Genomic DNA, 109819 nt, shown 5'->3' with positions numbered 1-109819 from the left:
CGATGCCTGAAGGTCCGAATGGCCCGGTCAGCCACGAAATCACAGATGTGCTTGGCGACAAAGTCATCAACCGCGCAGGCGAAATCAACGCTTGGGACAGTCCCGATTTCAAAGCTGCCATTGAAGCGACCGGGCGCAAGAAAGTCATCCTTGCCGGTATCGTTACCGACGTCTGCCTGATGTTCCCGGCCTTGTCGATGGTTGCAGAAGGATATGACGTTTATGCGGTGATTGATGCCTCGGGCACCTGGGACGAAGTCACCCGCGACGCCGCCATGCTACGGATGAGCCAGGCCGGTGTGAAAGTCTCAACCTGGGCCTCGGTGTTGGCCGAAGTGATGCACGACTGGCGCTCTGAGCAGGGCTATCCGCTCGGAGGCGTTCTAGGCGGCCACACGGCCTACGGGCTGGTTTATGAAAGCTTTCTGTCACAGCAAGCCGCTTCGCAGGCAGCGGAATAGTCATTAACCGCCCCGGAGACTCTCCGGGGCAACACACAAAGGAAGCTGTTAGATGGCTGGCAGATTGATTGACGGTGTCTGGACCCCCGAAGGGGCGGCAATGGCATCCCAGGACGGGCGCTATCACCGGCAAGAGACCGATTTTCGCGACTGGATTTCCACCGAACCGGGTGCAAAGTTCGCCCCTGAACCCGGGCGATATCACCTTTACGTTTCTTATGCCTGCCCATGGGCCCATCGGACCCTGATCATGCGCTCGCTGAAGGGACTTGAAGATGCCATTTCGGTGTCGGCGGTGAACCCGGTGGTGCGCGATGACGGATGGGAGTTCACCACGGGCGGAGGCTTTCCCGACCACCTCATGGGCAAAGGCTTCCTACACGAGATCTATACTGAAGCTGAGCCCACTTATACGGGCCGTGTCAGCGTTCCGGTCCTATGGGACAAAAAGCTGAATGCCATCGTCAGCAATGAATCGGCTGAAATCATGCGGATGTTCAACTCGGCTTTTGTCGGCGTAGCGGGTAACGATCTGGATTTTGCACCTTCCGAGCATCTGGACGAAATCGACGATTTGAACGATCTGATTTATCGCCAGATCAACAATGGTGTCTATCGCTGCGGCTTTGCCGGAACGCAGGAGGCTTATGACGAAGCGGTGTCCGATCTGTTCGGAACGCTGGACCAGATCGAGGTACGACTGGAAGACACCGGCTATCTGATAGGCGGACGTCTCACCGAGGCCGACTGGCGTCTTTTCACAACATTGATCCGGTTTGATCAGGTCTATGTGGCACTGTTCAAATGCAACGTCCGCCGGATTGCGGATTATCCCAACTTATCGGCGTTCCGCAAAAAGCTGATTGATTTCGGCAATGTCGCTGAAACAGTCAAATTCGATCAGATCAAAACGCATTATTGGGCTTCGCTGCGAGGAGTGAACCCCAGCGGTATCGTGCCTGCGGGGCCGGAGCTGGCCATATGAACTCGCCCGTCGCACTGGCGATCACTGACCATGTCGCTATGGGGCATAAAGACGAGTACGAGGCCTTGGTCACTGAACTTCATGACATGTTCCAACATCAGGCCGGGTTTCTGTCCGTTGATACCGTTCGCCATCATGCAGATGAACAAGTGGAATATACGATTCTGCTGCGCTTTGCCGATGAGGCGTCGGCGCAAGTCTGGCGCCATGACCCGGACATTCAGGCGCTTCTTCAGCGCATCGAGGCCATCACGGGAGGGACCGCACAGCATCTGGAAGTGGCCGGCCTTGGCATGTGGGTCGATCATGTGGCCGGAAATCGGCCCGCCATGCCGCCATATTGGAAGCGAGTCGTTCTGAGTGTTCTGGGCGTGTATCCGATGTTGATGCTTCTCTTGGCGATGACTGCACCGTTGACGGCCGGACTACCTCGACCCTTGGCGGTTCTGACTGTGGTCGTCATCCTGGCAGGCCTATTAACATGGCCAATCATGCCATTCCTTGGTCGGCTGCTTGGCCCATGGCTGGCAGCGAAATGACGAAGGTGACTGCAATGCTCTTTGATTACGATGCACCGGAATACCATGTGCAGAAGCGTTCAGCACTACCTGAAAAGGTGCAACAGACACTTCTGGAAAGTACGCGCGCCGACTGGGAACACCACCCCCGATTTCACGGCAAAGCAGCGTTCTTCATGAATATCCACCGCAACCTGCTAGACGGTGCGGCACAGCTTTTGGGGGTGCTTGAACAACTCTTGGATGTGCCTGAGAGTGAATTACGGGACGTGGTCTCCCGGATGAATCTGCTACTCTTCATCCGCAATCTGATTGGCTTTGCACATCATCATCACGAAATCGAGGATCACGGGTATTTCCCGCAATTTGCGTTGATATACCCTCAGCTTGATCACGGGCTGAAGTTGTTGGATGGCGACCACAACGTTCTGGATGCAGCGCTTGAGGAAATGCAAGGGGCTCTGGACGGTCTCAAGGCGACAAGCGTTTCCCGTGACAGCCTGGCGGATCTGCACAAAGGCAGCCTGGCTCTCAACAGTATTCTTGAGCGCCACATTTGGGATGAGGAAGAAGTTATCATCCCGATCTTTCTCAAGCATGGGTGAAAAGACGGTTCAGGGGGATCTAAGCCACCGAAGGTCTGCTGTGGGCTGGTCGCCGCCTTTCGCTCCCCACACGCAAATGACCGGATGGTCCCGCATTGCAGACCTACCCCTCTCCCCGCACCAGCAGATCCAGCATCTCCGAGATATCCTCGACCTCTTCCGCGATCACATGGGTCACCGAATGCGCGCGCTGCATCTGGCCGGTGACGCGCAGCAGACGCCCCGAAATCACAGCTCGGCGGAAGCGTTCGTAAATCTTGCGCCAGACCACCACGTTCACGATGCCGGTCTCATCCTCAAGCGTGACAAAAATCACCCCTTTGGCCGTCCCCGGCCTCTGCCGCAGGATCACCAGCCCAGCGACCGTCACCCGCGCACCTTCGGGCGGTTCCTCCAGCCGGTTGGCAGGCAGACAGGCGGGCGGGCGTGGCCAGTCCCGGACAGGGACCGGCATTCTGGCAAAGACGGCGCTCATGAGAACAAAAATAGAACAAAAGCCACTAATGTCCATACCTGCCATAAAGGGTCGCAAATGAGACTGGAAACACGTAAATCCCTTGACTAAGGAAGGTTCCGAACATCGCAAAAGGAAGACTCGAGCAAATGGCAAAGATCACCTATGTCGAGTACGGTGGCACCGAGCATACCGTCGAAGTAGCTAATGGCCTGACTGTCATGGAAGGCGCCCGTGACAACAACATCCCCGGTATCGAGGCCGATTGCGGCGGCGCCTGCGCCTGCTCGACCTGCCATGTCTACATCCATCCTGACTGGGTGGAAAAACTGCCCGCAAAGGACGACATGGAAGAGGACATGCTGGACTTTGCCTATGAACCCGATTCGTCACGCTCGCGCCTGACCTGCCAGATCAAGGTCTCGGACGCGCTGGACGGTCTGGTTGTGCAGATGCCCGAAAAGCAGATCTGATGTCAGGGCAGGCTCCACGCCTGCCCGCGCGCCGATGGAACGCATATGCCCGCGGCGCGGCGTTGGTGCTGAGCCTGTGGTTGGGTTTTTCTAGCGCAGCCGAGGCCTGCCGAACATCGCCCAGTCATTGGGGAATTTCCAACGGCTCATATGTCGTCACACCGGGTTGCAAATTCGGTCAGCCCGGCGCCTGCCCGGGGCAAACTGTCTCTTCCGCGTGGTACAGCGGTGAAACCAGCCGCTATGCGCACGGCGTTCTCGGGGACGCCATCGAATACACCCGACTCACTGTCCACTCCAGCGATCCCTCTACGGATTCTTGTGGGACAAAATCCGCACTGCTGGACGATCTTCATGTGTTCGAAGACATTGCCCCCAGGCTGGTGGATTTGGACCGGGATCAAAGCGCGGAAATCATTACCGTGCGCAGCCACGCCGAAAAGGGCGCACAGCTGGCGATTTACGCCGACCGGGATGGCTACAAACTTCAACTTGTCGCCGCTACCCCTTACATCGGAAGAAAAAATCGCTGGCTCGCGCCCGCAGGCGCGGCGGACCTTGACGGCGACGGGCACATTGAAATCGCCTATGTTGATCGCCCGCACTTGGCCAAAGTTTTGCGTATCTGGCGGTATGAGAATGAAGCGCTGACAGAGATTGCAACAATCCCGGGGCTTACCAATCACAAGATCGGCCAGAATTTCATATCGGGCGGCTTGCGGGACTGTGGCAACGGGCCAGAGCTTGTATTGGCCAATTCGGACTGGACGGAACTTGTGCTGGTCCGGCACGACGATGGCTGGACACGCGTCCCAATCGGTAAATTCTCACAGCCAGCTTTGGAAAGTGCCATGGCCTGCAACTAGGCCCACATCCCGTCAGGGTTGAGGGCGTACTACATGGTTGCCTTCGATATCGCCAAGCGACTGGAACAGAGCGGCGGTATTGTTCACGCCGAATTTCTTGAGCAATCGCGCCCGGTGCACTTCGACCGTGCGATAGCTCAGATCAAGCTCGCGGGCGATTTCCTTGCTGGTCAGCCCTTCTCCAAGCAATGAATACACTTCGCGCTCGCGCCGGGTCAGCGGTTGATATCGGCGAATTTCCGACAGATCGGCAAAGCTCCAGACCGCCCTTGCCAGCGGGTCCTCGGGCGTGAAAGTCTGTCCCCTGACCCGACACCAGAACAGATCACCGTTCTTGCGGCGCATCACCCGTTCGTCCCAATACAGGTTGCCCTCGCCCAGTTCCTTGTCACCGCGGTGCAGAATGTTCGAAAACTCTTCCTCGGTCGGGTATAGAAAGACAAAAAGGCGATCCAGAAGCTCTTTGCGGGAATATCCGAACATCTCGCAAAAGCGGTGGTTCACCTCGCGGATCACACGTGCTTCGGTCACGACAATGCCGACAGGCACCCAATCAAAAGCCAAAGCGCGCAATTCACGCGCGGCATAAGCGGCGTCCAATTCCGACTTGTCGATAGGTCCGTGCAAATCCCGTCTCCTCCGGCAGGATCATAACCCGACGAAAAGGCGAAAGAAAACCGTTCAGGTTTCCCACCGCGCTGCCGCAGGCCGCATCAGCGGCCTGCCCGGCCCAAGCCCCTGATGTCGCATCTCTGATGCGGCGTCGGGGCGCGGGAGCGCTCGGGTCAGAGCGCCCGCCAGCCGATATCGCGCCGAAAGAACCCTTCGGGCCAGTCGATGCCATCGACCATGGCATAAGCCCGGTCGCGGGCATCCTGCAACGTATCGCCCCGTGCCGTCACATTGAGCACACGCCCGCCCGTGGCCAGCACAGCCCCGTCATCGGACTTCGTACCCGCATGGAACACCATGTTCCGGCTGTCTTCGGGCAGATCGCCCAATCCTTTGATCTGGGTCCCTTTCTCATAGGACCCCGGATACCCCTTGGCCGCCATGACCACGGTGATCGCATGATCGTCGCCCCAGTTTACGCGTGCATTGTCCAGCCGCCTTTCGGCCGCCGCATGCATCAGGTCAAACGCCTGCGCACCCAGCCGCATCATCAGAACCTGACATTCAGGATCACCGAAACGTACATTGTATTCGACCAGTTTCGGCTGACCGTCCTTGATCATCAGTCCCGCGTACAGCACGCCCTGAAACGGCGTGCCTCGCCGCTTCATCTCGGCCATTGTCGGGCGCACGATCTCATCCATCGCACGGGCTTCTATCTCGGTGCTCAGAATCGGCGCGGGAGAGTATGCACCCATTCCGCCGGTATTCAGGCCGGTATCGCCTTCGCCCACCCGTTTGTGGTCCTGCGCCGTGCCAACGGAAAGAACATGCTCACCATCACACAGGACAAACAGCGATGCCTCTTCGCCTTCCATGAACTCCTCGATCACCACTTCGGCCCCTGCCCCGCCAAACGCACCACCGAACATGTCGTCGATGGCGTCCAGTGCAGTCTGCTCGTCCATGGCCACGATTACGCCTTTGCCCGCAGCCAAACCATCCGCCTTGACCACGATCGGCGCGCCCTGCTCCCGGATATAGTCCTTGGCTGGGTCAGCTTCGGTAAACCGGGCATAGGCCGCCGTGGGCGCGCCCGAGGCGTCACAGATCTCTTTGGTAAAGCTCTTTGACGCTTCCAGCCGCGCAGCCCCGGCCGAGGGCCCAAAGACCAGAACGCCCGCCTCACGCAGACGATCGGCCACACCAGCAGCCAGCGGCGCTTCGGGACCGACAATCACGAAATCAATGGCATTTTCCTCGGCAAAGTTGACGACCGCGCCGCCATTTTCGATATCCAGTGACGCGCAGTCCGCGATTTGTGCGATCCCTGCATTACCCGGCGCCACAATCAGACGGTCGCACTTGGGGTTTTGCATCACCGCCCAGGCCAGGCTGTGTTCGCGCCCGCCGCTGCCGAGAATGAGGATATTCATGTGGTGGTCTCCGATCTGCTTGGCCTCGCCTTCGCGGCGTTCTAAGCTGGGTGGGCTGACGAAACAAGACTGACTCGGGGTGCTGAAATGTCCGACCTGCTTGACGACCCCATTCCCGGCCAGAACACCCCGGAATATACCGTTTCCGAAATCTCGGGCGAGGTGAAGCGCACTCTCGAAGGGTCCTTCGGACGAATCCGTGTGCGCGGCGAGGTCGGGCGCGTGTTCAAGGCGCGTTCAGGGCATCTGTACTATGATATCAAGGACGACCGGAACGTACTGGCCTGCACCACGTGGAAAGGTCAGATCGCCGGACTGTCTGTTGTTCCCGAAGAAGGGCTGGAGGTCGTCGTCACCGGCAGGCTCACAGCCTTTGGGGCGCAATCGAAATACAACCTGAATGTCGATGAGGTCGCAGTCGCCGGTCAGGGCGCACTGATGGCCCTGCTGGAAAAGCGCAAGAAACAGCTTGAAGCCGAGGGGCTGTTTGCCCCCGAACGCAAGCAGGCGTTGCCCTATCTGCCGCAGATCGTCGGTGTGATCACTTCGCCCTCGGGCGCGGTGATCCGAGATATTCTGCACCGCCTGCGCGACCGCTTTCCCCGCAAAGTACTGATCTGGCCGGTGGCCGTTCAGGGTGCGAACTGCGCACCCGAAGTGGCCCGTGCCATCGAAGGGTTCAATCAATTAACACCGGGCGGCGCCCTGCCCCGCCCCGATCTGCTTATTGTCGCGCGCGGCGGCGGATCGATCGAGGACCTTTGGGGATTCAACGAAGAAATCGTCGCCCGCGCGGCAGCGGCGTCTCAAATCCCCCTGATCTCGGCCGTTGGGCATGAGACCGACACGACACTGATCGATTTTGTATCCGATCGCCGCGCGCCAACCCCAACCGCCGCAGCTGAACTGGCCGTGCCGGTGCGGATAGAACTGCTGGCCTGGACCAACGAACAAGGCGCGCGTCTATCCCGCGCAGCAACGGATGCCGTTCAGCGCCGCGCCCAGCGGCTGCGCGACCTGTCCCGTGCCCTTCCACGTCCCGAAACGCTTCTGGACACGCCCCGGCAGCGGCTGGATCAGGTGTCGGAACGTCTGCCCAACGCCCTGATCCGGGGGGTCCAGAACCGGCGCGTGAAACTGCTGGATGTGTCGGCACACCTGCGCCCTTCGACCCTGCGCGCGCTGGTCGAATCGCGCCGCGACCGCTGCCGCAACCTGTCCTCGCGCCTGTCTCTGCGCCCGATTGAGCGAGAGTTGCAGAGCCAGCGCGAAACGTTGAACAGGCTGATCGACCGTCTGAACACCGCCCAATCCACGCGCATCGACCGCTTGCGTCAACAACTGGACGCGACAGACCGCCTGCGCGAAACGCTCAGCTACAAGGCCACGCTGGACCGTGGCTATGCGGTGGTGCGTGCGGATAAACAGGTTATGACCACCAAGGCCGAGGCCTCCAAACACGCGGTGCTGGAAATCGAATTCGCCGATGGCCGCCTGACCACCGGCAAAGCAGAGGCCGGAAAACCGGCCGCAAAAAAGCCCGCTCAGACCCCGCCCGATCAGGGAACATTGTTCTGAACGATGCTGAAAATCTGGGGCCGGAAAACATCATCCAACGTTCAGGCCCTGATGTGGTCTGTTGGCGAACTGGGGCTGCCATACCAACAGCATGATCTGGGCCACCGGTATGGCGGGCTGGATAGCCCGGAGTTTCTGCACCTGAACCCGAACGGAACGATCCCGGTGCTACAAGACGGGGATAACCCGCCGATCTGGGAAACCGGTGCGATCCTGCGCTATCTGGGCGCGCGATACTGCCCTGACAGCTTCTGGCCAGGTGATCCGGTGCAGCGCGCCGAAATCGACAAATGGGCCGAATGGGCCAAACTGAACGTCGCCATGCAATTCACCGTTCCCGTATTCTGGCAGGTCACCCGGGTCCCGGAAAGCGAACGGGACGAAGACGCAATCACTCAGGCAGTTGCATCGCTAGAGGCAAAGCTTGAAATCGCCGATGCGCAACTGTCCCGAAACACCCACATCGCGGGGCCCGAGTTCACCCTGGCCGATATCCAGCTAGGGCACATCCTGTTCAGGTATTACGATATTGAGATTCAGCGCAGCTCATTTTCGCATCTGGAACGCTATTACCGGATGCTCAAGGAACGACCCGCATATCGGGAACATGTCATGATCAGCTACGAGGAACTGAAACTCGGCTGAACCGGTATCAGACGCCAACATCAGGGCCGTGGCACACCATTTCTTCACCTGTATCGGCAGCCTCATACAACTCGGTCGCCTCGGGGTCCCCCTCGAACTGCGCAATTATTCCGGACGCGGATCGGGTGAAAACCCAGCATTGCGGGTCCAGCCGGTCTTCGTAGATGAAACAGATCTGCCCCTCGCGCTCATACCAGATGCCTTCCTTGCAATCGCCATCCAGAAAAGACCAGATCACCCGCCGGTCCGGCAAATAGCGTTCGACCCCATATGCTATGCCGTCATATCCGTAGTACAGCGTCTTACCACGTGTGTAGGCGTCAAATTCTTCTCCCGACATCGGACCGGCCGCCGCCAGGGTCTGCGCAGTCAGAGACAACAGAATCGATAAACGCATCAACATGCCCCGATTGTGGCAGATCAGGGCCGCCGTTGCCATTCAGCAGCGTGTTACTCAGCCCGATCCCGCCGGATTAACTCGACGTCAGTATTGAGTCACTGAAACCATCCATCCCAAGCTGCCAATGGCGTAACGCCTTTACCGTTGGTAGCTCGGGAAGATACATGGAAATTCTACTGTTCTGGATCGCGGCGGCCAGCACCCTTGCCTATCTCTCAATGGTAGCCCACAGCGCAAACACACTGCGCAGCATCCTGAAAACCGCCTCGGTCGCGCTTCTCGCGCTTTCGGCGCTGATTGCCGGTGGCCCGTGGCTGTTGTGCCTTGGCCTGACACTCTGCGCCACAGGGGACGCTCTGTTGTCACGCGAAACCGAGGCCACCTTCATGGCGGGCATCGGCGCATTCGCCGCCGGGCACATCGCCTATATCCTTTTGTTCCTCAGCCACCCGACCAGCGACGCCACACTGATCTTCGACCAGCCGGGTGTGTTCTGGACACTCATCGTTCTGGGCATCGTCATGGCCACGCTGCTTGCTCCTCGCGCAGGCGAACTCAAAGTCCCGGTACTGGCCTACATCCCGATCATTCTCGGCATGGGAATCGCTGTCCTTGCCCTGCCCGAAACGGGAAACCTGCGCTGGGCCCTGCCTGCGGCACTGGCCTTCATCGCCTCGGACCTGATCCTTGCGACCGAGAAATTCCTGTTGCCCGATGGCCACCCCGCACTCAGGATCACCCCATACCTCGTCTGGCCGCTCTACTGGGGCGCACAGGCCGGATTTCTGTTCGCCTTTTCCTGACCCTTTGCAACTGCCGCAATTCCGCATTAGGTGGGGATAACACCTGCGGAGACCAGACATGGCGTTTTTCTCAAAGCTCAAGGACCGGCTTTTCAAATCCTCTTCGCGCCTCGAACAGGGGCTCGAAGCCATCGTCGAAGACGGCGGCGAAGAAACAGCCCCCACCCCGGACCCGGTGATCCCCGAACCGGAGCCAGAGCCGCAGCCCGTCCCCGAAGTTCCCGAACCCGCGCCCGCCCCACAGCCGGTCGAAACCCCGTCGCCAGAACCGACCGATCCCACGCCGGCGCCCGCACCGACGGAAATCCCGGACAGCCCGCAATCCAAGGGGTTACTGGGCCGCCTGTTCAGCCGCGGTGATAGCAGCACGGTTATCCGCCGCACGCTGGACGATGACATGCTTGAACAACTCGAAGAGTTGCTGATCGCTTCGGACATGGGCGTCGATACTGCCCTGCGTGTCACCGCCAACATGGCCGAGGGCCGCCTTGGCAGAAAACTCTCGACCCGTGAGATCAAACAGCTTCTCGCGCAGGAAGTGGCCCGCGTGATGGAACCCGTAGCCCGCCCCATGCCCATCTATCCCAAACGCCCTCAGGTGGTCCTTGTCGTCGGCGTCAACGGCTCGGGCAAAACCACCACCATCGGCAAGCTGGCCAGCCAGTTCAAATCCGCAGGCAAAAAGGTCGTCATTGCCGCTGGCGACACCTTTCGCGCCGCCGCCGTGGAACAGCTTCAGGTCTGGGGCGAACGCGCAGGTGTCCCCGTCCTGACCGCACCCGAAGGGTCCGACCCCGCCTCTCTGGCATTCGACGCGCTGACCAAAGCGCAGGAAGACGGCGCCGATCTGCTGATGATCGACACTGCCGGCCGCCTGCAAAACCGTGCCGACCTGATGGAGGAACTGGCCAAGATTGTCCGCGTCATCCGCAAAAAGGACGACACCGCCCCCCACAATACCCTTCTGGTCCTCGACGCGACCACCGGGCAGAACGCCCTCAGTCAGGTCGAAACCTTCCGCAACCTTGCTGACGTCTCGGGTCTGGTGATGACCAAACTGGACGGCACCGCCAAGGGTGGCGTTCTGGTTGCTCTGGCAGACAAGTTCGGCCTGCCCATCCATGCGATTGGCGTCGGCGAACAGATCGACGACCTCGCCCCATTCGACCCCGAAGAATTCGCCGCCGCCCTGACAGGCCTGGAGCCAACCTGATCCGAACCTTCATCTGGCCTCAAATACTCTCGGGGGGGTGTGAAGGGCAGACAGCCCCGCATTTTCTCCACCCCGCGAAAGGCCGCATCGTGAGCGACTGGTTGATCTCCCTCGAAGGTACCGAGGCCGGGCACAGGCTGGCGCTCGGCCTTGCACTGATGGCTGCCTTTCTGCACGCCGTATTCGGCGCCCTGCAAAAGGGCCGACACGACCCATGGCTGTCGCGCGGTGCGATCGATGCCTCGTACAGCCTGATGGCCGCGCCGTTTGCCCTGTTTGTCGTGCCCTGGCCCGAACCCCATATGTGGCCGATTTTCGCAACCGCATGGGCCATCCACATCCTCTACAAAATCCTGCAGGCGATGGCCTATACCAAGGGGTCATATACGGTTGTCTACCCTGTGGTGCGCGGCACTGGTCCGCTCTTCACCGTGATCGGGGCCTATCTGCTGTTCGGCGAGGTGTTCTCGACTACCCAGTGGCTGGGCGTCGCGGTCCTGCTGACCGGGATTTTCGGGCTTGCCGCCTATAATTTACGTTATCTGGAAACCAACCGTGACACGCTTGGCATTGCGCTGGCACTGGCGTTTTCAACCGGCCTCTTCGTTGCGCTCTATACGACCTACGACGCCTACGGCATTCGCGCCACGGCGGATCCCTTCACCTTTTTGGCATGGTTCTTCATGATCGATGGTGCTGTGCTGCCGTTCTACGCATTCCTCAGATGGCGCGCCATGATCAACCCGCCCACGCCTGGACCGTTGATGGTACGGGGCATCTCGGGTGGTATCGTCGCATTCATGTCGTTCGGCGCCATTATGCTAGCCACACGCCTCGACAAGGTGGGCGAAGCAGCGGTTCTGCGCGAAACATCAACCGTGTTTGCCGCCCTGATCGGCTGGCTGGTACTGAAAGAAACGGTCGGCCCAAGGCGAATCGCACTGATGGCATTGATTGCATTGGGCGCGGTAATAGTTGAAATGGGGGGATGAGCAGCAGGATGGACTCAATGACCGACAAGAAAGACATCAACCCATTCCTCAAACAGGTGCTGGAGCTTGGCCCCCCGCTGGCCTTCTTCTTTATCTACCTGCGCCTGAGGGACGACAGTTTCCTGATCGGCGGCATCGAATATTCAGGCTTTATCGTCGCCACCATCCTGTTCGTACCACTTATGCTGGCGGCAATGGGTATCCTGTGGTTTCTTACCGGCAAACTCAGCAAGATGCAGATATTCACCGCTTTCATGGTGATCTTCTTTGGCGGTCTCACCGCCTGGTTCAACGACGAGCGGTTCTTCAAAATGAAAACGACGCTTGTCTATGGCTTCTTCTCGGCCATTCTGGGCATCGGTCTGCTTCAGGGAAAATCCTATCTCGCCTACGTTCTCGAAGAGATGCTCCCCATGCGCCACGAGGGCTGGATGATCCTGACCCGCCGCCTTTGCGCCTGCTTTGCGGTGCTGGCTGCAGCCAACGAATTGGTTTGGCGCACGATGTCCACCGATCTGTGGGTCAAGATCGAGACCTTTGGTTTTCCACTCGCGCTCATGGTATTTCTGATGCTGCAGTTCAACATGCTGCAAAGCTACATGGATGACCCGGACCACCAGTAACCCAGCTTCGCCAGATCAGCTGCCCTAACGCTTACATCAAGTTTAGGAAAATGCCTGACAATTTCCTTGGTTTAGCCGCCAAGCTGTGGAAAATGGGACCACCACCCACCGCCGCAGGAGCACCATACCCCGAATGACGACATTTCCCGACACCGGATTTCTGTCGGAAGCCTCGGAAAGACTGAAAGCCATGCTTTCAGCCCAGGCATCCGAAATCGTATTGCAACAAGGGGAAATTCTGTTCGAACAAGGGGATGAAGGGGATGCGCTTTACGCCATTCTCACGGGCACACTGGAAGTGTCTTTTCTCGCCATGAGCGGACGCAAGCTGTCACTGGTCCTGATGCGCCCCGGCGAAGTGTTTGGCGAAATCGCCCTGTTTGACAACGGCCCGCGCACGGCCACCGTCTCGGCGGCGAAACCTTCGCGTGTCCTGCGCGTGCGCAGGACCGATGTGATGGCTCAGATTCAGGACCACCCGGAACTTGCCGGCGATCTGATCCGTCTGGCCGGCCTGAGGATGCGGTGGATGGGCGCGCAGCTAAACGAACAAGTCTTTCTACCCATGCCCGTCAGATTGGCGCGCAAGTTGCTGTATCTGGCCCAGTTGCAGGACGATCAGGCTGGCCGGATCATGCTGTCCCAAAGCGAATTGGCCGAGTTTGTGGGTGCAACGCGCGAAGCGGTTTCGAAGACGCTGTCCAGCTGGCGACGCGATGACGTGGTCGAGGTCTCGCGCGGGGGGCTTGCCATCCATGACTTTGAGGCTCTGCGGGAACTGGCGGATTCAGACCTGATCTGAGCCTATTCCCACACCTGTGATCCGCTTCACAGACGTATCGTGCCGGTGCTGCTAACTTGATTGAGGTTACCGACTGAGGCTGGATGATCATCCCCGATATCTGTCCGACTGGCCTCTCCCTGTAACAGAGCCATATGCCCCGGCATATGGCTCTTTTAATTTAGCTGGAACCACAAAAAAGGCCGGAGCTGCAGCTCCGGCCTTTTCCAATCCCGTGCAGAGGGTGATTATTCCTCCAGGCTCAGAGCCACGAAACGAGGTTCCCCGCCGCGACGCACCAGCAACAGCAGCGACTTGCGACCGGCTTCGCGGGCTTCTTCCATGCGCGTCTCCAGATCCGCGATCGACGTTACCTTTTGCTGACCCGCCTCGGTGATCACATCACCCGACCGCAGACCCTTGGCATAGGCCTCGGACGCCTCATCGACATTGGTGACGACCAGACCTTCGGCATCCGCGTCCAGCCCCAGTTCACTGCGAGTGTCATCGGTCAACGGCGCAATTGTGAGACCCAGAATGGTCTTGTTCTCATCCTCAGCCTCGTTGGGCGCTTCGTCGTCCTCGCCATTTTCCTGACGCTCGGCATCCTCGCGACGGCCCAGCGTCACCAGAATGGTCTGCGTCCCGCCATCACGATGCACAACGACGCGCACCGATTTGCCGACTGTCGTCTCGCCTACCTGCCGCACCAGACCGCGCGTGTCTTTCACTTCAACGCCGTCAAAGCTGAGAATCACGTCGCCCGCCGCCAGTCCGGCCTCTTTTGCCGGACCATCGGGCACGTCGCTGATCAGCGCGCCGCCGGGTTTATCCAGCCCCATCGCCTCGGCCATATCCTCGGTCACATCCTGAATGCGCACACCCAGCCAACCGCGGCGGGTTTCGCCAAATTCGCGCAGCTGATCCACCACTTTCACGACAACATTGGACGCCATCGAAAAACCAATGCCGATCGATCCGCCATTGGGCGACAGGATCGCAGTGTTCACGCCAATCACTTCGCCATTCATGTCGAACAGCGGCCCGCCCGAGTTCCCCCGGTTGATCGCCGCGTCCGTCTGAATGTAGTCGTCATACGACCCGCTCAGTTCTCTGTTTCGAGCGGACACGATCCCGGCGGAAACCGAAAATCCCTGCCCCAGCGGGTTGCCCATTGCGATGACCCAGTCTCCGACGCGGGCGGTGTCGCTGTCGCCGAAAGTCACATATTTCAAAGGACCTTGCGCCTCGACCTTCAACAGGGCGATGTCGGTTTTTTCATCAGTACCGATCACTTTGGCAGGCAGTTCCTTTTTCGGCTGTCCATCGCCGGGAAAGAATTCGACCAGAATTTCATCCGCCTCGGCGATGACGTGGTTGTTGGTAACGATATAGCCATCTTCCGAGATCACGAACCCCGATCCCAACGCATTGCTGCGACGCGGGCGGTTTTCGTCATCGCCATTGCGATCCTGAAACTCGCGAAAGAAATCTTCAAACGGGGACCCTTCAGGCACAATGCCCTGCGGCCCGGTCTGCCCTTCGATCAGGGTCGTCGTGGTGATGTTGACCACCGCCGGGCTGATCTTTTGCGCCAGTGGCGCAAGGCTTTCGGGACGGGCCTGCGCCGCAAGCGACTGCACCAGAACGAAAACCACACCCAGAAACGCCAGCCAGAGAAGCCGCATTCTTATGATCGCATCGTCCCGCCCAACGGTAATACTGCGTGCCTTTGCTTGCACTGGGGGTCTCCTTGTCACCAACCTGTTATCGGGTTGCCGCCTGCGGCAACCGGTTCTTAGGGTCCAATGTAGTCAGTTTGGCCCGGCCCGCAACTCGCGATAGCGGGGAATTCACCGGCATTTGAGCGCACCGTAACCAACCGGTTCTCAGAACCCCAGCTGATAGGCCCCCCAAAGCAGGATGAAACCGCTGACCACGCACAACAAACCAACGGTCCGCCGGGCGCTTTCGGGCAAGGCACGAAGCGCCTCCAGCATCCGCTCAATAAGCGAAGGGGCCAGCGCATAGGCCAGCCCCTCGACAATCAGTACCAGCCCGAAGGCCAGAAGGATAATTCCCATTACTCAGATGCCCCGGCAGCTGGCGTCCGCCGGCCACTCGGTGAACCGAGATAGTTGAAGAACTCGGAATCCGGGCTCAGCACCATCGAGCTGTTACCGCCGCGCAGCGCACGCTCATACGCAGACAAAGACCGGTAGAACTCAAAGAACTCGGGGTCCTTGCCGAAGGCTTCGGCGAAGATAGCGTTCCGCTCGGCATCGGCCTCACCGCGAGTGATTTCAGCTTCGCGACGTGCATCGGACACCAGTTCCACCACGGTCCGGTCGGCCTGCGCGCGAACACGCTGCGCCGCCTCGTTACCGCGCGCCCGTTCGTCGGTGGCTTCGCGTTCACGTTCGGCCTTCATCCGGTCAAACGTCGCCTCAAGGTTGGCCTGCGGCAGGTCGGTCGCCTTCAGGCGCACGTCGATCACGTTGACGCCCAGCGCCCGTGCTTCCGCAATCGCGCTGTTGCGAATGCGCAGCATCAGCGCCGCCCGGTCCGAACTCAGGATGTCGCGGGACGAAACCGAACCCAGCACCTCGCGTGTTTCAGCACGCAGAATGCGATCCAGACGATCCTCGGCCACGGGGATACCGCCGACGCCAACGGCCTGACGGAACTGGTTCAGGTCGGAAATCCGGTAACGCGCGAAGGCGTCGACCACCAGACGGCGGTCATCCAATGGGGTGACCTCCAGCGGTTGCACATCAATTGACAAAATGCGGTCGTCATAACGAACCACTTCCTGAATCAGCGGGATCTTGAACGCCAGACCGGGGTCTTCCTTGACCGCGACCACGCGCCCGAACTGCAGCACCAGCGCCCGTTCGCGTTCATCCACGATAAAGATCGAGGACAAGCCAACGATGATTGCCAGAACGATGACCGGCAGAACAAAAGTCGATTTACGCATCAGTTGCTCTCCTGCCCGGTTTGTTCGCTGTTTCGGCGCAATTCATTGAGCGGCAGATAAGGCACGACGCCCTGCCCATCTCCGGTGGCGTTTTCGTCCAGAATGATCTTGTCCACATCGCCCAGAACCTGCTCCATCCGCTCCAGATACAGACGTTTGCGGGTTACGTCCGGTGCCTTGGTATATTCCTCCAGAACCGCGCTGAAACGACTGGCCTCACCTTGCGCACTGTTGATCTGCTGGGCGCGATAGGCTTCGGCTTCTTCCAGAATCTGCGCTGCTTCACCGCGCGCTTCAGCCAGCACCCGGTTGGCATAGGCATCGGCCACGTTCTGCAAACGATCCCGTTCCTGCGCAGCAGCCTGAACGTCGCGGAAGGCGGCGATCACGTCCTGCGGCGGGTCAGCCTTGTCAAAGTTGACGCGGACGATGTTAATCCCGGAATCATAGCTGTCCATCGTGGACTGGATCAGTTCCTGCAGACGGTCCGCAATAATACCACGATCCCGGTTCAGGATCGGCGCCAGTTCAGACTGTGCAATAATCTCGCGCATCGCCGATTCAGACACGGCCCGGATCGTCGGACGCGGATCGCGCAGGTTGAACAGGAACTTGGCAGGGTCGTTGATGTTCCATACGACCTGATAATCGATATCGACCACGTTCTCGTCGCCGGTCAGCATCAGGCCATCATCGCTGCCGCGCGCACCGCCCATATCTTCGGTCTGTTCACGGGTAACCGGGATTACCTCGGCCGTGATCACCGGCCATGGCGCAAAGTTCAGCCCGGGATTGCCGATGGAAGAAAACTCGCCAAGAAACAGCTCAACCGACTGCTCTTCCGGCTTGACGGTGTAAAAGCTTGCTGCGCCCCACAGGCCAGCGGCCACCAGAACGCCCAGCGCCACGGTCCCTTTGGTAAAGATCGGACCACCGCCGCCAGCACCCTTGCCGTCACCGCCACGGCCACCGCCGCCGCGCCCGCCCATCAGCACGCGCAACTGCTCCTGACCTTTTTTCATCAGTTCATCGATCTCGGGGATCTGCGGGCCATCACCTTCGGGCGGGCGTCGCCCGTCACCGTTGTTTCCCCGATTTCCTCCGCCTCCGGATGAGCCTCCGCCCCCCCAGGGGCCACCGCTGTTGCCCGCCATATTTTGTCTTTCCTTTGTTTGGACCGGTGTTCCGGCCCGCGTGATCACGAAGTCACTTGTAACGTGTGTACGCCAGCTTGCAAATCAAGCGCTGCGTACAGGTTGCCGCATTGTAACCAATTCCTCGGCCATGACCGGATGAACGGCCACTGTTCGGTCGAAATCTTCCTTGGTTGCACCCATCTTGACCGCGATTCCGGCCAACTGGATCATTTCGCCTGCACCCGGCGCCACGATATGGCAGCCCAGCACTTTGCGGGTTGCCTTGCTGACGATCAGTTTCATCAGCACACGCTGCGACCGTCCGGCAAAGGATTGCTGCATCGGCTTGAATGAGGTCGCATAAACCTCAATCGGCTCCTGCGCCGCCGCGTCCTCTTCGCTCAGGCCCACGGTTCCCATTTCCGGCTGCGTAAAGATCGCCGTCGGGATCAACTCGTGGTCAACCGGGGTCGGGTTGGATTTGAACACGGTTTCGACAAAGGCCATGCCTTCGCGGATCGCAACCGGGGTCAGGTTCACCCGGTCAGTCACGTCACCGATAGCATAGATCGAGGGCACGCCGGTCTGGCTGTATTCGTCCACGACGATCTCGCCCTTGCGGCCCCTCTCGACCCCGATCTCTTCCAGCCCCAGATCGTCCGCATTGGGCGAACGGCCCGTGGCATACATCACGACGTCGAACAGTCGTTCGGTACCATCCGTGGCCTTGACGCGGATTTTGTCCCCGTCTTTCGCCATCTCCAGCACGTTGGTGCCCAGATGAACATCGACGCCGTTCTGCCGCATCTCCTCACAGATCAATCCGCGGGCTTCTTCATCGAAACCGCGCAGAATCTGCGCGCCGCGATAGAATTGGGTGGTTTCGACCCCCATACCGTTCATTATGCCCGCGAATTCACTGGCGATATAACCACCGCCAACGATCAGCATCGACCCCGGCAACTTGTCCAAATGGAAAATCTCGTTCGAGGTGATCGCCAGTTCCGAGCCCGGAAACTCTGGTACAACCGGACGGCCGCCCGTTGCGATCAGGATATGCTTGGCGGTCTTGCGGGTACCATCGGCCAGCTCGACCGTATGCGGATCGACCAGACGCGCACGCTGATCAAAGCTCTCGACGCCGTTGTTTTTAAGGATGTTGCGATAGACGCCTTCCAGCCGGTCCAGTTCGGCATGCAGCTTGCCGCGGAAAGCAATCCAGTCGAACGCACCCGGTTTGACATCCCAGCCATACGCCTGCGCATCCTCGACCATTCCGGAATACTCACTGGCAAAGACCATCAGCTTTTTCGGCACGCAGCCGCGGATTACGCAAGTGCCGCCATAGCGATCTTCTTCGGCCAGCGCCACCTTGGCCCCGTTTTCCCCTGCCGCCACACGCGCGGCGCGTACTCCGCCCGAGCCGCCACCGATGACGAACAGATCGTAATCAAAGCTCATTTACCCTGCCTCTTCCATATTTCCGCAAGCGCCACATGGCCTTGCAAGGGGTGTAACTCATCGCGCGCCACTGTCCAGTACCTTCCGGCGATCGATTTGATCCTGCCATGGGGCGTGCAAATCCGGCCGATACTGGTGAAGCGCGTAGATGAACTGGTCACATATGCGTTGCGGTATCCGTTTCAACGGAAATTCCAAAAGCCCTAGTCCACATAACGAAAAAGCACGCGAAGTATTCGCCTGCCTCGCGCTTCCTGCAGACAAAACGTCGGCTTACTACACAAGCGTCAATCCTTCAGGTCCGAAAACAGGTTGTCGCTGTTTTCCTCTCCCAGCCGGTCCAGCTCAATCGTGCCTTCATTGATGTCGCGCAGTTCGACCCGGCCATCACCGTGGCCGATGACGACCCGGTCGCAGATGTCGATGAACAGACCGTTTTCCACGATGCCGGGTATCTGGTTCAGAACCAGCGCCAGTTGGCGTGCATTGCCGATCCGTTGCAGATGCAGGTCCAGAATGTGGTTGCCTTCATCGGTGACAAACGGCGCGTCGCCATTCATCCGCAGCGCCGCCGAGCTGCCCAGCACGTCCATCGAATCCAGTGTTTCCTCGATCAGTGATCGCGTGGTCTGCCAGCCAAAGGGGATCACCTCGACCGGCAGCGGGAACGCTCCCAGCGTTTCAACCTCTTTCCCGGCATCGGCGATCACCACCATCATGTCGCTGGCGGTGGCAACGATCTTTTCTTGCAACAGCGCCCCGCCGCCACCCTTGATCAGGTTCAGCTCGCCGTCGAACTCATCCGCGCCATCAATGGTGATATCCAGCCATCCTGCCTGATCCAGCGAAACAACCTCGATCCCGACCTCACGCGCCAGCTGTGCCGTGCGGGTTGATGTCGGCACACCCCTGATCCGTAGCCCTTCGTCACGCACCCTTTCGCCCAGACGACGCACCAGCCAGGCCGCCGTCGATCCGGTGCCCAACCCTACGCGCATCCCGTCTTCGACCATGTCGGCGGCGCGCCTTGCGCTGACGTATTTGGCCTTGTCGATGGGGGACAGTTCTCCGGTCATGGCAGCCTCGCAGAAAGCAGAATTTGTGCCCTTATATGCAAACTGCCTTCCCTGCGCGAGGGGGCCGTGGGGGGTTTCCTTCTCGAAACCCGGAAAATTCGGTATCATTTCCCGTAGGGGGCAATACATGCTGCAATTCGACGAAGCCACCACACGCCTGCTGGATAACGCCTATCAGGGCGCGGACGTGACCCGCCGCCGCGCCGCCAATCTAAGGGCGCTCTCGCCGGTCCCGGGCGACACCATCCTTGACCTTGGTTGCGGCAGCGGCTTGCTGTCGATCGAACTGGCGCGTGCTGTGGGTGCCGGTGGCAGGGTCATTGGCCTCGACCCAAGCGACGACATGCTGTCCGCCGCGCGCGCCCGATGCGCCGAATTCGACACAATCGACCTGATCGAGGGAACCGCCGAAAACCTTCCCTTTGCCGAAAATGAATTCGACAAGGCGGTTTCCCTTCAGGTTTTCGAGTATTTCTCTGACGCCCGCCCTGCGCTTCGCGAACTGTATCGGGTTCTGCGCCCGGGCGGCAGGCTTGTCATTGGAGATATGCACTGGGACACGCTGTGCTGGCACAGCGCGCACCCTGATCGAATGTCACGCATGATCGAAATCTGGGACCTGCACCTAGCCGACCGATGTGTTCCTGCGATCCTTCCTGAAAAACTGCGCGAATGCGGTTTCGAAGCCGACAGGGTAGAACCATTGGTGTTTTGCGACACAACGCTGCGGCCCGACGGTCAAGCTCGGATGATAATGCGACTGATGAGCGCCTATGCGATACAGAACGGCCATATGTCCGAAGAAGAAACCAACGCATGGTCCCACGAACAGCACAGCCTTGCTGAACAGGGGCGTTTTTTCATGTCGATCACTCATTTCATCTGGGTTGCCCGTAAACCTTGACAGCGAAACATATCCCCAAAATGCGCGTTTCCGATTGGAAACGTCGCAATCAAGACTTTGTGAATCGACCGCGCCCCTTAAACAGGCGGTATGGATACGCGCTATCGCCTTCATTACGCCCCTGACAACGCCTCGCTGGTGATCCGGCTGGCGATGGAAGAGATGGGCCTGCCCTACGAAACCGTTCTGGTGGATCGGCGCAATCACGAGCAGGACAGCGCGGCCTATCGTGCGCTCAATCCAAACGGTCTTATCCCGGTGCTGGAAACGCAGCACGGCCCGATATTCGAAACCGCCGCCATTCTGCTATGGCTGGCGGACACGCACGGGCAACTGGCCCCACCGCCGGACAGCACCGAGCGCGCGGCGTTCCTCAAATGGCTCTTCTTTGCCTCGAACACGCTGCACGCCGATCTGCGCATCCTGTTTTATGCCGAAAAATACATCGACCCCTCGCAGGCCGAAACCCTGCGGGCAGGCATCCGGCCCCGGCTGCGGCAACACCTCAAACTGCTGGAAGCCGAGGCCAAACGCGCACCCTCGTGGCTGAACGCAGACGAACCGTCGGTTCTGACCTGGTATCTTGCCTGCATGATGCGGTGGATGGCATTATATCCGGCAAAGACGGACCGCAGTTGGTATCAGCTTGCCGACACCCCATATCTGCAGAAGATCCTGATGCAGTTGGAAACCCGCCCCGCAACCCGCGCCGCGATAGGCGCCGAGGGGCTCGGGGTTACACCGTTCACATCGCCCACCTACGCCACCCCTCCAGAAGGCTCAGCAACCTAAGATGTTCCTCTCAGTTTTCGATATGTTCAAAGTGGGCGTCGGCCCCTCCTCGTCACACACAATGGGGCCGATGGTTGCGGCTGCGCGGTTTCTTGACCTGATGCGCGCCTCGCCTTTCGAATTTGCGGGCCTCAAAGGATCGCTGCACGGCTCGCTGGCCTTTACTGGTGTGGGCCACGCCACGGACCGCGCCACTATCCTTGGCCTCGCCGGGTTCGTGCCAGACACCTATGACAACGACAAGGCCGAGGCGGCGCTGGCGGCGATTGCCGAAACCCATTCTGTTACACCCGAAGGTCTGCCGACGCTCAAGTTCGATCCCAAGGCCGATCTGATCTTTGATTACGAACAGACACTGCCCGGCCACGCCAACGGCATGATCCTGATGGCCACCGACGCACAGGGCGACGTGATCCTCCGGCAGGTCTATTACTCGGTCGGCGGCGGCTTCGTCCTGACCGAGGAAGAACTGGCCGAGGGCAAGGACACCAATGACGGGCCGTCCGTACCCTACCCCTTCACCTCCGCCGCGCAGATGCTCGAAATGGCCAAGGAAAGCGGAAAAAGCATTGCCCAGATGAAGCGCGAAAACGAAATCGCGCGCGGCTGTCCCAACAGTTTTGCCAAAGGCACCGCCCGCCTGTGGGAGGTGATGAACGGCTGCATCGAACGCGGCCTGTCCACCGACGGCATCCTGCCCGGCGGTCTGAACGTCCGCCGCCGCGCTAAGGGCATCCACGAGGCCCTTCTGGCCGAACGCGGCATGAACCTGAACGCGCCGCACACCATCAACGACTGGATGAGCGTATACGCCATGGCCGTGAACGAGGAAAACGCCGCTGGCGGTCAGGTCGTCACTGCCCCGACCAATGGCGCGGCGGGTACCATGCCTGCGGTTCTGCGCTATTACCTCGATCACGTTCCCGGTGCGTCCGAAAGCCATGTCGAGGATTTCCTGCTGACCGCCGCCGCCATTGGCGGCCTGATCAAATACAACGCCTCGATCTCGGGGGCCGAAGCCGGATGTCAGGCCGAGGTCGGCAGCGCTTCGGCCATGGCCGCCGCCGGGCTCTGCGCCGTCATGGGGGGTACACCGGAACAGGTTGAAAACGCCGCCGAGATCGCGCTTGAGCATCACCTTGGCATGACCTGCGATCCTGTGGCGGGGCTGGTGCAGGTGCCCTGCATCGAGCGCAACGGCCTTGCCGCGATCAAGGCCGTCTCGGCCGCATCGCTGGCGCTGCGCGGCGACGGGCAACATTTCGTACCGCTCGATTCCGCAATCGAAACCATGCGTCAGACCGGTCACGACATGCATGAAAGATACAAGGAAACCTCGCTCGGCGGTCTGGCGGTCAACGTTCCCAACTGCTGAGGTTCTCATTCGGCCTTTCCAGCAGGGGCGCGCTGACATAGCGTGCCCCTTATGACACAGGATCGTCCCTTTCTCGGCATTCTGCTGATGCTCGGCTTTTGCGTCCTCGCGCCGCTTGGCGACGCGCTGGCCAAAGTGCTGGGCGAGACCATGCCGCTGGGACCGCTTGTGTTTGCACGGTTCGTCATTCAGGCGGCCATTCTGGTGCCTCTGGTGATACTGACGGCGCGCCCTTGGCGCATGCCGGCGCGCGCGCTGGGTCTTGTCGCCCTGCGCACGGTCCTGCACATCATCGGTATCAGCGCCATGTTTGCGGCCCTGAAATATCTGCCACTTGCCGATACAATCGCCATTGCCTTCGTGATGCCATTCATCATGCTGCTTCTGGGCAAGTACGTGCTGGACGAAGAGGTCGGCCACCGTCGTCTGTGGGCCTGCGTCGTGGGTTTCGCCGGCACGCTGCTGGTCATCCAGCCCAGCTTTTCCGAGGTCGGCGCACCCGCCCTACTGCCCCTTCTTGTGGCGGTGGTCTTTGCGCTGTTCATGCTGGTGACGCGCAAGCTGGCAAAAGAAACCGACCCGATCTCGCTGCAGGCCGTTTCGGGGGTTATGGCTTCGGTCATGCTGCTGCCGGTTCTGGCCTATCAGCCCGAACAGGGCCAAACCCTGTTGCCCCCCGTCGACAGCGTCGTCATCTGGCTGCTGCTGGGGATCGGAGTGATCGGGACCGTGGCCCATCTGCTCATGACATGGTCGCTGCGCTATGCGCCTTCGGCTACGCTTGCGCCGATGCAATATCTGGAAATCCCCGTTGCCACCCTGTTCGGCTGGCTGATCTTTCACGACCTGCCGAACGGGCTGGCGGCCGTCGGCATCTGCATCACAATCGCCGCCGGGCTGTATGTCATTCTGCGCGAGCGGGCCACCGCCCGCACTGGCCCGACAGAAACGCCCGCATGACCTCTTCCAAGGCGCTGCGCGGCACCATCACCAACAAGCCCGGTCCGTCCACTTCAAGCAAGACATCAGACAGCGCCCGGTTCGAAGTACCAACCTGACCGTCCGGTTCCAGAACCAGCTCGTCTATGGGCCATTCCAGACCCCGGCTTGTCCCGGTTACCCGACGAAATGGAAACAATGAAACAGTGCTCTGCGGTTCGATCTTCAATGCAATGCGCGGTGGCGCATGAAAGATGACCTCGCGCTCGCCCAGCAATAGGCAAGACCGATCCTGCAATCGGATCATTGTGTTGAACACCGCTAGCTGATGATCCACCCGCGCGCCCAGAAACCCGACCCCCAGCACGAGCGGGGTTTCGATACTGCGCAGGGCTTTGTCAAAATCGGTGCTGTCCTGTTCACTGATCGGAAACAAACGATCCGTCGGAATCCGGTCTTTCAGATCGGGCCGCAGCGAATCAAAATCCCCAATCACCGCGTCGGGAACACGGCCTGACTCCAGAATCACCTCTGCCCCGCCATCCGCTGCCACCATCAGGCCGGTGTGATTCAGCGCCAGATTCAGGTCATCAGGTCCGATATGCCCCCCGCCAACCAGCGAAATTGGCCCATCTGAGCATACAATCGCGTCATTTTTCGACACATTGACCATTTTATCCGGATTTGGACACATTGAGACCACAAAATGATACGTTGATTTACAAAGTTTCGAGTCGATTCTGACGCCCGGCTTCGGGTGGCACGGCTCTGTAGTTTGTAAAGGACGTGCGTCTGATGGTACAGAACAACAAGGTATTGACCGTCTCATACGGAACATTCTCGTGCACTTTGGAAGGGTTCGACGATTCATTTGAGACGATGAAGGCGATTGCCGAATATTTCCGGGATCTGGCGGCGGATGACCGCTATTTCGGGTCCGAGCCGCCTCAGCCAGACGCCGAAATGCTGACCCGTATCGCACAGCGCGACGCCTCGCGCCGCGTCGAAGCCAGTCAAAGCGAAAGCGGCCTGCTTTTGCGCGCGACCGAGGATACGCCTCAGCCTGCCGTAACCGCACAGACCCCGCAACCACCTGCGGCCCCTACCGCGCCGCAAGCACAGGCAGTTCCCCCCGCTGCCACCACCCCTCCGGCAGCATCGCCGGACCTGACCGTCGTCAACTCCGCCTCGGCGCACCCCCCCGCCGATGCAATCCCTGTAGCTGAACACGTTGATGATCTGCCTCCCCCCGCGGCAGACAGCATCGCCGCCAAACTGCAGCGCATCCGCGCCGTCGTTTCGCATTCGGACGACAGCGCCGAAGGGTATTCCGAAGATCTCGACACCGGCTTCCATGCCCCTCAGGAAGCGCCGAAGGATGCGATCTCGGCCGCCTTCGAAGCAGGCGCGCTGAGTGCGGTGGACTTCGAAGCCGAACAAACCCCGCCTTCCGCAGAAGAGGTGGCGCCTGTTGAGGATGAATCTGAGGTTACACCGGAAGAGGTCGAAGAACCCGCCGAAGTTCAGGCCGCTCAGCCTCAGCCCGAAGATGCTCAGGAAGAGTACGAAGAAGAACCCGAAACACAGGACACCGTTCTGTTTTCGGATCTCGACGAAAGCTCTGAAGATGATGCCGAGGAAACAGATGCGGAAGAAGATGACATCCGCAACATTATGGACGAGGACGAAGACGAGGCATCTGACGCTCAGGATGAAGCCCAGGACGATCAGCATTCGGCCGCCGGTTTCCTGACCGCCGAAGACGAAATCCGCCTTCTGGACCAGTTGTCCGAGGTCGAAGCGCACCTGTCCGCGCAATCCGCACAGCGCAGCGAACCGGAAGTCGAAGAGGACGTCTCGCGCCTGCTGGTCAAGGCTGACGAGCGGATGGAAGACCCCGACACCAGCGGCAATCGCGAAACCTATTCGCATCTGCGCGCAGCGGTCGCGGCAACTGAGGCCGAAAAGACCGACGATGCCGACGCCCACCAGACGGACGAAGAGTATCGCGATGACCTTGCTTCGGTCGTCAGCCCGCGCCGTCCGGAAATCGAAGTGACCAGCTTGCGCCCCGAATCCGACAGTGCAATGCCGCTCAAACTGGTGGCAGAGCAGCGGATCGACACGGAAGAGGCCGACACCGGCCCGGTTGTGCCGCGCCGTGTCACCACCGAAGATGATGCCGGCGAATCCCGCGATGGTGGTTTTGCCCATTTTGCCAAGGAACAGGGGGCGCAATCCCTGCCTGACTTGCTGGAAGCGGCGGCCGCCTATCTGTCCTTCATCGAAGGGCAGGAACAGTTCTCGCGTCCGCAGCTGATGAACAAGATTCGCGCACTCAAGCAGGACGACTTCAACCGCGAGGAAAGCCTGCGCTCGTTCGGCCAGCTTCTGCGCGACGGCAAGATTGAAAAGGCTGGCGGTGGCCGCTTCGCCGCCTCCACCCAGATCGGTTTCCGCCCGGACGACAAACGCGCCGCCGGCTGATCAACCCGAATGTTCTGAATGACAAGGGCCAGAGGTTTTCTCTGGCCCTTGTCATTTTCCATGCACTCTTACCTGCCGGTCGGTTTTGTCACCTTGATGCCGCAGCCCGAATGTGAAATTGGGCCGGGGCGAAATGCCGGGCAGATTTCTTCCGTTCTCCGTCCGAAGCGGTAATACCGGCGAAACAACCACCCAACCTGTTACGGCCAGACCGCCGTGACGAACCAAAGAGTTCCTCTCATGCCAGCCAACCACCGTATCGCCCTCTCAAGCGACCATGCCGCCATTCAGCTCCGGCAGATCATCGCCGATCATATCGGCGCACAAGGCTGGGAAGTGGTCGACATCGGACCTGTAACGCCCGAAAGCACGCATTATCCCAAACACGGCCACGCTGCCGCGCAGCTGGTGGCCTCTGGTGATTGCCAGCTTGGCATCGTTCTCTGCGGTACCGGTCAGGGCATCATGATGGCGGCCAACAAGGTAGCGGGCGTTCGCTGTGGCGTCTGTACCGACACGTTCTCGGCCCGCATGATCCGCCGGCACAACGACGCCAACATGCTTTCGATCGGCGCGCGCGTGGTGGGAGAAGGGCTGGCGATTGAGATTGTGGATGCCTTCCTGAACGCCACCTTCGAAGGCGGTCGGCACGCGACGCGGGTCGCGATGATCGAAACACCCGAAGCGTAACCCGTTCTCCGGGGCCCTCTGGGCAATATACGACACAACCGTATCACGCTGATCACCGCACCCGTTGCTTACCAAAGCAGGCAGGTGCGGTAATCAGCATACACCGGTTGCAATCAGTCCGAATTCTGGTCCGGGTCTTCCTTGCCAACGCCGCGAAACACGAACTTGAACGGCAGAATCCAAAGAATCCCCAGCACGACATAGACAACGAATTCAAGCCACAGCGGCGGGCGGTCCAGCCAGTTCACAACTGTCACAACCGCCACAATATAAAGTGGCAAACCAAGCAAGAGGATCACCAGCGACCAACGCCGCCGGGCCTTGAAGCTCAGGCCCTTCTTTTCATCCTCGCCCATCAGTCGGCAAACGGGTCGGTCACAAGAATGGTGTCCTCCCGCTCCGGGCTGGTCGACAGCAATGCAACCGGGCATTCGATCAGTTCCTCGACCCGCCGCACGTATTTGATGGCATTTGCCGGCAGTTCAGCCCAGCTGCGCGCGCCTTCGGTGGATTCGCTCCAGCCCGGCATCTCTTCGTAGATCGGCTTACAGCGGGCCTGCTGGTCAGCAGCTGTCGGCAGATAATCCAGACGCTCGCCGTCCAGTTCATATGCCACGCAGATTTTCAAGGTCTCAAAACCGTCGAGAACGTCCAGCTTGGTCAGGGATATGCCGTTTACACCACTGGTCGCACAGGTCTGGCGCACCAGACAGGCATCGAACCAGCCACACCGGCGCTTACGACCCGTCACGGTGCCGAACTCATGCCCGCGGGTGCCAAGACGATGACCATCGTCGTCATCCAGCTCAGTCGGGAACGGCCCCTCACCCACCCGAGTGGTATAGGCTTTGACGATCCCCAGCACGAAATCGACCGAGCCCGGCCCGATACCAACCCCGGTCGCCGCCTGTCCAGCAATTACGTTGGAAGACGTCACAAACGGATATGTTCCGAAATCAATATCCAACAATGCGCCCTGCGCCCCTTCGAACAGGATACGCTTGCCCGCCTTGCGCTTTTCGTTCAGCACTTTCCAGACCGGTGCGGCAAAAGGCAGAATCTGCGGAGCGATCTCCTTCAGCTGCGCGATCAGGGCGTCGCGATCGACCGGCTCGATTCCCAGACCCTTGCGCAGCGGATCGTGATGCTGCAGCGCCCGGTCCACACGCGCCTCAAGGGTTGCGTCATCAGCCAAGTCCGCGACACGGACCGAACGGCGACCCACCTTGTCCTCGTATGCCGGGCCGATACCCCGACCCGTGGTGCCGATCTTGGTGCCCTTGCTGGCAGCCTCTTCCCTCGCCCGGTCCAACTCGCCATGAATCGGCAGAATCAACGGTGTGTTTTCCGCGATCATCAGTGTTTCGGGCGTGATCTCGACCCCCTGCTTGCGGATCGATCCGATCTCGCCCACCAGATGCCACGGGTCCAGCACAACACCGTTCCCGATCACACTCAGCTTGCCGCCGCGCACAACACCCGACGGAAGCGCGTTCAGCTTGTATACCTCACCGTCAATGACCAGCGTATGACCGGCATTGTGCCCGCCCTGAAAACGCGCGATCACATCCGCCCGCTCGCTGAGCCAGTCGACGATCTTGCCTTTTCCTTCGTCGCCCCACTGGGCGCCGACAACAACCACATTGGCCATATCCGGTCCTTTTGCGCTGAACTATCAAACCCGGGTGATATAACGAGGTGATCGCGGCAGGGAAACCGGTAATTCGGACGCAACTGGCCAACTTGTTTACAATCGCGCTGCGCGCGATGCCTCCGGCGGGAGTATTTTGGGCCAGATGAGGAGCGGCCCCCTGTTCATATGGCTGAAATTACTCAGGGGGAGGCACCCAAGGGCGGCGGGGGCAGAGCCCCCTCTTTACTGCTGCGTCAGACGGACGGGCTTGCCATGCGGTGTCGTCAGATACGCATCCTCCCATGCCGTACGCAGCATCGATACGTCATCCGGCGCGGCATCCCCCCACTCGGCCAGAAGTGATTCCAATGTTTCCAGCCAGGCTTGAAAATAATCGTCTCCGCCATCCAGTTCGCGCGCGAGGCCATGACGGGCCAGTGTGTCCGAAAACCGGGCCGCCCAGTCGGGCCAGTCAAAGCGTCCGGCTTCGTTCAATGCAACTGTCAGCGCAAAGACCTGCGCGTGCCATGGCTGTTCGAAAACCGGTTCGGGTGCGGAGTGGGTCGGGCACGCGGTCATGCGGGCTCCAGATAGCTTTGCCAGAGGTCCAGCACGACCTCATCGTCGGGATGCTCCGGATGCGCCCACAGCTCACGCGCGTGAAAGCGCACAGCATAAAGCGGCTCTGGCGCCTCTCCCAACCCATGCGCATTGCTGTCGGGAAAGACGTGGGTCCCGTGCAGTCGATGGACATATCCCAACGCACCGGCGGCATATTGCGGCAGGCGGGTATGACCACCCGTCACCAGCGCGTTATCGGATGGAATGCGTGTGCGCACGGCCTGACCGGCGGAAAACAGCGGTGCAGGTCCTTCCGTGCGATCTGCCGGACCGCCTTTGGCCAGAACCCCGGCAACCGCTGCCGCCTTCATGACCTTCGACGACAGAGCGTGTGGCTTATCGCTCTCTGATCCGCGCAGGTCGTCCATAGTCAGAACGCCCTTTTCCACCAGCAGATCAGCCAGCGCGGAAATCCACTTTTCGTAATAGGAAAACCGCGTGTAATCCTTTGGTGACAACCGTTCGCGTGCATGGCGTGACACGTCTATGTTCCACTGCCCCAGCGCGCCCGCGGCCAGCGTCACCGCCAATGCCCGCGCGTGCCAATCCTCGGCAAAAACAGGATCATCTTCGGATTCGGGATGAATTGCGCCGTCACCGAACCGCCCGCCCATGTCATGAACACGGGTCATGATGGCACCTTGGGCAAGCCGGTTCCGATCATGCTGTCCCGGGTCACCAGCGCGGCCAGTTCATCTTCGCTCAGGCCATCGGTTCCCTCAGGGCGCATCGGCAATACCAGATAGCGAATCTCGGCCGTTGAATCCCAGACGCGAACCGAACTGTCTTTGGGCAGGGTCACTCCGAATTCGGCCAGTACTTTGCGGGGTTCGCGCACGGCGCGGGCGCGATATGCGTCTGATTTGTACCAGCCGGGCGGAATACCGAGCAGCGGCCATGGATAACAACTGCATAAAGTGCAGACGACCATGTTGTGCTGATCGGGCGTGTTTTCGACGACCACCATATGTTCGCCCTGCCGGCCATAATATCCCAGCTCGGACACCACAGCTGTCGCATCCGCCAGCAGCGCCTGCCTGAATTCCGGGTCCACCCAGGCCCGGGCAACAATGCGCGCGCCGTTCTGTGGGCCGATCTTGTTTTCATAGGTATCGATAATCTCGTCCAGCGCCGCCGGGTCGATCAGCCCCTTGCGGGTCAGAATCGTTTCCAGCGCCTTTACGCGCAGCGCGGGTTCGGGCGGTAGCAGGGCGTGCGGATGGTCGTGATCGTCATGAGGCATGGCCGCAGCCTGCGCGACCTCGGCCCCCGCTGTCCAGCCCCTTTGGTGTGATCCCGTTGATCACGGGTCGTGATGCCAACTCCTCCCTTGCTCCTGCCTGCAAACTTGCATAGATACCACGCGATACACGCCACGCTCTGCAGGAAGACCATGGAAAACGTCATTCTCATCATCCATCTCCTTTTGGCCCTTGGCCTGATTGCCGTTGTTCTGATGCAGCGGTCCGAAGGGGGCGGCCTGGGCATGGGCGGCGGCGGTGGCGGCGCCATGAGCGGGCGTGCCGCGGCGACCGCTCTGGGTAAGGTGACCTGGATTCTGGCGGCGTGTTTCATCGTGACGTCCATCACCATGACCATTCTGGCCGCGCAAAAATCCGCAGGCAGCTCGGTGATCGACCGTCTGGGTGTTCCCGCCCCGACCGAGGAAAGCACACCTGCGGTTCCATCCGCAGACGACCTGCTGCCACCGGCACAGGGCGACAATGCTCCGCTGATCCCTCAGGCGGACTGATCCACAAAACCTAGAAATCTGAAAGAGAACGGCAACAGCATCTTGCGGTTCTCTTGCGCTTTTGGCGCGAATCCTCTATATGTGAAGTCCCGTGGTGCTGCGGTTTTTTCAAGCCGCCGGGCAGTTGGTAATGACGTCTCACGGGAGCAGCCGAAAACATGGCGCGATTTATTTTCATCACTGGTGGTGTGGTTTCGTCCTTGGGTAAAGGACTGGCCTCGGCGGCCCTGGGCGCGCTGTTGCAGGCACGCGGGTATTCGGTCCGTCTGCGCAAGCTGGACCCCTATCTGAACGTCGATCCCGGCACCATGTCGCCGTTCGAACATGGCGAAGTGTTCGTCACCGATGATGGCGCGGAAACCGATCTGGACCTTGGCCACTACGAACGCTTTACCGGGGTTGCGGCGCGCAAGACAGACTCGGTCAGTTCCGGCCGCATCTACTCAAACGTGCTGGAGAAAGAACGCCGCGGCGACTACCTCGGCAAGACCATTCAGGTCATTCCGCACGTTACCAACGAGATCAAGGATTTCATCGCCATCGGCGAGGATGAGGTCGATTTCATGCTGTGTGAGATCGGCGGTACCGTCGGCGACATCGAGGGCCTGCCCTTTTTCGAAGCCATCCGCCAGTTCAGTCAGGACAAGCCGCGCGGTCAGTGTATTTTCATGCACCTGACGCTGCTGCCCTACATCAAGGCGTCGGGCGAGTTGAAAACCAAGCCGACCCAGCACTCGGTGAAAGAGCTGCGCTCGATCGGTTTGGCCCCCGACATTCTGGTCTGCCGCTCTGAAGGGCCGATCCCCAAAAAGGAACGCGAAAAGCTGGCCCTGTTCTGCAACGTGCGCCCTGATAGCGTGATCGCGGCGCAGGACCTCAGCACCATCTATGACGCCCCGCTGGCCTATCACAAGGAAGGGTTGGATCAGGCGGTTCTGGACGCGTTCCAGATCAGCCCCGCCCCCAAACCCGATCTGGCCAAATGGGAAGATGTCAGCGACCGCATCCATAACGCCGAAGGCGAAGTGAAGGTTGCCATCGTCGGCAAATACACCCAGCTGGAAGACGCTTATAAGTCGATTGCCGAGGCGCTGACCCACGGCGGCATGGCCAACCGGGTCAAGGTCAAGGTCGAATGGGTGGATGCCGAAATCTTTGATACCGAAGACGCCGCACCACATCTGGAAGGTTTCCACGCCATCCTCGTCCCCGGCGGATTTGGCGAGCGTGGTACCGAAGGCAAGATCAAGGCCGCCCAATACGCGCGCGAACACAAGGTGCCCTATCTGGGGATCTGTCTGGGCATGCAGATGGCCGTGATCGAAGCCGCCCGGAACGCCGCCGGCATCACCGAGGCAGGGTCCGAGGAGTTCGACCACGAATCCGGTAAAAAACGTTTTGAACCAGTTGTTTATCACCTCAAGGAATGGGTGCAGGGCAACCACAAGGTCGAACGCAAAGTGGGTGACGACAAAGGCGGCACCATGCGTCTGGGCGCCTATGACGCGGTTCTGGGCGAAGGCTCGAAAGTGGCCGAGGTATATGGCGGCACCAGCATCGAGGAACGTCACCGCCACCGTTATGAGGTGGACATCAAGTACCGCGACAAGCTTGAGGCAGCCGGCCTGAACTTCTCGGGCATGTCGCCGGATGGCCGCCTGCCGGAAATCGTCGAATGGTCGGATCACCCGTGGTTCATCGGCGTCCAGTACCACCCCGAGCTGAAATCCAAACCTTTCGACCCGCACCCCCTGTTCAAGGACTTCGTGCGCGCGGCCAAAGATACGTCGCGTCTGGTCTGATCCGGGCGGTCGTCACCGCAAAGTGACGGCGCCCGCAAAAAAACTTCTACGCAATGCCCTGTCATGGGGGTTAACTGTTGGCAAATCGCAGACAGGAGATTCCCCATGACCAGCCAGACGCAACTTGCCGAAACATTTGCCGGTCTGCACAAAAAGGGCGATCCCGTTATCCTGTTCAACATCTGGGATCCGGGTAGCGCAGCCGCCGTGCGTAACGCCGGTGCGCAGGCGATTGCTACCGGCAGCGCCCCGGTGGCAATGGCGCAGGGATACAAGGACGGTCAAAATATTCCGTTCGATCTGGTCTTGGGCAACGCCCGGCGGATCGTGGATGCGGTCGATGTCCCCGTGACGCTGGATTTCGAAGGGGCCTATGCCGAAGACCCCGCCGGAATTTCCGATAACGTTCAGCGGGCACTGGACTGCGGCGTTGTCGGCTTCAACTTCGAAGACCAGATTGTGGGCGGCACAGGACTCTACGACGTCGCCGCGCAAGCCCAGCGGGTCAGGGCCGTGCGACAGGGCGGTGACACAGCCGGGGTGCCCGTCTTTATCAACGCCCGTACCGACATCTTTCTCAAGGCTGCCCCTGACACGCACGACGACGCCATGCTGGACGATGCGATCACCCGCGCCAAAGCTTTTGCCGATGCCGGGGCCGACGGCTTTTTCGCCCCCGGCCTCAAGGATGAGGAACTGATCGCCCGCCTGTGCGATTCGGTTGACTTGCCGGTGAACATCATCGCCTTGCCCGGCACGCCCGACACGCCCACTCTGGCCGCTCTGGGCGTTGCGCGTATCAGCTATGGCCCGGTCCCCTATCGGCGTATGACCGCATGGTTGCAGCAACAAGCAAGCGAGGCATTGGCTAAGGGCAACTGACACACGCGGGATTGCATTTCCCTCGATCTGACAGCACCCTGCAGGCGCAGGCCAATCAGGAGGATGCAATGACCAAAGGATATTGGGTCGCCCATGTCGATGTGGACGACATGGAAACATACAAAAACTACATCGCGGCGAATGCCGAGCCCTTTGGCGAATATGGGGCACGCTTCCTGGTGCGTGGCGGCGACCACGAGGTCAAGGAAGGCACTTCGCGGTCGCGAACGGTTGTGATCGAATTTCCCAGCTATGAGGATGCGCTTGCCTGTTACGAAAGTGACGCCTACCAGCACGCCAAATCCCTGCGTGATCCGGTTGCCATGAGCGATCTTGTGATCATCCGGGGCTATGACGGGTAGAACCCGCTTGGCGACCCACAAAATATGGACTAGCCTATGCCCATGTTGAAGAAGTTCTTCCAGGCCTTCCGCCCCCCGCAACACGACAAGCTGCCCGATCCCGATGCGGAACTGGCGCTTGGTGCCCTTCTGGTGCGCGTGGCGCAGGCCGACCGCGACTACAAGGTCGAGGAAATCGGCCTGATCGACAAGATTCTCGCCCGCCTCTATCAGCACAACGCCATTGAGGCCGCCAAGGTGCGCGCCACCTGCGAAAAGCTGCACGCTGCCGCGCCCGATACTGATACCTTCGGCAAACTGATCCGGGAAACCACCGATCTTAAGGAACGCCTCGCCGCGCTGGATGCCCTGTGGGAGGTCGTACTGGCCGACGGAAACTCGGATGAAGGCGAAATGAAGATCGTCGAAGAGGCCCGGATCGCCATGGGCCTCAGCTACAACGACAGCCAAGCGGCGCGCGAGCGGATGCAAAGCCGCTTGGATGCCAACTAGGATCAGCATATATCCCAATCATGTTCAGTGATTTTCTTTCCCGGCTGACACAGCCGCAGCCCGACCCACTGGCCGAGGATGACGCCCGCCTCGCCCTTACGGCCCTGTTGGTGCGCATCGCCCGCTCCGACAACGACTATGCCGATACCGAAATGGCCCGGATCGACCGGATTTCCGCCCAGCGCTATGGGCTGTCTCCGTTCGAGGCCGCCGGTCTGCGCGCCAAAGCCGAAGATCTGGAGGCCGAGGCCCCCGACACCGTCCGCTTTACCCGCGCCATAAAAGAGGCCGTCCCCTATGACGACCGGCTGGGCGTGGTCGAGGCACTGTGGTCTGTCGTACTGGCCGATGGCCAGCGCACCGGCGAAGAAGATTCGCTGCTGCGCCTTGTGGTCAGCCTGCTGGGCGTCAGCGACGTCGATTCGGCACTGGCCCGCCAAAGGGCAGCCAAATCATGACCGCAATGCTGGGTATGTACGACATGCCCGCCCTGCAACCCGCCAACGACCGCTTGTGGGATTTGATTCGGGGGCATCTGGGTGATGGGCACAACCAACTGTCGCGGGACCGAGATTTCTGGGACATCTGGCATGATCCGGATCTGATCTTTGCCCAGACCTGCGGAATGCCATACCGAACACGCCTGCACGGCAAGGTCCAGCTTGTCGGCACCCCCGATTATGCTCTGCCCGGATGCCCGCCCGGATATTACTGTTCGGTCTTCGTCGCCCGGCATGACGACGCCCGCGATCTGACTGCCCTGACTGGTGGCACGTTCGCCTATAACGAGGCTCTGTCGCAATCAGGCTGGGCCGCTCCGGTGACCCACCTTGCGGGCTTGGGGCTGGCGCCCGCCACCCTGCATGAAACCGGCGGACACGCCCTGTCTGCGCAAGCCGTGGCCGAGGGGCTGGCCGACTACGCCTCACTTGACGCTTTGACGTGGGAATTGCTCAGAGAACATTCCGACTTGGCCGGAAAACTGCGTGAGGTTGCGCGGACCGACCCGACACCCGCACTGCCCTACATCACCGCAAACGGTCGCGACGCCGCCCTTGTGGCCAGCGCCGTTCGGGCCGCAATCGCGGACCTGTCGGCAGAAGATCGCAAGGCGCTGCACCTTCAGGGGCTGATCGACATCCCCGCCGACACCTATCTTGCGGTTCCCACTCCGCCTGCGCCCGACGCATTCCTGCCTGCGCGCTGACCATTTTGGCCAGAACGTCTGGTCAATTCGGTCGTTTCGGGGCCGGAACTTGTCATTTGCGCATTGCATTACGCTGATTTTTCGGCCCTAGTACCGCACCAATAATGCCAACAACATCTGGACCGCCCGTGACAGAATCCGCTCCCGTCATCGAGATCAAGAACCTTCACAAAAGCTTCGGACAGCTGGAAGTGTTGAAAGGAGTGGACATCACCGCGCATCGGGGCGACGTGGTTTCGCTGATCGGCTCGTCGGGGTCCGGAAAATCCACGCTTCTGCGCTGCTGCAACCTGCTTGAGGACAGCCAGCAGGGCGAGATCCTGTTCAAGGGCGAACCGGTTCGCTGGTCCGGCTCAGGCCACAACCGGCGCCCGGCGGACCCCAAACAGGTGCTGCGCATCCGCACCAACCTGTCGATGGTATTCCAGCAGTTCAATCTGTGGGCGCACATGACCATCCTGCAAAACGTGATGGAAGCGCCCGTGACCGTTCTGGGCCGCGACAGGGCCGAGGTCGAGGACAGCGCGCGTAAATATCTGGAAAAGGTTGGCATCGGTGACAAGTGCGATGTTTACCCGGCCCAGCTGTCGGGTGGCCAGCAACAGCGTGCCGCCATTGCCCGCGGCCTCTGCATGGAGCCCGAGGCGCTGCTGTTCGACGAACCCACCTCCGCGCTCGACCCCGAGCTGGAACAGGAAGTGATTAAGGTGATCAAGGATTTGGCTGCCGAAGGCCGGACCATGATCATCGTGACCCACGACATGAAGATGGCGGCTGATATCTCCAGCCACGTCGTATTCCTCCATCAGGGCCTTATCGAAGAAGAAGGCCTGCCCGAGGACATCTTCACCACCCCTGAATCCGCACGGCTTCAGGGCTTTCTTTCCGCCACCAAGGCGGCATAACTTCAGGACAGAACTAAACTGGGGAGAAACCAATGAAAAACCTGATTCTGACCACTGCGGCACTGGCGCTTGGCGCTGGCATGGCCATGGCCGACACCGTCCGCATGGGCACCGAGGGCGCCTACCCTCCGTACAACTTCATCAATGACGCCGGCGAGATCGACGGTTTCGAGCGTGAAGTGGGCGACGAACTGTGCAAGCGCGCCAACCTTGAGTGCGAATGGGTCAAGAACGACTGGGATTCGATCATCCCGAATCTGGTCTCGGGCAACTACGACACCATCATCGCGGGCATGTCGATCACTGACGAGCGGGATGAGGTCATCGACTTCACCCAGAACTACTTCCCGCCTGCCGCGTCTGCCTATGCCGGCGCATCGGACGGTGTTGATCTGACCGGCGGCATCATCGCAGCTCAGACCGCAACGATTCAGGCGGGCCACGTGGCCGAATCCGGCGCAACGCTGGTTGAATTCGCGACACCTGAAGAAACCATCGCAGCGGTCCGCAACGGCGAAGCTGACGCGGTGTTTGCCGACAAGGACTTCCTTGTTCCGATCGTCGAGGAATCGGGCGGTGAGCTGGTCTTTGTAGGCGACGACGTTCCGCTGGGCGGCGGCATCGGCCTTGGTATCCGCGAATCCGATGGCGAACTGCGCGGCAAGTTTGACGAGGCCATCACCTCGATGAAGGCGGACGGTTCGCTGAACGAATTGATCGTCAAGTGGTTCGGCGAAGGCGTACCGACCTACAACGCCGACGGCTCGGTCGTCACAAACTAATTTGTACCAATCGGTTCGGCGCGTGCATTGCGCCGAACCGTTCCCGGCCGCAGGTCCGGTACGACGCTCGAAAGACGCCTCATGTTCTCCTATTGCGCTGATCCCGACACGCTTGGCACGTTCCGCTGGTTCTCGTGCTATCTGACGAACGGTGTCCATTGGTCGTTCTACCTGTCGTTTCTCAAGGTTCTTGGCCTGCTGGCCGTCACCGCACCCGTCGCGCTGAGCTTTGGTTTTGCGGGCGCAATGGCGGCCCGGTCACATTTCCCGCCTCTCAGTTGGCTGGGAAAAGGCTACATCGCCATCGTGCGCGGCGTGCCGGATATCGCATTCTTCCTGTTCTTCGTGATCGCACTGGATCAGGGGTTCGAGTGGATGCGCCATCAGGTCCTGTGCCCCGACTGGACCGACCCGATCCGTCAGGGCAACGACTTTCTCGTCTGCCCCTCCGCCAAGCTGCCTCTGGGTAGCGCCCCGGAATGGGTTCACGAGATTTATGGCTTTTTCCTTGCCATCATAACCTTTTCCATCGTTTTCGGCGCTTTCGCCGCCAACGTCCTGTTCGGCGGGATGCGCGCCGTGCCCCATGCCCAGCTAGAGACTGCCGAAGCCTATGGCATGAGCCGCCGCCAGACCTTCTGGCGCATCCTCGTGCCGCAGATGTGGGTCTATGCCCTGCCCGGCCTTTCGAACCTGTGGATGGTGCTGATCAAGGCCACACCGCTGCTGTTCCTGCTGGGTATCGAAGACATCGTGTACTGGGCCCGTGAACTGGGCGGCACAAAGACCTCGAAATTCACTGCCTATCCGCATGGCGACTGGCGCATGTGGTACTTCCTGTTCCTGCTGATCTTCTACCTCGGCATGACCCGCGTCTCGGAAATCGGGCTGGAACGGCTAATGCGCAGACTATCCCATGGTCAGGCCACATCCGGTGGCGAACTGCTGCGCAAGGAGACCACGGCATGAGCTGCTTGCAAACCATTCAGGACTACGGCCTGCGCTCGCTGGGCCTTGGCGAACGCCTGTTGCCGCGCAGCGACTTCACCCTGTGCGAACAGTTTACGCTGATCGGCTCGGGCATGATCTGGAATGTCTATTTCGGCATCATGGCTCTGGCCACCGGCTTTTTCCTCGCCACCGCACTGGCGGTTGGAAAAGCCTCACCGAACAAGTGGCTGCGCAAACCGGCCGAGTGGTTCATCTTCATCTTCCGCGGCTCGCCGCTGTTCATCCAGTTCTTCTTTGCCTACTTCCTGTTCCTGTCGCTCAAGAAGACCTATCCGATGTTCGACGCCTTCACCTCGGCATGGTTGGGGGCGCTGATCGTTCTGTTCCTGAACACCGCCGCCTATTCGGGTGAGATTTTCTATGGCGCGCTGCGGTCGATCCCCAAGGGTGATATCGAGGCGGCGGATGCCTATGGCATGTCCGGCTGGTCCCGCTTTCGCCGGGTTGTCTGGCCGACCATGCTGCGTTTGGCCTGGCCCGCCTACACGAACGAGGCGATCTTTCTGTTCCACGCCACCACGCTGGTCTTCTTTTCGGCCTTCCCGGCCTGGCAGCAACGGGGAGATGCCCTGTATTACGCCAGCTACTTTGCGGACAAGACGTTCAACCCGTTCATCCCGTATCCGATTCTGGCGTTCTATTTCATCCTGCTGACGCTGGTGATCGTCTGGGGCTTTGGTCAGGTGAACAAGCGCCTCAACCGCCACCTGCCGGTTGCGAAACAGGCCAAGATGCGGTTCCGGCTGAATCTGGCGCGCTAAGCTTTGTGTTTCACAGCCCCTGCGGCGCCAGACACACTTTGACACGCCCCATCATGCGTAACCCATGTTCGCAGGCGATGGGGCGTCCCGTATTCCGATTCAGAAATCTTTGATTATGGATTTGATGTCCAAAGCGGTCTGGTTTGCCTTGGCATGCACGGTCATCGCCGTGGCGCCAGCGATCAGCGGCATGATAACCACCGCCGTCACAAAAGCGGTACCGACACCCAGGATGCCGCCAAGTATGATGCCAAAGAACAAGGCTGCAAAAAAACCATCCCAGATCCAAGCGACAATCCATGTCAAAAGAAAAACAGAGACGCCCGCCAGAATAGCTATGATCGGGGTGGATGACAGAACATTCGACGTCGTCCTCTTGGCATTGGCCTTGCCTTCATCCGCCTTCGCTTGCAGCCGGTTGCGGGCTTCATTGATAATCCGTTGCGCGTCGTGATTGATGACTTCGGCGTCATGGTCGATCTCAAGCAAGCGGTCGATCGGCTCATCTTCGAAACCGACCAGTTCGTTAAAATGCTCTACTGGCTCGGGGCTCATATTGACGTCGTACTGCGAGGCAATATTCAGGCGCTTCTCATATTCAAGACGGGTAAAGTTCGCCTTTACCTTCCTGATGTCGTTTATCAGTTCCCGGCGGCGATGCTCGATCACATCCTGAACTGCAGCCTTATGCTTCAGGAAATCCTCGTCCGAAGCTGCACGCAGCCCGTATTTCCAATCCCCTATCAGGGCATGGTAAAACTGGTTGCCCGCCGTTTCCGTATCCCCCTCATGATACAGAAGCTTGGCGTAATCGTACTTGGCCGAATAATTCCGTTGGTTCAGCGTCAGCGCCTTTTCAAGGTGCGTGCGCGCATCCTCCATGCGGCCCGCGCAATAACACGCCCAGCCTGCCATCGCGTAGCACCGCGACTGCACCTTGTCCTTGAGATGCGAAGCGTATTTGGCAGCGTTCAGGAAATCTTCGATTGCCACCTCGGGATTAACGATATTCATGTCGGCGTGCCCCGGACCGCCAAGCCGTATCAGCCCGCGCAGAAAATGGAACCTGTATTCCAGTCGAAAGCCCGAGCGTTCTCCGTGACCGTCAATGGCACGGTTCACGTAATCAAGCGCCTCTTCAAAATGGCCGCGTTTATAGGCCTGACTGGCAATCGAATACTGTTCCATTGCCCAGGTCTGATCCGGGGTTTTGGCGACCTTCAGCAGCTGCGCCAGCGTGCCCTTGATGTCATTCAGCTCCAGCGAAACCTGATAGAATCCGTGCTGCATGACACTGGACATTTCCTGGATCGAACTGTTCACCTCTTGAATGTCCCCTCGCAAGCTCATGACTTGACCAGACATGTGATTCATTGCCTGCAAGCCCTGCTCGGCCAGTCGGGTCTGCGTCGACAGCGATTGCGCCATATGCAGGTCGACCAACAGACTAAAGCCATCGAGGTTCTTTTGAGGGGCTAGAAAACTACCATATGAATCTGCGCCATTATAGGTAAACACTGAACTCGTCATTGATCCTCCAGAAAGTATTGCAAACCATTGCAGCTAAATAAATTTTTTGGATGATTGTCCGAAATTAGTATCAGGGCAATACTTCAGCCCTCAATTCCCCTGCATTTTTTCGCCATTTGCGACATTCCCGATCACAGCCACTGTTTATCCCGCAGTTTGACCTCGGCGTTCAGGCCCGCTTCCTTTTGCAAAGCTCAGAATATTCGACGTGGAACTTTCAATGCCTTGGGCTAAGATTGTCACCAAGCACAGCGTTCAGACCCCATGACCGAACTTACTCTGCACAGCACCATCACCTGCCCCGATTGTGGCCACACCCGGTCCGAGCGGATGCCGACGGATGCGTGCCAGTGGTTCTATGAATGCGGGAATTGTGGCACGCTTTTGCGACCCAGACCGGGCGATTGCTGCGTCTATTGCTCATACGGAACCGCCCCCTGCCCGCCTGTACAAAACGGACAATCCTGCTGCGGATAGATGTACAAACCGGAAGAAACCTGTTGCAGCCGGTCGTGGCCGGGAAATGGGTCTTGCAGAAAAATTTGATCAAATATCGTGACAACAAGTGGGCGCGCGACTAAATCTCAGGGGCAAGAGCATTGGAGACCCTCATGGACCTGAGCGCCCTGCACACATTCCGCGTTGCCGCCTGTGACCTCAACGGACAGATGCGCGGCAAGCGTGTACCGCCATCTTACGCGGACAAGCTGGACAAAGGCGCGGTGCGAATGCCCTTTTCCGCGCTCAACGTAGACCTGTGGGGGGTCGATATCGACGGCAGCCCGCTGGTCTTTGAAACAGGCGATGCCGACGGGATGCTGTTGCCTACGGATCGCGGGCCGGTGCCGATGCCTTGGCTCGACACGCCAACCGCGCTTGTACCCATGTGTCTGTATGACGATCAGGGCATCCCCTTTGCCGGAGACCCCCGTCACGCCCTCTCCTCGGTCTTGGACCGCTATGCGGCGCGCGGCTGGTCGGTGATCGCCGCGACTGAGCTTGAGTTCACGCTGCTTGATGCATCCGGCCCTCAGCCGCAGCCCCCGTTCAACCCCGTTACGGGCCGCAGGCTTGCGACTGAAGCCGTGCTGTCCATGGCTGAAATGGATGCCTTCGACGCGTTCTTCACCGAGCTCTACGATGGTTGCAAAGCGATGGGAATTCCCGCTCAGACCACCATTTCCGAAGGCGGGATCGGTCAGTTCGAAATCAATCTGAACCATCAGAACGCCATGCGCTGCGCCGACGATACGTGGTTATTTAAGGCTTTGGTCCGCGGTCTCGCCCGCAAACATGGGTTTGCGGCCACCTTCATGGCCAAACCTTATGTGGATGACGCAGGCAACGGAATGCACGTTCATTTCTCGGTGGTCGATGAGCAGGGCCGCAATGTGTTTGACGACGGTGGCCCTGACGGAACCCAAACTCTCGGAATGGCCGTCGCGGGATGCGTCGCGGCGATGCCCGGCAGCACTCTGATATTTGCGCCGCACGGCAATTCCTATGCACGTCTCGTCCCCCGCGCCCACGCCCCCATGGGAGCCTGCTGGGCGTATGAAAACCGAACCGCTGCCATCCGCATTCCCGGCGGTGTTCCTGCAGCGCGGCGCATTGAACATCGCGTGGCCGGCGGGGATATCAACCCGTATCTGATGCTGTCAGCCGTTCTCGGCGCAGCGCTGATCGGTGTCGATGACGCGATGCAACCGCCCCCGCCGATTAACGGCAATGCCTACGAAATCGACGGCCTGCCGCAACTGGCGCCCGGCTGGGCATCAGCCATCACGGCATTCGAAACCGACCCTCTGATGGCGCGTATCTTTGCGCCCGAACTTATCCGCTATCTGGCCATGACCAAGCGGCAAGAGATCACGCGCTTTGCCGACAGGCCCACCGAGGAACATTGGCTCAGCTACCTCGAGACCGTATGACCCCTTGCCCGCTCTGATAGTCTTGGCTAGGGTGAATTTGATCAAATTTGGTGACCTATGAAAATCGGCATTTTGCAAACCGGCCACGCCCCCGATGCGCTGATCGACACGACCGGGGATTATGACGAGATGTTCCGCCACCTGCTGGACGGCAACGATTTCACATTCGAAACCTTCTCAGTCGTAGATGGTGTGTTTCCGCAGAGTGTTCACGACGCGGACGGCTGGGTAATAACCGGCTCGCGCCACGGTGCGTACGAGGACCATCCGTGGATTCCGCGGCTTGAAGACCTGATCCGTGACATTCAAAAGCAAGGGCAGCCCCTGATTGGCGTCTGCTTTGGCCATCAGATCATTGCACAAGCCCTAGGCGGTAAGGTTGAAAAGTTTTCCGGTGGCTGGGCTGTCGGGCGCACCGAATACGACCTGAACGGCGATAAAGTCACTCTGAACGCCTGGCATCAGGATCAGGTGACCGACCTGCCCCCTGACGCAACGGTTCTGGGACGCAATGAATTCTGCCGAAACGCGATGGTTGCCTATGGGGATACGATCTGGACCGTTCAGGCGCACCCGGAATACTCCAACGATTTCCTGCACGGGCTGATAAAAACTCGGGGCAAAGGCGTCGTTCCCGACGCCCTGCTGACCGAGGCCGCCAACCGTCAGGACGGCCCCAACGACAACTCTGAGATTGGTCGGCACATGGCCGGCTTTCTGAAGAAAGCGAGGGCCTGATGGCCAATTGGACAGACAACATCCCGGAGGCGGCGCGCACGTATCTTGACGGGCGGCGTCTGGACGAAGTGGAATGTATCATTTCAGATCTGCCGGGCATCGCGCGCGGCAAGGCGGTGCCAGCCACAAAATTCGCGCGGCAATCCTATTTCCACCTGCCCGACAGCATTTTTTACCAGACCATCACCGGCGGCTGGGGCGAAGCTGCGGGTGACGACGGGTTCATCGAACGGGACATGATCCTGAAACCCGATTTCTCGACGACATCCGCTGCGCCCTGGACTGGCGACTGGACCTTGCAGGTGATTCATGACGCCTATGACCGCGACGGCGAACCCATCCCCTTCAGTCCGCGCAATGTGCTGAAACGTGTTGTACAGTTGTATCTGGACAAAGGCTGGAAGCCGGTCGTTGCGCCCGAGATGGAGTTCTTTCTGGTCGCCCGAAACGCCGACCCGGCCAAAGAGATCGAACCGATGATGGGCCGTTCGGGCCGCCCCGCTGCCGCACGTCAGGCTTATTCGATGACGGCAGTGGACGAATTCGGACCAGTGATCGACGATATCTATGACTTTGCCGAACATCAGGGGTTCGAGATCGACGGCATCACCCAGGAAGGCGGCGCCGGGCAGCTTGAAATCAACCTGCGCCACGGCAATCCGGTGAAACTGGCAGACGAGGTATTCTATTTCAAACGTCTGATCCGCGAAGCCGCGCTACGCCATAACTGCTTTGCCACCTTCATGGCCAAACCGATCGAAGACGAACCCGGTTCGGCCATGCACATCCATCACTCGATCATTGATATGGAAACCGGCCAGAACATGTTCTCGGGCCCGCAAGGGGGCGAAACGGATGCTTTCTATCACTTCATCGCCGGGTTACAGAACCATCTGCCCGCCGGTCTGGCGGTCATGGCACCCTATGTGAATTCATATCGCCGCTACGTGAAAGATCACGCCGCACCGATCAATCTGGAATGGGCGCGCGACAACCGCACCACCGGTATTCGTGTACCCTTGTCCGGCCCCGACAGCCGCCGGATTGAAAACCGTATCGCGGGCATGGACTGCAATCCCTATCTAGGCATCGCGGTTTCGCTGGCCTGTGGCTATCTGGGTCTGATCCAGCAGGAGCGCCCGCGCCGCCAGTTCTATGGCGATGCCTACGATGGCGAAGGGGACATCCCCCAGGTGATGGGCAGCGCGCTGGACCTGTTCGACACAGCTGAAGCCCTGCACGAAGTTCTGGGGCCGGAATTCGCCCGCGTCTACAGCATCGTGAAGCGCGCGGAATACGAAGAGTTCCTGCAAGTGATCTCTCCGTGGGAGCGCGAGCACCTTCTGCTGAACGTCTGAGGCTGCACCAGAAGGCTAAACCGGATGAACCTGCTTTATTCCAATGACAGAAAGGCGGAATACCCGCCCAGCTGGTATGCCGCGACCGCTCATACCATGGATCGTTTTCCGGCGCTGGCGGGTGACGTGACCGCAGATGTCTGCGTCGTCGGCGGTGGATACACGGGCCTGTCCGCCGCCCTGCATCTGGCCGAGGCCGGGTTCGACGTCATTCTGCTCGAGGCGCATCGCGTCGGCTTTGGCGCGTCCGGGCGCAACGGCGGACAGTTGGGCAGCGCACAACGGATGGATCAGGAGGATCTCGAACGCCTTGTGGGTGACGCGGACGCCGCAAAGCTGTGGGATCTGGCTGAGGACGCCAAAGATCTGGTCAAGGGGTTGATCGAAAGGCACCGCATCGATTGCGACCTGAAACCGGGTATTGCATCTCTGGGCTTCAGCGATGCTGAGCGGCATGAACTGCACGACCACGCGGCCCATTTGTCGGACAGATACGGATACGATCAGATCGAACCGTTGGACGCGGATGCGGGCCATGCCCTGTGTCCGTCGCCCGCCTACCGGGGCGGCTATCTGGACATGGGTGCGGCCCATCTACATCCCTTGAACTATGCACTGGGACTGGCCCGGGCCGCGGCGGCAGCGGGTGTGCGCATTCATGAAGCGACCGAGGTTCTGGAGATTGCAGAAGGCAGTCCCGCCACGCTTCAAACAGCGCAGGGCCGTGTCGAGGCGGATCATGTCATTCTGGCCTGTAACGGCTATCTCGGGTCGCTCAACCCCAAGGTCGCGTCGCGCGTGATGCCGATCAACAACTTCATCGCCGCCACCGAACCGTTGGGCGATGACGCGGCGCGGGTTCTGACGCAGGACGTGGCCATCGCGGACACGAAATTCGTGATCAACTATTTCCGCCTCAGCGCCGACCAACGCCTGCTGTTCGGCGGCGGTGAAAGCTATGGCTACCGCTTTCCCAACGACATTGCCGCAACGGTCCGCAAACCGATGACCGGAATTTTCCCGCATCTCAGGGATGTGAAAATCGACTACGCCTGGGGCGGTACATTAGCCATTACCATGCGGCGCATGCCCTATCTGGCCCGGATTGCGCCCAATATCCTGTCAGCGTCGGGTTATTCCGGCCACGGGGTCGGCACCGCGACCCACGCCGGGCAGCTTATGGCACTGGCGCTTCAGGGGCAGGCTGAAGGGTTCGACACCCTGTCGCGCGTCCCCGCCCAGCCCTTCCCCGGCGGGCCTGCGCTTCGCACTCCGCTGCTGGCGATGGCCATGACCTGGTACGCCCTTCGCGACCGGCTGGGTATCTGACCCGTCCAAACGCAACAATTTGGTGAAATTCCGCCGAAGTCGCATTTGGGTACTTGGCATGCGCGGCTTGTGATTTTATATTTCCAAAAGTTAGAATTCGGGAATTCCAAATATGACACTGCCACCCAACGTCCATGACGCCGAGCCAATCCCAGCAGCCGCGCGTGAGGCTATCGACGCGCTGATGCAGTCCGGAGACCTGTTCCGCTATACCGCCCCGCAAGACGCCCCGGTCGCCTTGCTTGAGGCCGAATTTGCAGAACTTCTGGGTACGAAATATGCGCTGGCGGTGTCATCCTGTTCGGCGGCTCTGTTCCTGTCGCTCAAGGCTCTGGGCCTGCCGCGCGATGCGCGGGTAATGATCCCCGGCTTTACCTTCGCTGCGGTTCCCTCTTCGGTCATCCACGCGGACTGCATTCCGGTTCTGTGCGAAGTGGGCGACAACTATCGAATCGACATGGATGATTTCGCGGCCAAACTGGACGATGTTCAGGCGGTCATCATCAGCCACATGCGTGGGCACACCTCGGACATGGACGCCATCATGGAGTTGTGCGATGCGCGCGACATCCCTGTGGTCGAAGACGCCGCGCATTCGCTGGGCACCACCTGGCATGGCCGCAACATCGGCACCATCGGCAAGGTGGGCTGCTTTTCCTTCCAGTCCTACAAGATGATCAACGCGGGCGAAGGTGGCATCCTGATCACCGACGACGCCGATCTGGTGGCCCGCGCGGTGATCATGTCCGGCGCTTATGAGCACAACTGGAAAAAGCACAAAGGCCCGCGCGGCGACAACTCGCCCGAACTGGAACAGGCCTTTTCCCGTTGGCAGAACCAGTTGCCCCTTTATAACCTGCGGATGAGCAACCTCAGCGCCGCCGTGATCCGCCCGCAAATCCCCGAGCTTGCGCGCCGGGTGCGCGACGGACTGGCCAATCACGACTATGTGGCAGAACGCCTGAACAGCTCGCCTTATATCCACGTCCCTGCCCCGCTGGAGCCGGAGCACCGTGCGCCGGATTCCATCCAGTTCAATCTGGTTGGTCTGGACGAGGCCGAAATCCGCGCCTTTGCCGCCGCGACCGAGGCACGCGGCGTCAAAGTTCAGGTCTTTGGCCTGAGCGAGGACAACGCCCGCGCCTTCTGGAACTGGCAGTTCCTGCCGGAACAGTTCGATCTGCCGCAGACCCGAGCCATGCTGATGAACGCATGTGACGTGCGCCTGCCCGTGCGTCTGACGCGCGAGGAACTGGATGTGATTGCCGGTATCCTGCTGGACTCGGTGGCCGAGGTCAGCAGCCCGATCCCGGCTTACGGGACCTAATCATCTATCCTCGCGCAGATCGAACAGATCGGCGGACAGAAACAAGGCGTCTATCCCTTCGGGGGTCGGCGCGATGCGGGACAATATCCCGACCACCTGTAGCCCGTTGTCGGACATCTCTAACAATGGCGCGCCGGAATCACCCATCATCACCGGACAAATCGCATGTAGCACTCCCCCCTGCGCGGGTTCGGGTGCGCAGGTTCCTGTTCTGCTCAGAACATGGGGGCGAACACCGGGGTAGCCGGCGACAAAAGCATCGCCAGGCGCCGCCGTGGCCATCCCCAAAAATCCGACCTGCTCACCCAGCGACGCCGCCAGTTCCAGAACTGCCCAGTCCTGATCGGCACGGCCGTTGAAACCGCCGTCAACGCCCTGTTCCGGGCTCATGTGATAGGATTGCACCACGGAAACCGCCTCGGCCTGACCGCGCTGATAGCCGGCTGCGAACCGGATGCCTGACGGCGGTATCCAACGCTTGCGCGCCCGGTTGTACAGGCAATGCGCAGCCGTCAGAACAAGCCTTTCGGATACCAGAACACCGGTGCAGTGCGATCGGATATCCCTGCTGGAAAAATTCACCCTTCCGATGGCCCGCCATGGGTCAGCCGCCGCATCAAGGATTTCACGGGACCGAATGGCCTCGCATCCGGCAGATGCATCCGTGCCCATGGCGCAGATAGTCACCCAAGGTTCTGAAAAACGTCCCTGCGCCTGCACCGCCGCCGCCCAAAGCACGGCGCAGATCAGGGCCACCCACCTCATGCGGCAGGCAGATCAGCTGAGTTTGGACAGTTTCTGCTGCAGATCGGCAAGCTGCTTTTTGATGTCGTCCAGATCTTCTTTCTGTTCTGGCTTGTCATCACTGTCCTCTTTGTCCGGCGCGGACCAGTTGCCCGACAATCCACCGGTCATCGCCTTCAGAAAGGCCTGTTGCTGCGCCTGCATCGCCTCGAAACCCGGCATCTGGGACATCGGGTTCATGGCGTTCATGTTCTCCATCACCTTGGCCTGATTTTCGCGCAGCATCTCAAACGAGGATTGCAGGAACTGGGGCATCATTCCCCCGCCCGGCACCATGTAGCTGCGCACCAGATCGTTCAGCACATTGACCGGCAACACGTTTTCGCCCCGGCTTTCATGCTCAGCAATGATTTGCAAAAGATACTGTCGGGTCAGGTCGTCACCGGTTTTCAGATCGATGATCTGAACCTCGCGGCCATCCCGAATGAACCCGGCGATGTCCTCCAGCGTGACGTAATCGCTGGTTTCGGTGTTATAGAGCCGTCGGCTTGCGTAGCGCTTGATCAGCAGCGGTTTTTCTTGTTCTGCCACCCGTGTTCCCTCCCCAAGGATGATGCGTTGCAGCAGAGGTTATGCGACTGCAGCACAAAAAGAAAGGGCAGGTCAAAAGACCTGCCCAGCGCGATCACACCTAAAGGGAGGAGAGGGTGCGTGTCGCGAAAATTGCTTACTTGCCAGCCGAAGCTTTCTTGGCAGCAGCGGTCACGTCGTTGGTGGCCTTTTTAACAGCGGCGGTTGCATCTTCCGAGATGTCTTTGCCAGCAGCCATCAGCAGTTCGACGGTTTCGGTCTGAACTTTCTTGGCGATCTCAGCAAAGGCAGCCATGTTTTCGGCGGCAACTTCAGCCGATGCGCTTGCGAAATCGGTTGCTGCTTTTGCATAGTCCGCAGGCTCAGCTTTTGCTTTCGACATCTCGCTCAGCTTGGCCAGGGTTTCCTTGGTCCATTTGTTCGAGATTTCTGCCGATTTCTCAGCTGCGTCCAGAGCAACGCCCGACAGCTTTTCGTTCAGCGAAGCGGTCGATTTGAAAGCACCTTCCAGAGCGGAAGTGTCAACCGGGAATGCACCCATCATGTCTTTCAGGGTCGCGGTAAAGTCTTGGGTCTTTGCCATTGTATCAATCCTCATTGCCGGGTTCGGGCCCACCCCGTTTTCCATCGGCTTGACGAGAATATGATTTCTGCATCGCAGCATTTCAAGTTTTTTCTTGCTGCAATGCAGAATAATTTGCGTTTCACTTAAATTTCAACAGCTTGGCTTTGCCACAACATAGGTTCCGGGTGCCGGGGCCAGTCGCGGATGATCCGAATCGCCGGTATCGCGTGCGGCCACCTGCTTGCCCGACCGCTTTTTCAGCCATGCTTCCCACATCGGCCACCACGACCCTTCGTGATAATCTGCATCCTTCAGCCAGGTATCGGCATCCGCCTTCAGATCGGGGTTGGTATAATGGCCGTATTTCTTTTTGCTGGGCGGGTTCACGATGCCTGCAATATGACCCGACTCTGAAACCACGAAGGTCTTGGAGCGCGAGCCCATTTGCTGCACTCCGCGGTAACAGGCCTTCCAGGCTGCGATATGGTCGGTTTCGCAGGTAATGGCCATCAGCGGCACATCGACATCCCGCACATGCAACTTGTGCCCCAAAAGCTCAAAACCGTCCGTCACCATTTCATTGCGTTGGCACAGGCCGCGCAGATACTGGATCGCCATCTTTGCAGGCAGGTTTGCCCCATCGCCGTTCCAGTACAGCAGATCAAAGGCCGGTGGGGTTTCACCCATCATGTAGCTGCGGATCGCCGGAGTATAGATCAGGTCGCGCGACCGCAGATAGGAAAAGGTCCGCGCCATGATCCATGACCGCAGCAGACCCTCCTTGTTCACCTCTTCTTCGATCCCGTCGATGAAATCGTTCTGAAGGAATGGCGTGAATTCCCCCTGATCGGAAAAATCCGTCAGCGCGGTAAAGAACGTCGCCGATTTGACCGATTTGTCGCCGCGCTGCTTCATCAGCGACAGGGTCAGGCTCAGCGTCGTTCCGGCGATACAATAACCAACCGCGTTCACCTGTTTGACCTTGCAGATTTTCTTGACCTCATCGATCGCAGTCAGGAAACCATCCTGAATGTAATCTTCCATTCCGGTTTCAGCAAAAGACTCGTCAGGATTGACCCAGCTGACGACAAACAGGGTATAGCCCTGTTCGGTGATCCACTTGATCAGACTGTTCTGTGCCTTGAGGTCAAGGATATAGAACTTGTTGATCCATGGCGGGAACAGAACGATCGGGGTCTCGTACACGGTCTCGGTCACCGGTTTGTACTGGATCAGTTCCATCATGCGGTTGCGGTAAACCACGTCACCGGGCGTCGTGGCGATGTTACCCCCCACCTCGAACGCGCTTTCATCGGCCAGTTTGACCACCAGTTCGCCATTGTTGGCTTCAAGGTCCGAGACCAGATTTTCCAGCCCCTTGATCAGCGACTGTCCTTCGGTCTCCACCGCCTTTTCCAGCGCATCCGGGTTCGTCGCCAGAAAATTCGTGGGTGCCATCATGTCGACGATCTGCTGCGAGAAATACGTCAGCCGCCGCTTGTCCTTGTCATCCAAATCCTCGACCGAGGCCACCGCCTGCGTGATTGTTTCCGCATTTGTCTGGTACTGCTGGCGGATGAACCGGAAATAGGGGTTGGTTTCCCACATCGGGTTGGAAAATCGCCTGTCCTTGGGGGCGTTTTCCTCGGCTTCGACCTCACCCTTAGTCAGGGCCTGTTGCGCCTCGGCAAAGTTCAGAACCGATTTTCCCCAATATTCGATCTGCTGTTCCAGAAGCTTGGCGGGGTTCTGCATGGCTTCGGCCCAATAGGCCGTTGCTGCTTTTGCAAAAAGCTCTTGATTCGGACCGTCCAGCGCGGGGGTATGCGGCTTTTTTCCGGCCATGACTTCGACAAGCCGCTTTGACAGCTCTTCGACCTTGCCCATGTTTTCCTTAAGCCGTTCAAGGTGTTCTTCGGTCAATTCCGGTGTCTGGTCGTCGGTAGTTGTCATTTTAAGGAATCCCCCCTAACCTCGCTGCTACGCAGAATAACGTCGTAAGTTGCGTGGGGCAAAGCGGCGAATGGTCCGAACACTCAGGAGTCCCTTTTTATGCGCTACATGATGACCTACGACCTCATGGAAACCATGCGCAATACCAACCAGTGGTTGGGCGCAACGGCCAGTTCGATGGCATCTTACCCGCTGTTTTCCATGGTGCCAAACCCTGCTTTCAACTGGATGGCAGCGTGGGGCGAGGTTACGGAACGCACCTTTCAGCGCATGATCGTCAAGCCCGACTGGGGCATCCGCACCTTCACCTGCGAAGATGGCAAGGATCACCTTGTCGACATTACCACCGTCATTGAACGCCCCTTCGGCGACCTGATCCATTTCAGGGTCAATGGCCGCGAAGAACAACCGCGCAAGGTGCTGCTGGTCGCCCCCATGTCCGGTCACTATGCCACCCTGCTGCGCTCGACCGTCAAAAGCCTGCTGGTGAATTGCGAGGTCTACGTAACCGACTGGCATAACGCGCGTGATATCCCCGTGTCCGAAGGCAAGTTCGATGTCGAGGATTACACGCTTTATCTTGTCGATTTCATGAAGGCGCTCGGACCTGACACAAATGTCATCGCGATTTGTCAGCCTGCACCGCTGACGCTGGCGGCAACCGCCTATCTGGCCGAGCACGACCCCAAAGCCCAGCCCAGCACCCTGACCCTGATCGGCGGCCCGGTCGATCCCGACGCCACCCCGACCGAAGTGACCGATTTCGGTCGCCGCGTTACCATGGGCCAGCTGGAAGAAACCATGATCCAGCGCGTCGGTTTCAAGTACAAGGGCGTGGGCCGCATGGTCTATCCCGGCCTGCTGCAACTGGCCTCGTTCATGTCGATGAACTCCGACCGCCACTCCAAGGCGTTTTCAGATCAGATTCAACGCGTTATGCGCGAAGAGGCATCGGATCACGACGCCCACAACCGGTTCTACGACGAATATCTGGCCGTCATGGACATGACCGCCGAATTCTATCTGTCCACGGTGGAACGCGTGTTCAAGAACCGCGAGATCGCCCGGAATGAATTTGTGGTTGCTGGCCACAAGGTGGATATCGGCAAGATTACCGATGTTGCGGTCAAATCCGTTGAAGGCGCGAATGATGACATTTCGGCACCGGGCCAATGTATCGCGGCACTGGACCTTTGCACCGGGCTACCGGAAAGCAAAAAGGCCAGCCATGTGGAACCCGGCGCAGGCCATTACGGTATCTTTGCCGGTCGCAGCTGGCGCGACAACATCCGCCCGCTGGTGATCGATTTCATGAACGAAAACAGCCGTAAAAAGCCAAACCGCCGCGCAGCGAACAAGAACACGGCGGCCTGATCCATGACCGGGAAAACCGCCACGGATCTGGGGTTTTCCTGCGAATGCGGCGCATTGCGCGGTCACATCACGGCAGCGGGTGTCAAATCCGGCACCCGCGTCGTCTGTTTTTGCCACGACTGCCGCGCTTCGCAAATCTACTTTGGCCAGCCTGACCCGGCTCCGGGTCCGGTAAACATCTTTCAGATGAGCCCCGAAGCAATTGAGATCGAGGCCGGCAAAGACAATTTGGCTGCGATGCGCCTGAGCCCGAACGGGATGTATCGTTGGTACGCAAGCTGCTGCAACGCGCCGATTGCGACAACGACAAGATCACCAAAACATCCATTCGCAGGTTTCGACGTGAACAGGATTGCCAAGCCAGACAGCCTTGGCCCAGTCACCACAAGGGGTTTTGTTCCGCAGGAAAACGGCAAGCAAAAGCACGAAAAAGTGCGCTATGCAGCGGTCGGTCTGATAAAACGCGTAATTTCCTCACGACTTTCCGGAAGCTGGCGCAAGACCCCGTTCTTTGACGCGCAAACCGGTGAACCTGTCACCCAGCCCAAAATCCTAACTAAAGAAGAACGCGGCAGGCTTTACGACTAAGTCAGTCGCACCGGTTCCTTCATCCACTTCTTCAACGCTTCGGTTACAATCTCCGGCGTTTCCAGTGTGGGCAAATGACCTGCATTTTCAACGACCTGCAGCTCTGCCCCCGGTATCAATTCGGCCATGAAGGTGTGCTTTTTGGGCGGCGTCAATCCGTCATGTGCCCCGCACAGGATCAGCGTTGGCACCTTGATCTTGCGCAGGGTGCTTTGCTGATCGGGCCGTCTTTGCAACGCGCGCATCTGCTGTACGAACAGATCGGGGCCCATCTCGTTCGCCATGGTCAACATCTCGTCAAGGATGGCCATGCGGTCCGGGCCCGGGGCCAGCGTCTCGGGGCGGATCACTTGCTGCATCACGTCCTCCAGTCGCCCGGCCTGCGCACCGACGATCAGCGGTTCCCGACTGGCCGCAATCTGCGGCGTATCCGCATGGGCGTCCGTCGACATCAGACACAGGCGCGACACCCGATCCGGTGCGCGACGAATGATCTCCAGCGCCACAACGCCACCCATGCTCAGACCGGTCAGCGCAAACCTGAGCGGAAGTTGATCCAAAAGCCCCGATGCAATCTCTTCAATCCGCTCACCGCCCGAAACCGGAGCGACCGTCACAGCCCGGTCCCGCGACAGGTGCTGTAATTGATGCCGATACAGCCGCGCGTCACACATCATTCCAGGCAACAACACCAGCGGTTCGATCATTTCTGCCTCTTGTTCAAATGGACTTTTTTTGCTCACGATGAAGGTACTGCACGCGTCCGGCAAGAGGAAGTTCAGGGATAGAGAATCCCGCGAAACGGCGGAAAATCGGCGTATCGCGCGCGCCGGGTTTGCAACGTCTCTTCCGGCTCGTCGCCCGCGATCAACAGACGCCCGCGCGGCGCGATGTAACTGTCGATCCGCCGCAATGGCTTTGGACGCCACACCAGATTGAACGCGCACAGCTTGGGAAAAAACCAGATTTCCGAGTAATCCAGATGGTCGTGCATCCACCACGCCAGATCCCGCCAGTCGCGCCCCTGATCATAGCGATCCGCGAACCACGGGATCACGATCGACGCCCCGGCAATCCGCGCGTCCCCCTCTCCGCGATCCCAGATGTGGCATTCCAGCGGATGATCGTTGCGGGCGCAGTTCAGCTTTTTTTCATTGCCGAACCGGTTCAACGAAGGCGACCGATAGCCCGAGCGTACCGCAACCCGGCCAAAGGTTTCCTCAAGAGGGTCCAGCAACGTCTGACAAAACGCCCGCCCCGTCTCGATGGCAAGGTCCGGGTTTTCGGGAATGTTCTGCTTTTCATGAAAACTCCCGATCTCGGAATACAGAAAATCCCGCATGAAGAAATGCCGGGACAGACGCACGCGCCCAAGGGTCTCAAGGCTCCACATGCTCCCCGGTTTGCGCATTGTCAGTACCCGTTCCAGCGGAATTCGCCGTTGGGCCCCAGAGCCGAAAAGGGATTAAAGGCGATTTCCCAGATCGTTCCGTCCGGCGCACGAAAATATCCGTGATGGCCGCCCCAGAACACATCCGTTGCGTGTTTCAGAATCTGCGCCCCGGCCCCCTCGGCCCGTTTCAGCAAGGCCGCAACATCTTCTTTCGCCGGGCAGTTATAGCTAAGGGTCAGCGCCCCCTGCCCCAGCGTCACAATATCAACGCCGATTTCCTCGGCCAGAGCCGCCAGCGGATAAAGCCCCAAAGTCTGACCAATCAGATCAAAGGCGATCACGCCATCCGGGCTGTCGACCCGCTGCCAGCCAAGCATCTCATAGAATCCGGCAGCGGCCTCCGGGTCATCGACCCCTACCGTGATCAGGCTTACACGCTGCTCCATCACTCTATCCCCTGCTCTTTCAGCCACGCAAGTATCCCCTCGGTCATCGGGCCGGTCTGCCCCGGCGACATCAGATCCCCGGCCACGACATGCGAGGACGGATCGTCCTCCGGCCCCATCGTCACCAGTTGCTCCTTGGACGGACCACCCCAGTTTTCCGCAACCTCCTGCGTAAGGTCCGGCCTTACGACCTGATCGTCCATCGAGAACCAGAACAGCGCCGGAATTTGTGCGCCTGCGAAATCAAGCGCAAAGACCTCAGCCACCAGCGCGGACATGGGCACAATCGCCTCCCACGAATAGCGGGTGGTCCAATACAGGTTCTTGTCCGGGTCGGGGCTGGACACATCGCGTTCCCCTCCCAAAAGGGCGGGCAGCCAGTGCCGCGCCCATGGCAGGGTCGGCACCCAAGCGGCCACGGTATTGACGCCAAAGTTCGGCGAGACAAAAACCATCGCAGCCACCCCCTCGCTCAACTCGGGATCAAGGGCCGCAGCCGCCGCCAAAGTCCCGCCTGTTGAGGTCGAGATAACTATAACCTGCTCACCAACTGCGCGCGCTGCCGCCAATGCCTCTGCCGTATCCTCCATCCAGCCCGAGGCTGTCCCTTCAGTCATCGCGGCACTGCCCCGCCCATGGCCTTGCAGGCGGGTATAGACCAGATTGGCACCAAGCGCGTCAGCAACCCGATCCGGCACGGGCCTGATTTCTTCAGACGTGGCGGAAAACCCGTGGATGTACAGAACGGAATACGGCGTCCGCTGCTCTTTCGCGCCCTCCTGCCAGATCACCCGTTTTTCGACACCCGGCACGATATCGTCAAAGGCCGATTCCGTGCTTTCGAAATACACCTGCACCCCTTCACCGAATTTGCGTGGATCAAAGCGGGGCGTCAGGTTCACCTCTTCCCTCGGCCCGAACCAGTAGACAAGACCCCCGACGACAATCAGCGAGATCAGAACGCGCCCGAGAATCCAGCCAAAGCGGCGCATCAGCCTTCCCCCATCACATTCAGAACGGCATCTTCGATCAGGCCCAGACACGGCCCGTCCGAAAACCTGTGATCGGCATCCTTGACCAGAAGCAGCCGGATATTCTCTCCGCTGACATGCTCCAAAAGCCGCACCGCCGTTTCCGTGGACACCGCAGTATCCGCCGTACCCTGCAGAAACCGCACAGGAAATGGCAGGTTCAGCGGATCGCGCAAGACCAGACGCTTTCGCCCATCCTCGATCATCCGCTTGGTGATGATGTAGGGCTCCATGTAATCCGATGGCAGTTCCACATGGCCCACGGTTTCAAGCGCCGCCTTCTGTTCCTGCGTAAACGACGCCCAATATCCGTCCTCGGTAAAGTCTGGCGCGGCCGCGATGGTGACCATTCCCGCAATCCGCTCCGGCATCTTGCGCGCCAACAGCAACGCCTGCCACCCGCCCATGGACGATCCGACAACGATCAGCGGTCCATCGGTCAACGCCGATACCGCCTCCATCGTGTCTTCATGCCAGTCCCCAATGCAGCCATCTTCGAATGCACCCGAACTTTCGCCATGCCCGGAATAGTCAAACCTCAGAAACCCCTGCCCGCGCCCCTGCGCCCAAGCTTCCAGATGCACCGCCTTGGTGCCCTCCATGTCCGACTTCAGCCCACCCAGAAAAACGATGGTCGGCCCAGTACCGTCGCTTTTGTGATAGGCCAGCTTCCGCCCCTGCACCGTTTCCAGAAAATTCGTAGCCGCCATAATGACCTCATATCTTTTGCCGCATCATGCACGCCACGTGCCCAAGTGCAATTCGCCCAATCTTCTTCTTGTTCCAAATACGGCGGGACTGCCCCCTCGCTTCCTCCCTTGACACACGCGCACCCGCCTGCCACATGACCTGCACACACATAACCCGCAACCGGGCGTTCAGTGGGCGCCAAACCGACGAGGAGAGCCAGCCATGGCCCTGGATGCAAAATCCGTCTCACTCACCTTTCCCGATGGCAATGCACGTTCTTATGACGCAGGCGTAACGCCCGCGCAGGTCGCTGCCGACATCTCCACCTCTCTGGCCAAAAAGGCCATCTCGGCCACGGTCAACGACCAGCACTGGGACCTGCAATGGCCCATCGAAGCTGATGCCGACATCGCCATTCACACCATGAAGGACGAGGTTCAAGCGAACGAACTGATCCGCCACGACTTTGCCCATGTCATGGCGCGCGCCGTGCAGGAAATCTGGCCTGACACCAAGGTCACCATCGGCCCGGTGATCGAGAACGGCTGGTACTACGACTTTGATCGCGCCGAACCCTTCACGCCCGAAGACCTCGGCCTGATCGAGAAAAAGATGAAGGAAATCATCAACAAGCGCGACGCGGTTACCACGGAAATCTGGGACCGTCAGCGCGCGATCGATTTCTACACTGCCAATGACGAGCCCTATAAGGTCGAGCTGATCGAAGCCATTCCCGGCAACGAACCGCTGCGCATGTACTGGCACGGCGACTGGCAGGACCTTTGCCGCGGCCCTCACCTGCAGCACACCGGCCAGCTGCCGGGTGATGCCTTCAAACTGATGAGCATCGCAGGCGCCTACTGGCGTGGCGACAGTTCACGCGCAATGCTGCAACGCATCTACGGCGTGGCCTTCACCGGCAAGGAAAAGCTCAAGGCGCACCTGCACATGCTGGAAGAGGCCGCCAAGCGCGACCACCGCAAGTTGGGCCGCGAGATGGACCTGTTCCACATGCAGGAAGAAGCCCCGGGCCAGATTTTCTGGCACCCCAACGGCTGGACCGTCTACACCCAGTTGCAGGACTACATGCGCCGGCAGCAGCGCAAAGGCGGTTATGTCGAGGTCAACACCCCGCAGGTCGTCGACCGCAAACTGTGGGAAGCCTCGGGCCATTGGGACAAGTATCAGGAAAACATGTTCATCGTCGAAGTGGACGAAGAACATGCCCGCGAAAAGGCGATCAATGCGCTCAAGCCGATGAACTGCCCGTGCCACGTGCAGATCTTCAATCAGGGCCTGAAATCCTATCGTGACCTGCCTCTGCGTATGGCCGAGTTCGGCTCGTGCAACCGATACGAACCCTCGGGCGCCTTACATGGGATCATGCGCGTACGCGGATTTACGCAGGATGATGGGCATATCTTCTGCACCGAAGAACAGATCGAATCCGAGACCGCCGAATTCATCCGCTTCCTGTCGGAAATCTACAAGGATCTGGGTTTCGAGAAATTCTCGGTCAAATTCTCGGATCGCCCCGAGAAACGCTCAGGCTCGGATGAGGTCTGGGACAAGGCCGAGGCCGCGCTGCTCAGCGCCACGCGCGCTGCTGGCATTGAGCCGGAATTGAACCCCGGCGAAGGTGCCTTTTACGGGCCCAAGCTGGAATTTGTCCTGACTGACGCGATCGGGCGTGACTGGCAATGTGGCACACATCAGGTGGATTTCGTTCTGCCTGAACGTCTGGACGCCACCTATATCGGCGCTGACGGCGGCAAGCACCGTCCTGTGATGTTGCACCGGGCGACACTGGGATCGTTCGAACGTTTCATCGGCATTCTGATCGAAGAACACGCCGGTAAGCTGCCGTTTTGGCTGGCCCCGCGTCAGGTTGTCGTGGCCTCGATCACCTCGGACGCAGATGACTACGTGATGGAAGTTGTCGAAGCGCTGAAATCCGCAGGCGTCCGCGCCGAGGCGGATATCCGCAACGAAAAGATCAACTACAAGGTCCGCGAACATTCAGTGGGTAAAGTGCCGATCATTCTGGCCGTCGGTCATCGTGAAGTCGAAGAGCGCACCGTCAGCGTCCGCCGTCTGGGTGAAAAGCAGACGCAGGTTCAGCCGCTTGAGGCTGTAACAATTGAGTTGGGCCGCGCCGCGACCCCGCCGGACCTGCTGTAACATTCGGCGGCAAAACGCCGGAAATCCGGCCCCGCATCAGGGGCCGGATTGAAATATTTTCCAATTTTTCGTTGAAAAACAATTTATTAACATTCAATAGTGCATGACACTCCCTGACGGGTATGTGAGACACGGGCTCGTGAATTTAACTTCACGGCCAAGGCGTTAATTATAGTCCTGTCACAAACGGACATACGCAGTCACCAATAAGGATTACCGAGATGTCGAACACAGCAAAAACTCTTGCCATCGCAGGTGCCGTTGCAGCCGCAGTCGCAGGCGCCGCCACCACCGCCTCCGCACAAGCCAAAGAAAAGTGCTATGGAGTGTCGCTGGCCGGTGAGAATGACTGCGCCGCCGGCCCTGGAACCACCTGCGCCGGTACCTCGACCGTAGATTATCAGGGTAACGCATGGACCCTGGTCGATGCGGGCACCTGCGAAACCCTCGAACTGCCTGCACAGGCTGACGGTTCCGACCGCAAGGGTTCGCTTGAGGCGCTGGAACGCGACCTGCCGGCATAAAACTGGCAATATGAATGTAGGGGCGGGCAATCTGAGATCGCCCGCCCTCATTTTTCTAACCGGGAGCCTGACCAATGCTGGATAACGCGCAAAGATCAAATCGTTTGCCGTCAGCGCCCGGTGTTGGCTACAAGCCACAGCATTTCTTGCAGATACTGGATGACGCCTCGCCGGTCACATGGCTGGAAATCCACGCCGAAAACTACATGGGCGATGGCGGCCGGCCTCTGGCGCAGCTGCGTCACCTATCTGAACAGTTTCCAATTTCGGTCCATGGTGTCGGCCTGTCGATCGGCGGCGAGGGACCGCTGGACGCAGATCACCTTGCCCGGCTGAAACATCTGGTGGACTGGCTGAACCCGGCCAGCTTCTCCGAGCATCTGGCATGGTCCACCCATGACAGCCATTTCCTGAACGACCTTCTGCCCCTGCCCTACACCGATGCGACACTGACCCGTGTCTGCGATCACATTGAACAGGTTCAGGACACGGTCGGGCGGAAAATGCTGTTGGAAAACCCCTCCAGCTATCTGGCCTTTCAGGAAAGTACCTGGTCCGAGCCCGATTTTCTGCGCGAAATTTCCCGCCGCACCGGCTGCGGCCTGCTGCTGGACGTGAACAACGTCTTCGTGTCCGCCACAAATCTGGATTTCTCACCCCAGGATTATATCGACGCCTATCCGCTGGAAAAAGTTGGCGAGATTCATCTGGGCGGTCATGACGAGGATGAGGATGACCATGGCCATCCCCTGCTGATCGACAGCCACGGGCGAGAAGTCGTCGATCCGGTCTGGGCCTTGCTTGACTATGTGCTGGAACGCTCCGGCCCCAAACCCATCCTCATCGAATGGGACACGGATGTCCCGGACTGGCCTGTTCTGCGGCACGAGGCCGTGCGCGCCGAAAACGCGCTGGCACGCATTCCGCTATGACCGTTTCGCAAACAACCCTCCATGATGCCATTCTCGATGCATCAATACCGGTTCCATCCGGCCTCAGCGATGCGCACGCGCGCCCTGCTGGCCGTCGCTTCAGCGTTTACCGCAATAATGTGGCCGTCTCACTGACCGAAGCGATGCATCAGGCGTTTCCGGTCATCGCCAAATTGCTGGGGTCGCAGAATATGGATGGTCTGGCGGGCATCTTCCTGCGCCGCCACCCCCCATCCTCGCCGCTGATGATGTTCTATGGCGAAGCCTTCCCAGATTTTCTTGCCGGGATGGAGCAGCTTTCGCACCTTGGCTATCTGCCCGATGTCGCCCGGTTGGAACTGGCGCTGCGCCGCTCGTATCACGCAGCCGATGCACAGGCCATTTCCCCCGATGCCCTGAGCGTTCCGCCCGAAGACCTGATGCAGGCAAGGCTGACCTTTGCGCCTGCCCTGCAGGTGCTACGTTCGCCTTGGCCGATCCATGCGATCTGGCGCTTCAATACTGAAGAGGCTGCACCGAAACCCGAACCCGGTGCGCAGGACGTTTTGGTCGTCCGGCCCGAATTCGACCCGATGCCACACCTTCTGCCCGCAGGCGGAGCGGAATGGATTGCAGCCCTGCAATCGGGACAAACCATTGGCGAAGCTTATGAAAAGGTTTCGTCTGCGGATCCGGATTTTGATCTGGGTGCCACACTCGCACTGCTTCTGCAGGGTGGTGCGATAACTTCTGTGACTATCGAAAGGCTGGATACATGACTGCGCTGATCACCCTTCACAACAGCGTCCTCGGGAAACTCGACCGGTCGTCAGATTTTCTGACACCGACGCTGGCGCGACTTGTTTTTGCTGCGGTCCTTCTGTTCTATTATTGGAATTCGGCAATGCTCAAGATCGACGGGTCGATCTTTTCTCCGTCCGCGGGCGCTTTCGGCCAGATTTTCCCCAAAGCCGCCGAAGCGGTTCTGTATGATGTCACCCAGATGAATATCTTTCAGCGGATCATCATCTTCTTTGGCACGATAGCCGAGTTTGTGCTGCCCGCTCTGATCCTCGTCGGCCTGCTGACCCGCCTGTCCGCCGTTGCCATGATCGGCTTTATCTGGGTGCAGACAATTGTGGACGTCGCCGGCCACGGTGTTGCCCTGGGCAGCCTGTTCGACAACTCGCTGGGCCTGATGGATCAACGCACGATGTGGACGTTCCTTTTGCTGGTTCTTGTGATCAACGGCGCAGGCCCACTTTCGCTGGACCGCATCCTGCGCATCTCCTGACCTCAGAAATGTGCCTTGGGCTCGTCCGGTTTTCCCGCGGCGAGCCCCAGAATACCACCAAGCGCCGCAAATGTGATCGGGAACATAGTAAAGGCGTTGAATCCAAACGCATAATACATCCCCGCCGCCGACAGCATAAGCAGAATGCCCGCCACCAGGGCACGCGCATGGGCCATCGCCCCACCCGCAATCGCAAGCATCGGCGCCAGGATCGACATCACCTGAATCAGTTCGGCGTTTTCGACCTGCTCGGCGATACCATCAATTTCCCCGAACTGCTTGATCACCTCGACATAGCCGAACCCGAAAAACCCGACGATCATTCCGATCAGCCCGGCGACGACACCCAATATCATTGCGGCATTACGCATCCAAAGTCTCCAAAACCACGGTAACGCAGATAGTTACGTTTTCACGCAACGCCAAGAGCATCACGCGTATCCGCAGTCCAGCCCAGATACAATTGCCCGTCACGCTCGATCAGCGGCCGCTTCATCAGCGCCGGATGGTCGGTCAGCAACTCAATCGGTGGGCGTGCGCGCTCGGATTCACTCAATCCCCGCCAGGTGGTGGAACGGGTGTTAAGCAAAGCTTCGCCGAATGCCTGCAGAGCCTGCATCATGGTTTCGGGCGGAACACCTTGTGCCCGCACATCCACAAGCTCTGCTTCCGGCAATGATTTCAATGCCTTGCGGCAGGTATCACAGTTTTTCAGGCCATACAGGCGCATGATCGCTCCACTTTTTTTCCCAAAAGATCAGGCAAAATTTCGGGATTCTTTGCGTAATTCTTGATTTTTTACATCACCATGCAATGTTGAAAAGGGCGAAACCCGCGGTCGTGACTGTTTCGAGTGAGTGCGAAACAGGTTTCGGCAGTGATGACGTCAATTACTATCCCATTACTTTTTGGGACCACGTGTAAGTAGAAGGAGACACGGAAAAATGCCAACTGGCACCGTGAAGTGGTTCAATACGACCAAAGGCTATGGTTTTATCGCTCCTGACGAGGGGGGCAAGGATGTGTTTGTTCATATCTCGGCCGTAGAACGTTCCGGTCTGACTGGGCTCGCTGACAATCAGAAAGTCTCGTACGAATTGCAGGACGGACGCGACGGCCGCATGATGGCGGCTGATTTGAAACCGCTGTAATACCCATCCCGCCTTTGCGCGGGCGTATCTAAACAAGGTTAGCGGCCAATTTCCGGCCGTTAACCATCAAAATCTTCAAAACGATATGGGTTCGGTGTCAGGCCGGATCACGCTCGGGCTGTGTGAACCAGTTCTCGCCCATCGCCACAATGCAGGAAGTCCCGCTTGCATAGGTGACCACCAGCGTCCAGTCGCCCTCGGTGCTGGTCCAGACCTCCATGATCTGTTCAGGCCCCCGCATCCCTGACGCGGTCCGCGTCTCACCAAACTGGTGCGACAGTTTCTGCCGCATCCTGTCCGTCGGCTCACAGATCACCTCGGCAATCGGTGAGGCTGCTGAGACCGGCCCAGCAAGCAAGGTCACAAGGCAGATCAATCCGGTTTTCGAAAACTGCGCCATGAGGCCAATGTAACAGCTTCATGACGCAATGTATAGACAAACGATATGCGCGTCTGCCGACTCAGCCTTCGCGGATAACCGCCTCAAGCTCGCGCCATTCCCGCGCCGACATGCCCGAGTTTTCCTGTGTCACGTTCTCGCCCTTCAGCATCCGGCGCAGACAGTCGACCATTTGTGCCGACAGGTTCACGGCCCCCAGCCGATAATCCTCGAAGGCCTTGTAGGCAAAGGGAACCCAGTCCGCGACGACCTTGCACATGGTTTCCGCATAGATGCGGATTTCGTACTGCGCATGTGCATCCGCCCGCAAACGCAGGAAATGGAACAGGTTGTGCAGATCGACCTTCCAGTACCACTGCGTATAGATATTCGCAGGCAGGTTCATCCGTGCCAGTTCGCGCGCCAATCCCTGCTGCCCGTCCTGACTGATCATCGCCTCGTAGTTATCGTAACACCGCGCGCTGTCGGCCTTGAGCAGTTCCAGCACCTGCGCAGCCTCGGCCCCTTCCAGCGCACTGCCCCGACCCTGATTGTTCACCTCGGACTGGGCCGCGACATGTTCCGGCGCGGGAATATAGAATTCGCGGTCCAGAATAGAATAGCGCGCGGAATACTCATTGACGTTGGCGGTCCGGTGGCGAATCCACTGACGCGCAACAAACACCGGCAGCTTCACATGCAGTTTGATCTCGCACATTTCGAACGGGGTCGAATGCCAGTGCCGCATGAGATAGCGGATCAGCCCCTCATCGTTCTGCACTGACTTGGTGCCTTTGCCATAAGACACCCGCGCCGCCTGACAGATCGCGGCATCGTCACCCATATAGTCGATGACACGGACAAAACCGTGATCCAGAACCGGATGCGCGGTATACAGATGCTCTTCCATTCCCGGCGCAACAACGCGGCGTGTCTGATGAGATTGCGCGCGCTGCGCTTCGATCTCGGCCAGTTGCTCGGGCGAAAGCGGCATGTGGAAGTCCTTTCCTGAAATGAGTCGTTCACCACTATATCTCGACAGCCTCGGAACAGGAACCGCCATATCGTGCGTCCTATGGGCGCAAAAACCGATGCGGGCGGTCCTCGCCTCATTTCTTCTGCTGCGCCCCTCGACAGGACCGGACAGCGCGCTAAGCTTCGGACCAGCAAAACACTGGCAAGGGATGCCCGATAATGGCACTGAAATATCTTCACACCATGATCCGCGTGAAAGATCTGGAAAAATCCAAGGCGTTCTTTGAACTTCTCGGGTTGCAGGAAACTCGCAGATACGAAAGCGAAGGCGGCCGTTTCACGCTGCTGTTCATGGCCCCTCCCGGTCAGGAGGACGCTCCGATCGAACTGACCCACAACTGGGACGGTGACGATGCCCTGCCCAGCGACAGCCGCCATTTCGGGCATCTCGCCTATGGCGTGGATAATATCTATGAGATGTGCCAGCACCTGCAGGACAACGGCGTGACGATCAACCGCCCGCCACGTGACGGACGCATGGCGTTCGTGCGCTCACCCGACAACATCTCGGTCGAGTTGTTGCAGAACGGCAATGCGCTGGATCCGGCCGAGCCCTGGACCAGCATGGAAAGCACTGGCCACTGGTGATCCGCTGGCTGACAGCACTGGGGCTGGCCCTTCTGGCCAGCCCCCTTAAGGCGGACACCTGCCGTCTGGCCCTCGCTTTGGCCATCGACATCTCAACCTCGGTGGACGCGACCGAGGATGCCCTGCAGCGGCAAGGGCTGGCCGCAGCGCTGGTGGCGCCGGAAGTCACCCGGGCGTTCTTCGCCTCTCCCATGCCGGTCGCTCTGGCCGTTTATGAATGGAGCGGTCGCTCAACCCAGCGCGTCATACTGAACTGGACTCTGATCGAAACCGAAGTCGACCTGCTGCTGGCGGCAACAACTGTTCAGCAATCCGTCCGGTCCGACAGCGGATCTGCGACGGCGATGGGCTATGCGCTGGCATTCGGCGCGACGCTGATGCAGCAGGCGCCGCGCTGTTTGTTCCAGACCATCGATCTGTCGGGCGACGGGTCAAACAATGACGGTTACGGACCGGACTCGGCCTATAGGCACTTTCCCTTTGAGAACACGGTGGTCAACGGTCTGGTCATCAATGCTGCCGATTTTGAAGGGGAACTGTTCCTGATCCCGTTCTTTGAAAACAATGTCCTGCACGGACCCGGCGCCTTTCTTGAGATTGCGCAAGGGTTCGAGGATTTCGAACGCGCCATGCGCCGCAAGCTGGAGCGCGAACTCTCGGGGATGGTCATAGGGGCAATCGACGACCGGATGGGCGAATGATCCGGGCGCTGCTGGGGTTTCTGTGCCTTGCGGCGCCTCCATTGTCAGCCGAATGCCGCCAGGCGCTGGCATTGGGCATGGACGTCTCAGGCTCGGTTGACAGTAGCGAATACCGTCTGCAACGGGGTGGGCTGGCAAACGCGCTGCGGCGGCCGGATGTCAGAGGGGCCTTTCTCGCCCAACCCGCAGCCCCGGTCCGGCTGGCCATCTTTGAATGGAGCGAACCCGGACATCAAAGAATGCTGCAAGACTGGATCGATGTCAGGGATGAAAGCACCCTCGACGCTATTGCCGGAACCCTCGATAACATGACCCGCTCGCCCGCACCGCCCGGTACCGCTGTCGGGTCGGCGATGCAGTTCGGGGCGTCCCTGCTGGCCCGCCAGCAGGAATGCTGGAAGCGCACTCTGGATCTGTCCGGCGACGGCAAACACAACATTGGCCCCCATCCACGCGCCGCGAAGGCGGCTTTGCAAAACTCCGGCATCACCATCAACGGGCTGGTCATCGGCGCCGATGACCCCGTTGCCGGGGACAAACGCTATGTCCAGATCGGAGAACTTTCCGCCTATTACAACGCCTGGGTCATTCTTGGACCGGACGCGTTCGTCGAAACCGCCCTGGGCTTTGCCGCGTTCGAAGACGCCATGGCCCGAAAGCTTAAAAAAGAGCTGCAAAGCCTTGTTTTGTCGCACACCTTCACAGTCGAACAACCGACGCCAACATCCTCTCAGTAGATATAGCGGATCTGATCGGTCCAGTACCGTTCCACACGCCTCAGCGCGCTGGTAATGTCCTCGACCCCGTCGGCGCCCAATACCCCTCTGGCCTGCAAACCGTCCGCGTGGCGCGAGAATAGCTCGGCCACGATGTCGCGAATTTCACGCCCCTTCGGCGTCAGCCGCACCCGCACTGAACGGCGGTCGATCTCACACCGCTGATGGTGCATATAGCCCATTTCAACCAGCTTCTTCAGGTTATAGCTGACGTTACTGCCCTGATAATAACCCCGGCTTTTCAGCTCACCGGCGGTCACCTCATGATCGCCGATGTTGAACAGCAGCAAGGCCTGTACCGCGTTGATTTCGAGCACGCCAACCCGCTCGAACTCATCCTTGATGACATCCAGAAGCAGCCTGTGCAGCCGCTCGACAAGGGCCAAAGCCTCAAGATACCCGGTCATGAAACCCCTGGTTGCGGGCACGGCAACCTGCATTTCCATACTCATCCGATCCTCCGATTCACTCGCGCTGTGTCCTGCACGATGAACCGAATTCCCGAAAAATCGGTTAAGCCGGGTTTTGATCTATTTTTGAAACGTTTGCGCGATATCCGCGACCAGATCGGTGTAAGGCGCGGGCGGCGCGACCTGCCCCGTCACCCACTGATACAGGTCCTGATCGTTCTCGTGCAGCAAGGCGTCATAGACTTCCAGCCCCGCATCATCCATCGCCGCAAGGTTACGGTCGGCATATGCGGACAGGATCAGATCCATTTCCTTGATCCCCCGACGCATCGACCGCATCTTCATGCGCCTGATCCGGGTGTCGCGCGGCTCGGTCACTATGCCTGCTCCATCATCTGACGCAGTTTCTTTTCCAGTCTGGCGGCGCGTTCGATACTTGCGCGCATCTCGCCACGGATGGCCCGCAATTCCGCAGCAATCGACGCCATATCCGCTGCCTCTTCGCTCAGCTCATCGGGCGCAACCATCCCCTCGCCCTCGCCGGTCAGCAGCCACTTGATCGAAACATTCAGCATCCCGGCCATCATCGACAGCCTGTTTGCGCGCGGTTCGGACAGATCGTTTTCCCATGCAGTGATGGTGGCCTTTTTGACACCCAGACGCCGCGCCAACTGTGCCTGGTTCATATCTGCCGCTTCACGCGCCCCGGCGAGACGATCCCCAAAGGTGGCTGCTTCCGGTCCATACCAGTTTTCATTCTCACTCATGGGGCGCTCCAATATCGTCTTTTCATATCGCTTGATCGTCATTCGGGCGCACCCTATGACAGACAGGCTGAACATACAAACCGAGGCCCCCATGAACTTCCTGTCTGCGACATTGTCCCGCGTCAAACCCTCGCCCACGATTGCAATGACGGCAAAAGCGGCAGAGCTAAAGGCAGCGGGCCGCGACGTGATCGGCCTCAGTGCGGGTGAGCCCGATTTTGATACACCGCAGAACATCAAGGACGCTGCAGTTGCCGCGATTGCAGCGGGAAAGACCAAATACACCGCCCCCGATGGTATCCCGGAACTGAAACAAGCGGTGTGCGCCAAGATGAAGCGTGACCACGGACTGGATTACACACCGGCACAGGTTTCCGTCGGCACGGGTGGCAAGCAGACGCTCTATAATGCGCTGATGGCCACCCTAAATGACGGAGATGAGGTGATCATTCCCGCCCCCTACTGGGTCAGCTATCCGGATATGGTCCTGCTGGCGGGTGGCACACCGGTTATTGTCGAAACAAGTCTGGACAACAGCTTCAAGCTGACCGCACAGCAGCTTGAGGATGCAATTACGCCCAACACAAAGTGGTTTATCTTCAACTCGCCCTCGAACCCGACCGGCGCGGGTTACAGCCGCGATGAGCTGAAAGCACTGACCGATGTCCTGCTGCGCCACCCCCATGTCTGGGTCATGACCGACGACATGTATGAACATCTGGCCTATGACGGGTTCGAATTCTGCACCCCCGCGCAGGTGGAACCGCAGCTTTATGACCGCACGCTCACCTGTAATGGCGTCTCCAAGGCCTATGCCATGACCGGCTGGCGCATTGGCTATGCCGCTGGTCCCGTCGAACTGATCGCCGCCATGCGAAAGGTGCAGTCCCAGTCGACGTCCAACCCCTGCTCCGTCAGCCAGTGGGCTGCGGTCGAGGCGCTGAACGGCACACAGGCGTTTCTGGCCCCCAACAACGAAACATTCAAACGCCGCCGCGATCTGGTCGTGTCGATGCTGAACGAGGTTGACGGCATCACCTGCCCCACCCCCGAAGGCGCCTTTTATGTCTACCCCTCCATCGCCGGGCTTATCGGCAAGACGACCCCGGCCGGCACCGTGATCGACACCGACGAAGCATTCGCAAACGCGCTGCTGGAAGAGGCAGATGTGGCAGTTGTTTTCGGAGCGGCCTTTGGCCTGTCGCCGAACTTCCGGGTCAGCTATGCAACCTCGGACGAGGCGCTGACCACGGCCTGCACGCGCATTCAGCGTTTCTGCGCCGCCCTGACCTGAACGGAGGCCAGCGATGTCCGTCAGCTTGCCCGAATACTACTTCCGCACCCGCGAAAACGGCGCCGCCGTGTTCCGCGTGAACACCGAAAACCGCCAGCAGCGGATCGAGATGGAGCAGATCGCCGTCATCAACATCCGCAATGGCGAGGTCAAGCCACAGGGCGGGCGCGAGCTGACGGACCAGGACAAGGCCCGCATCGAAAGCTGGATGGACGACCGCAGGTCCCTGCTGGCGCAGCGGGACATCGACGATATTCACCGCACCGTCGATCACCTGAACCTGACCACCCAATGGGCACAGTCCAAGGCAACCGAGGCACAACTGGACGAGGTCACCGACCGCCTGCTGATGGCCATGCACGATTTGCGCTCGGTCCTCGTCAGGAAAATGGCGGATCGTCAGTCAAAGGATTGACTTCGGGCGGCGCCTGCTATTCCGCAGGCACGCCCACCTGCTGTACCGATCGCATCCAGAACCGCGCCATCAGCAATACCCCCGCAAAGGCAAGGCCCAACACTAGGCCCAGCCAGATGCCGATCCCTTCCATGCCCTGCACGAAGCCAAAGTAGTAAGATGCCGGGATGCCCACGACCCAATAGCTCAGCGCAGCCATCACCATGGGGATCTTCGCGTCCTGCAATCCGCGCAACAGTCCCAGCGCGATCACCTGCGCGCCATCCACCAGTTGGAACAGCGCCGCCATCGCCAGCAGGCCGCTGCCAATCGCCAGAATCTGCGGACGCTGCGGATTGTCCGGCTCCATGAACAGCGAAATCAACGGCTCGGCACAGGTCAGAAACAGGATGATCGTCAGGATCGACACGACCAGAGACATCGCTGTCACCGTAATCGCGCCCTTTTCAAGATGGGCCCGATCCCTGCGGCCCAGCGCGTTGCCCGCCCGGATCGTGGCAGCATTCGACAGCCCCAGATGCACCATGAACGTCGCCGAGGCCAGATTCAGCGCAATACCATGCGCCGCCAGCGGAACCTGTCCGATCCACCCCATCATGACGGCGGATGTTGCGAACAGCGACACCTCGGCCAGCAAGGTCAACCCAATGGGCACACCCAGCCGCAGGACGCGGAACCACATCTCCCAATCCGGACGCCAAAACCGCTGAAACAGGCTGTGTTCCGGCAATACGCGCACCGCGTAAACCACGACGGCCACCAGCGATACGGCCTGCGTCACGACCGACGCGATTGCGGCACCCATAACCCCAAGTTCGGGCGCACCCCAGTTGCCAAATATCAGGGCATAGTTCGTCACCCCGTTGACCAGCGCCGCCGCCACGGTGATCCACAGAACGATCTGCGTCCGCTCTAGCGCGGCCAGATAGGATTTCAGCACCATCACCAGCAAGGCCGGGAACAATCCCCACCCCGCGACCCGCAGATATTCGGACGCCATCGCGGCGGTCTGCGGCTCCTGTTTCAGGGCGATCAGGATCGGGTAAGACCACCACAGCAAGGGCATTGTCAGTGCCCCATAAAGCAGAGACAACCACAACCCCATACGCGTCGACCGGCGAATGCTGGTTTCATCCTCCTCGGCCGCTGCAGTCGCCACCATCGGCATGACGGCCAGGCCAAATCCGCCGCCGAACAGGAACAGGACAAAGAAATAGCTGCTGGCCAGCGTCACAGCCGCCAGCGCCTCGACCCCGTACCAGCCCAGCATGACCGTATCGGTCAGGCCAATGGCAAACTGCGCCAGATGCCCGCCGATCAGTGGCAGGCCCAATACCGCAATTGCGCGGACATGGCCGCCATATGTCATCACCTTGCTCATTCGACCACGCTTAGAAATGCCCGTCGGATTTCGCAAGGGGTATGCAAGATATTTCAATCCGAGACTCTGGCGCTAAACTGACCGAACCAGCAGGAGCCCGCCGATGCCCGACCCTTTCGCCCGCCTCATTCCCGATGCCCGCGCTTTTCTGGCGCAGCTTGCTGCAAACAACACCCGCACGTGGTTCACTGAGCACAAGACACAGTACGAGGCTGATCTCAAAACCCCCGCGACCCTGCTGATGGAGCAATTCGCGCACCAGATCGGCCCGGGAACCGGAACAAAACTGTTCCGCCCACAGCGGGACGTGCGCTTTTCCAAAGACAAAACACCCTATCACACCCATCTTCACATGCTCTGGTCCCTGCCGGGTGATGGCGCATTGAAGGTCGGGTTTTTCTTCGGGATTTCACCCGACTATGTCTCGGTGGGCGGCGGCGCGATGAGTTTCGACAAGGCCGCTCTGACCGCGTGGCGAAAGGCGGCAGACTCGGACACAGGCGCCGAGCTGGCCGCCCTGCTGGATCAATACAGGTCGCAGGGGTACCGGATCGACGAACCGGAACTCAAACGCGTCCCGGCGCCGTTCGACAAGGATCATCCGCAGGGAACTTTGCTGCGCCGGAAATCCATCACCGTCTGGCAGGATCTGCCGCAGTCTTCATTTTCGGCACCGCAAGCAGCTCTCAGTGAAACATATCAGGCCCTCAGCCCCCTGTTGCGCCTTCTGACTACCGAAATATGACCGATCAACCGGCGCGCGTGTCCGGATGCAACGCGGTGCCCAGAATATGCTCGGACTGATGAATGACATGATGCGCCTGACCCACGATCAGCGGATCGGGCTCACCAACCAAGTCGTGGTCTTTTCCCGGATACTCCAACGTTGACAGGAAATGACGCATACAGTTCAGCCGCGCCCGCTTCTTGTCATTCGACTTGACCACCGTCCACGGCGCGTCGGCTGTATCGGTGTAGAAGAACATCGCCTCCTTCGCCTCGGTATAATCGTCCCATTTATCCAGACTGGCCTTGTCGATCGGTGACAGTTTCCACTGCTTCAGCGGATCGGTTTCACGGCTTTTGAACCGGCGCAATTGCTCGTCGCGGGTGACCGAGAACCAGTATTTGTACAACCTGATCCCCGACCGCACCAGCATCCGCTCCAGATCCGGCGTCTGGCGCATGAACTCCAGATACTCGTTGGGGGAACAGAAACCCATCACCCGTTCGACCCCTGCGCGGTTGTACCAGGACCGGTCATAGAACACCATTTCTCCGACCGTCGGCAGCTCCTGCACGTAGCGCTGATAATACCACTGGCCCTTCTCTTCCCAGGTCGGCTTGTTCAGCGCGACAACACGGGCCTGACGCGGGTTGAGATGTTCCATGAACCGCTTGATCGTTCCACCCTTACCAGCGGCATCGCGCCCTTCGAACAACAGTACGAACCGCTCGCCGGTTTCTTGCGCCCACAATTGAACCTTCAGCAACTCAGCCTGCAATTTCGCCTTTTCGATCTCATAGGACCGGCGGGCCATTTTCCGGGGGTACGGATACCTGCCACTTTCGAAAGCCTGCCGGATTTTCTCCGGGCTGGGCTCGGACACGCGCGGTTTGTCAACCGGCACTACCTTGATTTCCTCCGGCTTCTGTTCGTTTTGGGCCACGGCGTCCATATATTCTCTCCTCGGGTTCACTGTCCGGCCAAAGCCTATCAGCCCCGGAATGACCCTGCGTTGACTGGTGTCAAAAAAGCTTCACAAACTCCGGAAAAATCAAAATGCTGTGGTCATGCCACCGGAATTGAAAGGCACCCCGAAGGAGGGCGGAATGATAACGGAAACCACGGACCTGAACGGCCAGCCCTTTTTCTTGAGAAAATGGGGCGATCCCGACCTTCCAACACTGCTCATGCTGCACGGCTTTCCGGAATACGGCGGCGCCTGGGCAGATCTCGCCCCGCATCTCGCGCAGGACTTCCACTGTATCGCCCCGGATCAGCGCGGATACGGTCAAAGCTGGGCACCGGAAGGTACCGCAAACTATGTCCTGTCCGAACTGGTTTCAGACATGGCCGCCCTGATCGAACAACTGGGGGCGCCGGTTGCCGTGCTCGGCCATGACTGGGGCGCATCCGTCGCCTATGGCCTTGCCATGTTCCGCCCCGAACTGGTCAGCCGCCTGATTATCGCCAACGGCGTCCACCCCGTGCCCTTTCAGCGCGCCATGGCCGCGGGAGGCGCGCAATCCGCAGCGTCCCAGTATATCAACCAACTCCGGTCCAAAGATTCCGCCGACTGGCTGGCGGCCAACAACTTCGAAAAGCTTGAACAATTCTTCCGCCATGGCATGGGGCTGGACTGGATGTCCGATGGCCGGATGGAAGGCTACCGCACGGAATGGGCACGCCCCGGCCGCCTGAACACCATGCTGAACTGGTACCGCGCCTCGCCCCTTATCGTGGCCGAGCCGGGCAAACCGCGAACCGATCTGCCTAAATTGCCGCTCGACCGACTCAACGTGACCTGTCCGCACCTGCTGCTCTGGGGACCGGATGACATGGCCCTTCTTCCCGAAGCATCCGAAGGTCTCGAAGACTTCGCAGCCGACCTGACGCGCATCCCGATCCCCGGCACCGACCACTGGCTGCACCACCAAAAACCTCAGACGGTCGCCACTGAGATTCTGAACTGGATACAGCCGCGCTGATCCGCTTCTTCATCTGGCTCAAAATACTCCGGAGAGCGCGAGAGGCAGCGCCTCTCGCTCCTGCCCTCACCGATGTCCCCAATCCTCGGGGTTGTCCGAATTGTTCGGCGACAGGCCCAGAACATCGCCCTTGGTCGAGCATCCAAGCCCAAGAACGGTCCTGTTCGCATACGAGAAATACGAGCTGACCTGATTGATCTCCAAAATCTCGCCGTCGTCCCAACCCGCGCGCCGCAGGGTTTCGACGTCATTTTCCGTCAGCGCCGCCGGATCCTCGGTCAGTATCTGCGCATACCGCATCGCCGCGATCTGCGCCCCGTCCAGCGGCGCAGCATCGGGATCGCGCGCCTCGATCGCGGCCCGGATCTCATTTCCCCGCTCGGCATCTCCCAACAGCCGTTGCAAACCCTGAAAATGATGCTCAACGCAATAGGCGCATCTGTTCAGCGAACTGACCCAGACACCAAGCGTCTCCAGAAACCACTTCGGAGTCTTGTTTCCGGTGTGGTGCAGCACGTTCTTGTACAGCGCCATATGGCCTTCCATCGAATGCGGCCGCAAGGAATGCGCCATCATGATGTTGTCCACATTGTTGTCCGGGCCGGTCACCCGCTCATACAATTTCTTCAGCTTGCCCGTCGCCTCTTCAAACGGCACTGTCCTGATCCAGCTCATGCGGTACCTGTCTTTCCTCTCGATTGAACGTCAGGCGCAGCCTAGTAACAATTCGAACCGGTTACGAGGCAAACTTCCGGCGATGACGCAACGAGGTGACGCAGTAGGCAATGAACGACAGGTCCGAGTCCAACTCGACCAAAGCTGTGCGGTGGACGAATGGCAACTTAAGCACGGTGCGCTTGCTTTTGATGAATAAACAATGAACCAAAACCAGAGAAAGCGATCAAAAACAGTCCGAGCAAGGCGTAAGTGTCCGGCCAATCCCCAAATACGAGAAATCCCGCCAGTGTTGCCGAAAACAACTGGCTATAAACGAGCGGCGCAATGAGGCTCGCCTCAGCCGATTTGCTCGCGACAACCAAGAGGAAGTTGCCAAGAGCTGACCCGAGAGCACTTACGCCGATGAGGGCCAAAACTGGCAACCCCAAATCGGGGAAGTTCACGCTCAATCCGAACGGTGTCAAGAGAACCGAGCCGATGATAAGCTGCGACATCAGCAAAAACCGTGGCCGATACAAACCAGCGACGGTTCGCGTCATCGCTAGGTAGGCGCCATAAAATCCGCCCGCCGCAAGAGCGAACGCCATGCCAAAAGTCGCTCCAAAACCCGGCTTCACGACAAGCAATACACCCAAAAAGCCAAGCGCTAAAAGCATGCTTCGGCTTCGCGATGGAGTCTCACCTAGAAATAGTATCGCTAAAACATACGAGACGATGGGACCTACAAAGAATGCCCCAAACACATTTGCAATAGGCTCAGTGCGCAGTGCCGTTAGAATGCAGCAAATACCGCCAGTGATGAATGCCCCGCGAACCAGTACCCGCCAGTCACGCAAATTCGGAATCTCACGCAACGCGATTCCACTGAACGGCAATAGCACGGCAGCCGCCAATGCAAATCTTGTCCAAGCGATAAAGAATGGATCGACGCCACGTGCTGTCAAAAGCTTTCCAGCGGTGTCTCCAATTACAACGAATGAAACTGCCACAAAAACAACACCAGCAAGTCGAAGCAAATTCGTCGAGTCCATTTCAGAAATATCTTTCGAGAGTCTTCAATCCGCGCACCGATAGCATGCTGATATCTGGAAGGCACGCCGCAAGCGGACTTTATTGGATTAACCCCGAACGGCGGATTTGTCCGCACAGCAGGCCTCCACCCCATTCTCCACCTCTCAAATCCCCACAACACCTCGCGCCCCTCTTCCCCCGGCACACATCACCTGCCATAATGGGCCAAACCCAAAAACAAGAGCAGCACCTATGCCCGACGACCTGTTGACGCCCAGCGCCTCCACCACCTACGACGCCTCCTCGATCGAGGTGCTCGAAGGGCTGGAACCCGTGCGCAAACGCCCCGGTATGTATATCGGCGGCACGGACGAGCGTGCGCTGCACCATATGGTCGCCGAAATCCTCGACAACTCGATGGACGAGGCCGTCGCTGGCCACGCCAACCGGATCGAGGTCGAGCTGCACGCAGATTACGCCCTCACCGTGCGCGACAACGGGCGCGGCATCCCGATCGACCCACACCCCAAATTCCCGGACAAATCGGCGCTTGAGGTGATCCTGTGCACCCTACACGCGGGCGGCAAATTCTCAGGAAAAGCATACCAGACCTCGGGCGGTCTGCACGGCGTGGGCGCGTCCGTGGTCAACGCCCTGTCGGATTCGATGGTCGTTCAGGTGGCGCGTGACAAGCAGCTGTTCGAACAGCGGTTCTCGCGCGGTATCCCCCTTGGCCCGGTCGAAAAGGTCGGCGCAGCCCCCAACCGGCGCGGCACCACCGTCACCTTCCACGCGGATGCGGACATCTTTGGCCATCACAAGTTCAAACCGGCCCGCCTGTTCAAATCCATCCGCTCCAAGGCCTATCTGTTCTCGGGCGTCGAGATTCGCTGGAAAACCGCCATCGACGACGGCGAAACCCCGACCGAGGCGTCCTTTCACTTCCCCGGCGGTTTGTCGGACTACCTGAAGGAGACGATGAACGGCTCCTCCACCTATGCCGAGCAACCCTTTGCCGGCACCGTGGACTTTCAGGAGAAATTCAACACCCCCGGCAAGGTCGAATGGGCGATCAACTGGACGCCGTCGCGCGACGGGTTCATCCAGTCCTACTGTAACACCGTCCCCACGCCCGAAGGTGGCACCCATGTTGCGGGTTTCTGGGCCGCGATTCTCAAGGGAATCAAGGCGTACGGAGAGCTGATAAACAACAAGAAGGCCGCGCAGATCACCCGCGAAGACCTGATAACGGGGGGCTGCGCGCTGGTCTCGTGTTTCATCCGCGAGCCTGAATTCGTCGGCCAGACCAAGGACCGCCTCGCCACGGTCGAGGCGCAGCGGCTGGTCGAAAACGCCGTCCGTGACCACTTCGACAACTGGCTGGCCGCCGACACCAAATCCGCCGGGGCCATCCTCGACTTCCTGATCCTGCGGTCCGAAGAACGCCTGCGCCGCCGTCAGGAGAAAGAGACCGCCCGCAAATCCGCCACCAAGAAACTGCGCCTGCCCGGCAAGCTGGTGGACTGTTCCGCCACCAACCGTGACGGCACCGAGCTGTTCATTGTCGAGGGCGACTCGGCCGGTGGATCGGCCAAGATGGGCCGTGACCGCAAGACACAGGCGCTGCTGCCCCTGCGCGGCAAGATCCTGAACGTGCTAGGCGCGGCCAGCTCGAAACTGGGCACCAATGCCGAAATCAACGACCTGACACAGGCGCTGGGTGTTGGCCTTGGCACCAAGTTCAACGTCGACGATCTGCGCTATGACAAAGTCATCATCATGACCGACGCGGACGTGGACGGGGCGCATATCGCCTCGCTGCTGATGACGTTCTTCTTTACCCAGATGCGCCCGATGATCGACGCGGGCCACCTGTACCTCGCCTGCCCGCCCCTCTACCGCCTGACTCAAGGCGCCAAGCGCGTCTATTGCCTGGACGAGGCCGAGCGTGACGAGTGGCTTGAAAAAGGTCTGGGCGGCAAGGGCAAGATCGACGTCTCACGCTTCAAGGGTCTGGGCGAGATGGATGCCAAGGACCTGAAAGAGACCACGATGGACCCGGCATCCCGCAAACTGATCCGCGTCACCATAGACGAGGACGAACCCGGCGAGACCGGCGATCTGGTTGAGCGCCTGATGGGCAAAAAACCCGAACTACGGTTCCAGTACATTCAGGAGAACGCGCGGTTTGTGGAGGAGTTAGATGTATGAAGGGTAGATTGCGTTCTCGCAATTACTCAATTCGGCAATCTGTTCTTTACTCAACAACTTAAAAAGTCGGGGTCATTTACGTTGCACCCATTTTACTTCAGCTGTCTTGCGACGCGAAACCCCGCATCGTTAGTGCGTCGGTCTTCTAATTTTCTATGGCGTGTTGCGGGTCTCACCCCATCCATTGAGATTGTAAATGCACCACCTTTAAGGGCGCGGCGGCATTTAGACTCAGTTTGAGAAAGCTCCAAATAGGCACTGCCACTCGTCAGCTGCAGATGCTCTTTTGACCAACAGGATTGGGTCATCTCATGAACGTTACCGGACATGTGGCGCAATCCCCACATATTTGTTGCGTTGAGTTCTCCAACCGGCACAGGCATCCGACGATTGGTCAGATCAGGTCTTTCCACGCCGAGGATGTTCTCTGTGGCTGCGCCTGAGAAATTCGCCTGATCTGACGTCAACTCTTCACCTTGCGCGAAACGGGTGTTGGCTCCTGCCTTGGCCGCATACTCCCACTCGGCCTCCGTCGGGAGGCGATAAACGTCGGCACCAACAATGGAATTGAGCCATTCCACATATTCCAGCATGTCCAAATAGGATATGTTGATTACTGGATGGTCGGGCCCCAAACGTGCATATCCAGTCAATTGGAGGACGCGATGATCCGGAACATGTGAACAGCCCCCACTGTCAACGCACTCCATCCATTCGGCGTGAGTGACTTCATTCCGACCCAAGGCAAATGGAACGTCCATCTCGACCCGATGACGTGGGTGCTCGTGTGGAATGATATGCACGTCATCCGGAGCCCGTCGCGTTAGCGTGGCATTCTCACCGTAGAAATCAAAAGGGTTTTTCGATTCCTCTTGTGTTGCTCCCATCATGAAAGAGCCAAGCGGTATAACGATCATCTCAGGACATTGAGCGCATTCCTTGAACCTTTCCAACGGGGCCAGAATCTGCCCATTTGTAATTCGAAGGGACGCATATGCGTCGGCAGACTTTGCAATCGTGGGGGCAAACAAAGAAGACAGAAGTACAGCTAAGACACCGAAGTTTCCTTTCGGCCACCGATTTCTTGGGTCTGTCGACTTATCGCCTGTACCCGTAAAAAGACGCGACCACATATCGGATTTTCCTCTAAACCTGCAAGCTTAACATGTTTATGTTATCTGGCTAATCATCAACATGCCACGCCTACATATCTACGGTCTCCAGAAAAATCCATTGCCTAACCCGCTGATCCCGTTCACACTTCCCCTCAATCACTCATCCAAGAACGACATTTGAGGTTTCGAGCGTCCAAGACCCAATTTCAACGAACACGAGATTTCGAACGGGAGGACGACATGAAAACACTGACCCTCGGGCTGGCCCTGACCTTGCTGGCCACTCAAGCCCCCGCACAGCAGATGCTCAGCACCGCATCCCCCATTCCGGAAGGTGCGGAAACGCGATTTTGTTATTATGACGGCATGGCCTATTCTCAGGATGCCTTCATCCTGCTGACCGGCGACAACACCGTGACCTCGACCACCCGAACGCGCGAGGAACGGCTGTTGCGCTGCACGCGCAAGGACGACGGCACTCTGCACTGGAAACCGCAGAGCACCTTTCAGGTCAGCAAATAAGGCGCTTGGGCGGGTACTTTACCCTACCTTTTCGTCCAGCCAGCCTGCGATCTGGCTGGCGACCGTCTCCCATCCAGGTTCCATGAACAGGAAATGCGCGTGGCCTTCGGCCAGCAGGAACGTCCCGCGCTCTCCGTACATCTCGGCCAATGCGCGGCAGGTGTTGGGGTTCACCGCCCGATCCTCGGCGCCCGAGACCACCAGAACCGGGCAGTCGACCTTGTCGATATCGACCTTCATCGCGTGGTGGTCGTCGAACATCCAGAAGAACATCTCGAACATCACCCGCCCGCTTTCCGCACCGAGTTGGTCAAAGACCTCGTGCTGCTGCGCCTCGGGCATTTTGTTCAGCGCAAAGGGGGCCATCAGGTCGAACTCGACCCGCATCGGCTGTTTCCAGAACGCCCCGCCCTCCATCAGCGCGCGTGGCACCGCGCGTTCGTCGTCGGTTTCCGGCAACGTCCCCCACGGCGCGTTGGGATTGATCAGAACGATGGCGCTGGCCAACCCGCGCGCCGCCACCTGCTGCGCCACCACCCCGGCGATGGCATGGCCAAGCAGCACCGGCTTGCTGTCCAACCCTTCGACAAACGTCGCAATGTCATTGGCATAGTCCATCACGCTGGTATCGGTCAGCCCCGGATCGGGCTCCGCCTTTGGGTCGCCCCTGTGATAGCGCAGCGCGGGCGTGTGCACCGTCCAGCCCCGATCGCGAAAGAAGTCCGCATAATTCTCCATGCACCACGGACCGGCAAAGGCACCGTGGATCAGAACAATCTCTCTGGTCATCAAATGCTCCCTCATCTCCCACCCTCAGTATGAGATCGAAAAGAGGCGCGCGGCAAGCCGGACGGGTTTGTACAAACCGGACAAACCCACCCCAGGGGCATGTACAAAACGGAAGAAACACCCCTGCCCTACATCTTCGTGAACCCGGTTGCCTGATTGCCCGCACCCCGTAAACTTCCCCCATGACGTTCATAACCGAAAACCAGTTACCCCTGCTGATCCTGTTCTTTCTGATCGGATCGATCGGCACCGCCTTTTTGTTTCGCAAACCTGCCGGTCACCGGGCGTGGAAACTGGCCGATCTCGTCTGGGTTGTTCTCGGTGGAATCGGCGCGCTGGTGGCGGTGCTGGCGGGGCTTTACACCTCGGACAGTTCGCGGCTGGACCGGCAGATCGATGTGGCCTATGCCGCCACTCTGGCCTTTGACCGCGACGCCGCGCGGTTTCGTCTGCGTTTCTGTGATCCAGCCTATGATACTGATATTTCAGTATTATGTGAGAAGGTCGAGTTCCTGTCGGCCTCAACCGCAAGCAACGCTGAGCTGCCATTGTTCATTGCGGTGACCAATGAAGTGGCCCCGCTACAAGGCCTGCGCTTCCTGTTCGGTGGTCAGGCCAGGGACGAAATGGACGAGGTGCGCACCATGGCGGCCAAGGCGGATGCGTTCGATATCGAGCAGTTTCTGGTCTTCACCTCGGTGGACGAGGCCACCCAGACGGCAATCGACAATATGCGGCGAAAAGTTCCAACAATTGCGGGAGATTACGTAATTTTGGCGCAGAGTTACGATGATCTGATCGAGCAGGTTGGAAAGCTGAAAGACGAATGGGAGTACCTTCAGGCCAACGCGCATATCCTTGTATTGCAGATTATCGCGCTGTGTCTTGTCAGCTTTGCCGCGCCGTTCCGGCTGGGCAAATCCATCATCGAACTGCGCGCCAGCCTCAGCGCCGATACGACTGCGCAAGCTTCTCAGGATTCGCCCCCAGAAGATATCGCGTCAGAGTATACAGATTCCGTGCCCCACGCCGAAACCAACCTGAGCGAACATAGCGCTCCGCGCTCGTAACCGCACGAGCAGGCAAGAGTGTGATGCCGGACAGGGCTCGGACAAGTGCCACATCTTCCATAAGCGGTTGATCGGGATAACCACCTGCTGCCTCATATTGGCGGCGTGTTATCAGTAACCCCTGATCCCCGTAAGGCATTGAAAACAATCGGCTACGCCAGTTGGCCCAACCTGACACAAATACCGGCCAGAACCCCTTGGCACGAAAGGCCAGACGGAACGCGGCCGGGGAATCCGAAGTGCTCAAGTGCTCTGCCACAACCTCGCTCCATCCGGATTCGAGCACAGTGTCCGCATGCAGAACAAGCAGCCAATCCCCACTTGCAGCCTTGCATCCCTTCAGCAGTTGGCCGCCCCGGGACGGTGCCCCGGTAACCACATGCGCACCAGCTTCTTCGGCGATGTCGAGCGTGTGATCCGTTGACCCGCCGTCGGTAATCACCAGCTCGCGGATCAAGCCGGCTTGAAGTCCTTCCATCAGGGCCTCCAACGTCGGCATCAGGTCGTCACCGGCATTCAGTGTTGGAATCACGATGCTGATCGGTGCGGGCACGTCTGATAACCTCTGGTCATGGCTGCGCGATCTCCTATATCACGGGGTCCGAGGAAATGACGAGGACCATCCCATGCCCACCCGCCGCATTCTGCGCCTGTCCGGCAAGGACACGGACACCTTTTTGCAGGGCCTGATCACCAACGACGTGCAGGGGCTGGATCAAGGCCTTGTCTATGCCGCGTTGCTGACACCGCAAGGCAAATATCTGGCGGATTTCTTTCTGATGCGGGATAGCAGCTCGGTTTTGTTGGATGTTGACGAAAGTATTGCCGATGGGCTGATCAAACGGCTTGGAATGTACAAATTACGGGCCGATGTGATGATCGAACCGACGGACCTGCACGTCCAGCGGGGAACCGGACCGGTACCTGAGGGCGCTTTTCTTGACCCAAGACATCCGGATATGGGGTGGCGTGCATACTCCTCCGATCCCGAAAGTGATGACGGCAGCGACTGGAACTCGATCCGAGTGGCGCATTGCATCCCTGAGACTGGCATCGAACTGACCTCTGACAGCTACATTCTGGAAACCGGGTTTGAAGCGCTGAACGGCGTGGATTTCAAAAAGGGGTGTTATGTCGGGCAGGAAGTTACGGCGCGGATGAAGCACAAGACAGAACTGCGCAAGGGGCTTCGGACCGTCTCGATTCAGGGTCATGCCCCCTTGGGGACCGAGATCAAATCCGATGGAAAACCGGCCGGCACTTTGTTTACACAGTCCGGTGACAGGGCAATCGCCTATCTACGTATGGACCGCGCCAAGGGCGAGATGCGCGCGGACGATGCGATTATTCGCCTGCCCGAATGATCTGACACTCATGTGGCCAATGCGGCACGACTGATCGACGCTTGCTGGCATCTATTTGAACTTGGTGGCGACCGGGTTCAAACTCCCCTCAGATTTCTGACCGGGTTAGGTACATGTTAAAGCTCTACGCAGCCATCTGGCGGGCCAGTTCTGGCCGCCAGATCATTCTGATCCTGCTTTCGCTGGCGATTGCCGCCCTTGCGGCGGCTCCGTTGGAATTTCAGCGGGACATCATCAACCATCTGACAGCGCAGGATATCGAAAAAGAAAAAATCCTGCTCCTCGGATCAGGGATGATGGGAGTGATCCTGCTGAGCCTCGCCCTTAAATGGCTACTGGGCTATCGCTCGGGAACGTTGGGAGAAGATATCATTCGGCTGATCCGCCAGCGTCTGTACGTCCGCGCGGCTGATGTGGGGGAAACCGGCGAAGACGTTCGCCACGGCACGATGAGCACCGCCATTTCCGCCGAAGCCGAAGAGCTGGGCAAATTCGCTGGCGGGGCATTTTCCGATCCCGTTGTGCAAATCGGGACCCTCATCAGCGTCATCGGCTACATCTCGTCCACGCAGCCGGGGCTGGGCCTCATAGCGATCTCGATGATCCTGCCGCAAATTGCGATTGTGCTGATTTCCCAAAGGAAGGTGAACATTTTCGTGGCCGAGCGTGTGCGCATCCTGCGCGCGTCGACCGACAACATGACCGCCGAAGACCTCGACAAGGTTGCGCATGAAATCAATGAACGATTTGACGCGATCTATGAAACCCGCCGCAAGATGTTCATTTGGAAACTTTCCGCCAAATTCCTGCTGAGCGCGATCAACGGGGCCGGCACGGTGGGCATTCTTGTTCTTGGGGGATGGCTGGTCATGAACGGCAAAACCGATGTCGGAACGGTTGTCGCCGCCACAAGCGGGCTGGCAAGAATTCAGGGGCCGACCTCATTCCTGATCGCCTTCTACCGACAGGTCAGTGCCAACCGCATCAAGTATGATCTGATACTGGAACTATTCGGGAGTCATCCCGAACGCTATCGTCACATCCGGGTCAGAAAGTAGTCGCTATCAGGAAAACGGGCTGCGCCGATATCGACACAGCCCGCCTGGCAATGCTTGCAGATAGACGATGACGCGACGTTATGCGCGCTCGGAATATTCCATGGATTCGGTGTTAACGACGATCATTTCATCCTGCCCGATGAACGGCGGCACCATGACCTTGACACCATTATCCAGAACCGCAGGCTTGAACGAGTTGGCAGCGGTCTGCCCTTTGACCACCGGCTCTGTCTCGACAATCTTGCAGGTCACCTTTTGCGGCAGTGCGGCATTCAGTGCTTCGTTTTCGTAGAACTCCACAACAATCGTCATGCCGTCCTGAAGGAAGGGACGGCGATCACCCAGCAGCTCTGCAGGCAATTCGATCTGCTCATATGTTTCGGAGTCCATAAACACCAGCATACCGTCGGATTCGTACAGGAATTGCTGATCTTTTTGCTCAAGACGAACCCGCTCGACCTTGTCGGCGGAACGGAAGCGTTCGTTCAATTTCGAACCATTGCGGAGGTTGCGCAGTTCGACTTGGGCAAATGCCCCACCCTTGCCGGGCTTCACGTGATCGACCTTTACCGCGGCCCACAGCCCGTCGTTATGCTCCAGAACATTACCGGGGCGAATTTCGTTCCCATTGATCTTGGGCATAGCTTAAATCCTTCACACATGGTTGATGCGGCAGTTGCGCTCCCTATATCTGGCGGGAGCGGCCCTTGCAAGACAACGACACCTAGTGCTGCAGTTGCAGAAAGCCATGCAAATGACGCAACGCAACTATGCATAATAAGTGTATCCGAATCGCGCCTAATAGGTCATAAGGACCGCCACGCCGAAAATTGCAAGAGCAAGAAAAACAAGGAAGACGAGATGAGAGATTTCGTTGACGGCACCGCCTTTAACAACGAGCAGGGAAACCGTGCTCGCAAGCTGTTCGCGGCTGTTGTATTGGCCGCGCTGGATGATGCCATTGCCGATGACAAGAAATATGGCAACGGACCGGAACAAATCGCCCGCTGGGCACGGTCGCGCGACGGGCGCGAAGTGTTGACCTGCGCGGGGATCGACCCGAACGAACGCGTTGTGAGCGGGTTGATGGATTTTGTTGGCCGCGGTGTGCGGACATCGGTCGCGCTGTCGCGTGAAGAAAGTGAACGGCGCAATGCCGCACAGCAGGCTGAAGCGGCTTAACACCACTTCAACCTTATAAAAAAGGCGCGCTCGCATCAGCGGCGCGCTTTTTTATTTCCTGCATCAGACTGTTCGTCGGTTTCGGTCGGCAATCGGACCTTTCCGGACTTTCCTCCGACTGCGAATTCAGGTCATCTGCGCAGGAACGCAGGAGGTCGCCATGGTTCGCGCCATCATGATTCAGGGTACCGGCAGCAACGTCGGAAAATCGGTGATCGTAGCTGGTCTGGCGCGGGCTTTCACACGGCGCGGCCTGCGTGTGGCTCCGTTCAAGCCGCAGAACATGTCCAATAACGCCGCCGTCACTGAAGATGGTGGTGAGATCGGTCGCGCTCAGGCGTTGCAGGCGCGGGCCGCAAACAGATCACCGCACACGGATATGAACCCGATTCTGCTGAAACCCGAGACGGATACCGGAGCGCAGATCATCGTTCAGGGCCGTCGCGCTGGCACGATGAAGGCCGGGGATTACCGCAAGGACAAATCCAAACTGCTGGGCGCCGCCCTGGAAAGCTTTGGCCGCCTGTGCGCCGATGCCGACCTGGTGCTGATCGAAGGCGCAGGAAGCCCTGCCGAAACCAACCTTCGGCAAGGTGACATCGCCAACATGGGGTTCGCCTGCAAGGCTGGCGTCCCTGTGGTTCTTGTAGGCGACATCCATCGCGGTGGCGTGATTGCACAGATCGTGGGCACGCAGGCAGTTCTGGATGCGCAGGACCGGGCAATGATCCGGGGCTTTGCCATCAACCGATTCAAGGGTGATGTAAGCCTGTTTGACGAAGGCCGCGACGAGATTGCCGCCCGTACCGGCTGGCCCTGTCTTGGGGTGGTTCCGTGGTTTCACGACGCGTGGAGGCTGCCTGCCGAAGATATGATGGACATCCGTTCGCACGATGGCGGCGGCTGCAAAATCGCCGTACCTCAGCTTGAGCGGATGGCGAATTTTGATGACCTCGATCCTCTGTCCTGCGAGCCCGGCGTCAGCGTCGAGATCGTTCCCGCGGGCCGTCCCCTGCCCGGCGACGCCGATTTGATCCTGTTGCCCGGCAGCAAGTCGACAATCGGTGATCTGAAATATTTCCGCACTCAGGGCTGGGACGTCGATCTATACGCCCATGTACGCCGTGGGGGTCATGTATTGGGGCTGTGCGGTGGTTATCAGATGCTTGGCAAAACCATTTCAGACCCGGATGGTGTCGATGGTCGCCCAGGAGACGTTGAAGGATTGGGATTGCTTGATGTTCACACGGTTATGGCTGGTGAAAAGAGCGTCCGGCTGACCACCGCAAAGGCCCTGCCAAACGGCGAACCCGTCAGCGGGTATGAGATACACATGGGCCGCACTGATGGCCCGGATTGCTCACGCGCTTGGTTGGAGGTTGAGGGACGGCCCGAAGGCGCTGTCAGCAGCGATGGCCGCATTCGTGGCAGCTATTTGCATGGAGTGTTCTCTTCCGACCAATTCCGGGCAAGTTACCTTGCCGGTTTGGGCGTAAAGTCAGAGTCGGCCTATGAGGACGGAGTGGAAGAGACACTGAATGCACTGGCAGATCATCTGGAAAAGCACATGAACCTGGACCAGCTGCTGTCGTTGTCAGACCCCGTCAATTTTACCTGATCGCTATTCGAGCTCTTTTGCCGCCAAAGCGCGAAGTATCTCGCGGCGGACAAGCTTGCGGACGTTTCGTGTGATCCGTTCACCCAATACGCCCTGCAATTCTTCGCGGACAACTTCCGACACCAAGGCACGCAGCGCGTTTTCGTCCAAAGCCCCCTTGCCCTCGTCTGACCCGGCATTGTTGGTGCTGGTATTAGGGGTGTCGCCACTCGGTTCAAATCTTCTGCGGGAAAACATCACGCGTTCGTCGGGCGTGGATACTTCATCCGCCGGTTCGCCTGCACCTTCGGCATCAACACGCTTGTCCCCTTCCGACACGGCATTTTCGGGGTCCTTCGCCGATGCCTCTGGCCGGGTCCACATCATGGGCCGAATGCGCGTTCCAGAATATGCATCGTCGCTTTCGCCGTCGGGTTCCCACTGATCCTCGGTCTGCGCGATCGCCGCCTCCAAAGCTTCGATCTTCGCACTCAGGCTGTCGGCGAGGTCCTCACGAACGGGTTGGTCACCGGCCCCTCGCATCTGAGTGTTTTCCGGCTGAGGGGTTTTGGCTTCGTCGGCAGGAGACGGATCAGCTGCCTGAACCTCGTCTTTTACGATGTCGGACGGGCGCAGCAACATCGGCTGACCTGCCTCCGAGTCCAACGAGCCCAGCTCGGGCGATTCCGACGCCGAAGACGCATCCAGTTCATCCTGCGACAGAATCAGCAGTTCATCATCTTCGTCTATGATCGCCGGACCAGAAACACGCAGTGCCTCGGTCAGAACCAGCCGACCTGGTTTGCGTTTGGCTGACTGCAACGACTCAAACGACTCCGAAAGCCCCTCTTCGCTGACCAACCGTTTGACCGAGGACAGAACGTCCTCGATCTCTGCTTTTGCGACGCTATCTGACATTGTTCTCTACCGCTCTAACCCTCGGGTTCAAGTGTAGCCAATCAAGTGCCAGCTCACAACAGGTAGCGATCACCGTCAGTCCCGACGCAACGCTTTGAGCACGCGATCCAGGTCGCGGCTTTGCCGGCTGACCTTCGCCGGAGCCTTCTTGACCAGATTGTAGTAAAGCGTCGGGTCATAGATCTGCACCGCAAGACCCAACCGCTCGGCGGTCAGCAATCCTTGCGATTGCAGCAACTGATAAGCTGCCAGCGAACGCTCGGTCCTTGCCGAAACTTCCGAGAGTTGCGCGTCCAGCAAATCCTGCTGAGCGGTCAGCACGTCCAGTGTGGTCCGCGCACCCAACGTCGCTTCTTCGCGAATACCGTCAAAGGCAACCTGCGACGCGCGAACGCGTTCGGTCGACGCCGTCAGGCTGGCTGTCGCGGTTTCAAACCTGACGTAAGCGTCGGTTACACCCTGAGTGATGTCCTTTTGAACATTCAGCAAATTCGCCCTCGAGGCATCCCGGCTTGCCATTGCGCGGCGCACATTCGCGGCCAGTCGACCACCGGCATAAATCGGCTGACGGAAGGTGAAGGCCACCCCTGCGTCATTCTGGTAGTCATCGTTGTCGAAGTCTTCGCTGATCCCGGCATCCGCCTCTAAACGCACATTCGGCCCGAGACCGGCACGCTGTTGTTCAACGACAAGATCCAGAGCGCGAACCTGGTGTTGCGCCGAAAGAATCGCAGGGTGATTTCGTTGCGCCAGACTTACCGCTTCGGACAGCGAGCGCGGCAAATTCGGCAGGCTTGGCTGCCCGGCGGTCCGTCCTGGCTGTTTGCCAACGGCGTTCACATACTCGGCTCGCGCAGTGTCGAGATCACCGTTCGCATCCGCAAGCTCTGAGCGGGCACTTGCCAACTGAGCCTCAGAAAGGGCCACGTCAGTACGTGTTACTTCGCCAACTTCAAAGCGGTCCTGAGTCGCCCTCAGTTCCTCACTCGAGAGGTTTACGTCGTTTTCCTGGATCCCGACGGTTTCTTCCTGCAGCAGAACGCCCAGATAAGCTATTGCCGCCCGGAACAGAACCTGTTGCTCGATATCGATCAGGGATTGACGCGTCGAAAGCACCGTTTCCTGTGCCGACTGTTTGCCCAGAATGGATGCACCACCGTCGTAGATCAGCTGGCTCAGCGTAAGTCCGGTAAAAAATCGCGACGGTTCCGTCGTGACGACGACCCCGCTGGTGCGTGTTCGGGTGTAGTCCCGGTTGACCCTGGCCGTCCAATCGATGATCGGGCGCAGCGCCGAAAGCGCGATCGCCACATCTTCGTCGGCGGCCCGCAATAGTGCCCTGTTCTGCTCTAACAGCCCGCTCGTGTTATAGGCGCCGATGAAGGCGTCCGTGAGATTATCGGCCGATGCCTGCCTTATCGGAGCTATGGTCAATGCCAGCCCCGCCGCGAACGCGAAAGCCTTGACGGCTTTTCTTCCTGTCGCTCTGCGCATTTGTTGTTCCTCTCAAATCAAAAAAACCTGCCCAACAGGCAGTTTGCGCCTTTGACTTGAACTAATCAAGATGCCTCAGAAATCCGTTCGCGAACTATAGCGAAAATGCACACTCTGCGGAAAATCCCGGTAAAATCGGTGCGCTTGCGTTGAAAGCAAAACGCCATGTGACGCGCCCTCCGGCCTTGTGGCCGATTTTTACGGTCCCCAGATCGCCCTCCATGAACACGCACGCGATGCGGCCATGATCCTTCAGTTGATCCAGCAATTCGTCCGAGACGCGTTCAACGCCGCCCTGAACAAGTATTACATCGTAAGGTCCGTGTTCTGCAGCCCCCTGAGCAAGCGGTCCGGTGTGAACGATTGCATTGTCCACATCGGTTTCCGTCAGAAGGTCCTGCGCCTCGGATGCGAGTTGCTCATCCTCTTCGACGGCCACGACAAGCTGGGCCATACGAGCTGTCACAGCGGTCGAATACCCCAAGGCCGGTGCGATATCCAAAACCAATTCCTCATTGGAAATGTTGAGTGCATCCAGCATCTTGGCCAGAGTTCTGGGCTCCAGCAGGCAGCGACCATTCCCAATGTCCATCAGATCGCCGACATAGGCGGCTTCGCGCAGGGCATCCGGCACGAACTTTTCGCGCGGCACCGACAGCATGGCATCGATGATCGGGAACTTGGTCACATCGGACGGGCGAACCTGAGTGTCGACCATCGTCCGGCGGCGGGCTGCGAAATCTGTCATTGGATCGCTCTTATTTATCCCTCGGTTACCGGCTTTTGCCACATCCCGGTCGCACCAGCAACGCCTTCAGGTATGAAATCCGGTCGCAGTCAGCAAGTTTGCCCGACCGCCGATCCGCGCGAATTTGATCCTTAACTCGTAAGTCAAGAGAAACGGATCAGAGAATCCGCAGAACGGAACCGAAACATGAATGTTTGGGCAATTGTTTGGAGACTGCACTTGCGCCCACATCGCGACTCGGCTAAAGCCCTTTTTTACACCACCTTAGGCGAGTTGGCGGAGTGGTGACGCAGCGGATTGCAAATCCGTGTACACCGGTTCGATTCCGGTACTCGCCTCCACTACTTTTCAATGACAAAGCTGCTCTCCTCCTTATGAGGTATCACCAAGGGCATCATATTTCACGTTCCACCGCCTGTTCATTCTTTGTATCGGATCGCTCTTCCGCCGCATTGCGTGCATGCAGGAACTGTCGAGTTTCACCGGCAAATTTCCGAGCCATGCTTACTGTTGCGTGTCCATCGAATGACTTTGTCCCGTCGTCCGAATTTCCAGTAACGACCTTACACATCCTTGCGTTGTCGATTCCATCGCTGGAATTTTGCACATTCTCCCGCTGCATCAAAAAAAGCGCTTGCCACTCCACAAGTTTCAGATAGCATCATTGTCGCATAATATCAGGGTGTTATATGCATTTTCGAGCACTTCTATTTTCTGCCGCCTTTGCCATTTCAAGTCCAATACAAGCCGCAGAAGGCGCTGACTTTGATGGTTTCAAGCAGAAACAAGAAAATCTTCCCAAGTCATACAAAAAACTCAAAAAGGTTGAAGGCGTCGACGCAAAGTATGTGCATTCATTCTCTATCTACGGCGGTGAGTGCAAATCCAAGAAGTACACAGATAAGAGCGGCAAGGGTGATTGCGACCATGGCAGCGTGAGAAGTGAACTTCGCGAAAAAAAAAGCGGCAAGTCATTCTACAGCGCTTTTCCGCAACCCAGCCCCGTTTGGTACGGTTTCGATCTTTTGATCCCTAAAAGCTATCCGACGCTGGGGCAGCAGAAATCAGCATTTAACATATTTGCACAGTGGAAGTCCGAAAACTGTCCCCACACAGCCGTCGCGCACTGGACACGGCCGGGACACGAAAACGCGATCTTTTTAGTGACTTACAAGAGCGTTGTAGGCAGTAAAAATCATGAATGCGATGTGGTCGCGACCAAGAGGATCGCAAGTATGCCTTCTATCAAAGGCAAATGGACACGCGTCGAAATGTTTGTGAACTGGAGCGAAGGTGGGGATGGCGTTTTTGACGTATATATCAATGGCACTAAAAAACTGAGCCATCGTGGCCCAAACTTAGACCCAAATAACATAAACGAAAACGGAAAGAGATCCGACAAAAACTACTTTAGCTTTGGCACTTACCTAGCCAACAGCCGAGGGCCGGGTGCAATACGCTCAGGAACTGTGTACTACGCGAATGTTCACAGGTCGAAAAAAAGAGAAGAGCTTTTTCAATAGTTCCATTTGCCAAAACGCAAAGATGGCTGGGTCACAAAGCCCGCCCCAATAGAACGTAGCGAAAAGCCGTTACTCGTAGCTTCATCAGCAAGCTGCATTCGATCACAGCCGCGGCAAAGAAAAGCAGCTAATCCTTGTGATTTGCCAGTTGGCCGAGCCCGTGATCGGCACGCGCATTGACGATCTTGCTTGAATTGTGCCGGCAATTTCAAAGTCGGAAGAAACGTAAGAAATCAACAGGGTCGATTGATCTGGCAATTGCAAAGCGTAGTCGCACGCTCAGGATAATCGCGTCCTTGCGAGAGACCAAATGCCAATCGCAATACCGCCCCAAAAATGCCACGTCGTTTTGGTAAGCAAGTGCAAAATCAAAATACTCGGGCAGGATTTCGAGGCAATGACTGGTGAAAGTATTCTGGCGGCGATCCGCCATCCTGTGGAACTGCTGTTCGACCCAACTCAACGACTGTCGATTTTCTATCTGGCTACGGCACTGGCCTTTGCCATCTTCATCTATTGGCGCGAACGGTCTGCACGCGGGCAATCGGGAGTTAAAGGATTACTCAATTGGCTGGTGCCATGGGATGTCGTCACCCACGACTCTGCCAAAGCCGACTATTTCATGTTTTTTTTGAATAAATCGATCATTGCAGCGATCTATGCGTCGATCCTGATTCAGTCACAATTTTGGTTTCACATCGTTGAATCCTTATTCGGGTCGGCTCCTGCGGGCCCCGAACAACCTTCGTGGGGTGTTACCTTGATTTACACCGTCGCGGTCACTCTGGCTTTTGATGGCGCGCTGTGGTTTGGCCACTATATTTTCCACAAAGTTCCTGTTTTGTGGGAATTTCACAAGGTTCACCACTCGGCCGAGGTCATGACGCCGTTGACGGCTGCGCGTATGCATCCGTTCGAAGAAGCGGTTTCCTCGATGATGGGCGCATTTGCAGTGGGTGTAACGTTTGGCTTGCTGGATCAAATTTTTGGAAGCGGCGCCCGAGAATTCACTTTGTTTCAGTTGAACATTGTGATGTTCGTCTTCTTCGTTGCCGCGTTCAACCTGCGGCACAGCCATGTCTGGCTTCGGTATCCGAATTGGCTGCAGCACGTTGTTGTCAGCCCGGCACAACATCAGGTCCACCACTCCAAGGCCATCCGCCATTGGGACAAGAACATGGGATTCATTTTTGCGTTCTGGGATTGGGCGGCTGGTACATTGTACTCGCCAAAAACTCGGGAAACGCTGGATTATGGTCTGGGGAATGGAGAAGACGGCACTTGGAACAGCCCCCGAGCCTTGTACTTTCGCCCGTTCAAGAACGCCTACGCTTTGTTCAAAAGCGGCTGGCGCAATGTGTTCGTGTTTCCGCCCAAGCACATGCGCCCTAAGGAGAACAGGCCCGTCGAGGAAGCAGCAAGTCCGACTGACCTGCCGCTGGTTGTTTCATCCGATGGCGGCTCTGGGCGGTTCAAGACCGAGGACAGGTAACCAACACAATCTGCCGCCGAATAAATAGGTCGGCGGAGCGAACACAGAAAGCGGCCCATCGGCCACTGAATGCACGTTCCGTTCAAAGCTGATGTTGGGATAAGCTGCTCACCACTAGCTGCTCAGGTAAAGCCGCTGCGGACTGTTTATTACAAGCCCTGATACATATAGGATTGGCGATTGGCCTTGTGACGCTCGTAGTCAGCGCGCGAAACGTCGGATGATCCGATCGGCCCCGTCCCGGTTTCGCACCCGGCCAAAATGCACACAACTACCAGTGCAATTATAGTTCGAGAGCAGGCCATGGCATCCTCCACGCTTTGGCAGCGTCCTGTTGTACAGAACACTAACATAAGACGTGAACCAGCAAGAACAATTCTACGGGCAGTCTGTTCCACAGGCTGCCCGCACCTGAACTTACTTGCGGATTACTCTGCCGCTTTCAACTCCTTGCCTTGCGGGATCACTTCGTATCCCGCCTCTTCCGGTTCATCATCCAGCATTTCGGTTGGAAATCCGGGGGCGCGGACGTCGATACCCGTTGCATCCTCGAGACGGCGGATGATGTTCGGAGATAGTTCGCGATCACCGTACCGGGCGATGCCGTCTTCGAAAATCTTGATCATCACCGGGTTCATCTCCAGCGGAACACCGGCCCGGTCCGCTACTTCCTGAAACAGACCGATATCCTTTTTAACCAGATCCATGGTGAATGAGATATCGCGCGAGCCGTTCAGGATCACCTGGCTTTCGGTTTCATGCACAAACGAGGTGCCAGACGAAATTTTGATGGCTTCATAGGTTGTGTTCAGGTCCATGCCGGCCGCTTTTGCAGTGACCAGCGCCTCGGCGCAGGTGATCAGGTTGGCGGTCGCCAGATAGTTGGTCAAAACCTTAAGGACGGAAGCAGAGCCCAGATCGCCGGTATGCAGGATACGGCGGCCCATCGTGGTCAGAAATGGCAAAATTTGTTCGAACGTCGCGCGATCACAGCCTGCGAATATCGAGATATTGCCGGTCGCCGCCCGATGGCACCCCCCCGAGACCGGGCAATCCACTGCCGCACCGCCGCGCTCGATAACCATGGCGCCTAGGCGTTTCGCTTCGGCCTCGTCCGTGGTGGACATCTCCATCCAGATCTTGCCTTCTTTCACCTCGGGCAACATCTGCTGCATGACTGCGTCCGAAGCCGAAGGCGACGGCAGACAGGTTATGACCGCGTCACAGTCGCGCATCAACTGCGCTGGATTGTCCGCCGCTTTCGCGCCACGAGCAACAAATTCGTCGACCAGATCCCTGTTCAGATCATGAACGGTGAGGTCAACCCCATTGCGCAACAGCGAACCCGAAAGCTTGCCGCCCACGTTTCCCAAACCTATGAAGCCAACTTTCATGCCTATTCCTCCCAGATTGGCCATTTGCGCATTCGCGATTCACACGCGGATTATCAATGCTGGATAAGGGCAACAGAAACGAATAATAACGGTCACAATCATAAAAAAATTTTGGTGATAAATGGACCGCCTCCCAAACCCAGCATGGTTGCGCAGTTTCGAATCCGCTGCGCGCCATCTGAACTTTACTGTCGCCGCGCAGGAACTGGGCCTGACACAAACAGCGGTTTCGCTGCACATAAGGTCACTTGAGGCTGAACTTGGGGAAAAACTGTTCACTCGCAATGCTCGCCGACTGGACCTGACCGAACTGGGACAGTCCTATGCGCTGACTGTCCGGCGAGCTCTGTCCGACATCGCTCTGAGTACCAACAGTCTGTTTGGACCGGCGACCCGGCAAAGCCTGACCATCAGGGCGGCCATTTCAACCGCCACCTATTGGATTGCAGCCGAGTTGCCTGAGTTCTGTCGCCAATTCCCTGATATTCCCGTGCGCCTTGTGTCCCATATCTGGAATGACAGCGTTGCTCCGGGGGACGTGGATGTAGAAATTCGGTTGGGATATGGCGACTGGCCCGGTGTGATCGCCGAAAAGCTCTGCTCTGAAACCATTGTGCCTGTCTGTCGTGCTGGCGACCCGCTCCCCGGGCTCAAAGACCTGCGAAACGGACCTCTGGTTCATATTCTGGGATATGAAGACAATTGGGCTAGATATTTCGAAGCCAATGGCCTCTCCGTTGCCGAAAATTCGGCCCGTCATTCTGTGGACACGACGGTGGCCGCGCTGCAACTGGTGATGGCAGGCGCTGGGTATGCCACCGTTCTAACCCGGTTTGCCCGCAACGCCATCGCGCAGGGCGCACCGCTGCAGTTGGTGGGGCCGCCGATTCCATTTGCCCAGTCGCATTACCTGATCCGCGCGACAACGGGATCGCAGCCGTCCACTCCTGCGCGGCTGTTTGAGGCTTGGTTGCAGGAGCGTTTGGCAACCCATGACGCTGACTGACTGCCTCAAGTCGCTTTTCGGATGCGGCGTGTCACAAGGGCGCCAGTACGCTTGACAAGCCCCCTGCCCGTGCCGCATGTCGCATGCGTTGGTGTCCATTTTTGAATGGATGAAAAGGGAATGCGTCAGCGGTTTTCCGTCAAACGCAGCCGCCCCCGCGACCGTGACCGGAGAGGGTGCCCAAAGCCACTGGCCCGCAAGGCCGGGAAGGCGGGACATCTGCCAGAGGATCCAGACAAACCGGGCCTCTGACATCCGCAAGCCGGGAGACCTGCCAGCAGCCGTAGATGTAACCGGGCGGGGTGTTCCGGTGCCGGGTCCATGTCGCGATACGTGGCCCGCATGAAACCCCGTCCCCCGCGAAGAGGATTTGGGGGGATGAGAGACATGACCGAGACCGCGCCAGTCGAGCTGCTGGTCTGCACCACGTGCCGTCGTGGGCTGCCTATCGAGGACGACGCGCAGCGCCCCGGCACCTTGCTGCACAAGGCGCTGGAACAGGCCGAGTTGCCGGACGGAGTAAACCTGAAAGCTGTGGAATGTCTGTCGAACTGCGATCAGGGCTGTTCGATCGTGCTGCGCGGCGGCCCGTCCCGCTGGACCTTTGTCTACGAAAACCTGAACGAAACCGACCACGTCGAAACCATCGTCGAAGGCGCCACCAAATACCTTGAGACCGAAGACGGTCTGGTGAAATGGCGCGAACGTCCTGAACACTTCCGCAAAAACTGTGCGGCCCGCATTCCCCCGATTGGAGCCCTGAAATGAGCAACCTCGAAAAACTCCCCGTCACTGTGATCACCGGCTTTCTGGGCTCGGGCAAGACCACGCTGGTGCGCCACCTGATGCAGAACCCGCAGGGCAAGCGTCTGGCCGTTGTGGTCAATGAATTCGGCGATGTCGGCGTCGATGGCGACATCCTGAAATCCTGCGCCATCCCCGATTGCCCGGCGGAGAACATCATGGAACTGGCCAACGGCTGCATCTGCTGCACCGTGGCTGATGATTTCATCCCGACCATCGAGGCATTGATGGCGCTGGAGCCGCGCCCTGACCACATCCTGATCGAGACCTCCGGCCTCGCGCTGCCCAAGCCGCTGCTGAAGGCGTTCGACTGGCCGGATATCCGCTCGAAAATCACCGTGGACGGCGTGATTGCTCTGGCCGACGCCGAAGCCGTGGCTGCCGGTCGCTTCGCGCCGAATGTCGAGGCTGTGGATGCCCAGCGCTTGGCCGATGACTCAATTGACCACGAAACGCCGCTGTCCGAAGTGTTCGAAGATCAGATTTCGTGTGCCGACATTATCCTGCTGACCAAACCCGATCTGGCCGGTCCCGAGGGTGTGGCCAAAGCGAAAGAGATCATCGCCGCCGAAGCCCCGCGCCCTCTGCCCGTCGTCGAGGTGGCCGAAGGAGCCGTTGACGTGCGCGTCGTATTGGGACTTGAGGCCGCCGCCGAGGATGACATGGACGCCCGTCCGTCGCATCACGACGGTCATCACGACCATGAACATGACGATTTCGAAAGCATCATCGTTGAGCTGCCTGAACAGACCGACCCGGCGGAACTGGTCGCCAATATTGAACGTCTGGCCAACGAGCTGAACATCTTGCGCGTCAAAGGTTATGCTGCGGTTCAGGGTAAACCGATGCGCCTGCTGGTGCAGGCCGTTGGCGCGCGCGTGCGTCACCAGTATGACCGCCCGTGGGAACCCGGTGAAGAGCGTCGCTCGCGTCTGGTGGTCATCGCCGAGCATGACGACATCAAAGAGGCCCAAATCCGCGATATCCTCGTGGGTGTTGCCGAGGCCGCCGAGTAACCGCACATGCACGTCGTCTTCCGCGAAAGCCACGGGTTAGAAGAAACCGAGACCCCGACCGATCTGGGCCAGAGCCCGGCGGATCTGGTGGTGCTGTCCTTTTCGGACAGCGACCTTGGCGCTTTCGCGGCAGGCTGGCATCGCGGTGGCGGGCCCGAGGGGCGGATGCCGACGATGCGGCTGGCCAACCTGACGGCACTTAAGCATCCACTGTCGGTCGATACATATGTCGAACAGACGCTGGAAGGTGCGAAAGGTATCCTGATCCGCCTGATCGGTGGTGTACCCTACTGGTCCTATGGGGTGCAGCAGGTGCTGGCACTGGCGCAGGCCAAGGGCATTGCTCTGGCCGTGTTGCCCGCGGACGGACGCGAGGATACACGGCTGGACGAGTATTCCACCCTGCCCGTCTCAACCCTGCGGCGGCTGGCGCATCTGTGTGACACGGGCGGCGAGGTCGCAGCGCAGGCCGCGCTGGCCCAGATGGCGCTGGCGGCGGGATTGTACGCCGGTCCGGTGATGGGTGCCAAGACCCTGCCGGAATGCGGTGTTTGGTGCCCGAATCGCGGCGTGATACCGGTGGACAAGGCCTTCTCGGGTGATGCGAAACGCATCCTGGTGACGTTCTACCGGGCCTATCTGACCTCGGCCGACACGGCCCCGGTTGCCGCCCTGATCCACCGCCTCCGCGCACGCGGGTTCGACGCCGTGGGTCTGTTTGCGCCTTCACTGAAAGCTCCGCTTGCTGCCGATTGGCTGCGCGAACAGGTCGTGGCTCTGGCCCCGTCTGCGATCATCAACGCCACTTCATTCTCAGGCAAAAGCGCGTCGGGAACGTCGCCTCTGGACGCTGCCAACGTGCCGGTGTTTCAGGTTGCTCTGGCCACCTCACGTCGCAAAGCATGGGCCGAGGCGGAACGGGGGCTGTCGCCGGCCGACCTTGCCATGCATGTGGTTCTGCCTGAGGTGGACGGGCGTATTTCGGCTGGTATCGCTTCGTTCAAGGAACCGGGTAAGCGCGACCCGCACCTGGAATATTCCCGTTTCGCCCACCGGGCCGAACCGGACCGGATCAAAGCGATCATCGACCGTGTGGCCGGCTGGCTGAAACTGCACGACAAACCCAAGGTCGATCAGGTCCCGGCGCTGGTGCTATCCACCTACCCCGGCAAGGACTGGCAGATGGCCCACGCCGTGGGTCTGGACGCGTTGGCGTCGGCTGAGGCGATGTTGTCCGATCTGCAGAGCGAAGGCTATGACACCGCGCCGGTCGAGCCTATTACCGAAACCTTGTTGGACGCACGGATTTCGTGGCCGGTGGCGGAGTTTCAGATTGCATTGGCAGAATTGCCAAAAACTCTGCGCGCAGATCTGCAAACCGTCTGGGGCAATCCCGAAGACGACCCGAACTTTATCGATGGCGCCTTCCATTTCACCGCCCTGCGTCGTGGCAAGGCGCTGGTCGCGCTGCAGCCTGAACGCGGCACGCCGGAGCTGCGTGATGATGATTACCATGACCTCTCGCGTACGCCGCGCCACAGCTATGTCGCCTTCTACCTGTGGCTGCGCAAAGGGTTGGGCGTGGATGCGCTAATCCATATCGGCGCGCATGGAACACTGGAATGGCTGCCCGGCAAATCGGTCGCTCTATCGGCGGAATGCTGGCCCGAGGCGCTGATCCGCGATCTGCCGGTGATCTACCCCTTCATCGTCAATGACCCCGGCGAGGCCGCGCAGGCGAAACGCCGGATCGGAGCAGTCACGCTGGGTCATATACCGCCCCCGATGAAGGAAAGCGGCACGCCCGACCGAATGGTGCGGCTAGAATCGCTGTTGGATGAATTCTCAAACGCCGACGGGCTGGACCCAAAGCGCCGCGACCGATTGCAGGCTGATATCCGGGACGAGGCACAAGCCATCGGATTGGAAAGCGATTTGGGCCTCGATAAGGCCACCTGCACCGCCGAGGCGATCACCCGCATTGACCGCTTTGTCTGTGACATCAAAGAAAGCCAGTTCGGCGATGGGCTGCATGTTTTTGGCCGCGTGCCCGAGCTGTCGGGCAATTTCGATCCTGCCCCCTCTGCCCATGCTGAACGCGCCGCTCTGCTGGACGCGCTGGCTGGCAAACGGATCGAGGCTGGCCCCTCGGGCTCGCCCTATCGCGGTCGGTCGGATGTGCTGCCTACCGGGCGCAACCTCTACACCACCGACCCGCGGTCGGTGCCCACCCGCGCCGCTTATACTCAGGGCGTGAAGCTGGCCGAGGAATTGGTACGGCGGCATCTGCAAGAGGAAGGCGACTACCCCAAGGGGCTGATCGTCGATCTTTGGGGTTCGGCCACCATGCGTACGGCAGGCGAGGAATTCGCAATGGCGTTGCACCTGCTGGGCGTCAAACCGGTCTGGGACAAGGGCTCGGAAAGGGTTTCAGGCATTGAAGTCCTGCCGATCACCGACCTCAGCCGCCCGCGTCTGGACGTGACCCTGCGCGTCTCGGGCCTGTTCCGGGACGTGTTCCCAACACTCTCGGCGCTTTACGGTCAGGCCGTCCGCGCGCTTTCTGACCGTGATGAGGCAGCGGACTGGAACCCATACGCCGGTCAGGCTCCTGCCGCACGGGTCTTTGGCCCGGCCCCCGGCAGTTATGGCCTGAACATGACGCATCTGTCCGAAACCTATACAGACGAGGCCCGCGCGCAGGCCGGGCAAGCGTGGCTGGATGCCAGCTCATTCGCGCTGGAAGGTGAGCACATCGCGCGGGATGTTGACGGGATCATTCAGCGCGTCGCCAACGCGGACAGCTTTGTTCATCTGCAAGATCTGACCGAAACCGACCTCTTGCTGGCCAATGACTATGCCACGCACGAGGCCGGGTTTGCCGCCGCCAAGAAGATTACCGGCGGCGAAGCCCAGCTGTATCATCTGGACAATACCAACCCGGACAATCCGCGCGCGCGTACCCTGCCCGAGGAAATCAGCCGCGTGGTTCACGCCCGTGCAGCCAACCCCGACTGGATCGCGGGAATGCAGCGGCACGGGTTCCGCGGAGCTGCCGAGATCGCTGCAACGCTGGATCACATGGCGTCCTTCGCCCATCTGTCGGGCACGGTCGCGCCGCATCTGTTCGACCTTTACCATGACGCAACCCTTGGCAACGCCGAGGTGGACGCGTTCCTGCAAGAGGCTAACCCGCAGGCCCATCAGGCGATGCAGGACAGGTTCCGCGCGCTTTTGGAGGCCGGTCTTTGGAACACGCGCCGCAACTCGATCCGCGCCGATCTGGAGGGGTTGAGATGAGTGCCCCGATCGTACAGGGCTGGTGCCCCGGCGCGCATCGCCCGATGATGTCCGGCGATGGTCTGGTCGTGCGGGTGCGCCCCCGGCTGGCCCGGTTGACTGCCGATCAGACCATGGGACTTTGCAGGCTGGCAGAGCGTTTCGGAAACGGCACCATCGACCTGACAAACCGCGCCAATCTGCAACTACGCGGAGTGACCGAAGCCGATCATCAGGCGCTTTTGGCTGAGCTCGCCGCGCTGAACTTGCTGGATGTCGAACCGGGTATCGAGGTACGGCGCAACATTCTGGTCTCGCCCCTTTATCACGGGGGAGATTTGACTGCGCGGCTGGCGCAGGAACTGATTGACCGGCTTGCAGAACTGCCCGCTCTGCCAGCCAAATTCGGTTTTGCTGTCGATACTGGTCCAACGCGGCTTTTGACTGCCGATTCAGCGGATATCCGACTGGAGATGAGCCCGGATGGCCTGATCTTGCGTGCGGATGGAACTGACACCGGTCGACTCGTGACCGAGGCCGAGGCCATTGATCAACTGATCGCGCTAGCCCGTTGGTTTTCAGAGAATTACACCCCCGACATCCGACGAATGGCGCGCGTTATCGCGGCTTTGGACCTGCCGAAAACTTGGCAAGGCTGCATTCCCGGACCTGTTGGTGATCCGATCCAGCCCGGCCCCTGCGACCTGGGAACCCTGTACGGCGCGGCGTTCGGGCAATTGCCCGCGCGGCCTTTGGCCGACCTGATCGCGGCCTCGGGCGCATCCGCCTTGCGAGTCACCCCGTGGCGATTGATCCTGTTGGAAGGCGGGGCGGCGATACCCGCGCGGGACTTTGTAACAGATGGCACCGACCCGCTGATGACAACCGACGCCTGCCCCGGGGCACCGTTCTGCCCGCAGGCGCAAGCGGAAACGCGCGAGATCGCCCGTTTGCTGGCACCTCATGTTGAGGGCAGTCTGCACGTGTCGGGTTGCGCCAAAGGCTGCGCCCGGATGGGCGCTGCGGATATCACTTTGGTCGGCCGCGATGGACGATTTGATCTTGTCAAACAAGGCCGCGCGGGGGATGAGCCCAGCCAGCGCGGGCTGACCCCCGAAACACTCATGACCATGGACCTGACCTGATGCCCTATGAATATGAAACCGATGGCGCGGCGATCTATAAGGAGAGCTTTGCCACCATCCGGTCCGAGGCCGATCTGGCCCGTTTCGACGCCGACGAGGAACAGGTCGCCGTCCGCATGATCCATGCCGCCGGGATGGTGGGGCTGGAGGAATTCGTGCGGTTTTCGCCCGGATTTGTCACTGCAGCCCGTACCGCCCTGGAAAACGGCGCGCCAATCCTGTGCGACGCGCGCATGGTCAGCGAAGGTGTGACCCGATTCCGCTTGCCCTCCGACAACGAGGTGATCTGCACTCTGCATGACGAACGCGTGCGCCCACTGGCCGCCGAGATGAGCAACACCCGATCTGCCGCTGCGCTGGAGCTATGGCGTCCGCATCTGGAGGGCGCGCTGGTCGCCATCGGCAACGCGCCGACCGCCCTGTTTCACCTGCTGAACATGCTGGAAGACCCCGACTGCCCACGCCCCGCTGCCATCATCGGCTGCCCGGTGGGCTTCGTCGGCGCTGTCGAATCCAAAGACGCCCTGTGGGAGGCTCAGCCTGTGCCGTCATGCATCGTCAAAGGCCGTCTGGGCGGCAGTGCGATCACCGTCGCGGCGGTCAACGCCATCGCGAGTCGCGCCGAATGAGCGCGGGCAAGATATACGGCGTGGGTCTTGGCCCCGGTGATCCGGACCTGATGAGCGTTCGGGCCGACCGCCTGCTGCGCAATGCGCGCCATGTTGCGTTCTTTCGCAAACCCGGCCGCAGTGGTCAGGCACGCAAGATCGTCAATGGCATGATCCCGGGCGATGCGGTGGAATTCCCGATGGAATATCCGGTCACCACGGAAATCCCCGTGACCGATCCGCGCTATAACGAGTTGCTTTCGGCGTTCTACAAGGACTGCGCCGCGCATCTGAAAGCCCTGTCGGATCAGGGCGAGGACGTTGTTGTACTGTGCGAAGGCGACCCGTTCTTCTACGGGTCATTCATGCACCTTTACAGCCGCTTGCGCGATGAAGCTGAAGTCGAAGTTGTTCCAGCCATCACCGGCATGTCCGGCGCGTGGACGGCGACCGGCGACCCCATTACATGGGGCGATGACGTACTGACGGTACTGGTCGGCACTCTGCCAGAGGAAGATTTGGCTCGCCGCATGGCTCAGACGGACGCACTGGTGGTGATGAAAATCGGGCGTAATATCGACAAGGTGAAACGGGCGCTGAAAACCGCTGGTCTGTTTGACCGTGCGTGGATTGTTGAGTTCGCGCAGATGCCGAACCAGACAGTTACAAAACTGTCCGAGGCCTGCGAAAAGGTTACACCCTATTTCTCGATCATCATCGTGCATGGTCAGGGGCGGCGGCCATGAGCGGCTGGGTCAAGATCGCGGGCCTTGGACCCGGCAGCGAAGAACTGGTGACGCCCGAAGTATCCTCCGCGCTGGCCGAGGCCACGGATATCGTAGGTTATATCCCCTATGTCGCGCGTGTGGCGGAACGCCCCGGCCTGACGCTGCACGCCAGCGACAACCGGGTTGAGATCGACCGATCTGAGCACGCGTTGCAGATGGCCGCCGAAGGGAAACGGGTGGTCGTGGTATCCTCTGGTGACCCCGGGGTTTTCGCCATGGCGGCCGCGGTATTTGAGGCGCTGGAGAATGGCCCGGCTGAATGGCGCGAAATCCCCATCGACGTGCTGCCCGGGATCACCGCGATGCTGGCGGCGTCGGCGCGGGCCGGTGCGCCGCTGGGTCATGATTTCTGCGCCATCAACCTCAGCGACAATCTGAAACCATGGTCCCTGATCGAAAAACGTCTGCGTCTTGCCGCGCAGGGGGATTTCGCGATGGCCTTCTATAATCCGCGCTCAAAGTCCCGCCCGGAAGGGTTTGTAAAAACGCTGGAAATCCTGCGTGAGGAATGCGAACCCGAGCGTCTGATTCTGTTCGCCCGCGCGGTGTCACGCTCCGATGAGGCGATCCGCATCTCGACACTGGCCGAGGCGACACCGGACATGGCCGACATGCAGACGGTGGTCATTGTGGGTTCATCCCTGACCCGCGTGATCGAACGCGACAGCGCCCCGATCGTCTATACCCCGAGGTTCACTCCGGAATGATCCAACCAGTCCAGAACCTGCGTCACGCTCGACAGTTCGGTCCGCTTCGGCAAGGCCGGGCGGTCGATCATCAGCACCGGCAAGCCCAGCGCCCGCGCGGCGTCCAGCTTGGCGCGTGCACCGATGCCGCCCGCGTTCTTGGACACCACCAGTTCCGTTCCGTGTTTTTGCATCAGCGCCCGGTCATCCGCCTCGGTAAACGGTCCACGCGATACAACCACGTCGCGGTTCGGCAGGGGCAGAACATCAGGTTCATCCACCAACCGCAGCAGATAGTGGTGTTGGGGCTGGATAGCGAACTCCTCAAGATGCATCCGGCCCACGGCCAGAAAGACACGCTGGGCCGGGCCGGCCAAGGCGGCAACGGCAGCCTCAATGTCGGCAACTTGATGCCAGCGATCGCCGTCCTGCGCACGCCATGCCGGGCGGGTCAAAGCGGCCAGCGGCACTTTGGTTTCGCGGCAGGCCGCAACGGCGTTCCGGCTCATCTGGGCTGCAAAGGGATGGGTGGCATCGACAACATGGGTAATCGCGTTGTCTCTCAGATAGCTTGCCAGTCCTTCGGCCCCGCCAAATCCGCCGACGCGCACCGGCAAGGGCTGAGGGCGCGGGTTGTCCACCCGTCCGGCATAAGAATAGGTCGCCGTGATGCCCCGCTCGGCCACAGATTTGGCCAGCGCATTGGCCTCGGTCGTACCACCCAGAATAAGCATATTGGGGATCAGGAGGTTGGTCATGCATGAGGCTCCGTGGCTGACCGTATTGGGCTTGGGCGAAGATGGACTGGATGGCCTGCCCCCCGCAAGCCGTCAAGTGCTGGAGCGCGCCGAAATCATCATGGGCCCGCCGCGGCATCTGTCACTGATTCCTGCGAGCGACGCGCAAAGGGTCGAATGGCCGGTTCCATTTGCCGACGGCTTGCCGATCCTCACCGGATTCCGGGGGCGGTCGACTGTTGTTCTGGCCTCAGGTAATCCGTTCTGGTTTGGCGCGGGGTCGGTGATCGCGCGCAATTTCGATGCAGAGGAGTGGATGGCCCTGCCCGGTCAATCCACCTTCTCGCTGGCCGCTGCGCGATTGGGCTGGCCGCTGGAAAGCACGCAGACCTTTGGCCTGCATGCGGCGCCGCTGACCCGGCTCCGTCCCCATCTGGCCCCCGGAATGCGCGCGATCCTGTTGCTGCGTGACGGCAAGGCCGTGGCGGAACTGGCGACCTATCTGACCGATACCGGCTTTGCTGATACGCAATTGCACGTGATGGAGGCCCTCGGCGGGCCGCGCGAACGCGCGCGCAGCGTGTCACTGACCGAGGCTCTGCTGGGCGGATTCGACCACCCGGTCTGCGTCGGGCTTGAAGTTGCCGGTCAAGGGCGCGCTTTCCCAAAGGCCTCGGGCAAACCGGACGAGATTTTTGAGACCGACGGCCAGATCACCAAACGCCCTGTTCGGGCACTGACCCTATCGGCGCTTGCCCCCCAACGGGGCGAACACCTGTGGGACATCGGTGGCGGCACAGGATCGATCAGCATCGAATGGCTGATGTGTGATCCGACCCTGACGGCCACGACGATCGAGCCCCGCGAAGACCGCGCAGACCGCATTCGGCGCAATGCCGATACTCTCGGGCAGGACCGGCTGAACGTAGTGCACGGCACTGCGCCTGGATCGCTGGGTGGTCTTGCCTTGCCGGACGTGGTTTTCATCGGCGGCGGTCTCAGCACCGAACTGCTGGAGTGGCTACACTCCGCGCTGCCCGCTGGCACACGGCTGGTCGCCAACGCGGTGACGCTGGAAAGCGAAGCCTTGCTGGCGCATTGGCAGGACAAGCTGGGTGGAGAACTTTTGCGCATCGAACTGGCGCAAGCCTCGGCTCTGGGGCCTCGGCGCGGCTGGAAATCAGCCTATCCGGTTGTGCAGTGGAGCGTGACCCTATGATCGTGGCGGGTTTAGGGTTTTCTTCAGCGGCCACGGTGGACAGCCTGCGCGCGGCTTTCGAACAGGCCAGTGCCGGACAGAATGTCGAAGCTCTGGCCACCGTTGCCGACAAAAAAGGCCATGCAGCACTTGTGGAATTCGCCACGGCCGCCGCCCTGCCCCTGCATTTCGTCGCGCCTGCCGATCTGGCGGGACAGCGCACGCTCACCTGCTCGAACCGCAGCCGTGCCACCTATGGCACCGGCAGCGTGGCCGAAGCATCCGCCCTTGCCGCCGCCGGATCCGGCGCGCGGCTGACCTCACCCAGACACATCTCGGACGACCGGCTAGCCACGTGCGCCGTCGCCATCGGAGGACTGACATGACCGTTCATTTCATCGGCGCCGGACCAGGCGCCGCCGACCTGCTGACCCTGCGCGGGCGCGATATCATCGCGTCTTGCCCCGTTTGCCTTTATGCCGGATCGCTGGTGCCCGAAGAGATTTTGGGACACTGCCCCGAAGGTGCAAAGATCGTGAACACCGCGCCAATGGATCTGGATCAGATCATGGCTGAGATCGAGACCGCACATAAGGCCGGTCAGGATGTCGCGCGGCTGCATTCGGGCGACCTGTCGGTCTGGTCGGCTATGGGTGAACAGATCAGGCGGCTGAAAGAGATGGGGATTCCCGTCAGCGTGACCCCCGGCGTGCCTTCCTTTGCAGCGGCGGCAGCCTCGCTGGGCACCGAACTGACCCTGCCCGGATTGGCGCAGTCGGTGGTTCTGACCCGGACACCCGGTCGCGCGTCCTCGATGCCCGAAGGTGAAACGTTGGAGAACTTTGCCCGTACCGGTGCGACCCTGGCCATCCACCTGTCGATCGGGAATCTGGACAAGGTGATCGCCGATCTGACGCCTGCCTATGGCACGGATTGCCCGGTGGCCGTTGTGTATCGCGCCAGTTGGCCGGATGAGCGGATCATTCGCGCCACATTGGCCACACTGAAAGAGGCGCTGGACGAGAGCATCTCTCGCACCGCCTTGATCATGGTGGGACCAGCACTGGCTGGCGAAGGGTTCGACGAAAGCTGCCTGTATTCAAAGGATTATGACCGCCGCTATCGCCCGCAAAGCGCTGACAGCCAGTGGTCGAGCTGGAGCCATGGTGATGACTAACCCGCCGGGCCTTCTAATCTCTGCGCCCTCTTCCGGCACCGGCAAGACCACCGTCATGCTGGGCCTGCTGCGGGCGCTGGCCGAAGACGGCCTGACCGTGCAGCCCTTCAAAAGCGGCCCGGATTACATCGACCCGGCCTTTCACCGGGCGGCTGCGGGGCGGGCCTCGTTTAATCTGGATAGTTGGGCGATGGATGAGCCCCTGCTGAACGCAATTTCGGCGCAGGCCGAAGGGGCGGACATTGTTGTGGCCGAGGGCTCGATGGGTTTGTTTGACGGCGTTGCCAAGCCTGGAGAGTTGGGGCACGGCTCCAGCGCCGAAACCGCGCAGCGGATGGGCTGGCCGGTGGTGCTGGTGCTGGATGTGGGCGGTCAGGCGCAATCAGCGGCGGCGACCGCGCTTGGGTTTCGGATGTATAACCCCGACCTGCCCTTTGCCGGTGTCATCCTGAACCGTTGTGCCAGCCCACGGCACGAACGCCTGACCCGGCTGGGGATGGAACGTGCGGGCCTGCCTGTTCTGGGCGTTCTGCCGCGCCGCGGAGATCTGACCCTGCCCGAGCGGCATCTTGGTTTGATTCAAGCCGTGGAACATCCTGATCTGGAAAGCGCGATTGTTGGATACGCCGCTTTCCTGCGCGAACATGTGAATTTGGAGGCAATCAAGCGGGCAGCTTCCTCAGGCCCCAATGGGCCATCGTCAACCGCGCTGCCGCGGCCCCCGGCTCAACGGATCGCACTGGCCCGGGATGCCGCGTTTTCCTTTACCTATCCGCACTTGCTGGAAGGCTGGCGCGCCGCCGGGGCGGAAATCCTGCCGTTTTCGCCGCTGGCGGATGAAGCTCCTGCGGCAGATGCCGATCTGGTCTGGTTGCCCGGGGGCTACCCGGAATTGCATGCGGGCACTTTGGCCTCTGCCGGGACATTTCTGACCGGGTTGCGCAAACACGCCGAGACCAAGCCCGTGCATGGCGAATGCGGAGGGTATATGGCCCTGGGTCAGGCCCTGATCGACAAGGAAGGTGTTCGGCACCAAATGGCTGGTCTGCTGGGGCTGGTTACGTCTTACGAAAAGCGCAAGTTCAACCTTGGCTATCGCAAGGCAGAGTTGCTGGTACCGATGCCCGGATTTGCGACGGGAACGGCCCTGCGAGGGCACGAGTTCCACTATTCCTCGATCGTTGAACAGCCTGACGCGCCGCTGGCACGGGTATTCGATGCAGAAGGCGCAGAAGGCCCGCAGACAGGATCGGTACGTGGCAACGTGACCGGCACATTCTTTCACCTTATCGCGGAGGCCTCAGCATGAGCGGTTTCGTTTCGTTCATCGGTTCGGGTCCCGGCGATCCTGAACTTTTGACGCTCAAGGCCGTGGACCGGATGCAAAAGGCTGACGCGGTGCTGTTTGACGACCTCAGCAGCGGCCCCATCCTGAGCCATGCGCGCGAGGATGCCGATCTGGTGGGCGTAGGCAAACGCGCGGGCCGCCCTTCGCCCAAACAGGACCATGTAAGCCGCCTGCTGGTGGATTACGCGCAAACCGGCGCACGCGTCGTTCGGTTGAAATCTGGCGATGGCGGGCTTTTCGGGCGACTGGAAGAGGAACTCGTTGCGCTGCGCGCTGCCGGGATTGAGTATGAAATCATCCCCGGCATCCCCTCCGCTGTTGCGGCGGCAGCGGCGGCGGGCATCCCGCTGACACGGCGCCTGACCGCCAGGCGGGTGCAATTCGTCACCGGCCATGATGTCAGCGGCCAGTTACCCACAGACCTGAACCTGCCCGCGCTGGCCGATCCCGATGCGACGACGGTGGTCTTCATGGGCAAACGCACTTTTCCTTTGCTGGTCGAGGCACTGCACAAGCACGGCCTGCCGCTGGATACGCCCGCATTGATGGCTGAGTCGGTTTCAACGCCTGATCAAAAGTTGCACCGCGCGACGGTTGGCGCGCTGTCCGAGCAGCTGGCGGCTGAGATCGGCACAGCCCCTGCCCTGATCCTGTACGGCCCCTTGGCAGAGTTCGACGATGTTTGACCTGACCCTGATCGGTATCGGCACCGGAAACCCCGACCATGTGACCTTTCAGGGCACAAAAGCCATTCAGGCTGCGGACCTGATTCTCATTCCCCGCAAGGGCGAGAACAAAGCCGATCTGGCCGGGCTGCGGGAAGAGATCATCGCCGCAGTGACGGACACCCCGCCACAGATCGCCTATTTCGATATCCCAAAGCGCCGCGCCGACGATGGCTATCTTCGTGGCGTGGACGAATGGCATGACGCCATTGCCCTGCGCTGGCAGGAAGCGATCTCGGCCTATCCTAACGCACGTCATGTCGCCCTACTGATCTGGGGCGACCCGTCGCTTTATGACAGTTCGCTGCGAATCGCCTCACGACTGGACCCGCAACCAGAGACCCGCGTGATCCCCGGCATTACCGCGCTACAGGCGCTGACGGCAGCCCATTCGATTCCGATCAATGATCTTGGCGCACCATACGTGGTGACCACCGGGCGGCGAATCCGCGAGGAAGGCTGGCCGGAACACGCTTCGAAAGTGGCGGTGATGCTGGATGGAGAGTGCTCGTTCCAGAGCCTTGAGATGGCCGATTATGACATCTGGTGGGGCGCTTACGTCGGGATGAAAGAGGAAATCCTGATCAAAGGTCCCTTGAATGAGGTTTGCCAGGAGATTCTGGCCAACCGCGCGATGCACAGGGCTGCGCATGGCTGGATCATGGATATCTATTTGCTGAAAAAGCGTGTGATCTGACCTAAAACGTCGCAAATGAAGATTGCGCCGCCCCGTGCATCCCGGCTAAATGGAAGGGTCTGGTCCCGCCGGAGCAATCCGGACGCTAAGAGGGAATTTGGTGCGACTTTCGTGAAAGTCAAAGCCAGAGCCGCCCCCGCGACTGTAAGCGGTGAGCCCCTGTTCAACCGGCCACTCCCGATCTTCGGGGGGAAGGCGAACAGAGGCACCGACCCGCAAGCCAGGAGACCTGCCAGGCGAGAAACTAAAAACCGGCCGTCGGGTGCGGCGGCACAGGAGGACAAGAAATGACGACAAAAACGCTTAAGGCATCCGCCGCGAATACAGGCATACTTCCCGCCATTTTCGCTGTGGTTCTGGGTCTGGGGATCGTTACCCTGGCTGGCCACGTTCAGGCATCGGCCCTGCACGACGCCGCACACGACGTGCGTCACGCAACCGGCTTTCCCTGCCACTGAGACCATGTTCAGTCGCATTCTGACCAGCGCGTTGTTCGCTGGTGCTGCAGCAGGGCTGATAGCCGCTCTGCTGCAGCTTGCGTTTGTGCAGCCGGTATTGCTGCACGCGGAACTTTATGAGTCCGGTGAACTGATTCATTTCGGCGGTGAGGCTGTTTCGGCCCATCCCGATTTGCCCGGCATGTTTTCCGACCTTCAGCGCGACGCGCTGAGCGTGATCTTCACGATGTTTATCTACACAGGGTATGCATTGGCTCTGGTCGCCCTGATGTCGGTTGCCGAAGGTCAGGGGCACGAGGTCAATGGCCGAACCGGCGTATTGTGGGGTCTTGCCGGCTTTATCGCACTTCACTTCGCTCCGGGGTTCTCACTGGCGCC

At 59.3% G+C, this 109819-nt stretch carries 121 protein-coding genes, 1 tRNA gene, 1 pseudogene and 2 riboswitches (2 of these 125 running past the window's edge); of the genes and pseudogenes, 77 read left to right on the top strand and 46 right to left on the bottom strand.

The genetic code is table 11. The features are described from left to right. The 4 genes in view from ACR0D6_RS06115 to ACR0D6_RS06100 are tightly spaced (at most 52 nt apart) and all read left to right on the top strand, a layout consistent with a single transcriptional unit that may run on beyond the window. Positions 1-461 carry the 3' portion of an isochorismatase family protein gene (locus ACR0D6_RS06115; RefSeq protein ID WP_480764852.1) on the top strand. It extends 178 nt beyond the left edge of the window, so the window shows 461 of its 639 coding nt (coding positions 179-639); the start codon falls outside the window, past its left edge; its stop codon occupies positions 459-461. 52 nt (positions 462-513) lie between these two features. Further along, positions 514-1446 carry a glutathione S-transferase family protein gene (locus ACR0D6_RS06110; RefSeq protein ID WP_480764851.1) on the top strand — a complete coding sequence of 311 codons (933 nt, stop codon included), beginning with the start codon at positions 514-516 and terminating at the stop codon, positions 1444-1446. Beyond that, entirely contained in the window at positions 1443-1985 is a 543-nt protein-coding gene (locus tag ACR0D6_RS06105; RefSeq protein ID WP_480764850.1) for an antibiotic biosynthesis monooxygenase, read from the top strand. The genes ACR0D6_RS06110 and ACR0D6_RS06105 overlap by 4 nt, the downstream gene beginning before the upstream one ends. Then, positions 1928-2569 carry a hemerythrin domain-containing protein gene (locus ACR0D6_RS06100; RefSeq protein ID WP_480764849.1) on the top strand — a complete coding sequence of 214 codons (642 nt, stop codon included), beginning with the start codon at positions 1928-1930 and terminating at the stop codon, positions 2567-2569. Before ACR0D6_RS06105 ends, ACR0D6_RS06100 begins: the two co-directional genes overlap by 58 nt. A gap of 103 nt (positions 2570-2672) precedes the next feature. Here the strand turns inward: ACR0D6_RS06100 and ACR0D6_RS06095 are convergent, their stop codons facing one another. Further along, complete coding sequence (locus ACR0D6_RS06095) at positions 2673-3044, bottom strand: OB-fold nucleic acid binding domain-containing protein (RefSeq protein WP_480764848.1); 372 nt, start codon at positions 3042-3044, stop codon at positions 2673-2675. 128 nt (positions 3045-3172) lie between these two features. Between ACR0D6_RS06095 and ACR0D6_RS06090 the strand changes: the two genes are divergently transcribed. Continuing rightward, the gene (locus ACR0D6_RS06090) at positions 3173-3496 is read left to right on the top strand and encodes a 2Fe-2S iron-sulfur cluster-binding protein (protein WP_170651693.1); all 324 of its coding nucleotides are present in this window, start codon (positions 3173-3175) and stop codon (positions 3494-3496) included. Continuing rightward, entirely contained in the window at positions 3496-4362 is an 867-nt protein-coding gene (locus tag ACR0D6_RS06085; protein ID WP_480764847.1) for an FG-GAP repeat domain-containing protein, read from the top strand. The genes ACR0D6_RS06090 and ACR0D6_RS06085 overlap by 1 nt, the downstream gene beginning before the upstream one ends. Before the next feature lie 12 nt (positions 4363-4374). On the opposite strand, the gene ACR0D6_RS06080 is transcribed toward ACR0D6_RS06085, so the two are convergent. Together ACR0D6_RS06080 and purD are read right to left on the bottom strand one after the other, a co-directional pair. Then, a complete protein-coding gene (locus ACR0D6_RS06080) occupies positions 4375-4989 on the bottom strand; it encodes a LuxR C-terminal-related transcriptional regulator (RefSeq protein ID WP_170651692.1) in 615 nt (204 codons plus the stop codon). A 158-nt stretch (positions 4990-5147) separates the two neighbouring features. Beyond that, entirely contained in the window at positions 5148-6410 is a 1263-nt protein-coding gene (gene purD / locus ACR0D6_RS06075) for a phosphoribosylamine--glycine ligase (RefSeq protein ID WP_480764846.1), read from the bottom strand. A gap of 87 nt (positions 6411-6497) precedes the next feature. Between purD and xseA the strand changes: the two genes are divergently transcribed. After that, positions 6498-7988 (top strand): exodeoxyribonuclease VII large subunit, encoded by a 1491-nt coding sequence (gene xseA / locus ACR0D6_RS06070; RefSeq protein ID WP_480764845.1) that lies wholly within the window; start codon positions 6498-6500, stop codon positions 7986-7988. A gap of 3 nt (positions 7989-7991) precedes the next feature. Beyond that, a complete protein-coding gene (locus ACR0D6_RS06065) occupies positions 7992-8633 on the top strand; it encodes a glutathione S-transferase family protein (RefSeq protein ID WP_480764844.1) in 642 nt (213 codons plus the stop codon). 7 nt (positions 8634-8640) lie between these two features. On the opposite strand, the gene ACR0D6_RS06060 is transcribed toward ACR0D6_RS06065, so the two are convergent. Next, on the bottom strand, positions 8641-9030 hold the full coding sequence (locus tag ACR0D6_RS06060) for a hypothetical protein (protein WP_480764843.1): 390 nt from the start codon (positions 9028-9030) through the stop codon (positions 8641-8643). 167 nt (positions 9031-9197) lie between these two features. On the opposite strand from ACR0D6_RS06060, the gene ACR0D6_RS06055 reads away from it, so the two are divergent. The 5 genes from ACR0D6_RS06055 (at position 9198) to ACR0D6_RS06035 (ending at position 13466) form a co-directional block, all read left to right on the top strand. Further along, positions 9198-9836 (top strand): lysoplasmalogenase, encoded by a 639-nt coding sequence (locus ACR0D6_RS06055; protein ID WP_480764842.1) that lies wholly within the window; start codon positions 9198-9200, stop codon positions 9834-9836. Between the two features lie 58 nt (positions 9837-9894). Then, entirely contained in the window at positions 9895-11049 is a 1155-nt protein-coding gene (gene ftsY / locus ACR0D6_RS06050; RefSeq protein WP_480764841.1) for a signal recognition particle-docking protein FtsY, read from the top strand. An 89-nt stretch (positions 11050-11138) separates the two neighbouring features. Continuing rightward, a complete protein-coding gene (locus ACR0D6_RS06045; protein ID WP_170651685.1) occupies positions 11139-12041 on the top strand; it encodes a DMT family transporter in 903 nt (300 codons plus the stop codon). A 17-nt stretch (positions 12042-12058) separates the two neighbouring features. Then, entirely contained in the window at positions 12059-12664 is a 606-nt protein-coding gene (locus ACR0D6_RS06040) for an inner membrane-spanning protein YciB (RefSeq protein WP_480764840.1), read from the top strand. Positions 12665-12797: 133 nt separating this feature from the next. Further along, positions 12798-13466 carry a Crp/Fnr family transcriptional regulator gene (locus ACR0D6_RS06035; protein WP_170651683.1) on the top strand — a complete coding sequence of 223 codons (669 nt, stop codon included), beginning with the start codon at positions 12798-12800 and terminating at the stop codon, positions 13464-13466. 227 nt (positions 13467-13693) lie between these two features. Here ACR0D6_RS06035 and ACR0D6_RS06030 read toward each other — a convergent pair whose 3' ends face one another. From ACR0D6_RS06030 to rpiA, 6 genes are all read right to left on the bottom strand, one after another. Further along, entirely contained in the window at positions 13694-15133 is a 1440-nt protein-coding gene (locus ACR0D6_RS06030; protein ID WP_480765242.1) for a DegQ family serine endoprotease, read from the bottom strand. A 201-nt stretch (positions 15134-15334) separates the two neighbouring features. Then, complete coding sequence (locus ACR0D6_RS06025) at positions 15335-15529, bottom strand: DUF2065 domain-containing protein (protein WP_480764839.1); 195 nt, start codon at positions 15527-15529, stop codon at positions 15335-15337. After that, positions 15529-16425, bottom strand: coding sequence for a protease modulator HflC (hflC, locus tag ACR0D6_RS06020; protein ID WP_480764838.1), 897 nt, complete (start codon positions 16423-16425; stop codon positions 15529-15531). The genes ACR0D6_RS06025 and hflC overlap by 1 nt, the downstream gene beginning before the upstream one ends. Beyond that, complete coding sequence (hflK, locus tag ACR0D6_RS06015) at positions 16425-17579, bottom strand: FtsH protease activity modulator HflK (protein ID WP_170651680.1); 1155 nt, start codon at positions 17577-17579, stop codon at positions 16425-16427. Before hflK ends, hflC begins: the two co-directional genes overlap by 1 nt. Before the next feature lie 84 nt (positions 17580-17663). After that, on the bottom strand, positions 17664-19022 hold the full coding sequence (gor, locus tag ACR0D6_RS06010; RefSeq protein WP_480764837.1) for a glutathione-disulfide reductase: 1359 nt from the start codon (positions 19020-19022) through the stop codon (positions 17664-17666). Positions 19023-19309: 287 nt separating this feature from the next. Next, positions 19310-20098: a ribose-5-phosphate isomerase RpiA gene (rpiA, locus tag ACR0D6_RS06005; protein WP_480764836.1), complete on the bottom strand. Its 789-nt coding sequence runs from the start codon at positions 20096-20098 to the stop codon at positions 19310-19312. Between the two features lie 127 nt (positions 20099-20225). On the opposite strand from rpiA, the gene ACR0D6_RS06000 reads away from it, so the two are divergent. The 4 genes from ACR0D6_RS06000 to ACR0D6_RS05985 all read left to right on the top strand — a co-directional run bounded on the left by ACR0D6_RS06000 (position 20226) and on the right by ACR0D6_RS05985 (position 24129). Continuing rightward, complete coding sequence (locus ACR0D6_RS06000; RefSeq protein ID WP_480764835.1) at positions 20226-21002, top strand: methyltransferase domain-containing protein; 777 nt, start codon at positions 20226-20228, stop codon at positions 21000-21002. Between the two features lie 90 nt (positions 21003-21092). Beyond that, the gene (locus tag ACR0D6_RS05995; protein ID WP_480764834.1) at positions 21093-21794 is read left to right on the top strand and encodes a glutathione S-transferase family protein; all 702 of its coding nucleotides are present in this window, start codon (positions 21093-21095) and stop codon (positions 21792-21794) included. Between the two features lies 1 nt (position 21795). Then, positions 21796-23169, top strand: a complete 1374-nt coding sequence (locus tag ACR0D6_RS05990) for an L-serine ammonia-lyase (RefSeq protein WP_480764833.1) — start codon at positions 21796-21798, stop codon at positions 23167-23169. 51 nt (positions 23170-23220) lie between these two features. Beyond that, entirely contained in the window at positions 23221-24129 is a 909-nt protein-coding gene (locus ACR0D6_RS05985) for a DMT family transporter (RefSeq protein WP_170651674.1), read from the top strand. Here ACR0D6_RS05985 and ACR0D6_RS05980 read toward each other — a convergent pair. Beyond that, positions 24074-24781: a thiamine diphosphokinase gene (locus ACR0D6_RS05980; RefSeq protein ID WP_480764832.1), complete on the bottom strand. Its 708-nt coding sequence runs from the start codon at positions 24779-24781 to the stop codon at positions 24074-24076. The genes ACR0D6_RS05985 and ACR0D6_RS05980 overlap by 56 nt on opposite strands. Positions 24782-24903: 122 nt before the next feature. Between ACR0D6_RS05980 and ACR0D6_RS05975 the strand changes: the two genes are divergently transcribed. Both ACR0D6_RS05975 and rpiB read left to right on the top strand, forming a co-directional pair. Beyond that, the gene (locus tag ACR0D6_RS05975) at positions 24904-26595 is read left to right on the top strand and encodes a hypothetical protein (RefSeq protein ID WP_480764831.1); all 1692 of its coding nucleotides are present in this window, start codon (positions 24904-24906) and stop codon (positions 26593-26595) included. 240 nt (positions 26596-26835) lie between these two features. Beyond that, positions 26836-27285: a ribose 5-phosphate isomerase B gene (rpiB, locus tag ACR0D6_RS05970; RefSeq protein ID WP_480764830.1), complete on the top strand. Its 450-nt coding sequence runs from the start codon at positions 26836-26838 to the stop codon at positions 27283-27285. A gap of 113 nt (positions 27286-27398) precedes the next feature. Here rpiB and ACR0D6_RS05965 read toward each other — a convergent pair whose 3' ends face one another. From ACR0D6_RS05965 to nthA, 5 genes are all read right to left on the bottom strand, one after another. Next, complete coding sequence (locus ACR0D6_RS05965) at positions 27399-27641, bottom strand: DUF2842 domain-containing protein (RefSeq protein ID WP_480764829.1); 243 nt, start codon at positions 27639-27641, stop codon at positions 27399-27401. Further along, entirely contained in the window at positions 27641-28936 is a 1296-nt protein-coding gene (locus ACR0D6_RS05960; RefSeq protein WP_170651669.1) for an adenylosuccinate synthase, read from the bottom strand. The genes ACR0D6_RS05965 and ACR0D6_RS05960 overlap by 1 nt, the downstream gene beginning before the upstream one ends. A gap of 225 nt (positions 28937-29161) precedes the next feature. Then, entirely contained in the window at positions 29162-29497 is a 336-nt protein-coding gene (locus ACR0D6_RS05955) for a nitrile hydratase accessory protein (protein ID WP_170651668.1), read from the bottom strand. After that, positions 29494-30171, bottom strand: a complete 678-nt coding sequence (gene nthB / locus ACR0D6_RS05950) for a nitrile hydratase subunit beta (RefSeq protein ID WP_480764828.1) — start codon at positions 30169-30171, stop codon at positions 29494-29496. The genes ACR0D6_RS05955 and nthB overlap by 4 nt, the downstream gene beginning before the upstream one ends. Further along, entirely contained in the window at positions 30168-30782 is a 615-nt protein-coding gene (gene nthA / locus ACR0D6_RS05945; RefSeq protein ID WP_480764827.1) for a nitrile hydratase subunit alpha, read from the bottom strand. The genes nthB and nthA overlap by 4 nt, the downstream gene beginning before the upstream one ends. Positions 30783-30932: 150 nt before the next feature. On the opposite strand from nthA, the gene secG reads away from it, so the two are divergent. The 11 genes from secG (at position 30933) to ACR0D6_RS05890 (ending at position 39496) form a co-directional block, all read left to right on the top strand. Beyond that, positions 30933-31292: a preprotein translocase subunit SecG gene (gene secG, locus ACR0D6_RS05940; RefSeq protein WP_170651665.1), complete on the top strand. Its 360-nt coding sequence runs from the start codon at positions 30933-30935 to the stop codon at positions 31290-31292. A gap of 158 nt (positions 31293-31450) precedes the next feature. Further along, positions 31451-33094: a CTP synthase gene (locus ACR0D6_RS05935; RefSeq protein WP_170651664.1), complete on the top strand. Its 1644-nt coding sequence runs from the start codon at positions 31451-31453 to the stop codon at positions 33092-33094. Positions 33095-33199: 105 nt separating this feature from the next. After that, positions 33200-33976, top strand: a complete 777-nt coding sequence (locus ACR0D6_RS05930; RefSeq protein ID WP_480764826.1) for an isocitrate lyase/PEP mutase family protein — start codon at positions 33200-33202, stop codon at positions 33974-33976. Between the two features lie 68 nt (positions 33977-34044). After that, entirely contained in the window at positions 34045-34338 is a 294-nt protein-coding gene (locus tag ACR0D6_RS05925; RefSeq protein ID WP_480764825.1) for a DUF1330 domain-containing protein, read from the top strand. Between the two features lie 42 nt (positions 34339-34380). Beyond that, the gene (locus ACR0D6_RS05920; protein ID WP_170651661.1) at positions 34381-34830 is read left to right on the top strand and encodes a tellurite resistance TerB family protein; all 450 of its coding nucleotides are present in this window, start codon (positions 34381-34383) and stop codon (positions 34828-34830) included. Positions 34831-34850: 20 nt separating this feature from the next. After that, positions 34851-35288, top strand: a complete 438-nt coding sequence (locus ACR0D6_RS05915; RefSeq protein WP_170651660.1) for a tellurite resistance TerB family protein — start codon at positions 34851-34853, stop codon at positions 35286-35288. Further along, positions 35285-36037 carry a phosphate/phosphite/phosphonate ABC transporter substrate-binding protein gene (locus tag ACR0D6_RS05910; RefSeq protein WP_480764824.1) on the top strand — a complete coding sequence of 251 codons (753 nt, stop codon included), beginning with the start codon at positions 35285-35287 and terminating at the stop codon, positions 36035-36037. The genes ACR0D6_RS05915 and ACR0D6_RS05910 overlap by 4 nt, the downstream gene beginning before the upstream one ends. 128 nt (positions 36038-36165) lie before the next feature. Then, positions 36166-36942 (top strand): ABC transporter ATP-binding protein, encoded by a 777-nt coding sequence (locus ACR0D6_RS05905; protein WP_480725816.1) that lies wholly within the window; start codon positions 36166-36168, stop codon positions 36940-36942. 32 nt (positions 36943-36974) lie between these two features. Next, the gene (locus ACR0D6_RS05900) at positions 36975-37724 is read left to right on the top strand and encodes a transporter substrate-binding domain-containing protein (RefSeq protein ID WP_170651657.1); all 750 of its coding nucleotides are present in this window, start codon (positions 36975-36977) and stop codon (positions 37722-37724) included. Between the two features lie 81 nt (positions 37725-37805). Then, the gene (locus ACR0D6_RS05895) at positions 37806-38693 is read left to right on the top strand and encodes an ABC transporter permease subunit (protein WP_170651656.1); all 888 of its coding nucleotides are present in this window, start codon (positions 37806-37808) and stop codon (positions 38691-38693) included. Then, complete coding sequence (locus tag ACR0D6_RS05890) at positions 38690-39496, top strand: ABC transporter permease subunit (RefSeq protein ID WP_170651655.1); 807 nt, start codon at positions 38690-38692, stop codon at positions 39494-39496. Before ACR0D6_RS05895 ends, ACR0D6_RS05890 begins: the two co-directional genes overlap by 4 nt. Positions 39497-39595: 99 nt before the next feature. On the opposite strand, the gene ACR0D6_RS05885 is transcribed toward ACR0D6_RS05890, so the two are convergent. Continuing rightward, positions 39596-41026, bottom strand: coding sequence for a tetratricopeptide repeat protein (locus tag ACR0D6_RS05885; RefSeq protein ID WP_480764823.1), 1431 nt, complete (start codon positions 41024-41026; stop codon positions 39596-39598). 264 nt (positions 41027-41290) lie between these two features. Between ACR0D6_RS05885 and ACR0D6_RS05880 the strand changes: the two genes are divergently transcribed. From ACR0D6_RS05880 to ACR0D6_RS05855, 6 genes are all read left to right on the top strand, one after another. Then, positions 41291-41503 carry a GDCCVxC domain-containing (seleno)protein gene (locus ACR0D6_RS05880; RefSeq protein WP_480764822.1) on the top strand — a complete coding sequence of 71 codons (213 nt, stop codon included), beginning with the start codon at positions 41291-41293 and terminating at the stop codon, positions 41501-41503. Positions 41504-41637: 134 nt separating this feature from the next. Beyond that, positions 41638-42957: a glutamine synthetase family protein gene (locus tag ACR0D6_RS05875; protein ID WP_480764821.1), complete on the top strand. Its 1320-nt coding sequence runs from the start codon at positions 41638-41640 to the stop codon at positions 42955-42957. A 57-nt stretch (positions 42958-43014) separates the two neighbouring features. After that, positions 43015-43695 carry a type 1 glutamine amidotransferase gene (locus ACR0D6_RS05870; protein ID WP_480764820.1) on the top strand — a complete coding sequence of 227 codons (681 nt, stop codon included), beginning with the start codon at positions 43015-43017 and terminating at the stop codon, positions 43693-43695. Next, positions 43695-45053: a glutamine synthetase family protein gene (locus ACR0D6_RS05865; protein WP_170651651.1), complete on the top strand. Its 1359-nt coding sequence runs from the start codon at positions 43695-43697 to the stop codon at positions 45051-45053. The genes ACR0D6_RS05870 and ACR0D6_RS05865 overlap by 1 nt, the downstream gene beginning before the upstream one ends. A 24-nt stretch (positions 45054-45077) precedes the next feature. After that, a complete protein-coding gene (locus ACR0D6_RS05860) occupies positions 45078-46382 on the top strand; it encodes an NAD(P)/FAD-dependent oxidoreductase (RefSeq protein WP_480764819.1) in 1305 nt (434 codons plus the stop codon). A 112-nt stretch (positions 46383-46494) separates the two neighbouring features. Further along, positions 46495-47709 carry a DegT/DnrJ/EryC1/StrS family aminotransferase gene (locus ACR0D6_RS05855; RefSeq protein WP_480764818.1) on the top strand — a complete coding sequence of 405 codons (1215 nt, stop codon included), beginning with the start codon at positions 46495-46497 and terminating at the stop codon, positions 47707-47709. On the opposite strand, the gene ACR0D6_RS05850 is transcribed toward ACR0D6_RS05855, so the two are convergent. The 4 genes from ACR0D6_RS05850 to ACR0D6_RS05835 all read right to left on the bottom strand — a co-directional run bounded on the left by ACR0D6_RS05850 (position 47710) and on the right by ACR0D6_RS05835 (position 51562). Beyond that, positions 47710-48474 (bottom strand): trypsin-like serine peptidase, encoded by a 765-nt coding sequence (locus ACR0D6_RS05850; RefSeq protein ID WP_480764817.1) that lies wholly within the window; start codon positions 48472-48474, stop codon positions 47710-47712. A 12-nt stretch (positions 48475-48486) separates the two neighbouring features. Further along, on the bottom strand, positions 48487-49044 hold the full coding sequence (gene phaR / locus ACR0D6_RS05845) for a polyhydroxyalkanoate synthesis repressor PhaR (RefSeq protein ID WP_170651647.1): 558 nt from the start codon (positions 49042-49044) through the stop codon (positions 48487-48489). 136 nt (positions 49045-49180) lie between these two features. Further along, the gene (locus tag ACR0D6_RS05840; protein WP_170651646.1) at positions 49181-49627 is read right to left on the bottom strand and encodes a phasin family protein; all 447 of its coding nucleotides are present in this window, start codon (positions 49625-49627) and stop codon (positions 49181-49183) included. 132 nt (positions 49628-49759) lie between these two features. Then, positions 49760-51562, bottom strand: a complete 1803-nt coding sequence (locus ACR0D6_RS05835) for a PHA/PHB synthase family protein (RefSeq protein ID WP_480764816.1) — start codon at positions 51560-51562, stop codon at positions 49760-49762. A gap of 99 nt (positions 51563-51661) precedes the next feature. Here ACR0D6_RS05835 and phaZ point away from each other — a divergent pair, with 99 nt between their 5' ends. After that, a complete protein-coding gene (gene phaZ / locus ACR0D6_RS05830; protein WP_170651644.1) occupies positions 51662-52936 on the top strand; it encodes a polyhydroxyalkanoate depolymerase in 1275 nt (424 codons plus the stop codon). Positions 52937-52939: 3 nt separating this feature from the next. Continuing rightward, positions 52940-53524 carry a DUF6151 family protein gene (locus ACR0D6_RS05825; RefSeq protein WP_480764815.1) on the top strand — a complete coding sequence of 195 codons (585 nt, stop codon included), beginning with the start codon at positions 52940-52942 and terminating at the stop codon, positions 53522-53524. Here the strand turns inward: ACR0D6_RS05825 and ACR0D6_RS05820 are convergent. The 5 genes from ACR0D6_RS05820 to ACR0D6_RS05800 form a co-directional block, all read right to left on the bottom strand. After that, the gene (locus tag ACR0D6_RS05820; protein ID WP_480764814.1) at positions 53521-54231 is read right to left on the bottom strand and encodes an alpha/beta fold hydrolase; all 711 of its coding nucleotides are present in this window, start codon (positions 54229-54231) and stop codon (positions 53521-53523) included. The genes ACR0D6_RS05825 and ACR0D6_RS05820 overlap by 4 nt on opposite strands. Before the next feature lie 71 nt (positions 54232-54302). Next, a complete protein-coding gene (locus tag ACR0D6_RS05815) occupies positions 54303-54917 on the bottom strand; it encodes a hypothetical protein (RefSeq protein ID WP_480765241.1) in 615 nt (204 codons plus the stop codon). 20 nt (positions 54918-54937) lie between these two features. Continuing rightward, a complete protein-coding gene (locus ACR0D6_RS05810; RefSeq protein WP_480764813.1) occupies positions 54938-55363 on the bottom strand; it encodes a VOC family protein in 426 nt (141 codons plus the stop codon). Further along, entirely contained in the window at positions 55363-56355 is a 993-nt protein-coding gene (locus tag ACR0D6_RS05805; RefSeq protein WP_480764812.1) for an alpha/beta hydrolase, read from the bottom strand. Before ACR0D6_RS05805 ends, ACR0D6_RS05810 begins: the two co-directional genes overlap by 1 nt. Continuing rightward, the gene (locus ACR0D6_RS05800; protein WP_480764811.1) at positions 56355-57104 is read right to left on the bottom strand and encodes an alpha/beta fold hydrolase; all 750 of its coding nucleotides are present in this window, start codon (positions 57102-57104) and stop codon (positions 56355-56357) included. Before ACR0D6_RS05800 ends, ACR0D6_RS05805 begins: the two co-directional genes overlap by 1 nt. A gap of 202 nt (positions 57105-57306) precedes the next feature. On the opposite strand from ACR0D6_RS05800, the gene thrS reads away from it, so the two are divergent. From thrS to ACR0D6_RS05775, 5 genes are all read left to right on the top strand, one after another. Continuing rightward, the gene (gene thrS, locus ACR0D6_RS05795) at positions 57307-59265 is read left to right on the top strand and encodes a threonine--tRNA ligase (RefSeq protein WP_480764810.1); all 1959 of its coding nucleotides are present in this window, start codon (positions 57307-57309) and stop codon (positions 59263-59265) included. Between the two features lie 221 nt (positions 59266-59486). Continuing rightward, positions 59487-59789: a BufA1 family periplasmic bufferin-type metallophore gene (locus ACR0D6_RS05790; protein WP_170651637.1), complete on the top strand. Its 303-nt coding sequence runs from the start codon at positions 59487-59489 to the stop codon at positions 59787-59789. A gap of 74 nt (positions 59790-59863) precedes the next feature. Then, positions 59864-60721: an MNIO family bufferin maturase gene (gene bufB / locus ACR0D6_RS05785; RefSeq protein ID WP_480764809.1), complete on the top strand. Its 858-nt coding sequence runs from the start codon at positions 59864-59866 to the stop codon at positions 60719-60721. Next, complete coding sequence (locus ACR0D6_RS05780) at positions 60718-61479, top strand: HvfC/BufC N-terminal domain-containing protein (protein ID WP_480764808.1); 762 nt, start codon at positions 60718-60720, stop codon at positions 61477-61479. Before bufB ends, ACR0D6_RS05780 begins: the two co-directional genes overlap by 4 nt. Further along, positions 61476-61994: a DoxX family protein gene (locus ACR0D6_RS05775; RefSeq protein WP_480450057.1), complete on the top strand. Its 519-nt coding sequence runs from the start codon at positions 61476-61478 to the stop codon at positions 61992-61994. The genes ACR0D6_RS05780 and ACR0D6_RS05775 overlap by 4 nt, the downstream gene beginning before the upstream one ends. A 2-nt stretch (positions 61995-61996) precedes the next feature. Here the strand turns inward: ACR0D6_RS05775 and ACR0D6_RS05770 are convergent, their stop codons facing one another. Together ACR0D6_RS05770 and ACR0D6_RS05765 are read right to left on the bottom strand one after the other, a co-directional pair. Further along, entirely contained in the window at positions 61997-62365 is a 369-nt protein-coding gene (locus tag ACR0D6_RS05770; protein WP_480764807.1) for a hypothetical protein, read from the bottom strand. Between the two features lie 41 nt (positions 62366-62406). Then, positions 62407-62724, bottom strand: a complete 318-nt coding sequence (locus tag ACR0D6_RS05765) for an ArsC/Spx/MgsR family protein (protein ID WP_480450058.1) — start codon at positions 62722-62724, stop codon at positions 62407-62409. 214 nt (positions 62725-62938) lie between these two features. Here ACR0D6_RS05765 and ACR0D6_RS05760 point away from each other — a divergent pair, with 214 nt between their 5' ends. Further along, positions 62939-63145: a cold-shock protein gene (locus ACR0D6_RS05760; RefSeq protein ID WP_170651631.1), complete on the top strand. Its 207-nt coding sequence runs from the start codon at positions 62939-62941 to the stop codon at positions 63143-63145. 97 nt (positions 63146-63242) lie between these two features. Here the strand turns inward: ACR0D6_RS05760 and ACR0D6_RS05755 are convergent, their stop codons facing one another. Continuing rightward, on the bottom strand, positions 63243-63545 hold the full coding sequence (locus tag ACR0D6_RS05755) for a hypothetical protein (protein WP_480764806.1): 303 nt from the start codon (positions 63543-63545) through the stop codon (positions 63243-63245). A gap of 61 nt (positions 63546-63606) precedes the next feature. Then, positions 63607-64518, bottom strand: a complete 912-nt coding sequence (gene thyX / locus ACR0D6_RS05750; RefSeq protein ID WP_480450059.1) for an FAD-dependent thymidylate synthase — start codon at positions 64516-64518, stop codon at positions 63607-63609. A gap of 200 nt (positions 64519-64718) precedes the next feature. On the opposite strand from thyX, the gene ACR0D6_RS05745 reads away from it, so the two are divergent. The 3 genes from ACR0D6_RS05745 to ACR0D6_RS05735 are packed head-to-tail and all read left to right on the top strand — an operon-like array spanning position 64719 to position 66585. Continuing rightward, on the top strand, positions 64719-65147 hold the full coding sequence (locus ACR0D6_RS05745; protein WP_480764805.1) for a VOC family protein: 429 nt from the start codon (positions 64719-64721) through the stop codon (positions 65145-65147). After that, positions 65144-65848: a DUF1194 domain-containing protein gene (locus tag ACR0D6_RS05740; protein ID WP_480764804.1), complete on the top strand. Its 705-nt coding sequence runs from the start codon at positions 65144-65146 to the stop codon at positions 65846-65848. Before ACR0D6_RS05745 ends, ACR0D6_RS05740 begins: the two co-directional genes overlap by 4 nt. Further along, positions 65845-66585 (top strand): DUF1194 domain-containing protein, encoded by a 741-nt coding sequence (locus ACR0D6_RS05735; protein WP_480764803.1) that lies wholly within the window; start codon positions 65845-65847, stop codon positions 66583-66585. Before ACR0D6_RS05740 ends, ACR0D6_RS05735 begins: the two co-directional genes overlap by 4 nt. On the opposite strand, the gene ACR0D6_RS05730 is transcribed toward ACR0D6_RS05735, so the two are convergent. The 3 genes from ACR0D6_RS05730 to ACR0D6_RS05720 all read right to left on the bottom strand — a co-directional run bounded on the left by ACR0D6_RS05730 (position 66579) and on the right by ACR0D6_RS05720 (position 67801). Then, positions 66579-67076 (bottom strand): MarR family winged helix-turn-helix transcriptional regulator, encoded by a 498-nt coding sequence (locus tag ACR0D6_RS05730; RefSeq protein WP_480450063.1) that lies wholly within the window; start codon positions 67074-67076, stop codon positions 66579-66581. The two genes, ACR0D6_RS05735 and ACR0D6_RS05730, sit on opposite strands and share 7 nt — an antisense overlap. Before the next feature lie 78 nt (positions 67077-67154). Then, complete coding sequence (locus ACR0D6_RS05725; RefSeq protein WP_480764802.1) at positions 67155-67412, bottom strand: FAD assembly factor SdhE; 258 nt, start codon at positions 67410-67412, stop codon at positions 67155-67157. Then, complete coding sequence (locus tag ACR0D6_RS05720; RefSeq protein WP_480764801.1) at positions 67412-67801, bottom strand: helix-turn-helix domain-containing protein; 390 nt, start codon at positions 67799-67801, stop codon at positions 67412-67414. The genes ACR0D6_RS05725 and ACR0D6_RS05720 overlap by 1 nt, the downstream gene beginning before the upstream one ends. A gap of 91 nt (positions 67802-67892) precedes the next feature. Between ACR0D6_RS05720 and ACR0D6_RS05715 the strand changes: the two genes are divergently transcribed. Beyond that, the gene (locus ACR0D6_RS05715) at positions 67893-69095 is read left to right on the top strand and encodes a pyridoxal phosphate-dependent aminotransferase (protein WP_480765240.1); all 1203 of its coding nucleotides are present in this window, start codon (positions 67893-67895) and stop codon (positions 69093-69095) included. 13 nt (positions 69096-69108) lie between these two features. After that, a complete protein-coding gene (locus ACR0D6_RS05710) occupies positions 69109-69510 on the top strand; it encodes a hypothetical protein (protein ID WP_480764800.1) in 402 nt (133 codons plus the stop codon). Positions 69511-69526: 16 nt separating this feature from the next. Here the strand turns inward: ACR0D6_RS05710 and ACR0D6_RS05705 are convergent, their stop codons facing one another. Beyond that, a complete protein-coding gene (locus ACR0D6_RS05705) occupies positions 69527-70891 on the bottom strand; it encodes an MATE family efflux transporter (protein ID WP_480450067.1) in 1365 nt (454 codons plus the stop codon). A gap of 103 nt (positions 70892-70994) precedes the next feature. Here ACR0D6_RS05705 and ACR0D6_RS05700 point away from each other — a divergent pair, with 103 nt between their 5' ends. Next, positions 70995-71636 (top strand): TIGR02453 family protein, encoded by a 642-nt coding sequence (locus ACR0D6_RS05700; RefSeq protein WP_480764799.1) that lies wholly within the window; start codon positions 70995-70997, stop codon positions 71634-71636. Positions 71637-71640: 4 nt separating this feature from the next. Here the strand turns inward: ACR0D6_RS05700 and ppk2 are convergent, their stop codons facing one another. After that, entirely contained in the window at positions 71641-72570 is a 930-nt protein-coding gene (gene ppk2 / locus ACR0D6_RS05695; RefSeq protein ID WP_480764798.1) for a polyphosphate kinase 2, read from the bottom strand. A gap of 154 nt (positions 72571-72724) precedes the next feature. On the opposite strand from ppk2, the gene ACR0D6_RS05690 reads away from it, so the two are divergent. Further along, positions 72725-73603: an alpha/beta fold hydrolase gene (locus ACR0D6_RS05690; protein ID WP_480764797.1), complete on the top strand. Its 879-nt coding sequence runs from the start codon at positions 72725-72727 to the stop codon at positions 73601-73603. A gap of 66 nt (positions 73604-73669) precedes the next feature. Here the strand turns inward: ACR0D6_RS05690 and ACR0D6_RS05685 are convergent, their stop codons facing one another. Both ACR0D6_RS05685 and ACR0D6_RS05680 read right to left on the bottom strand, forming a co-directional pair. Continuing rightward, positions 73670-74278, bottom strand: coding sequence for a carboxymuconolactone decarboxylase family protein (locus tag ACR0D6_RS05685; protein WP_480764796.1), 609 nt, complete (start codon positions 74276-74278; stop codon positions 73670-73672). Positions 74279-74445: 167 nt separating this feature from the next. After that, positions 74446-75312 carry a DMT family transporter gene (locus tag ACR0D6_RS05680; protein ID WP_480764795.1) on the bottom strand — a complete coding sequence of 289 codons (867 nt, stop codon included), beginning with the start codon at positions 75310-75312 and terminating at the stop codon, positions 74446-74448. Between the two features lie 232 nt (positions 75313-75544). On the opposite strand from ACR0D6_RS05680, the gene parE reads away from it, so the two are divergent. Next, complete coding sequence (gene parE, locus ACR0D6_RS05675) at positions 75545-77503, top strand: DNA topoisomerase IV subunit B (protein ID WP_480764794.1); 1959 nt, start codon at positions 75545-75547, stop codon at positions 77501-77503. 92 nt (positions 77504-77595) lie between these two features. On the opposite strand, the gene ACR0D6_RS05670 is transcribed toward parE, so the two are convergent. Next, positions 77596-78420 (bottom strand): formylglycine-generating enzyme family protein, encoded by an 825-nt coding sequence (locus ACR0D6_RS05670; protein WP_480764793.1) that lies wholly within the window; start codon positions 78418-78420, stop codon positions 77596-77598. Between the two features lie 438 nt (positions 78421-78858). On the opposite strand from ACR0D6_RS05670, the gene ACR0D6_RS05665 reads away from it, so the two are divergent. Beyond that, complete coding sequence (locus ACR0D6_RS05665) at positions 78859-79140, top strand: hypothetical protein (RefSeq protein ID WP_480764792.1); 282 nt, start codon at positions 78859-78861, stop codon at positions 79138-79140. An 18-nt stretch (positions 79141-79158) separates the two neighbouring features. Here ACR0D6_RS05665 and ACR0D6_RS05660 read toward each other — a convergent pair whose 3' ends face one another. Next, positions 79159-79929 carry an alpha/beta hydrolase gene (locus tag ACR0D6_RS05660; protein WP_480764791.1) on the bottom strand — a complete coding sequence of 257 codons (771 nt, stop codon included), beginning with the start codon at positions 79927-79929 and terminating at the stop codon, positions 79159-79161. A gap of 182 nt (positions 79930-80111) precedes the next feature. Here ACR0D6_RS05660 and ACR0D6_RS05655 point away from each other — a divergent pair. Further along, a pseudogene (locus ACR0D6_RS05655) lies at positions 80112-80867 on the top strand (hypothetical protein); the annotation flags it as partial. A 7-nt stretch (positions 80868-80874) separates the two neighbouring features. On the opposite strand, the gene ACR0D6_RS05650 reads toward ACR0D6_RS05655, so the two are convergent. Beyond that, positions 80875-81552 (bottom strand): TIGR04283 family arsenosugar biosynthesis glycosyltransferase, encoded by a 678-nt coding sequence (locus ACR0D6_RS05650; RefSeq protein ID WP_480764790.1) that lies wholly within the window; start codon positions 81550-81552, stop codon positions 80875-80877. Between the two features lie 73 nt (positions 81553-81625). Between ACR0D6_RS05650 and ygfZ the strand changes: the two genes are divergently transcribed. Together ygfZ and ACR0D6_RS05640 are read left to right on the top strand one after the other, a co-directional pair. Beyond that, positions 81626-82363 carry a CAF17-like 4Fe-4S cluster assembly/insertion protein YgfZ gene (ygfZ, locus tag ACR0D6_RS05645; protein ID WP_480764789.1) on the top strand — a complete coding sequence of 246 codons (738 nt, stop codon included), beginning with the start codon at positions 81626-81628 and terminating at the stop codon, positions 82361-82363. A gap of 113 nt (positions 82364-82476) precedes the next feature. After that, positions 82477-83421: an ABC transporter transmembrane domain-containing protein gene (locus ACR0D6_RS05640; protein ID WP_170651601.1), complete on the top strand. Its 945-nt coding sequence runs from the start codon at positions 82477-82479 to the stop codon at positions 83419-83421. Between the two features lie 78 nt (positions 83422-83499). On the opposite strand, the gene efp is transcribed toward ACR0D6_RS05640, so the two are convergent. After that, on the bottom strand, positions 83500-84063 hold the full coding sequence (gene efp, locus ACR0D6_RS05635) for an elongation factor P (RefSeq protein WP_170651600.1): 564 nt from the start codon (positions 84061-84063) through the stop codon (positions 83500-83502). A 219-nt stretch (positions 84064-84282) separates the two neighbouring features. Between efp and ACR0D6_RS05630 the strand changes: the two genes are divergently transcribed. Together ACR0D6_RS05630 and ACR0D6_RS05625 are read left to right on the top strand one after the other, a co-directional pair. After that, a complete protein-coding gene (locus ACR0D6_RS05630; RefSeq protein WP_146347248.1) occupies positions 84283-84603 on the top strand; it encodes a DUF6280 family protein in 321 nt (106 codons plus the stop codon). A gap of 160 nt (positions 84604-84763) precedes the next feature. Beyond that, positions 84764-86221, top strand: coding sequence for a cobyric acid synthase (locus tag ACR0D6_RS05625; RefSeq protein ID WP_480764788.1), 1458 nt, complete (start codon positions 84764-84766; stop codon positions 86219-86221). A 3-nt stretch (positions 86222-86224) separates the two neighbouring features. Here the strand turns inward: ACR0D6_RS05625 and ACR0D6_RS05620 are convergent, their stop codons facing one another. The 3 genes from ACR0D6_RS05620 to ACR0D6_RS05610 all read right to left on the bottom strand — a co-directional run bounded on the left by ACR0D6_RS05620 (position 86225) and on the right by ACR0D6_RS05610 (position 89360). Then, complete coding sequence (locus ACR0D6_RS05620) at positions 86225-87118, bottom strand: hypothetical protein (protein WP_480764787.1); 894 nt, start codon at positions 87116-87118, stop codon at positions 86225-86227. A 75-nt stretch (positions 87119-87193) separates the two neighbouring features. Further along, positions 87194-88612 (bottom strand): TolC family outer membrane protein, encoded by a 1419-nt coding sequence (locus tag ACR0D6_RS05615; RefSeq protein ID WP_480450085.1) that lies wholly within the window; start codon positions 88610-88612, stop codon positions 87194-87196. Between the two features lie 94 nt (positions 88613-88706). Next, on the bottom strand, positions 88707-89360 hold the full coding sequence (locus ACR0D6_RS05610) for a protein-L-isoaspartate O-methyltransferase family protein (protein WP_480450086.1): 654 nt from the start codon (positions 89358-89360) through the stop codon (positions 88707-88709). Between the two features lie 267 nt (positions 89361-89627). Here ACR0D6_RS05610 and ACR0D6_RS05605 point away from each other — a divergent pair. The 3 genes from ACR0D6_RS05605 (at position 89628) to ACR0D6_RS05595 (ending at position 92375) form a co-directional block, all read left to right on the top strand. Further along, a tRNA-Cys gene (locus tag ACR0D6_RS05605) sits at positions 89628-89701 on the top strand. Between the two features lie 348 nt (positions 89702-90049). After that, a complete protein-coding gene (locus tag ACR0D6_RS05600) occupies positions 90050-90883 on the top strand; it encodes a heparin lyase I family protein (protein WP_480764786.1) in 834 nt (277 codons plus the stop codon). A 397-nt stretch (positions 90884-91280) separates the two neighbouring features. Continuing rightward, positions 91281-92375: a sterol desaturase family protein gene (locus ACR0D6_RS05595; RefSeq protein WP_480764785.1), complete on the top strand. Its 1095-nt coding sequence runs from the start codon at positions 91281-91283 to the stop codon at positions 92373-92375. Positions 92376-92803: 428 nt separating this feature from the next. On the opposite strand, the gene ACR0D6_RS05590 is transcribed toward ACR0D6_RS05595, so the two are convergent. Beyond that, positions 92804-93769: an NAD(P)-dependent oxidoreductase gene (locus ACR0D6_RS05590; RefSeq protein WP_480764784.1), complete on the bottom strand. Its 966-nt coding sequence runs from the start codon at positions 93767-93769 to the stop codon at positions 92804-92806. A gap of 121 nt (positions 93770-93890) precedes the next feature. Here ACR0D6_RS05590 and ACR0D6_RS05585 point away from each other — a divergent pair, with 121 nt between their 5' ends. The 8 genes from ACR0D6_RS05585 to cobJ all read left to right on the top strand — a co-directional run bounded on the left by ACR0D6_RS05585 (position 93891) and on the right by cobJ (position 103122). Continuing rightward, positions 93891-94775, top strand: coding sequence for a LysR substrate-binding domain-containing protein (locus ACR0D6_RS05585; RefSeq protein ID WP_480764783.1), 885 nt, complete (start codon positions 93891-93893; stop codon positions 94773-94775). Between the two features lie 72 nt (positions 94776-94847). Then, positions 94848-95068, top strand: a riboswitch (cobalamin riboswitch). Between the two features lie 94 nt (positions 95069-95162). Next, on the top strand, positions 95163-95543 hold the full coding sequence (locus ACR0D6_RS05580; protein WP_480450092.1) for a DUF1636 family protein: 381 nt from the start codon (positions 95163-95165) through the stop codon (positions 95541-95543). Next, positions 95540-96595, top strand: a complete 1056-nt coding sequence (gene cobW, locus ACR0D6_RS05575; protein WP_480764782.1) for a cobalamin biosynthesis protein CobW — start codon at positions 95540-95542, stop codon at positions 96593-96595. The genes ACR0D6_RS05580 and cobW overlap by 4 nt, the downstream gene beginning before the upstream one ends. 6 nt (positions 96596-96601) lie before the next feature. Then, the gene (cobN, locus tag ACR0D6_RS05570; RefSeq protein WP_480764781.1) at positions 96602-99895 is read left to right on the top strand and encodes a cobaltochelatase subunit CobN; all 3294 of its coding nucleotides are present in this window, start codon (positions 96602-96604) and stop codon (positions 99893-99895) included. Then, entirely contained in the window at positions 99892-101019 is a 1128-nt protein-coding gene (locus tag ACR0D6_RS05565; RefSeq protein WP_480764780.1) for a cobalamin biosynthesis protein CobG, read from the top strand. Before cobN ends, ACR0D6_RS05565 begins: the two co-directional genes overlap by 4 nt. Continuing rightward, positions 101019-101648, top strand: a complete 630-nt coding sequence (locus ACR0D6_RS05560; protein WP_480764779.1) for a precorrin-8X methylmutase — start codon at positions 101019-101021, stop codon at positions 101646-101648. The genes ACR0D6_RS05565 and ACR0D6_RS05560 overlap by 1 nt, the downstream gene beginning before the upstream one ends. Continuing rightward, complete coding sequence (locus ACR0D6_RS05555; protein WP_170651587.1) at positions 101645-102373, top strand: precorrin-2 C(20)-methyltransferase; 729 nt, start codon at positions 101645-101647, stop codon at positions 102371-102373. The genes ACR0D6_RS05560 and ACR0D6_RS05555 overlap by 4 nt, the downstream gene beginning before the upstream one ends. Further along, positions 102370-103122: a precorrin-3B C(17)-methyltransferase gene (cobJ, locus tag ACR0D6_RS05550; protein ID WP_480764778.1), complete on the top strand. Its 753-nt coding sequence runs from the start codon at positions 102370-102372 to the stop codon at positions 103120-103122. The genes ACR0D6_RS05555 and cobJ overlap by 4 nt, the downstream gene beginning before the upstream one ends. Here the strand turns inward: cobJ and ACR0D6_RS05545 are convergent. Continuing rightward, positions 103095-103859 (bottom strand): cobalt-precorrin-6A reductase, encoded by a 765-nt coding sequence (locus tag ACR0D6_RS05545; protein WP_480764777.1) that lies wholly within the window; start codon positions 103857-103859, stop codon positions 103095-103097. The genes cobJ and ACR0D6_RS05545 overlap by 28 nt on opposite strands. On the opposite strand from ACR0D6_RS05545, the gene cbiE reads away from it, so the two are divergent. The 8 genes from cbiE to ACR0D6_RS05505 form a co-directional block, all read left to right on the top strand. Then, complete coding sequence (gene cbiE / locus ACR0D6_RS05540) at positions 103858-105057, top strand: precorrin-6y C5,15-methyltransferase (decarboxylating) subunit CbiE (RefSeq protein ID WP_480764776.1); 1200 nt, start codon at positions 103858-103860, stop codon at positions 105055-105057. The genes ACR0D6_RS05545 and cbiE overlap by 2 nt on opposite strands. Continuing rightward, the gene (locus ACR0D6_RS05535; protein ID WP_170652569.1) at positions 105054-105422 is read left to right on the top strand and encodes a cobalamin biosynthesis protein; all 369 of its coding nucleotides are present in this window, start codon (positions 105054-105056) and stop codon (positions 105420-105422) included. Before cbiE ends, ACR0D6_RS05535 begins: the two co-directional genes overlap by 4 nt. Continuing rightward, entirely contained in the window at positions 105419-106213 is a 795-nt protein-coding gene (gene cobM, locus ACR0D6_RS05530; protein ID WP_480764775.1) for a precorrin-4 C(11)-methyltransferase, read from the top strand. The genes ACR0D6_RS05535 and cobM overlap by 4 nt, the downstream gene beginning before the upstream one ends. Further along, the gene (locus ACR0D6_RS05525) at positions 106200-107522 is read left to right on the top strand and encodes a cobyrinic acid a,c-diamide synthase CobB (protein WP_480765239.1); all 1323 of its coding nucleotides are present in this window, start codon (positions 106200-106202) and stop codon (positions 107520-107522) included. The genes cobM and ACR0D6_RS05525 overlap by 14 nt, the downstream gene beginning before the upstream one ends. Next, entirely contained in the window at positions 107519-108247 is a 729-nt protein-coding gene (gene cobA, locus ACR0D6_RS05520; RefSeq protein ID WP_480764774.1) for a uroporphyrinogen-III C-methyltransferase, read from the top strand. Before ACR0D6_RS05525 ends, cobA begins: the two co-directional genes overlap by 4 nt. Continuing rightward, positions 108240-108983, top strand: coding sequence for a precorrin-6A synthase (deacetylating) (gene cobF / locus ACR0D6_RS05515; RefSeq protein ID WP_480764773.1), 744 nt, complete (start codon positions 108240-108242; stop codon positions 108981-108983). Before cobA ends, cobF begins: the two co-directional genes overlap by 8 nt. Positions 108984-109026: 43 nt before the next feature. Beyond that, positions 109027-109234, top strand: a riboswitch (cobalamin riboswitch). 36 nt (positions 109235-109270) lie between these two features. Next, the gene (locus ACR0D6_RS05510) at positions 109271-109441 is read left to right on the top strand and encodes a CbtB domain-containing protein (protein WP_170651581.1); all 171 of its coding nucleotides are present in this window, start codon (positions 109271-109273) and stop codon (positions 109439-109441) included. A 4-nt stretch (positions 109442-109445) separates the two neighbouring features. Further along, a protein-coding gene (locus ACR0D6_RS05505) for a CbtA family protein (protein ID WP_170651580.1) crosses the window boundary here: on the top strand, positions 109446-109819 show its 5' portion. 325 nt of this gene lie beyond the right edge of the window; 374 of the gene's 699 nt are visible here — the first part of the coding sequence; its start codon is at positions 109446-109448; the stop codon falls past the right edge of the window.

Source organism: Ruegeria sp. BJ6, assembly GCF_056537885.1.
The sequence above is the reverse complement of the archived record's forward strand: the minus strand, read 5'-3'. Positions and strand labels throughout refer to the sequence as shown.

Bases quoted from the DNA above. Each gene is read 5' to 3' on its own strand.
- ACR0D6_RS05910 (WP_480764824.1), top strand. From the start codon at position 35,285: ATGACCGCAATGCTGGGTATGTACGACATGCCCGCCCTGCAACCCGCC.
- ACR0D6_RS05715 (WP_480765240.1), top strand. From the start codon at position 67,893: ATGAACTTCCTGTCTGCGACATTGTCCCGCGTCAAACCCTCGCCCACG.
- ACR0D6_RS05705 (WP_480450067.1), bottom strand. From the start codon at position 70,891: ATGAGCAAGGTGATGACATATGGCGGCCATGTCCGCGCAATTGCGGTA.
- ACR0D6_RS05835 (WP_480764816.1), bottom strand. From the start codon at position 51,562: ATGACAACTACCGACGACCAGACACCGGAATTGACCGAAGAACACCTT.
- ACR0D6_RS05565 (WP_480764780.1), top strand. From the start codon at position 99,892: ATGAGTGCCCCGATCGTACAGGGCTGGTGCCCCGGCGCGCATCGCCCG.
- ACR0D6_RS05975 (WP_480764831.1), top strand. From the start codon at position 24,904: ATGGTACAGAACAACAAGGTATTGACCGTCTCATACGGAACATTCTCG.
- ACR0D6_RS06030 (WP_480765242.1), bottom strand. From the start codon at position 15,133: ATGCGGCTTCTCTGGCTGGCGTTTCTGGGTGTGGTTTTCGTTCTGGTG.
- ACR0D6_RS05640 (WP_170651601.1), top strand. From the start codon at position 82,477: ATGTTAAAGCTCTACGCAGCCATCTGGCGGGCCAGTTCTGGCCGCCAG.
- ACR0D6_RS05615 (WP_480450085.1), bottom strand. From the start codon at position 88,612: ATGCGCAGAGCGACAGGAAGAAAAGCCGTCAAGGCTTTCGCGTTCGCG.
- ACR0D6_RS05860 (WP_480764819.1), top strand. From the start codon at position 45,078: ATGAACCTGCTTTATTCCAATGACAGAAAGGCGGAATACCCGCCCAGC.
- purD (WP_480764846.1), bottom strand. From the start codon at position 6,410: ATGAATATCCTCATTCTCGGCAGCGGCGGGCGCGAACACAGCCTGGCC.
- ACR0D6_RS05765 (WP_480450058.1), bottom strand. From the start codon at position 62,724: ATGCGCCTGTATGGCCTGAAAAACTGTGATACCTGCCGCAAGGCATTG.
- ACR0D6_RS05760 (WP_170651631.1), top strand. From the start codon at position 62,939: ATGCCAACTGGCACCGTGAAGTGGTTCAATACGACCAAAGGCTATGGT.
- ACR0D6_RS05545 (WP_480764777.1), bottom strand. From the start codon at position 103,859: ATGACCAACCTCCTGATCCCCAATATGCTTATTCTGGGTGGTACGACC.
- ACR0D6_RS06000 (WP_480764835.1), top strand. From the start codon at position 20,226: ATGCTGCAATTCGACGAAGCCACCACACGCCTGCTGGATAACGCCTAT.
- phaZ (WP_170651644.1), top strand. From the start codon at position 51,662: ATGCGCTACATGATGACCTACGACCTCATGGAAACCATGCGCAATACC.
- ACR0D6_RS05590 (WP_480764784.1), bottom strand. From the start codon at position 93,769: ATGAAAGTTGGCTTCATAGGTTTGGGAAACGTGGGCGGCAAGCTTTCG.
- ACR0D6_RS06055 (WP_480764842.1), top strand. From the start codon at position 9,198: ATGGAAATTCTACTGTTCTGGATCGCGGCGGCCAGCACCCTTGCCTAT.
- ACR0D6_RS05990 (WP_480764833.1), top strand. From the start codon at position 21,796: ATGTTCCTCTCAGTTTTCGATATGTTCAAAGTGGGCGTCGGCCCCTCC.
- ACR0D6_RS05660 (WP_480764791.1), bottom strand. From the start codon at position 79,929: ATGACCAGAGAGATTGTTCTGATCCACGGTGCCTTTGCCGGTCCGTGG.
- ACR0D6_RS05560 (WP_480764779.1), top strand. From the start codon at position 101,019: ATGCCCTATGAATATGAAACCGATGGCGCGGCGATCTATAAGGAGAGC.
- rpiA (WP_480764836.1), bottom strand. From the start codon at position 20,098: ATGACCGGAGAACTGTCCCCCATCGACAAGGCCAAATACGTCAGCGCA.
- ACR0D6_RS06105 (WP_480764850.1), top strand. From the start codon at position 1,443: ATGAACTCGCCCGTCGCACTGGCGATCACTGACCATGTCGCTATGGGG.
- ACR0D6_RS05920 (WP_170651661.1), top strand. From the start codon at position 34,381: ATGTTGAAGAAGTTCTTCCAGGCCTTCCGCCCCCCGCAACACGACAAG.
- ACR0D6_RS05620 (WP_480764787.1), bottom strand. From the start codon at position 87,118: ATGTCAGATAGCGTCGCAAAAGCAGAGATCGAGGACGTTCTGTCCTCG.
- ACR0D6_RS05595 (WP_480764785.1), top strand. From the start codon at position 91,281: ATGACTGGTGAAAGTATTCTGGCGGCGATCCGCCATCCTGTGGAACTG.
- xseA (WP_480764845.1), top strand. From the start codon at position 6,498: ATGTCCGACCTGCTTGACGACCCCATTCCCGGCCAGAACACCCCGGAA.
- nthA (WP_480764827.1), bottom strand. From the start codon at position 30,782: ATGCCTCATGACGATCACGACCATCCGCACGCCCTGCTACCGCCCGAA.
- ACR0D6_RS05965 (WP_480764829.1), bottom strand. From the start codon at position 27,641: ATGGGCGAGGATGAAAAGAAGGGCCTGAGCTTCAAGGCCCGGCGGCGT.
- ACR0D6_RS06100 (WP_480764849.1), top strand. From the start codon at position 1,928: ATGGCCAATCATGCCATTCCTTGGTCGGCTGCTTGGCCCATGGCTGGC.
- cobM (WP_480764775.1), top strand. From the start codon at position 105,419: ATGACCGTTCATTTCATCGGCGCCGGACCAGGCGCCGCCGACCTGCTG.
- ppk2 (WP_480764798.1), bottom strand. From the start codon at position 72,570: ATGGACGCCGTGGCCCAAAACGAACAGAAGCCGGAGGAAATCAAGGTA.
- cobJ (WP_480764778.1), top strand. From the start codon at position 102,370: ATGAGCGGCTGGGTCAAGATCGCGGGCCTTGGACCCGGCAGCGAAGAA.
- cobA (WP_480764774.1), top strand. From the start codon at position 107,519: ATGAGCGGTTTCGTTTCGTTCATCGGTTCGGGTCCCGGCGATCCTGAA.
- ACR0D6_RS05670 (WP_480764793.1), bottom strand. From the start codon at position 78,420: ATGATCGTTATACCGCTTGGCTCTTTCATGATGGGAGCAACACAAGAG.
- ACR0D6_RS05665 (WP_480764792.1), top strand. From the start codon at position 78,859: ATGAAAACACTGACCCTCGGGCTGGCCCTGACCTTGCTGGCCACTCAA.
- ACR0D6_RS06025 (WP_480764839.1), bottom strand. From the start codon at position 15,529: ATGGGAATTATCCTTCTGGCCTTCGGGCTGGTACTGATTGTCGAGGGG.
- ACR0D6_RS05985 (WP_170651674.1), top strand. From the start codon at position 23,221: ATGACACAGGATCGTCCCTTTCTCGGCATTCTGCTGATGCTCGGCTTT.
- bufB (WP_480764809.1), top strand. From the start codon at position 59,864: ATGCTGGATAACGCGCAAAGATCAAATCGTTTGCCGTCAGCGCCCGGT.
- ACR0D6_RS05925 (WP_480764825.1), top strand. From the start codon at position 34,045: ATGACCAAAGGATATTGGGTCGCCCATGTCGATGTGGACGACATGGAA.
- ACR0D6_RS05885 (WP_480764823.1), bottom strand. From the start codon at position 41,026: ATGACGAGTTCAGTGTTTACCTATAATGGCGCAGATTCATATGGTAGT.
- ACR0D6_RS05855 (WP_480764818.1), top strand. From the start codon at position 46,495: ATGACACTGCCACCCAACGTCCATGACGCCGAGCCAATCCCAGCAGCC.
- ACR0D6_RS05790 (WP_170651637.1), top strand. From the start codon at position 59,487: ATGTCGAACACAGCAAAAACTCTTGCCATCGCAGGTGCCGTTGCAGCC.
- ACR0D6_RS05525 (WP_480765239.1), top strand. From the start codon at position 106,200: ATGGTGATGACTAACCCGCCGGGCCTTCTAATCTCTGCGCCCTCTTCC.
- nthB (WP_480764828.1), bottom strand. From the start codon at position 30,171: ATGACCCGTGTTCATGACATGGGCGGGCGGTTCGGTGACGGCGCAATT.
- ACR0D6_RS05580 (WP_480450092.1), top strand. From the start codon at position 95,163: ATGACCGAGACCGCGCCAGTCGAGCTGCTGGTCTGCACCACGTGCCGT.
- ACR0D6_RS05980 (WP_480764832.1), bottom strand. From the start codon at position 24,781: ATGGTCAATGTGTCGAAAAATGACGCGATTGTATGCTCAGATGGGCCA.
- ACR0D6_RS05535 (WP_170652569.1), top strand. From the start codon at position 105,054: ATGATCGTGGCGGGTTTAGGGTTTTCTTCAGCGGCCACGGTGGACAGC.
- cobN (WP_480764781.1), top strand. From the start codon at position 96,602: ATGCACGTCGTCTTCCGCGAAAGCCACGGGTTAGAAGAAACCGAGACC.
- ACR0D6_RS05555 (WP_170651587.1), top strand. From the start codon at position 101,645: ATGAGCGCGGGCAAGATATACGGCGTGGGTCTTGGCCCCGGTGATCCG.
- ACR0D6_RS06035 (WP_170651683.1), top strand. From the start codon at position 12,798: ATGACGACATTTCCCGACACCGGATTTCTGTCGGAAGCCTCGGAAAGA.
- ygfZ (WP_480764789.1), top strand. From the start codon at position 81,626: ATGCCCACCCGCCGCATTCTGCGCCTGTCCGGCAAGGACACGGACACC.
- rpiB (WP_480764830.1), top strand. From the start codon at position 26,836: ATGCCAGCCAACCACCGTATCGCCCTCTCAAGCGACCATGCCGCCATT.
- ACR0D6_RS05780 (WP_480764808.1), top strand. From the start codon at position 60,718: ATGACCGTTTCGCAAACAACCCTCCATGATGCCATTCTCGATGCATCA.
- ACR0D6_RS05625 (WP_480764788.1), top strand. From the start codon at position 84,764: ATGGTTCGCGCCATCATGATTCAGGGTACCGGCAGCAACGTCGGAAAA.
- secG (WP_170651665.1), top strand. From the start codon at position 30,933: ATGGAAAACGTCATTCTCATCATCCATCTCCTTTTGGCCCTTGGCCTG.
- ACR0D6_RS05510 (WP_170651581.1), top strand. From the start codon at position 109,271: ATGACGACAAAAACGCTTAAGGCATCCGCCGCGAATACAGGCATACTT.
- ACR0D6_RS05915 (WP_170651660.1), top strand. From the start codon at position 34,851: ATGTTCAGTGATTTTCTTTCCCGGCTGACACAGCCGCAGCCCGACCCA.
- ACR0D6_RS05805 (WP_480764812.1), bottom strand. From the start codon at position 56,355: ATGCGCCGCTTTGGCTGGATTCTCGGGCGCGTTCTGATCTCGCTGATT.
- ACR0D6_RS05770 (WP_480764807.1), bottom strand. From the start codon at position 62,365: ATGCGTAATGCCGCAATGATATTGGGTGTCGTCGCCGGGCTGATCGGA.
- ACR0D6_RS05930 (WP_480764826.1), top strand. From the start codon at position 33,200: ATGACCAGCCAGACGCAACTTGCCGAAACATTTGCCGGTCTGCACAAA.
- cbiE (WP_480764776.1), top strand. From the start codon at position 103,858: ATGCATGAGGCTCCGTGGCTGACCGTATTGGGCTTGGGCGAAGATGGA.
- ACR0D6_RS05700 (WP_480764799.1), top strand. From the start codon at position 70,995: ATGCCCGACCCTTTCGCCCGCCTCATTCCCGATGCCCGCGCTTTTCTG.
- ACR0D6_RS06065 (WP_480764844.1), top strand. From the start codon at position 7,992: ATGCTGAAAATCTGGGGCCGGAAAACATCATCCAACGTTCAGGCCCTG.
- ACR0D6_RS05955 (WP_170651668.1), bottom strand. From the start codon at position 29,497: ATGACCGCGTGCCCGACCCACTCCGCACCCGAACCGGTTTTCGAACAG.
- ACR0D6_RS05585 (WP_480764783.1), top strand. From the start codon at position 93,891: ATGGACCGCCTCCCAAACCCAGCATGGTTGCGCAGTTTCGAATCCGCT.
- ACR0D6_RS05735 (WP_480764803.1), top strand. From the start codon at position 65,845: ATGATCCGGGCGCTGCTGGGGTTTCTGTGCCTTGCGGCGCCTCCATTG.
- ACR0D6_RS05880 (WP_480764822.1), top strand. From the start codon at position 41,291: ATGACCGAACTTACTCTGCACAGCACCATCACCTGCCCCGATTGTGGC.
- ACR0D6_RS06085 (WP_480764847.1), top strand. From the start codon at position 3,496: ATGTCAGGGCAGGCTCCACGCCTGCCCGCGCGCCGATGGAACGCATAT.
- ACR0D6_RS05820 (WP_480764814.1), bottom strand. From the start codon at position 54,231: ATGATCGAACCGCTGGTGTTGTTGCCTGGAATGATGTGTGACGCGCGG.
- thyX (WP_480450059.1), bottom strand. From the start codon at position 64,518: ATGCCGCTTTCGCCCGAGCAACTGGCCGAGATCGAAGCGCAGCGCGCG.
- ACR0D6_RS06090 (WP_170651693.1), top strand. From the start codon at position 3,173: ATGGCAAAGATCACCTATGTCGAGTACGGTGGCACCGAGCATACCGTC.
- ACR0D6_RS06110 (WP_480764851.1), top strand. From the start codon at position 514: ATGGCTGGCAGATTGATTGACGGTGTCTGGACCCCCGAAGGGGCGGCA.
- ACR0D6_RS05935 (WP_170651664.1), top strand. From the start codon at position 31,451: ATGGCGCGATTTATTTTCATCACTGGTGGTGTGGTTTCGTCCTTGGGT.
- ACR0D6_RS05900 (WP_170651657.1), top strand. From the start codon at position 36,975: ATGAAAAACCTGATTCTGACCACTGCGGCACTGGCGCTTGGCGCTGGC.
- ACR0D6_RS05865 (WP_170651651.1), top strand. From the start codon at position 43,695: ATGGCCAATTGGACAGACAACATCCCGGAGGCGGCGCGCACGTATCTT.
- ACR0D6_RS06095 (WP_480764848.1), bottom strand. From the start codon at position 3,044: ATGAGCGCCGTCTTTGCCAGAATGCCGGTCCCTGTCCGGGACTGGCCA.
- ACR0D6_RS05610 (WP_480450086.1), bottom strand. From the start codon at position 89,360: ATGACAGATTTCGCAGCCCGCCGCCGGACGATGGTCGACACTCAGGTT.
- ACR0D6_RS05710 (WP_480764800.1), top strand. From the start codon at position 69,109: ATGTCCGTCAGCTTGCCCGAATACTACTTCCGCACCCGCGAAAACGGC.
- ACR0D6_RS06040 (WP_480764840.1), top strand. From the start codon at position 12,059: ATGACCGACAAGAAAGACATCAACCCATTCCTCAAACAGGTGCTGGAG.
- ACR0D6_RS05720 (WP_480764801.1), bottom strand. From the start codon at position 67,801: ATGAGTGAGAATGAAAACTGGTATGGACCGGAAGCAGCCACCTTTGGG.
- ACR0D6_RS05775 (WP_480450057.1), top strand. From the start codon at position 61,476: ATGACTGCGCTGATCACCCTTCACAACAGCGTCCTCGGGAAACTCGAC.
- ACR0D6_RS05755 (WP_480764806.1), bottom strand. From the start codon at position 63,545: ATGGCGCAGTTTTCGAAAACCGGATTGATCTGCCTTGTGACCTTGCTT.
- ACR0D6_RS05630 (WP_146347248.1), top strand. From the start codon at position 84,283: ATGAGAGATTTCGTTGACGGCACCGCCTTTAACAACGAGCAGGGAAAC.
- ACR0D6_RS05680 (WP_480764795.1), bottom strand. From the start codon at position 75,312: ATGGACTCGACGAATTTGCTTCGACTTGCTGGTGTTGTTTTTGTGGCA.
- ACR0D6_RS05690 (WP_480764797.1), top strand. From the start codon at position 72,725: ATGATAACGGAAACCACGGACCTGAACGGCCAGCCCTTTTTCTTGAGA.
- gor (WP_480764837.1), bottom strand. From the start codon at position 19,022: ATGAGCTTTGATTACGATCTGTTCGTCATCGGTGGCGGCTCGGGCGGA.
- hflK (WP_170651680.1), bottom strand. From the start codon at position 17,579: ATGGCGGGCAACAGCGGTGGCCCCTGGGGGGGCGGAGGCTCATCCGGA.
- ACR0D6_RS05800 (WP_480764811.1), bottom strand. From the start codon at position 57,104: ATGGCGGCTACGAATTTTCTGGAAACGGTGCAGGGGCGGAAGCTGGCC.
- ACR0D6_RS05870 (WP_480764820.1), top strand. From the start codon at position 43,015: ATGAAAATCGGCATTTTGCAAACCGGCCACGCCCCCGATGCGCTGATC.
- ACR0D6_RS05600 (WP_480764786.1), top strand. From the start codon at position 90,050: ATGCATTTTCGAGCACTTCTATTTTCTGCCGCCTTTGCCATTTCAAGT.
- ACR0D6_RS05815 (WP_480765241.1), bottom strand. From the start codon at position 54,917: ATGTGGAGCCTTGAGACCCTTGGGCGCGTGCGTCTGTCCCGGCATTTC.
- ACR0D6_RS05840 (WP_170651646.1), bottom strand. From the start codon at position 49,627: ATGGCAAAGACCCAAGACTTTACCGCGACCCTGAAAGACATGATGGGT.
- ACR0D6_RS05730 (WP_480450063.1), bottom strand. From the start codon at position 67,076: ATGAGTATGGAAATGCAGGTTGCCGTGCCCGCAACCAGGGGTTTCATG.
- ftsY (WP_480764841.1), top strand. From the start codon at position 9,895: ATGGCGTTTTTCTCAAAGCTCAAGGACCGGCTTTTCAAATCCTCTTCG.
- cobF (WP_480764773.1), top strand. From the start codon at position 108,240: ATGTTTGACCTGACCCTGATCGGTATCGGCACCGGAAACCCCGACCAT.
- hflC (WP_480764838.1), bottom strand. From the start codon at position 16,425: ATGCGTAAATCGACTTTTGTTCTGCCGGTCATCGTTCTGGCAATCATC.
- ACR0D6_RS05875 (WP_480764821.1), top strand. From the start codon at position 41,638: ATGGACCTGAGCGCCCTGCACACATTCCGCGTTGCCGCCTGTGACCTC.
- ACR0D6_RS05810 (WP_480764813.1), bottom strand. From the start codon at position 55,363: ATGGAGCAGCGTGTAAGCCTGATCACGGTAGGGGTCGATGACCCGGAG.
- ACR0D6_RS05895 (WP_170651656.1), top strand. From the start codon at position 37,806: ATGTTCTCCTATTGCGCTGATCCCGACACGCTTGGCACGTTCCGCTGG.
- ACR0D6_RS05825 (WP_480764815.1), top strand. From the start codon at position 52,940: ATGACCGGGAAAACCGCCACGGATCTGGGGTTTTCCTGCGAATGCGGC.
- ACR0D6_RS05960 (WP_170651669.1), bottom strand. From the start codon at position 28,936: ATGGCCAATGTGGTTGTTGTCGGCGCCCAGTGGGGCGACGAAGGAAAA.
- ACR0D6_RS05995 (WP_480764834.1), top strand. From the start codon at position 21,093: ATGGATACGCGCTATCGCCTTCATTACGCCCCTGACAACGCCTCGCTG.
- parE (WP_480764794.1), top strand. From the start codon at position 75,545: ATGCCCGACGACCTGTTGACGCCCAGCGCCTCCACCACCTACGACGCC.
- efp (WP_170651600.1), bottom strand. From the start codon at position 84,063: ATGCCCAAGATCAATGGGAACGAAATTCGCCCCGGTAATGTTCTGGAG.
- ACR0D6_RS05850 (WP_480764817.1), bottom strand. From the start codon at position 48,474: ATGAGGTGGGTGGCCCTGATCTGCGCCGTGCTTTGGGCGGCGGCGGTG.
- ACR0D6_RS05745 (WP_480764805.1), top strand. From the start codon at position 64,719: ATGGCACTGAAATATCTTCACACCATGATCCGCGTGAAAGATCTGGAA.
- ACR0D6_RS05685 (WP_480764796.1), bottom strand. From the start codon at position 74,278: ATGAGCTGGATCAGGACAGTGCCGTTTGAAGAGGCGACGGGCAAGCTG.
- ACR0D6_RS05890 (WP_170651655.1), top strand. From the start codon at position 38,690: ATGAGCTGCTTGCAAACCATTCAGGACTACGGCCTGCGCTCGCTGGGC.
- cobW (WP_480764782.1), top strand. From the start codon at position 95,540: ATGAGCAACCTCGAAAAACTCCCCGTCACTGTGATCACCGGCTTTCTG.
- ACR0D6_RS06060 (WP_480764843.1), bottom strand. From the start codon at position 9,030: ATGCGTTTATCGATTCTGTTGTCTCTGACTGCGCAGACCCTGGCGGCG.
- thrS (WP_480764810.1), top strand. From the start codon at position 57,307: ATGGCCCTGGATGCAAAATCCGTCTCACTCACCTTTCCCGATGGCAAT.